Here is a 115,343-nt window from a genome sequence, read left to right on the forward strand (position 1 = left end):
CAGGTCGATAGCCATTCACAAAATGCTGGCGATCCATAAGATTACCCTCCTGAATTTCAACTACTGTTTCCTCCTCAAAATATTGTGCAAACCCGGAATGATGATATTTAATCATTTTGCCATGTTGGACAAATAATTTTCCAGAAAACCATTTGGCTTTAATTGGCGAGTCTAATTCAAATAGATTTCGAAGTATACTTTTCTCACGATCGGCGCAAAGGAATACATCAACAAGAAATAATTCATCATTCTCAAGCTTCCATAGCGCTTGGTAGCTTCTCCATAGCGCAGTAGAGCAGGTCAGTTTAAGAAATGGATATTTATCTTCTCGTTCATCGTATTCTCCTAAATAACCTTCCAGTGGCACAGAAAGCAGTTTAAGAGTATCACCTTCATAGATAATCAATTCAGGGTATTGCCCCGTCGCAAAGGAAACTTCTGCAGAAAGAAAAAAAGCAAATAATATGAAAGTCAGTCTCTTCATGCCGTTGTGTTAGCGGGCTATTCTCTCAAATTCAATTGTTAGTTGTTCAACTGACTTCAGTTGCATGCTAGTTGGCTGTAGCCCTGCTTCGGTTTCTAAGATAAGTTCGTCACAAATTTTGACCAGCCGCCGCATAATACTTTTCTTATCCGGCGACCAGATTGTGCCACTTCTTGTTCCCTGGCCATATTGAAACGATGAAAAAAAGTAATTGGCACCATCTGTACCTCCCCGATCATTGATAGGGTATTTAACATTGCTTATCGCAACAGCAAACAGCTTGGAGACTATTTGAAAAGCTTCTTTTGAAATTTCTATTTCAGTTGTTAACGGTTTGATATCTTGAGCTTTGTCGTTGGTATTGACTGTATACCAAATGCTCTCTGATCCAGTCCTGTAAACTGCGTAAAACTTATTTGTCAGAGTGTCACCATGGACTTGCCACACTACCTCTTTTGAAAATGATGGTAGTATTACAAGCTGAGCTGCGGGTCGTTCTGATAATCCTTCGAGTAGAATTTGACTAACTTGATTGTAGTAGCGTTGAAGTATTTTAAGTTCACTAAACACACCATTCGTCGGCTCCAAATGGTCTTGCCCGCTGACATTGAATATCAGACCAAGGATAAACGGAATTATAGGAAGTAATTTTCTCATATGTTACTACGAAAGAGAATGCCCGCCAGTAGGTCGTTCATTAGGATCAGTTGGTTCAACATGATTCTTTGTGAGTCGAAATACTTGCAACTCCGTTTTAAAAGTTGACAGGACAAATTGAAACAAAAATTAGGTTAGCCTGACATAAATTTCCGTGTCGCAAGCTATGCTCGCTAATATATGCATAACCCCAACTCCCAACTCAAGCTTGGGTTTACCCCCCACTATAGAAAGATAGGAATTTTTGATGCTTTTTTTAACCCAAATCTCCATGATAAACATATATTTTTTTACCCGTAAACTCAATCGGTCCACTAAGGCTTTTGCTTGATCTAGGCTTCTGGCGGCATCATGTTCGTGGTTAGGGATGATTGCTGGGATTTCGTCCCGTCCACCGTGCGAATCACCCGCAAGCTTGGTGAATCATTCTCAACAAATGAACGTTTCGGCTCCAAATGTTCAGGAAAACTTCAGGAATGCTCCCAAAATACTTCAGAAATCATAAGTGAAATTTGTGGTGTCGAAAGAATGGGTTATCGCAAAAGAGTTGAAGGTTGAATGATGATTTTTTGCGTTTAACAGGTTTCCTGTAAAGGAGTGATACTCATCACTTGTTTTATTTCTTTCAGTTGGTAGTTTGCAGGCCCGGGTGGCGGCCATTGGGGGATGCAGCCCAGGGCTGCCAGGGCTTGCACAATACGAAGTTGACATGTGGTTCAGGGTTTCTTTCAGTTGCAGCAGGGAGATAGGTGGGCAACTTAATCGCCCGGGCTGGCTAAGTAAATAACGATTTCTGGTAAATTGTATCGTTCAATGTCAAAAGTCGAAATGAAGGAAGTAAGGGTACTTCTTGTAGAAGACGAATACCAATTACTAAAGGCAATCAGGACGTTCCTGGAGGAGGAGAAGTATGTGGTGGTGGCGGTGGAGACCTACCGGTCGGCACAGCAGGAGATAAAGAACGAGAACTACGATGTGTGCCTGATCGACATCAACCTACCCGACGGCAGTGGCAACTCACTCATCAATCTCATCAAGTCAAAACAGCAAAAAACAGGCATCATCATCATCTCGTCTCACAACATGACCGAGGATAAGGTGCAGTCGCTGGATCTCGGGGCCGACGACTACCTCACCAAGCCTTTCGACCTGCATGAGCTGAATGCCCGGATCAGGTCTGTGCTGAGAAGGAAGCTTGGCGACAGCCGCCATCAGGTGGTTTCCGAATCGATCTCCGTTTATCCCAATGAGTTCAAGGCATTTGTGCATGATGTGGAGCTTGAATTGACCAAGAAGGAGTTTGAGATGCTGCTTTACCTCATGTCGAACAAAAACCGCCTGATCACAAAAGAGAGTCTGGCTGCCCACCTATGGGGCATAAGTATTGAGTTTTCCGATAACTACGACTACATATACACACATGTAAAAAACCTGCGAAAGAAATTGATGAACGCAGGAGCCACGGACAACATCAAAAACGTTCACGGTATCGGATACCGGTTTGAAGTGGCATGAGGCTGGTCGTAAAAGAACTCATCTTTAATCTCCCGGCCATTATTATTGTGGTTGCCCTTGGTGGTGGTATTTTTTACCAGTCCATTGAGTCGGTGCTCGAGACGAACGAGGACGAGGTGCTGAAAATAAGAAAGCAGTATATCATTGACTTGCTGGACAACTACAAAGGAGAAAGTCCTTTTATTGAGCATGCATTTGCTGACATTTATGAGATAGAAGAGGAGGAGGCACTGCACCTGCCTGTAACGGATGTCTTCTCCGATACAGTGATTAATAACCCCAAGCTTGACGAATCCATACTGTATCGCCAATTGCGGTTTCAGTACAGCACAAATGGCAGAAATTACATGGTGTGGGCACGCACTGCAGAAGTCGACAACGACGAGGTACTCCAGTCGGTCATCACCACTATCGTCATCACTTGTCTGTTAATGGCTGTGGTCATCTTGTTTCTCAACTTTTATTTCTTTCGAAAAATCTGGATGCCTTTCCATAGGATATTAGCTAATCTGACCCGCTTCAACCTGGATGGCTCTAGCGAATATGTGAGCGCCCCAAGCAGCGTGAAAGAGTTTCAGATGCTTGACGCCACCCTTCGTGAAATAACAAGCCGACTTCAGAGTGAGTACGATGAGTTGAAGGATTTCACCTCCTACCTTACCCACGAGCTGCAAACACCCCTGGCGGTGGTCAGTGGAAAGATCGACCTGCTCATTCAGGACAAGAGCCTGAGCGAAGACCAGCTAAGGAGCCTGGTGGCCATTCGCAATACTATTCAAGGAATCAGCGAGTTTGAGAAAACCCTCATTTTCTTAAAGAGAATTGAGTTAGGCCAGTTTAACCAAATGGGTCATATCGATTTTTCAGCCACGCTAACATCGAAACTTGAGCAAACAGAGGAGCTGATCAAGCTGAAGAAGATTAGCCTGAAGGCCGACATTGTGCCGGACGTGATGCTTGATATAAATCCGCAACTAATAGATACGCTGCTGAACAACATCATTTCGAACAGTATTCGTCACAACATCAAGAATGGCTTTATTGAGGTGAAGCTGACGCCAAGGGAGTTAAAAGTTACTAACAGCACCCGTGAGGTCGGGGAGTTGTCTCACGAGGGTGCCGATTTCATTTCTATCAGGGGGCTGGGAGTAGGGGCGTCCATTATCAAAGCCATTTGCAACAGGCATCAGCTCAATTTTAAGGTCGTTCAGGAAGACAATGCCTACAGCCTGGTCATTGGCCTCCATCCGGGCTAAAGCAAGAATTTTCCAGCCAGGTATGAAATAAAGAAAGCCACCCTTTCAGGCGGCTTTCCGTTAACTGTTTCCAAACTTGTTTTATTCTGATCTCAACGACTTCACCGGGTTCACGCTGGCGGCTGTGAACGACTGATAGCCAACAGTCAGCCAGCCGATAACTACAGCAGTGAGGGCTGCGAGCAGGAACGTCCACACACTGATGTCGATGCGGTAGGCAAAATTATCCAGCCACTTGTCCATTCCCCACCAGGCGGCAGGTACAGCCACTACCACGGCAATCAGGATAAGTTTCGTAAAGTCCCTGCTCAGCAGCAGTACGATGTTGAAGATGGAAGCGCCCATCACTTTACGCACTCCAATCTCTTTGCGTTTTTGACCTGCGGTGTAAGCAGCCAGGCCAAACAGGCCAATACAAGCGATCATAATGGCCAGCGATGTGAAAATGGTGAACATGTCGCCACTGGTTTTCTCTGCGTCATAGAAGCGCTTCAGGTTTTCGTCCAGATAGTAGTAGCGCAGCGGCGTGTCTTTCGTGAACTGGTTCCATGTTGCTTCCACGCCAGCCAGAGAAGCCTTTAGTTCGGAAGGATCAACCTTTACCACCATTTTGTTAATGAAAGTATTGGGCGAGTTCACGTGAATGATGGCCACAGGCTCCAGTCCTACGTGCAACGACTGAAAATGAAAATCATTGACCACCCCAATGATCGTGTAGGTAATATCTGTGTCGCCGCCGTTATTCACATTGATTATTTTCTTACCAATTGGGTCTTCCAATCCCAGCTTGGCTACGGTGGAGGCCGCAAGTATCATAGATAGTGAATCGTTGAAGCTCTTCGAGAACAGTCGTCCTTCCAAAAGCTCGATCTGCATTGTTTCGAAGAAGCTCTCATCTACCGAAAGCCCTCTCGCTACCATGCTTTCTTTTTCGCCGCTACCCGGCACCCTCACTATGAATCCGGGCATTACATCGCCGGGCATAGCTGAGGTGTAGGTCGCATTTTTCACCCCAGGTACCTTTTTGATCTCGTTCTCAAAAGTTTCATAGCGGCTTCTGATTTGAAACACGTCGGCATCGGGGTTCTGAAAATTGTCTCTGTTGACATTGAACGCACTTTCAATCACAACCACATGATCTTTTTCAAAGCCCAGAGACTTATTGAGCATGAAGCTCATTTGGTTGAAAATGATCATCGTACAGGAAATCAAGCCGATAGAGATAGCAAACTGAAAAACTACGAGGCCATTGCGAAGAAAAACGCCATATTTTGATGTTTGCATCTTCCCTTTGAGCACCGCTGCGGGCTGAAAGGAAGATAGCACGAAGGCGGGGTACACGCCGGCCAGGAAGCCAATGCAGAAAATGACCAAAACGATCACTGTAATGGTTGTGGGTGCCAGTAGGAAATTCAATGTAAGTGCTCTGTGTGATACATCAGAGAAGAAAGGGAGGATAAACACCAGCGCTACCATGGCAAGCACAAAGCTGATCAAAGTAAGCAGAACCGATTCGGTGATAAACTGGCCTATCAGCTGATTTCTTACCGATCCAAGCACCTTTCTAATCCCCACTTCCTTTGCTCTTTCGGTGGAGCGGGCGGTGGATAGGTTCATGAAGTTGATACAGGCAATAAGCAGGATGAAAATGGCCGCTGAAATGAAAATATATACGTAAGTGATATTGCCGTTGGCCTTTATTTCTCCTTCAAGGTTAGAATGGAGGTAGATGTCTTTCAATGGTTGAAGTGTGTAGATGTAACCATTGCCCGCAGCGATGTATTCGTCGTAAGAAATGCCATTGCGCTGCTGAATGGGCCCGGCAGCATATTTTTTCACAAACTCAGGAAACTGTTTTTCGAGGGTGCCTGGATTGGAGCCGGGTTGTAGTTTGAGGTAGGTAAGCACATCAAAGCCGATCCAATTGGGCTGCGCAATGAACGGGAAGGTGCTCATCGACCCAATAAAGTCAAATGCCATGTGCGAGTTGCCGGGGTAGTCTTTGGCCACTGCCCTCACAATGAAATTACCCTGTCCGGTTTCCATACTTTTGCCCATGGGCGACTCATCCCCGAAGTATTTTTTGGCCATGGATTCGGTTATGAGCAGACTGTTTGGCTCTTTCAGGGCAGTTTCGGCGTCGCCTTCTATCAGCGGAATCTCCAACACTTCAAACAGCGTGCTGTCTGCGAAGAGTATATTTTCTTCATAAAAGTAGTTGTCGTTGTAACGCACCACAATGGGAGCAAATGCCTTTAGCAGGTTGGCAGATTGGATCACTTCAGGGAAATCCTCTTTCAGCTGAGGGCCAATGGAGTGGGGAATGAAGGCGTAGTTTACCTCTCTTTCGGGGTACACCCTTTTGAGGGCGATCCTGTACACATCGTCTTTTTGAAAATTATCGAAGGAGAGTTCGTATTGTACAAAAATGACAATGAGCAGGCAGACAGTGATGCCTACCGCCAACCCGAAGATGTTCACCAGCGAGTAGCCAACCTTCTTGAGGAGGCTCCTGTAAGCGATAATGATATAATTCTTAAGCATAGTCCAATTATTAAATTGAGTTTGATTGTATTTGTTGTTCCTTTTTTTCCATGCAAATGGCTGACAAAACTTGAGCACATGCCACACATATTGAAGCGAGGCCAGCCTGCTGTTTTTTTCACCGGCCGTCTCTTCAAATATTTCCCTGATGTCTCCTTCTATTTCTTCGGCCAGCTCCTCCCGGCAATACCAATGCAAGAAGCCAGTGGCCCAGGCTGGCGGCTCAGGTCTTTTATTCTCGCTGTTGTCCTTTTTTATCAAGGTAGGCATTGGTCAGATTTTACATCCCCTCAATAGAGAGCTGAGGAATTTCCGTCCAGTAGCTTTCTCTTAGCTCCTTGGCCTGCTCGAGCGACTTGATGCCGAAGGCTGTTACTTTAAAAATTCGCTTTCGTTTGCCGCCTCGTTCGGGAGTGGCCTCGCCAAAAGCGGACTCCACAAAGCCTTTCGAATCAAGACGGTTCAGCGCACTGTGTATGGCACTGATGGCCACACTTCTGCCAGCTTTTTTCCTGATCTCTTTTTGTATGGCAACTCCGTAGGCTTCTTCATTGAGCAAAGCAACCGTGAGCAATATCAATTCTTCAAATTCTCCAAGATGTGTTCCCTTCATGATCGGTAGTGTAATGACTTAAAAACGTTGTAACTCCGTTTATGTCCTCTTTTTACGGCGCTGGCACCTTGAGGTTTTGTAATTTTTCACATATGTAGAAAATATAAGAAAAATTCACCAAACAGGCACCTTTTGTGCTGATATTTAGCCACAAATCGACTTGCTGGTTGCCGCAGTATCTGTAAGACAGGCATGAGGAAAATCATAGCCACCTGCTGTTCTAAATCATTTCACGGGCAAGGTTTTGGTGCCACTTTTGGGTAGAACATTAACACAAGGAGGTAGCTATGACACTCGTCAAAAGAAACGGCAGCCTGCCAATGATAGACTCGCTGCTGACTGATTTATGGGACACAGAGAAGTTCTTTGGAGATGATTTCCTGCAAAGACCGCTCTTGCCTGCTGTGAATATTAAGGAAACCGACAAAGGCTATGAAATAGAAATGGCTGCGCCCGGTTTTAAAAAGGATGATTTCAGGGTTTCCATTGAAAAGGGAATGCTGACAGTGACATCTGAACGTAAAGAGGAGAACGAAGAGAAGAAACCCAACTACACTAGAAGGGAGTTTTTCCAAACCAACTTCAAGCGCTCCTTTTCCTTGCCTGAGGATGTCAACGAAGAAAAAGTGCACGCTGAGTACAAAAATGGAGTCCTGCAACTCCAGCTCAACAAAATGGCTGAGCCAGCGAAACCGGTGAGGAAAGTGCTGGTTGAGTAATGATTTTTTTGGGATGATGGTTGTGAGCAGTCCCGTCTTTGTGACGGGATTGCTTTTTTTATGCAAGCACAAAATACCCATGCCAAAAGTTAATTCCCCCAGAAATACAGAATGATCCTGGACTTTCAGGTGCAAGGGTTTTTTATCTTACCTTGTGATATGAACCTCCTGATTTTTCTCATCGGGTTTTTTGGGGCCGACCACGGTCTCTACGTGTCGGTGACCAACGTGAAGTATTCAGGCAACGATACCTGGGAGGTAAGCTGTAGGCTTTTTAATACTGACCTGGAAGATGCTATTCGGGATTTCTCGGGAGAAAGTGTTTCGCTTCGAACCGATGGCGACATCAAAAAATCGGAAGCGCTTGTTGCCAGTTATATCAAAGCAAAGATGCATTTCATCACTCGGCAGGGAAACGAGCTTGCACTGAAATGGGTGAATGGCAGTGCAGAAAATGATACGGTTTGGTCGTACTTTATTGTAGAAGGGGCATCGATTGACGTGATAGAGAATGCCCTGCTGGTCGAGCTATTCAGCGATCAGGAAAACGTGGTTGCCATCGAAAGGGATGGAGAGAAGCGATACCTCCGGTTCAATGCCGGAGTTAAACGACTACAGCTCGACTAATCATTGTTACTTTCCGCCTTTGAACAAATCAAGCAGGCCAGTGCTGGTTACCTTCACGCCCGTTGCTATGGATGTTTCAATGGCTGGGTAGTAAAATGGAGAATGAAGGCCGGGCAATGTCATTTCGCCTTTGGCCACTTTTGCTGATCTTTCAACAGGCACTGTGCCCAGCCAGAAGAGGGTAGTGGGTACATTATTCGCTGTTTTGCCGTACCTCGAAAAGTCTTCAGCCACCATTTGTGGTTCCGCTGCCACTACGTTGTCTGCTCCAATAGCCTTAACAGCAGAGGCGGATAGCCGTTCGACCAAACCTTCATTATTGAAGTTGGCTGGAGTGAAAGTTTCGGGGATAATTACTTCGGGATATTTGTCTTCAGGAAGCCCGGCGGAAATCGCCACACCCCTTGCAATTTCTTTGATTCTCTGGTGAATTTTCAATCTCACCTCTTCAGTAAACGTTCTTACAGTTAGCTCCAGGGTAACTTCATCAGGAATGATATTGTACTTGGTGCCGCCTTTAATCACGCCGACTGTAACTACCGCATTGTCTAGTGGATTGAGATTCCTGCTTACTATGGTTTGGAGCTCCATCACCAGCATAGAGGCCATCACCACCGGGTCAATCGACATGTGAGGGGAAGCCCCGTGCGCACCCTGACCAAACACTTTGATGCTGATCGCCTCTGAATTGGCCATCGTATAACCTTTGCCAAAGCCAACTTTGCCTGTCGGTATGGTGGGGCTACAGTGAAGTCCTACTCCATAATCGGGTACCGGAAACTTCTCGTACAGGCCCGCATCCAGCATTAATTTGGCACCAGCGCCAATTTCTTCAGCAGGCTGCCCAATCATCACCAGCGTTCCTTTCCATTGACTTTTCATGTCCACCATCGCTTTGGCTGTGCCGAGCCACACTGTCATGTGCATATCGTGCCCACAGGAATGCATAGTGCTCACCTGTCCGCCGCTGCCATCAGCTACAACCACCTGACTGGCGTAGTCAAGGCCGGTTTTTTCGACCATGGGCAAAGCATCCATATCGGTGCGATACAACACTGTAGGGCCTTTGCCGTTTTTTAACACACCCACCACGCCGTAGCCACCCATGTTTTCTGTCACTTCAAAGCCAAGCTTACGCAGCTCGGCAGCCAGTGTTTTTGAGGTTTCCTTTTCAGCCAGCGAGAGCTCGGGGCTTTGGTGTCTGTCAAGGTAAAATGCTTTAAGTTCAGCCATGTGATCAGCGACGAAGGCATCGAGCGACTGACTGCCGGGGCCTGAAGCAAGCAGGGAAGAAGTTATGAACAGAGAAGTGAGGAAAAGAGAAGCTTTGCGCATTGATGGGTCATTAATGAAACAGTAAAGTACTTCATGAATGGCGGATTCTCAAGTCCAATTTGATAATCGGGGGTGAAAAAAGAAGGCCGCCAATTGGCAGCCTTCTAATAAATATAGCTGACTAAAACATTCCCTAACTCAATTGCTTGCTTTAACGGCCGTTACTTCCACCCAGTAGTCCGACTCGTGTACTTCTTCAATGCTGGTTCCCGGATAAGGGAATACATTCACTAATGTTACCTCATAGCCCAACACAACGGCCGATGTCTTTGGGGCCTGTGGGTTAGTAGTCAGGGTGAAAGTCTCCGTTTTTGAGCCCACCTGCGCCTGCATTTCAACAGTTACCATGCCTTGCCATATGCACATGGCATTGGCCGGACACCTTGAATCTTCTACAAGCTTCTTGAAAGTGAGTTGCTCTCCAGCGGTGGAAGTAATGGTTTCTCCCAGCTTAATCGCCAGTGTGTCGGAAGCAGTTTGTGTTCCTTCCAGGGCTGAATTGATCTCTTCCTTTCCGCAACTCATGCCTACGCAGACAATGGCGACAAATACGCCAATAATTCCCAATGCCTTCTTCATATCAAAAAATGTTTCCTAAAGGACAGCCGAATCAAAGAATAGGTTGGAGACAGGAAAAGAAAACTACACTACTTTTTCAGGGTAAGGATGGAGAACTCATTCTCGTAGTTTTTGTAAATTTTATATAAGCCCTGTGATTCATAAAAAATGATGGCTACCTCGTTCATGGTTTCTGCAGGCCTGAAATTTACGAGATTTCCTTTTTCGTCATACAAATAGCTGAAGGCTTGCACAGGATCGTTGACAATGAAAAGCTTGCGTCCCCCGCCAAAATCGTAGAACTGAGAACTGGCAATGCCGCTGGATAGATAGTCTTTTTCGAAGAGCACTTTGCCAGCCTGGTCTACAATGGCAATTCTGTTGGCATCCTGCCTTGTAAAAATGTAGCCATTACCTGAAGCTTCCGGTATGAGCTTAAATTTTGACTGAGCCGATGGCCGGTAGAGTTGCTCCCTTTGTAGCACTTTGCCGGCAAGATTGATCTGAATAATTGATCCATCATCGGTTATCGTCGTTAGTTTACTATTCGCATTCGTTGAGCCCGCCTCTGCAAATACCGGGTTGTTTACCGGTGCTTTGAAGTCTACCGGGAAGCCCGCCACGGGTTGTGCCCGCCGGTTGAATACCCGCATGATGCCATTGCTTTGCAACGCCACGAGAAAATCCTGTCCTCTCACCCTGATATGCAGAGGGGAGGAGGCAAGCGGATGCTTGATTTCCTTTGGGTTCCACCCTTCCAGCACTTTCCCATCCTTGTCCGATATGTACAAGTCGCCCCGGGTGTCGGCGAAGAAATAACGATAGCTTTTGCTTTTGTCGTAGTCGACCAGATTGAAGTAAGCGATTTCTGTTTTGCTCTTAAATTCCACAGGGAAGCCAGGAAGGTATTCACCTGTTCTGTCGATGGCATAAATGTACTTGGGAGTGGAAAACAGGTATTGCAGCTTGCCGTTTTTGTAGTAGTCGATCTGAAAGACCGGGCTGATGATTTTTCCTTTGATGGAGTCAAGCCATAAAACCTCCTGATTGGCCGACAGCAGGTAAATCATCTGGGTGGAGTCCTGCACCAGGGTTTCCAGCGTTTTGTCGTTGTGATTGCGAACCACAAACGGCTTCGAAGTGAGCGGCTGCGCAAAAGTCACGGCGTTGTCGGCCAGCAGAGGTTTTTGCGCCCCTTTTTGTGCTGCCTTTTCCGTTTGCTGCAGCATGATACTGGTGTAGAATTTGTCTTCGATAAAAGACCACTGTATGGCCATCAGGTCGATCGACTGAAGGGTGGACGACGCATCCGTAAACTGCTGCTTCCAGGTATAGTCCAGGTTTTGTTGCCACAGATTCCAGGCCCTGGGCGTGTGAACGAACACACTGAAATTGGCTTCTCTCAACGTGTTATCTAGAAACGAATTGATTTGCACTGACTTTCCCCACGTATTTTCGTTAGTTATATCGTCGATCACTGTTTTCAGTATTTGCACTGAAGCCGCCCCAATCAAATAGTTACGGTAGCCGGTGTAGTACAGTGACGAAAATCCACTAAAGGGCTCTCCAAACAACTGATAAGGAAATTCCTCTATTTCAAGTTGCCCAATGGTGAAGTCGGCATATTCTTCGTAGTAAAGTGTGTCTCCCTGCAACTTGTTGATTCTCTCGGAAAGCTCCCTGAGCTGTTGCAGGCTTTCCGGCAAATCCTCCATTTCCATGTAAACTACCTTGTCAGGATCATGACCTAAAGAAGACTCCTGCAACGAAACGCCTATATGTCCACCAATGCTCTCAAAAAAGGAGGCAATATCAATGTCCTGATCTTTCAACGTTGTGGTTCTCAAATCGACCAATTCAGGCTCGTTTGTTTGCCAATAGGGTATCATCTGAGTGTTCCAACGCTCGGCAGACTCAAAAGTGAGGTTAAAATAAACAGCGGTTCGGTTGCTCACTACTTCTTCCATTTTTAGCGACTGCGCCGGGTTGTTGACAAACCCACTGAAATAGCCTGAATAGTCTTGTGGTATCAGCGTGAAGCCATTCATTAGTAGCTGTGGCTCGGTCACTTTTACGTCGAGGAAAGACGATGAACCAAGGCTCGCTATAGTCTTCAGGTTCAATAATTTCTCATCTATAAAAGTGTCACCCAGCCTGTCAAGCTTGTCGGCGTTGATGTACAAATTGCCCTGGTCATTTTGTAATCTGGAGAGGGTGAGAAGGCCGATATTTTTGTCAAAAAAACCTAAGCCAGCAGTTTCAATATTCCTGACGGCATCCTCCACGAGGAAGGGTGTGAAGCTCCCTATGAAGAAGTTTTTGTAGTAAATGAAAGTGAACAGATCTTTCGTTTTTTGCGACCTTAGCTCGCTAATGGTATAGCCCTGATAAGTCCTGTTGGAAATGGTATATCCGTTTTTCTCTGAAAAGTAGGCCAGGATGTCATCCATTTTTCCCCGGCTATTCAGCGTAGGCAAGTCTACGAGAAGAAGGAAGTCTAGCGATTGGCTGCCTACGCTGTGCAGGCTGGCCAGGAAAGTCTTGTCGTTGAAAAGCGTGGCTGTTTGCTCATTTCCTCCCAAAATCGTATCAAGCTTTGAAAGCATTTGACCGGGACGCTTGAATGCAGCAATAGATTGAAGCCCTTTGCCAATATTCGAAGAAGTAAATGCTGCCCAGGCATTAATGGGCGAGGTCGACTCGTAAACGGCCAGTGCGTTATCAGGAACCAACGTCCAGAGGGAAATATTACCCCTTTCGAAATAGGTTTTGTAGGCAACAAAAGCCCCGCCGCCAGTTACCAGAATAATTATAAAAATAATGAACCTCTTCAATGGAAAGTTGGGTCTACAGCATCAAATTCAATAACGAAAGTTAAGCAACAAATTGCTTCGAATACACTTTGCTTCTACAAACGGAAACCTAATTCTTTTTTGAGCCTTCATACATATCGTAGGCCACTAGCCTGGAATCGATCTTCGCATTGAAGAACGGCCATTTGGCTGACGAGCGAAGCCCCACCTTTTTGATCAGGTTGAGGTTGCCGGTAAATATAAAGCCTCGTTTTCCCTGGCAGCGCTGTTTGAAAAAGTCGCCAATGCCTTTGTAAACTGCTTCCAGCTCCGATTCTTCTCCCATGCGTTCCCCATATTCAGGGTTAAGGATAATGATGCCTTCACCATCTGGAAGGGTGGTGTTTTCGTAGGGACAAAGCTCCCATTTGATCATAGAAGCCACACCAGCTTCTGCAGCATTGGTGCGGGCTGCTTGCAGCGCTTTCATGTCTCTGTCGCTACCTATGATCGTGACATTGATTTTGGCATTTACTTTTGATTTGGCGCTGGCTAGCATGGTTTTCCAGGCATTGTTGTCAAACCCGATGAGGTGCTTAAAACCGAAATTATGCCTATTCAGTCCAGGGGCGATGTTGGCCGCTTTTAGGGCCGCTTCGATGGCAATGGTGCCACTGCCACACATGGGATTGATGAGCGGAATCGACGGGCTCCACTCAGTTGCCTGCACAATAGCGGCAGCCAACGGTTCGGCTACTGGTGCCTTGAAAGGCATTTTCCGATAGGTATGCTTAGATATGGTTTCACCGGAAGTATCGATGTATACAGTACAGTTTTCCCTGTTCCAAAAGAAGTAGACCACAGCTTCGTTGAAGTCGTTACCGGAATCTGGTCGGCGGCCCGTTTTCGATTTGATTCTGTCAACAATTGCGTCCTTGGCTTTTAGGTTTGGATACCTGGTGTCGTTAATCGACTCATGCTTGGCGAATGAGTGGATACTAAAATAACCGTCGTTAGGGATAATGGCTTCCCATGGCATTTCAAAAATATTCTTGTACAGCCCTTCCGAATCCTTCAGCTCAAAGCTGCCCATCTCCCAAAGGATGCGGTTGCCGGTGCGGAGATGCAGGTTCAGGTACATGCAGTCGTGCAGGGTGCCCTCAGTGACCACATGCATATTGGCTTCTTCAGTTACAGGAAACCCCAGGCTTCTGAGTTCGTTAGCGGCAAAAGGAGGGAGGCCGGGATGGCACTGGACAGTGATCTTTCTTTTAATATTCCACATAAGTGTGCAAAGATAGTTATTAAAGTCGGAGAGTGGGAAGGGGAGACAGAAGATCGAAGACGGGAGCAGGAAGACCGAAGATGGAGGCTGGTGTCGGCACGGCTAGTCGGCACCTTCGGTCGGGGCCGTCAGACACCGGAGGGTTGCACACCACCTAAATATTGTGACTCGTGAAATGCTCAGCTTGCGGTCGATGTGGTCTTCTGAAAAAAGCCTGACAGTTTTGGTGGAGCGCCTAGCCATTTTCCAGAAGGATGCCCTATCTTTGGAGCCCAATAAAAAACAGAGGTATTATGCGTATTTGGTTTGTTTGCAAGGCGAAGTATCAGAAAGAAGACGACGAAGGTCATTTGAAAAACACCACAGAAACTTATCTGCTCGATGCGGTAAGTTATACTGAGGCGGAGGCCATTATGTACGAAAAGCTGAGCGAGCGGGTAAGAGGTGAATTTGTGATCACCAGCCTGACTAAAAGCCGCATCACCGATGTATTCCTATATGAAGATGCCGACTTCTGGCACAAATGTAAAATCACCTATTTCGTCACCGATGCTGACAGCGGTAAAGAGAAGAAAGTAACGAACCTGATGATTGTAACCGCTCACGATGTAAAAGATGCTTACGACCGCATTCATCAGAGCCTGAACAATATGCTGGTAACATTCCGAGTGCCGGAAGTAGTGGAAACTTCTATTGTAGAAGTTTTTGCCTATGGGCAGGACAGCGAGGAGGAAGAAGAAGTGCCTGCTGGTTTTAAGCCGGTGAGTGAGGTGGAGGAGGATTGATTACTTTATCATCAAATTGTGTTAACTTTTGGATATGAAACTTACCGCAATAATTGAAAAAGCAGAGGATGGATGGTATGTAGGCCAGATAGAAGAAGTTCCAGCGGCTATCAGTCAAGGAATGACAATTGAAGAGGTGAAAAGCAGCTTGGTGGATGCGCTTAAGCTTTTGTGGGATACAGACACAATAAAAAAGTGATAATTCCGTAAATAGAAAAGGGGCCGAAGCCCCTTTTCTATTTAAGTCAAATATTTCTAAACGTTCTCTGAAGTCAACCTTGCTCCAATAAAATCCCTGTTCATTTTGGCAATATTAGCCAAAGGAATCTCTTTAGGACACTCGGCCGCACAGGCACCGGTGTTGGTGCAGGCTCCAAAGCCTTCGGCATCCATTTGAGCCACCATATTTTCTACTCTCGTCTTAGCCTCAACTTTGCCTTGTGGAAGCAGTCCGAGGTGGGTCACTTTTGCAGATACGAAAAGCATGGCAGATGCATTTTTACAAGCTGCCACGCAAGCCCCACAGCCAATGCAGGTAGCCGAATCCATCGCTTCATCAGCTATCTTTCTTGGAATAGGAATTTCGTTAGCGTCAGGCACACCACCGGTGTTCACAGAAATGTAGCCACCGGCCTGAATGATCCTGTCAAATGCACTGCGGTCGGTCACCAGGTCTTTGATCACGGGGAACGCCTTAGCTCTCCATGGCTCAATCCAAATAGTCTGGCCACTTTTGAAGCTGCGCATGTGAAGTTGGCAAGTAGTGGTTTGCTGAGGGCCATGAGGCTTGCCATTAATATACAAGCTGCACATGCCACAGATTCCTTCCCGGCAGTCATGATCAAAATGCACTGGTTCTTCGCCCTTTTCTTCCAGCCCGATGTTCAGCACATCAAGCATTTCAAGAAACGACGACTCATGCGATATATCTTTCACCTCGTAGGTGACAAACTTGCCTTCGGTATTGCTATTTTTCTGTCTCCAGATTTTTAGTGTTAAATCCATGGTTAACCTTTTAAGAGTTAATGGTTAAAAGTTATTTGTTAGTTGGTTCTGTATCAACCTATAACGATTTCTTTTTGGCCTCCGATAAATATTTTATGTACCCATTCAGTATGGTGGTCGTTTTTTCGATCAACTGTCTGCCAGCAATTAAGTCAGGCTCATCTATATATTCTTCTTCTTTGGCAATTAATAAGTGATCCAAAGTTTCGTATAGTGACCCCCTGCCTTGTCGGCAAAACTGAATATTTTCCTGAAAGTGAAATCTTCCATATCCCTCTGCAATGTTATTGGTTACCGATCGTGATGATCTTTTTATCTGACTTGTTAATGCGTACAGTTCATCCATTGGAAACCGTTTTGCGAGTTTACTAACAAAAACCCTCAGTTCCTTTCCTGCTTTCCAGCATTCCAATTCTTCGAATGATTTTAAATTTGCCAAGATGTCCGATTAACTAATCACCTAAATCGAATAACTAATTCTTACTTGTAGCTGCGCTGAGTTAATTTGACATTCTCAAACACAAGATCCTCTTTGTGCAAAGTAGCTTTACCCGGGCCATTGTATTCCCAGGCAGCTACGTATGAGTAGTTTTCATCATCTCTCTTGGCTTCTCCTTCTTCAGTTTGGTATTCTTCTCTGAAGTGTCCGCCACAAGATTCGTTGCGATTCAGTGCGTCGTCTATCATCAGCTCGCCAAGCTCCAGGAAGTCAGCCACTCTGTTGGCCTTTTCCAGCGACATGTTCAGCTCGTCGCTTGTGCCCACAACTTTCACATCCTTCCAAAACTCATCTCTCAGCTCCTGCACCATTTTCTTAGCCTTCTTCAAGCCTTCCGCAGTTCTCGACATGCCACAGTAGTCCCACATAATGTGCCCAAGCTCCTTGTGGAACTGATCCACAGGCTTTTTGCCATTGATAGAAAGAAGTTTTTCAATCTGGCTTTTGACGCCAGTTTCAGCTTCTTTGAATGCTGGGTGATCTGTTGATATTTTGTCAGCAGGGTTTTGTGCCAGGTAGTCGCCCAGGGTATAGGGAATTACAAAATAACCGTCGGCCAGCCCCTGCATTAGCGCCGATGCGCCAAGCCTGTTGGCCCCGTGGTCAGAGAAGTTGGCTTCTCCAAGTGCATAGAGCCCGGGTACGTTTGTCTGAAGGTTGTAGTCTACCCAAAGGCCACCCATTGTATAGTGCACCGCCGGGTAAATCATCATTGGCGTTTTGTAAGGGTTTTCCCCAACAATCTGCTCATACATATCGAAGAGGTTGCCATACTTTGCCCGGATGGTGTCTTCTCCGTCTCTTTTTATAGCGTCTTTAAAATCGAGGTATACGGCGAGGCCGGTAGATCCCACCCCTTTGCCATCATCACACACATCTTTGGCATTTCTTGAGGCCACGTCACGGGGAACGAGGTTGCCAAATGAAGGATATTTTCTTTCCAGGTAGTAGTCACGATCTGCTTCAGCGATGTCGGCAGGTTTTACTTCTCCTTTCCTCACTTTCTCAGCCGTTGCTTTGTCTTTTGGCACCCACACACGACCGTCGTTGCGTAGTGATTCAGACATCAGCGTAAGCTTCGACTGGAAGTCGCCATGAACGGGGATACAGGTGGGGTGAATCTGAGTGAAGCAGGGGTTGGCAAACAACGCACCTTTTCTGTGCGCTCGCCAGGCAGCGGTTACGTTGGAGCCCATGGCGTTGGTAGAAAGGAAGAAGACGTTGCCGTAGCCACCTGTACAAAGCAATACTGCGTGGGCACTGTGTGACTCTATTTCGCCTGTAATCAGGTTTCGTGCTACAATACCACGTGCCTTGCCATCTACCATTACCAGGTCAAGCATTTCTGTGCGTGGGTACATCTTCACCTTGCCATTCGCTACCTGACGGCTCAAAGCGCTATAGGCACCAAGTAAAAGCTGCTGGCCTGTCTGGCCTTTGGCATAAAAGGTGCGTGACACCTGAGCGCCACCAAATGAACGGTTGGAAAGGAGCCCACCATAGTCACGAGCGAAAGGAACTCCCTGAGCTACGCACTGATCTATGATGTTGACACTCACCTCAGCAAGCCTGTGAACATTGCCTTCACGGCTTCTGTAGTCACCGCCTTTAATGGTGTCGTAGAAAAGCCGGAATACGCTGTCACCATCATTTTGATAGTTTTTGGCGGCATTGATACCACCCTGGGCTGCGATACTGTGAGCCCTCCTTGGGCTGTCCTGAAAGCAAAAAGACTTCACATTGTAGCCGAGCTCGGCCAATGAGGCTGCAGCTGAGGCACCAGCCAGGCCGGTACCTACCACAATCACGTCATATTTACGCTTGTTGGCCGGGTTAACCAGCTTCACATTGAATTTATGTTTGGTCCATTTCTCAGCCAGTGGGCCTGCAGGTATTTTGGAATCTAGCTTCATATATCGATGATGATTAACCTAAACTCTTGATGTAAATAAGGATTGGAATAAGGGCAAACACGGCCGGAACGATAATGGCATAGCCTTTACCGATAGCCTTGATGGCCGGTGTGTATTTCACATGATTGAGGCCCAGCGTTTGAAACGCACTGGCAAATCCGTGAGACAGGTGAAAGCCTACAAAGAACATGCTCACCACATACACTGCTGCATACCATATATTGCTGTAAGCCGCTTTCACAACCAGAAACACATTGGGCATTGTTTCGCCGTCATACGTGATCATAGGAATGCTGTCGTTTTTGAATTCCCACCAAAATCCTTTCAAATGGATGACCAGAAAAACCAATATCAGTGTACCCAGAATACCCATGTTGCGGGATGTCCATGGACTGTTGGTGCTGGCAGCGGAAAAACCATATTTCACAGGCCTGGCTGTCTTGTTTATCCTCGAAAGCCAAATGGAGTAAATGACGTGAATGACAATAAAGGCAAAGTTGAATTTGGATACCAATTGGATAAAAGGATTATGAGCCATTGTGTGCGCATAGATATTAAACGCCTGCCCTTCGTCGTTAAAAATTAACTGGATATTTCCTGCAAGATGAACAGTGAGGAACAGAATGAGGAAAAGCCCGGTGAGCGCCATAAGGAGCTTTCGGAAGATGCTGCTTTTTAGTGAATCAGTTAACCAACTCATATGTTTTTTGTATTACACAAACGTTTTAAATAGAACCAGCCAAAGGTAATTCCCGAGCGGCACTTTACCAATCCGCCTGTCCTATTTTGAACGCTTCTAAATTTATCCATTGGGGGAAGCTCCTGGTTCGTTGTTTATTGATTGATTACCCGGGCTACAACCAGTCGTAAAATGGAATTGTTTTATCTAAAATAGACCTTATGAAAGTCATCGCTTGCTTTGCAGCTTTCCTGTTGGGTTCTCACAGTTGCCTGTTTGCCAGCCATATCAGGGGTGGCTACATCAGGGTGGTGTCCGGTAACGGATCATTGACCTATAAGTTTGAGGTGATTGGATTTGCTGACACAGGCTCCACCGTTGGGTTTGGGGGCCAAGGAATAGATTTTGGAGATGGAACAACTATTAGCCTTGAGGAAAGCGCTGATAGTCGTGAAACCATCTTTCTTGGTAACGAAACTTCGCTTACCAAATATACCATTAGCCACACCTACCAGGCACCGGGTGCTTACACTGTCATGTTTAACGAATTTTATCGCAATGCCGGCATCACAAATATGATGAATTCTGTAGAGACGCCGTTCTTTGTCTCCACCCAAGTGATCGTTGATCCTTTCTTTGGCGCCAATTCCACTCCGGAGTTGGGTGTTTTTCCAGCTGTTTTTTCCAGGGCCGGAAGTCGTTTTTTCAGTTCCGTTAGTAGCAAAGACGAGCAGGGTGATAGCCTTGTCTATAGTTTGGCTGTGCCTTTGAGAGATTTTGCTGAGGAAGTGTATAGCTACCGATGGCCAAATGATATTTCGTTTTATGCTGGAGAAAACCGTGGCGAAACACCTGTTTTAAAACTCGACAAGCTTAGTGGTCAGCTGACCTGGGATACCCCTGAACTTGCCGGAGAGTTTGGCATCGCTTACAAAGTCATTGAATACAGAAAAGTGGACGGTGAAGTCCACAAGCTGAGCGAAACTACGGTCGACTTACAAATTATCAATGTGGAAAGTGACATGCTACCCCCCAATATCGATTTTGACTATCAAGTTGCATCAAATGGACAGATTGATTTTACGGCTGGTTACGAAGAAATGGCTTCAGATACGCTTGAATGGAGCTTTTACTCTAGTGGCTCAATAAGCATGGATGGAGTGGACATCAGCGGACATCAGCTTACAGACACCGTTCCCGGGGGGACTAGCTTCAGTGGGGCTGTAACAGTGCCTCAGTCGGCTACTAAACCCGTCTACTTTGTGCTGGCGGCTCGCAGCTTAAACAGACTCAATCCTTTTAAAACTGTCAAATCGTTTGCTGTTAATCCAACCGGCGAAGAGTATGTTATAAATGCAGTCGACAGCCCGAAGGATGTGGTCGTTTTACGTACTTATCCCAATCCCGTGGCTGGCACCATGACCATTCAATTTCCAGAACTGAATCTGAATAAAGTGCAGGAAATAGAGCTTATTAATGCCGCCGGGCAAAGTATTTTAAAAACCGGCATTCCCATTAATGGTAATTTGGCTACCTTGAACACTGAAGACCTACCTGGAGGAATTTATTTGCTTCGCACCTATCTGGGCCAGCAAATTTGTTATTCGAGATTTATAAAAGAGTAATACAAAAAAATACTTGCAACCGTTTAGATGAAATAGCCATAAGGAATAGCATATACAGCGAAAATGAATAATGCTGTTGTAAAGGCAAATTTCATTTCGAATCTGTAGCTATTCCATGTGGCCGCTGAAAAACGAATTATACACATGAAACAAGTGTTTACTTGGTTGATAGAAACCCGTCGACAACAACCTATGTTGAAAAAGTTAATACTGACGCTAAGTGCAGGGCTGATCTTTCTTCTGTCGTCCACTTCAAATGTATCTGCCACCCACATCAGGGCCGGTGAGATTATCGCCCGCAGAATCTCTAATTCCAGCCTCGAGTTCGAATTCTCAATCATTGGATATACAGATACCGGTTCGACGGTGAAATTTGGCGGGGGTGATATTGATTTTGGTGATGGAACGGTGCTGAATGTTGAATCGGAAGCCGACCCTGTTGTCACCATCAATTTGGGTGACGAAGTGGCGTCAAATGTGTTTACCATTCGCCATACCTATCAGGCACCTGGTGTTTATACAGTTCGTTTCAGAGAGTTTTATCGTAACGCTGGTGTGGTGAATATGGCCAACAGTGTGGAAACTCCATTTTATACTGAGACGCAGCTGATCATCGACCCTTTTTATGGACTCAACAATACGCCTGTATTGCTGGTGCCACCCGTCGACAGGGGTGCAGTTGGTGCCACCTTCATCCACAACCCTGGTGCCTACGACCCCGATGGAGACAGCCTTTCATACAGGATATCAGTACCCAAAAGAAATTATAACGATACAGTATTTGACTACAGAAGCCCCATCGATCCTAAGTTTTATACCAAGGTAGACTACGCTACCGCTAATCAAAACCAAGACGGCCCTCCTACCTTTTCGCTCGACCCTGTTTCGGGCAATCTTGTGTGGGATGCGCCTGGATTGAGAGGCGAATACAACGTAGCCTTTATTGTGGAAGAGTGGCGAAATGTGTTGGGCACCTGGGTAAAATTGGGGTATGTAACCAGGGATATGCAGATCATTATTGAAGATTCTGAGAATGAACGTCCGGAAGTCATTGTGCCTGAAGATATCTGCGTTGAGGCGGGTACACTAATAGAAGAAGATATTTTTGGCATCGATCCGGATGGGCTTCCCGTAATACTTGAGGCCTATGGCGGTCCTTTCGAGTTTCTTGGGTCTCCAGCCACCTTTTCTCCGTTTCCACCGGCCTATCAGCCGTCGCCAGGAACTCTGAATTTTACATGGCAAACGGTGTGTGGTCATGTGCGTGACAGGCCCTATGAGGTGCAGTTCAAGGTGGTGGATACTCACCCACCGCCAAACGCAGGCCCAAAGCTTGTGGATTTCAAAACCTGGAACATCACCGTGGTGGCACCGGCCCCTACCGGGTTAACGGCAACAATAAAACCTGACAAGGTCATAGCGCTTGAATGGGATGCCTATGAATGTGCCAATGCTGAGTATATACAGATATGGAGGCGGGTCGACAGTTACGATTTTACGCCCATAGACTGTGAAGTGGGCATGCCTGACTATGCCGGGTATGAGCTTATTGATGTGGTGGATGACGGCGCCCGCTCGTACACTGACGACAACAAAGGCCAAAAACTGGATGTGGCGGCCAACTACTGTTACCGGCTGGTGGCTGTGTTTCCTACCCCGGGCGGTGGGGTCTCTTATGCGTCAGCAGAGGCCTGCGGTATTCTCGAAATAAATGCTCCGGTTATTATGAATGTGGATGTGAAGGCCACGTCAGTAGAAGCAGGCGAAATAGAGGTAAGGTGGAGTCCTCCGATTGAAATTGATCAGGCTAGTTTTCCGCCTCCATATAATTATGAATTGTTCAGAGCCGAAGAGCTACAAGGAGAAAAGAACATCATAAGCCTTGGGGTGATTGCTAACGATACGGTGTTTTTGGATAATGGGTTGAACACCAGGGATGTAACCTATAATTACAGGGTTCATCTGGTGGATACCCAGGGAGGGTTGATCGATACTTCTGGTGTAGCTTCTCAGGTGAGGCTGGAACTAAAGCCATTGTTGCAATCTATAGAATTGACCTGGGATGCAGATGTGCCCTGGTCGAACAACACTCAGGACTACCCGATTCATTACATTTATCGCAACAGGGTAGATGAGAATGACCCAGGCCAGCTTGTTCAAATTGCCTCTGTGGACGTCAACGAAGAGGGCTTCTATTTTTGGGACGATGGATCGTTCAACGGAGTGCCGTTAAACGAAAACCTGGAATATTGTTATTATGTAACCACCCAGGGCTCTTATGGTAACGATGCGCTGGCTGAGCCGCTGATCAATAGTTCGCAAATTATATGCGGTCAACCCAATGATAAGACGCCGCCTTGTGACCCTGTAAATTTTGTGCTTGACGAAAGCTTTAGCTGTGATGCAGTGCTTCAAAGCCAGTCTTGCGATTTTAGCGCCTTTAGCAACAAACTGAGCTGGGAAAAGGATTCCTCCGATGGATGCGAGGACGACGTAAGAAGCTTCAATATTTATTTTAGCGAAACTGGTGCTGAGGGCTCCTTTAACCTGATTGATAACGTTATTACTACTACCTATCGTCACGTTGACCTGGCTTCGTTTAAGGGTTGTTATAAAATCTCGGCCGTAGACCGATCTGGCAATGAAAGTGAGCTGAGCGAGGCCGTTTGCAACGACAATTGCCCTTATTTTGAACTGCCAAATGTATTTACCCCCAATGGCGACGGCAGGAATGATGTATTCAGGCCTTTCTACGACGACGGAACGATCACAGGTTTCGACAGGGCGAAATGTATTCGGTTTGTTGATGCCGTGGTATTTACTGTATTCGATAGGGCAGGTAACGCTATCTACAACTTCACTTCTGCGGGCGTGGAGAACAGCATCCTGATTGATTGGGATGGTCGTACCAACGAAGGCTCGGAGCTTCCATCGGGTGTTTATTTCTACACTGCTGACGTAACGTTTGACGTGCTGGATCCTAAACAAATGAATAAACAGTATAAGGGATGGGTGCAGATCATGAAATAGCAGGCATTCCCGACAACCTGATCCTTTTTGACGGCGTGTGCAATCTCTGCAACTCTTCAGTCAATTTCGTGATTGAAAGAGACAGAAAGGCCATTTTTTCCTTTGCTTCTCTTCAGTCGGAGGCAGGGCAGGTGCTGTTGCGCAGTCAGGGTATAACCGATGCAAAGCTTGAAAGTGTGATGCTTTGGCGGAATGGTGTGCTTTACAAGAAGAGCCGGGCGGCACTTGAAATTAGCAGACAATTAAGGGGGCTTTGGCCTGTTTTGTATGTTTTCAGAATTGTGCCTGTCTTTCTGAGAAACTTCATTTACGATTTTGTAGCAGCCAACAGATACAAATGGTTTGGTAAGAGAGATCAATGCCGTATGCCGGAGCCAGGACTTAAGAAGCGGTTTGTAGAGAGCGTACCTGCTTGAAAATGCACGTTAAAAGGAAGAGATAATTAACGGTAAATCCTCGTTGAGTTGTTATTACATGAGTTAGTCACTTAAGTAATTCCAGCTAATGAGAAGACTATTACCGGTATTTCTTTTGTTGCTTTTTTCCTGCACAGCGACATTTGCTACCCACATCCGGGCAGGCGAGATCACCGCCAGGCGTATTTCCAACGGTGCTCATACCTACGAAATAACTGTCATCGCCTACACAGACACCGGCTCGCCGATTCAGTTTGGGGAGGGGAATATCAGTATGGGGGACGGATCAGTTTATGCATTGAAAAACCTGGCTCCCAAGGAAACCATTCCGTTGGGCGATGATGTGGCTTTTAACAGGTTTGTGTTTACTTACACATACCCGGCACCAGGTGGCTATACCATCAGCTACCAGGAAAGTAATCGAAATGCGGGTGTTCTCAACATGGTGCGCTCAGTGGAGACTCCCTTTTACATTGAAACCGTGCTGGCAATAGACCCAGCTTACAAGCTGAATAGCAGCCCCGTGCTGTTGGTGCCTCCGGTAGACCATGCTGTCGTAGGTGCACGTTTTGTTCACAACCCGGGAGCCTTCGATCAGGACGGTGATAGCCTGGCCTACAGGATGTGGTACCCAAAGCGAAACCGATTTGATTCTGTTTTTAACTATCGGATTCCTAACAATAGAATTTTTTACGAAGGCAGGGATTATTTTGCGGCTAACCAAGACCAGGACAGCATTCCATCATTTACACTTGACCCCATAAGTGGCGACCTTGTTTGGGATGCGCCAGGGATGGCTGGCGAATACAACATTGCATTTATTGTGGAAGAATGGCGCCTGTTTTTTGGTGAGTGGAAGCTTCTGGGCCAGGTAACACGGGACATGCAAATTATAGTAGAGGAGTCGGACAACAGGCCCCCGGATTTAATTGTGCCGGAAGATATTTGTGTAGAGGCCGGCACATTCATTCAAGACCAGGTCACTGGTATTGACCCTGAAGGAATGAGGGTTTTGATGGAAGCTTTTGGAGGTCCTTTTGAATTTTCGAGCGGCAATGCTTCATTTTCTCCAGCCCCACCGGTTTATCAACAAACTCCCGGCACATTGAATTTCATGTGGCAGACTGCTTGCAGCCATGTTCGGCAGCGGCCATATGAAATTCGTTTCAAAGTGACAGACGAGCCCGCCGATGGTGGCGCAAAGCTTGTGGACTTTGACACCTGGAACATCACCGTAGTGGCGCCAGCACCAACAGGGCTTGCGGCAGGCGCTGAGTCCGATGGAACAGTCAGACTGTCGTGGGATGAGTACACCTGCTCCAATGCTGAATTGCTGGAAATTTGGCGACGGGTGGAGAGTTACGACTTTACCCCAGCCAACTGTGAGGTAGGCATGCCGACGTATGCCGGTTACGAGCTGATCGATGTAGTTGACGCCGGTGCTCTTGGGTACGCAGACGACAACCTGGGAGCCGGGTTAGATCCGGGAGCTTCTTATTGCTATCGGTTAGTCGCTTCTTTTTACGAGCCGGAGGGCGGCCTTTCCTATGTATCTGCGGAAGCTTGCGCTATCGCCAGAGCTGACGCACCAGTGATTACGCATGTAGATGTAGATGCTACTTCAGTTGAAAACGGGAGAGTAAATATATCATGGAGATCTCCATTCGATATTGATAAGGCTGACTTCCCCCCGCCTTATACCTATGAAGTGTTAAGAGCAAAAGGCCTCAGTGGCGATGATGAAATAGTAAGCCTTGGCACAACGCAGGATACAACCTGGGTCGATCAGGGGTTGAACACAGTCGATCTTCCCTACAACTATTTTGTCCGTCATTTGGGTGACAGCGGTCGGGTTGTTGGCGCTTCGTCGGCTGCCTCTACCGTCAGGCTTGAACTGAAGTCAGACAGTACAAGTATTGATGTCAACTGGACGTTTGATGTTCCCTGGTCAAACAACTCAGAGGAATTCCCGAAGCATTTTATCTACCGAAATAATGTAGACGTGGTCGATCCCGATGGCTTCTACCTTATTTCTGCGATAGATATAAGTGATCGGGATTTTCATTTTGTAGACAATCAGGGTCTGGTTGCTAAAACTGAATACTGCTATTATGTAACCACCCAGGGTAGCTTCGGGAATCCCGCAATCGCTGCTCCGCTCCTCAACAGGTCACAGATTATCTGCGCCTACCTGGATGATAAAGTGCCGCCCTGCCCGCCGATTAGCCTGGCGCTGGACGAGGCATTTTCCTGCGAGGCTCAGACTCAGTTCAGCGATTGCGGAGACAGCGACTTTTCCAATAGAATACTTTGGGAAAAGGAAGCCGTGTTAGACTGTGAGGATGAGGCTGTGAGTTACAATGTGTATTTTTCTGATCTTGGCGAAGAGGGAACCTACAACCTGATTGCTCAGGTGAGCACCACAGACTTCACCCATCAAAACCTAAAATCTTTCAAGGGCTGCTATAGGGTGGCGGCAGTGGACAAGTCAGGAAATGAAAGTGAGTGGACAAATCCGGTATGCAACGATAACTGCCCCTATTTCGAGCTGCCCAACGTTTTTACGCCCAACAATGACGGGAAGAATGACCTTTTCATTCCTTATTACAATGATGGAACCATCGCCGATTTTGACTTAACGAGGTGCATGCGTTTTGTGAAGTCGGTCGACTTCAAAGTATACGACAGGTCAGGAAAGATGGTGTTCTATACCAATTCCCGTGGTGTTGAAGGCTCCATTTTTATCAACTGGGCGGGCCAAACTGAGGCTGGGATAGACCTCCCTTCGGGGGTTTACTATTATGTGGCCGAGGTAGAATTTGATGTGCTTGATCAGCAGCAGTGGAAGGAAGAGTTAAAAGGCTGGGTTCAACTGGTCAGGTGATCCGTACATCCTCTTTTCAGGAACTGACATTTGCATATTCTTTGTAGCTTTGTTCGTTCAAACCAACTCACATCCTTTATGAATGCATATGTTTTCCCCGGGCAAGGGGCTCAGTTTTCCGGAATGGGCAAGGAGCTGTATGACACCAATGAAAAGGCAAAAGCGTTGTTCGAAAAAGCCAACGAAATACTGGGATTCAGGATTACAGATGTCATGTTCAGTGGCTCTGATGAAGAGCTAAAACAAACTAAAGTCACCCAGCCGGCCATCTTTATACATTCGGTGATAATGGCGATGGTTTCAGATAATTTCAAACCCGACATGGTAGCTGGTCATTCTCTTGGCGAATTCTCGGCACTTGTTGCCAATAAATCCCTCTCTTTTGAGGATGGCCTCCGTTTGGTAAGCAAACGTGCACTTGCTATGCAGAAGGCTTGTGAGCTTACGCCATCTACAATGGCCGCAGTGCTTGGCCTCGACGACGCAAAGGTTGAGGAAGTATGCGCTTCAGTTACTGGCGAGGTGGTAGTGCCCGCTAATTATAACTGCCCGGGTCAGTTGGTTATATCAGGGTCTGTGAAGGGGATAGAAATTGCTTGCGAGAAAATGAAAGAGGCTGGTGCAAAAAGAGCGTTGGTGTTACCCGTTGGCGGGGCGTTTCATTCTCCTTTGATGGAACCAGCCAGACAAGAGCTCGCTGCCGCTATTGAGGCGACTCATTTCTCTCAGCCAATATGCCCGGTTTATCAAAATGTGACAACCAAAGGGTCGGTTAGTATTGATGAAATTAAAAAGAACTTGATTTCACAGCTTACGGCTCCCGTAAAGTGGACACAGTCGGTTCAGAATATGGTAGCAGACGGTGCTGCTAATTTCATTGAATGCGGTCCGGGTAAGGTACTTCAGGGGCTTGTGAAGAAAATTTCACCCGAAGTTTCTGCTGGCAGCTTGTGATATGTAAATATTGAAAGCTGATATTCAAATTGTTATGTGATAAGCCATTAGGACACGGTCTTTTCTTGAATCTTTCACAAAACATTACATCACCTTCAATTCATCTAGCTCGGCTATCTTGTCGTCAAGGCGATGGAATAGGTGTTGAAAAAGGTCACTCACCCTGAATGTCAATTCTTTTGCACTCAGGCTTTTGTCGCCTTCATAGAAACTTGTTACTTGAGTAAGTGCGTCCATGAGCTCCACATACTCAAGCGTATTGAGTGTAGAGAAAATCTTATGCTTTAGGTGAGAAAAGGCTGTAGAATCACCTTTTTCAATGCTTGAAGTTATTTTGCTCTGAGCTTTTTCAAACTCCTGGTACATAAACTCAAGCAACTCCCTGTAAGCGCCAGGGCTGCTGCGATATAAGCTGTCTAGGTTTTCGAAGTTCATCACAAAAATAAAGGGATAACATTTATTTGTTATCCCTAAATTAAGCCTTTTGGCTTTTGCGGTTTACGAAATATTCAGCAGAACCTTACTCCGACATTTTAGCGTCCATGCGCTTGCGCTCGTTTTCATCAAGATAGATTTTTCTCATCCTGATCGAAAGGGGAGTTACTTCCACGTATTCATCTTTCTTGATGTACTCCAGTGCTTCCTCCAAAGAGAACCTTCTTTTTGGGTATATTTTTGCACTATCGTCGGTTCCGGATGCCCTTACGTTGGTGAGTTTTTTACCCTCCTGTATGTTGACCACAAGGTCATTATTTCTCGAGTGTTCTCCGATCACCATGCCGCCATACACTTCATCTCCCGCTTCAACGAAGAAAGTGCCTCTGTCCTGTAGTTTATCAATTTTGTAGGCCGTAGCACTTCCGGTGTCTACTGAAATAATAGAACCATTGATTCTGCCAGGTATTGGCCCTTTGTAGGGTTGGTAACTCAAGAAACGATGCGTCATAATTGCCTCACCTTGCGTAGCAGTAAGTACGCTATTTCGCAGGCCAATGATGCCACGGGCGGGAATCTCAAATTCCAGGTGCTGCAGGTCGCCTTTTGGTTCCATAATCTTAAGCTCAGCCTTCTTTTGCGTAGCGAGTTCGATCACCTTACCAGCAGATTCCTGTGGCACGTCGACTACCAGAAGCTCGATAGGCTCATTGCGGATGCCGTCGACTTCCTTGAACAATACCTGTGGCTGACCTACCTGAAACTCATAGCCTTCACGACGCATGGTTTCAATAAGAATAGACAAGTGAAGCACACCACGGCCATATACCAGGAATTTATCCTCAGAAGTAGTCTCTTCAATACGCAAAGCAAGGTTCTTCTCAATTTCCTTGAACAAGCGATCTCTAACGTGACGTGATGTCACGAATTTGCCCTCTTTTCCGTAGAAAGGTGAGTTGTTGATAGTAAAGAGCATACTCATGGTAGGCTCGTCAATAGATATCCTTGGCAGTGGCTGTGGATTATCTGCGTCTGTGATGGTGTCACCAATTTCAAAATCTTCAATACCAACAAGTGCACAGATATCACCAGCAGAAACTTCAGGTACTCTTAGCCTTCCCAGGCCTTCAAATACACTGATTTCCTTAATTTTTACTTTTTTAACAATTCCGTTTTTCTTGCAAAGCCCCATAATGGTGCCTTCAACAAGTTTGCCCTGAAATACTCTACCGATAGCAATACGACCTGTGTAGGCGTTGAAATCCAGAGAAGTGATTTGCATTTGGGGTAAGCCCTCTCTCAAAGGAGCCGGAGGGATCACTTCCAGAATGGTATCCAGCAATGCTGTGATGTCCTCTGTTTTTTCTTTCCAGTCGTGGCTCATCCAGCCATGCTTCGACGAACCGTAAACAGTTCTGAAGTCAAGCTGATCTTCAGTGGCGTCCAGGTTGTACATTAACTCAAATACTTGCTCATGCACTTCGTCGGGACGACAGTTCTCTTTGTCTACCTTGTTGATCACTACGATAGGCTTAAGTCCCAGAGCAAGTGCTTTGCTAAGCACAAAGCGTGTCTGTGGCATAGGGCCTTCGAAGGCATCTACCAACAAAAGAACGCCATCGGCCATTTTCAATACTCGCTCTACCTCACCACCGAAATCGGAGTGACCAGGCGTATCAATAATATTGATCTTGACGTCTTTGTATCGAATGGATACATTTTTTGAAAGGATGGTAATTCCTCTTTCTCTCTCCAGGTCATTATTGTCAAGGATGAGGTCACCAGACTCCTGGTTATCCCTGAAAAGCTTGGACTGGTGGATGATTTTATCAACCAAGGTAGTTTTACCGTGGTCAACGTGCGCTATAATAGCGATATTACGGATATTATTAGACATGTCTTATGAAATTCGCCCGCAAAGGTACGAATAAAACATGGCTAAAAGAAGCTATGTTAAGAAATAGTAATTTAAAAGACAAGGTAAGTGAGCGGTGAGTCAGGTGTTTACCCTATTTCTTCTTGTTTAGCGTTTCCCTGTAGGCTGTTTCTAGTGCATCTTTGACTAACTCTTCCGGCACTTTGTCCAGCTCAAACGTAGTCCATCCTTGTTGCCCCCATTTATTTGGAACAGGGAACACCCCTTTTTCAAATTCGCAAAAAACCGATTGATCCACTTCATTGAACTTGATGTTGGCAGTGCGGCTGCTTTCATGAAGCGTAGCAAAGATTACCCTGGCTTTGAAGGCAGCTCTGTCGAAATGAGGCATTTCTTCCACTCCCGGAAAAGACAATGCTATTTTTCGAAATATCTCTGTGGTTACCAAAGCTATTGTTGTTAGCCTACTCGCAAATTAACAAATAGGTTGTTAAGTCACGTTAAAAATGAAATAGACAATTCTGATGGATCTCGCTTCTACTTTAGCAGCTCAACACTTAAACACTTTCACTCTTTCCCCTATCTTTGCAGCCCAAACCAAGAATAATGGCTAAGAAGACTTACAAAAGACACACCGTTACCGCTGCATTGATCTATGCCAATGGGCCTATCCATATAGGTCATTTGGCTGGCTGCTATCTCCCATCCGATATCTATGTGAGGTATATGCGCTCAATGGGGGAGGACATTGTGTTTGTGAGTGGAACGGATGAGCACGGCGTGCCCATCACGCTGAAGGCCCGCAATGAAGGAACAACCCCTCAGGCTGTGGTGGATAAGTATTATGATATTATCAAAAACTCCTTTGCTGAGTTTGGTATTTCCTTCGATACCTATTCACGCACAAGCCGGGAGATTCATCATAAAACCTCACAGGATTTTTTTCTTAATCTTTATGAAAAGGGGATTTTTGAAGAACAAACCACCGAGCAATATTTTGACGAAAAGGCCAATCAGTTTTTGGCTGACAGGTATATAGTAGGCACATGCCCTACTTGCGGCAACGAAAATGCCTACGGCGATCAGTGTGAAAAATGCGGAAGCACCTTAAGCCCTCAGGAGCTCGGCAATCCCCGCTCCATGCTAAGCGGCGAGAAACCAGTGCTGAAGCCCACCAAAAACTGGTACATGCCGCTAGATAAGCTACAGCCTAAAATTGAGAAGTACGTCGACAGTCACCCCGAGTGGAAAACCAACGTATTTGGTCAGTGCAAAAGCTGGCTGAACCAGGGGCTGCAGCCACGGTCGATGACCCGTGATCTTGATTGGGGTGTGAAAGTGCCTTTGCCGGAGACGGAGGGTAAGGTGCTTTACGTTTGGTTCGATGCTCCCATCGGCTACATCTCGGCTACTAAAGAACTGAAACCCAACGATTGGGAGAAATATTGGAAGGACGAGGATACCCGTTTGGTGCACTTTATAGGCAAGGATAATATCGTTTTCCATTGCATCATTTTCCCTTCCATGCTGATGGAGCACGGCGATTTCGTGGTGCCCGACAATGTGCCTGCCAACGAATTTATGAACCTTGAGGGCCAGAAGATCAGTACCAGCCGCAACTGGGCAGTGTGGTTGCACGAGTACCTGGAGGAGTTTCCTGGCAAGCAGGACGTGTTGCGATACGTGCTTTGCGCCAATGCGCCGGAAACCAAGGACAATGACTTTACCTGGAAGGATTTCCAGACAAGAAATAACAGTGAACTGGTGGCCATCTTTGGCAACTTTGTGAACAGAGCAGTGGTGCTCACTCATAAGTATTATGAAGGCAGGGTGCCTCAGAGGGGAGAGCTCTTTCAGTTTGATGAAGAAACGCTGGCTAAGTTGGCGGAATTCCCCGCAGTAATTGCTGGTTCTATTGAGCAATTCAAATTTCGGGAAGCGTTGGCGTCATTGATGGATTTGGCGAGGTTAGGTAATAAGTACCTGGCCGACACGGAGCCATGGAAGCTGATCAAGACAGACCCAGAGCGTGTGAAAACCATCATGAACGTCGCTCTGCAAATAGCGGCCACACTCCAGGTGGTATGTGAGCCATTTTTGCCGTTTACTGCCACCAAATTGGGTGGCATGTTCAATCAGAGTGGAGTCAAATGGAGCGACCTTGGAAAAGGTGATCTTTTGCCCGGCGGGCACCAGCTAGAGGCTCCGACGCTGCTGTTTGAAAAAATAGAAGACGATGTGGTGGAGGCTCAGATAGCAAAGCTGGAAGCAACAAAAAAACTAAACAGTCCTGCCGAAAAAGCAGGCGAAATAAAAAAAGCAGAAAAAATGGAAGTACCCGGGCTTAAGGAAGAGATAGTGTATGATGATTTCACCAAGCTTGACATGAGAGTGGCTACTGTGCTTGAGTGCGAAAGAGTGCCCAAGTCGGACAAGCTGCTCAAGTTTTTGCTCGACACGGGCATCGACAAACGCACGATCTTGAGTGGCATTGCCAAGCATTACCAACCCGAAGACCTGATAGGAAAGCAGGTAGTGGTGCTGGCCAACCTGGCTCCCCGCAAAATGATGGGTATAGAGTCGCAAGGTATGATTTTATCGGCAGAGGACGAAGAGGGTAACCTGAGACTGTTGCAGGCCAATGCGGTGACAAATCCGGGAGCGACCATCAGCTAGTTTTAGTAGCTCGCAGATTTAAAGCTCGCAGAGACGCAGAGGCGCAAAGTAAAAGCTGATTTTATACGGAATTTCGTTGGTGCTACAGGTTATTGACAATTCTAACAATGCCGTTTTTTATTAAAGATTCGTTGAAGTTGACCAACAAGCCTAATTTTATCCCCGTGAGTTTCAGGTAGGTTAAAAGCTGTTTTTTGTGCACGTCAGCCAGCGACTCAATGGATTTAATCTCCACAATCACTTTGTCCTCCACAATCAAGTCTGCCCGAAAACCTTGATCCATCTTTATACCTTTCCAGACCACGGGTATGGCTTTCTGCTTTTCAACTTTGAGTCCCTCGGCTGTCAGTTCATGATGTAGAATGGTCTCATGTACTGTCTCGAATAATCCAGGACCGAGGTGACTGTGTATTTCATATAGTTTATTTACAATAATTCTGGAAATATCGTTTTCGTGTAGTCTTGCCATATTTATTCATTTTTTGAGTGCAAAATAGCGCATTTGACTTATATATAAGGTGTTAGTGTGCTTGGGGCGATATTTATTTAGCTCCAATTGCAATTCATTGTGGATTCTCCGGTACTTTTGAGTAGGTATCTCCTCTTCTGATACTCCTGCGCTTCTGCTGGAAACATTCTCTTCCCTTAGCGCCTCTGCGTCTCTGCGAGCAATATTCCTCATTCATCAAATTCCATGTTGTTTCTTGTACCAACCCATATTAACTTAGCACGCCGTTAGAAAGACTATACGATGAGAGAAATACAATTCAGAGAAGCCCTTCGTGAGGCGATGAACGAAGAGATGAGAAAAGACCCCAAAATATTCCTGATGGGGGAAGAAGTGGCAGAATACAATGGTGCCTACAAGGTAAGCCAGGGTATGCTCGATGAGTTTGGGCCAGAAAGAGTGATCGACACACCCATTGCTGAATTGGGTTTTGGTGGACTGGGCGTAGGTGCCGCTATGAACGGCCTTCGACCAATCATAGAATTTATGACCTTCAACTTCTCATTGGTAGCCATCGACCAGATCATTAATGGTGCTGCCAAAATGATGTCGATGTCAGGTGGGCAGTTCAATGTGCCTATCGTTTTCCGCGGCCCTACAGGCAATGCAGGTCAGTTGAGCTCACAGCACTCACAAAACTTCGAAAACTGGTTCGCCAACACTCCTGGTTTGAAGGTGGTGGTGCCATCCAACCCATATGATGCCAAGGGCTTGCTAAAGTCTTCCATCCGTGACGACGATCCCGTCATTTTCATGGAGTCGGAGCTGATGTATGGCGACAAGGGCGAAGTGCCCGAAAGTGAATACCTGATTCCACTGGGCACTGCCAAGGTGGTGAAGGAAGGAAATGACGTAACCATCGTTTCATTTGGCAAAATGATGAAAGTGGCTTTCGAAGCTGCCGATGCCCTTCAGCAGGAAGGAGTTTCAGCCGAAATTATCGACCTGATGAGTGTTCGCCCGATTGACTACGAAACAGTGGTGAATTCAGTAAAGAAAACCAATAGATTGGTGATTGTTGAAGAAGCCTGGCCTTTGGCCGCCATTTCTTCAGAAATCACCTACCATATACAGCGTTACGCTTTTGATTACCTCGATGCGCCAGTAAGGAGGGTGACCAACCTCGATGTGCCACTGCCATACGCCCCTACATTGATCGAGTTCATTTTGCCCAACGCAAAGAAGACGATTGATGCTGTGAATGCGGTGATGTATCGTTAAGGATTAAAATACTAAAATTGGAAAGGCCCGTCGATGGGCCTTTTTTTATGCCTTGTGGGCTGAAGGAGGGCCATTGTTGCATGCCGGTCGTCGATGAGTCGACAGGCTGATTTTAATACAGATTCTGGATTTTAGAAAAACCCTGGTCAAGGCTCATCCGTAAATTCCATATCAAATAAAACTAGTATGGAATCACTTTTTGAACAAAGACCTGCACTTATTCTAATCGACATACAAAAAGCCTTTGAAGATGTTGCGTATTGGGGTGGACAGCGAAACAATCCCAACGCAGAACAGTATGCATCGGAGCTGCTCTTTATTTGGAGAAAGCACCAGTTGCCAGTCTTCCATGTTCGACATTGTTCTGCCAACCCCCGGTCGCCGCTACACTCTTCCAACCCGGGCAATGCTTTTAATGAACTGGTGGAGCCGCTACCTGGAGAGCCTGTGGTAGAAAAAAGTGTCAACAGTGCTTTTATTGGCACCGACCTGCAAAAGCGACTGAATGAAAAAGGTATTGACAGCCTGGTTATTGTGGGGTTGACTACAGACCATTGTGTTTCTACCACAACAAGAATGGCCGGTAACCTGGGCTACAAAACCTATTTGGTGCACGACGCCACAGCCACTTTTAACAAAATCGGACACGACGGAAACGAGTATTCTGCTGGAGTCATTCATGCCACTGCATTAGCAAGTTTGAAAGACGAGTTTGCACAGATTGTTTCAACCGATTCGCTAAAAGCGATGGCACCAATATTGAATTAAATAAAATTGCTCCAAATGATCGTTGCAAACCGCTGTCCGGATCAGGAAACTCTCACACGGCTAAGGAATAAAGTCAATAACGGAGACAACCGGGTGCTGGAATGGCCCGATGTGGTAGTAAATGGCCATTATCAGGTGTTCGAGAAGGAGATACCCGAGAGCTCGTTCACTATTTTTTCTGTCAATACCGACGGGCTGGTGACGCTTACCACAAAAGACCGTGATGTCAGGTTTTGCAGAGAGACTATTTGTGTTGTTAACCCCTTTGAGCACTTCAGCTTCTCAATTCGTGACTCATTACCTGTGAACATTATGAATGTGCACCTGGGCTTTGATACTTACAACGAACTCCTTTCCTGTATCCTGTTGGACGATGAGAGGCTGCTTGACAACCCGACAGGACGCAGTGAACCCTATCTGTTTGATAACCGCCTTTTTTTCAATGAGCCCCTGTTTAGAGGTAAGCTACTAAGCTACCAGCGTGACAACGGCGACGAATACCTCTCAGAGTTGATGGATGTGATTGGAGGACTGATTGGCAAAAACAGTAAATCTGCTATGAGGATTCCGTCGCAAAAAAGTGCGACAAAAGCTGAGCTTTTCAAAAGAGTGGCCATCGGCAGAGATATCATTTTCAGTCAGTATAGTGACTCCTCTCTTACGGTAGACGCCCTGAGCAGAGAGGTGCTGATGTCGAAGTTTCATTTTATCCGGGTATTCAGACAGGCCTTTGGGTTTACACCGCACAAACTAATTCAGCAGGTGAGGGTGAGAAAAGCACTTGAGTATATCAAGAGTGGAGAGATGACTATAACTGACGTAGCTGAGAAAGTTGGCTTTCAGGAGGCTAGCTCTCTTTACCCTTTGATTAGAGGAAGGCGATTTGAATTTAATTAGCAATTTCGAATAGATGGCGGAGGCTGACCTGAGGCTAGTTTTGTGTCAAAAACAACGGAGACATGGAACTACAGCTTATTCGAAATGCTACGGTGAAGTTATGCTATGGCGGTATTACTTTTTTGATTGACCCTTATTTGGGAGAAAAACATAGCCAACCCTCGCTGGCAGGACGGTCTGAAAATCCAACGGTTGATTTGCCATTTAGCATCAAACAGGTGATGGAAGGTGTTGATTACATTATTGTCTCTCATCTACATCCTGATCATTTTGATGACGGAGCTCGACGTAATCTCTCCAGGCAAGCCCCCATTCTTTGTCAGCCTGAAGATTTGGCCGCACTCAAGTCAAGTGGTTTTGGAAACACCCGGGCCATTGCTCAGGAGTTAGACATCCAGGGCGTGAGCATCACCCGAACGGACTGTCAGCATGGCTCAGGTGAGATTCTGCCGCTGATGGGCGTTGCATCTGGTTTTGTATTCCGGCATTTGGAAGAGAAGACTCTTTACTGGTGTGGCGATACGGTTTGGTACGATGGAGTGCAGCAGGTGATCGACAGACACAACCCAGGTATAATTGTATGTCATGCAGGAGGAAATGCTTTTTTGCGGTCCTACAATGTATTCGGGCCAGCTTTTTCTGGTGACAGTGAGTCTCTGGTGATGGACGCAGAGCAGGTGTTAACGCTTTGTGACTACGCTCCGCAAGCGCAGGTGGTGGCTACGCATATAGGAGCCCTGGATCATGACTCCTTTACCAGGCAGGAGCTTCGGAACAAGGCAGCCACGCAGGCAGAAAGAGGACAGCTTCTGGTACCCGAAGACGGGCAGGGAATGATTTTTTAACAACAGATGATATGACCAGCATTGAAAAAAGAGTAAAAAAATTGGGGCTTGTTCTGCCGGAGCCGTCAACGCCGGGTGGTAACTATTCTTCGTGTAATACCCGGGGAAACCTTGTGTCGGTGGCGATACAGTTTCCGATAAAAAATGAAGAATTCCTTTACCAGGGGAAGCTGGGCGCCGACCTGGACACCGAGGCTGGCTATCAGGCCATGCGCCTGTGCGGGCTCAATGTGTTGGCGCAGATAAATAAATATTTCGAGCTTGAACATATTGAAGGACTCAACCATGTCGACATATTTTACCGCAGTACCGATGACTGGGACGATGCCCCAAAGGTGGCCAATGGCGCTTCTGATCTTTTTGTAGAAGTGCTTGGCGAAAAAGGGCAGCATTCCAGAGCCATCATCGGCGTGCATGCTTTGCCACGACAGTTTTCGGTTGGGCTCGCCGTAACCCTGACCTTGCGCAGGCGAATTCCATGGATTTTTGCCTGACTTCCAGGTTGAAAATAGGCCGTATCACTTTTATATCATTATAATATGAATGCCAACAATATAGCTGACCCTGTGCAGTTGGCGCTTTCTTTTTTGGAACGTGTATGGGGTCCATCTCATGATCTCAATGCCATCGATGAACTGATGACTGAAGATTATACCATCACCACCGGTGGTGCCACTATCACCGGACGCAGCGAGTTTAAAGAATGGGTTCGGACTTTTCAACAAAAGCTCGCCGACGCCATCACGGTGAGCCACGAAACGATCCGAAGTGAGGCTGGCGACCGGGTGATATCCCGGTGGATCTGTTCAGGAAAAAACAACGGAATTTTTGGCTTACCGGCCGACGGTCGGAATGTCGCCTTTACCGGAATTGCTATTTGGAGCGTTCGGGACAATCGCCTGGCTGCCTGCTGGGTGGAGCGGAGTGCGCTCGAACTCTATCAGAAAATCAAACATGATCATTCATGATTTTTGATCCGGTTCCTTTTTTATCGCTCTTAATTTGTCGAAGCAAAAAACTCTTCACTTATGAAAAATTTAGACAGCCTTTGGATGGCCCATGAGCAACTGCTGGTGACCAGGCTCAGCGGGGATGTAACAATTTCAGACATTGAAAAGTGGGAAACCTCTCTCTACAAGGCACTTGACGCTATCGGCGACGGTGGGAAATTCAAAATACTGGTGGATCTCTTTGGTTTTAGTGCCATCAATGTGGACGCTCATAAACGATACAGGGAGATCATTCCCAGCACCTTGGCCGGCTACGGGTGGAGGGTAGGTTACCTCGATATGTTCGAGGAGGCCAACGGGCTGCTGTTAACTTCCAAAAGAGGTATTAGGTGTGTAGCTGCGGCCCATGTTCATCAGGATGCTACCAAAATTGAAAAATACCAAAGTTTGTATGGCACGGGGAGGGAACAGTTTTTCACCGACCCTTTGCAGGCCCGGGAGTGGATCGCCCAACTTGCAGTTTAGGGTTTTTCGAAGGTCCAATGCAACCATTTTTATCACTTTGATGTCTGGTTTTTATTTTCAAAACTGATGAGACTCACAATTTTTTTACTGCTGCTTCCGCTTCTGGTGAAAGCACAGCTCAATAGCGATTTTTGGAAAACCCTTGAGCCCCGCCTCGGAAACAACACTTTCTTTTATTCGCTACAGGTAAATAGTCAGGGAGACATTTACCTGGGAACGAACAACGGTATCGTTAGGAGCACCGACGAAGGGCGGTCATGGGCAAGCTTAAATGTTGACGCCGTGCCCTTCTTTCACCTCGTTGTGTCTGGCGACTCCATTTATGGCGTTTCGGGCAACGGCATCATATATGTGTCGTTAAACGGCGGAGACAGTTGGCACAGCAGCCAGCTACAACAGGTAAATGCTATGACCGATATCCTGTTGTTGGCTAACGGCGACGTGCTGGTGGCCACTGGCTACCCGGAGGTCGTAAATGATGTAGGCTATTTCCGTGGGAACGGACTTTTCAAGTCTGTAGATAACGGGCGCTCCTGGCGCAAAGTTGAACTCGGGAGGGCACAGGATCAGTATATTTCGCACCTCGCACAAGACTCACAGGGCCGCATTTATGCATCGTTGAATGAGTACATATCGGCAGATGGGGCCTTGCTGTATTCTACCGATCATGGCGACACCTGGCAAGCATTTCCAGACCCTTTGTTCGACTGGGGAGGTAAGGATGGTTTGGGAGCGACTAGCATTGTGCTGGTAACCAGCTTGGAAGTTGATCGGCTGGACAATATTCGCTTAAGCCTACAGGGTGCTTCCGGTAGAGTGGCCACTTCTTTGAACCTGAGTAGCAGCTTTCAGAGGGCTGTCAATGGAGAGGAATGGAGCCACAAGCATTTGGTGCCATTTGGCTACCCATGGCTTTACCTGGAGGCGCACAACAGCTACTTCGCTGCTAATGGCGACAGTTATGCCTTCAGGTTTGGTACCTCGCTGAACCTTTCGGGTGTGTCCTATTCAAAGCAGGGGCTAGGTTTCGAGAAGAAACATATTAACCCACTGGTAATAGATGGCGTAGCCCAGTTCAATTACTGTGTTTTTGCTGAGAGTCCAACCGGACGAGTCTATTTGATTCAGCAACTGGATCGTACACTGTATTATACCGACGGGTCTGTAAAGGAGCCGGTGCTAGGCGTTGATAAAGGCATAGCTACAGCAGTCTACCCAAACCCTGCCAGCCAATATGTAAGTGTGAGGTTGCCTCCCTCCGTGACTCAGGCGCACATTGATATTTTTTCGTCCGATGGCCACCAGGTTTACAACGGCACTTTTACCACCGTTGGCCAGACTGAGGTGCCGCTAAATGGTGTATTGCCCGGCATTTATTTCGTGACAGTGGCTACCGACCGCTGGAAGGAGACGCACAGGTTGGTGGTTGAATAGCATGGAAAAAGCGCAAATGGCCCAGTAAGGCGCCGAAAGGCTTATTTAGCTAAAAATGGGAGTTCAATACTTCATAATTTTTGATTGTTTGGACAGGTTTGAAAGTTGATGGTATGGAGATAGGCATAGTAGCATACTGCGAAAATTGGAAAGAAGCGTTCGAGAATGAACGAGAATTAATCCTCGCCACATTTCGAAACCATGTTAAAGCCATTGAACATATTGGCAGCACTGCAGTTCCAGGCCAGTGCGCAAAACCGGTAATTGATATATTTATGGCCGTTTCGCCTTTTCGCACAGTTTCCTTTTACCATCACGTGCTTTCTACACTCAGTTACCGCCACACCCCAACCGGCATGGCCGAGCGGCATTTATTTACCAAATATACAAGTGAGAACATATGGACGCATAATTTGCACATATTGCCATGGGATGCTGAGTTCTATTCACGGAACGAAATACTATTCAGAGACTTTTTGAGGAGGAGACCGGAAATGGTAACCAGGTACAATTATTTGAAAGAACAGTTAGTGCTCAGGAATTTTTCTTCACTGGAGGAGTATACAAAGGCAAAAACTCAATTTATTCAAGAGGTGGTGGATGTAGCCAGAATTGAAAAAGGGCTCCCAAGACAAAACGTTTGGACGATGGAATACATCAAGGATGACAGGTAAACCGGCTGGCAACTAAGGCTTTCGGTGGCCCATGTTTTCCCTGTTGCCAGCACCGGCTCGTGCCTCACCTTCCGGGCATTCCGCTGCTCTCCCTCACGCAAAGAACATGATAGGGTCGACCAGAAAGGCCGCCGGTCTACCACTGCTTCCATAACAACGTCATCTCGAAACGGAGCCCCGATATTTTATAGGGGCAAAGTGAGAGATCCCCATGGCGTTGCAGCCAGGTTTGTTATTCTTTCTGCCCGACCACCCCTGGATACTTTTGGAATGAAAGCTTTGGGAGGTCTGAAAGACGACATTGATATTGTTTATCTGAATAGATATTTGACACTCAAATAAATATGTAAAATCGGTTTATGGATTGGGTTCATACCCGGATGTTGGTGGCCATTTAATAAAATCAACAAACTAATGTTAACTTTGTACTGTGATAAGTCGAATACGAAATAGCATATTCACTAAAATCCTTTGGGGATCTATGGGTATTTATCTGCTCAACATTAGCGTTGACGCAGCAGACCCTAACCCTGAATATATCCCTGAAGACTTGTCATTCAATGACCAAGAAAGTATTGTCGAAATAGTAGTTGAAAAGGTTTTAGGTTATGAAGACGCAATCGAAGAGTATGAGGATCATGACACCGAAGACCACAACAAGAAAAAGAATTTAAAAATCGACTTGTTGGTTCTTGAGAGTGAAAAACATAAAAATGCTAGTGATCAACTAGTCTTAAGAAAAAGGAGCTATTTTGATTATGACGCTCGATTGTCAAGTAGCTTCCAAGAAATAGACAGCCCTCCACCCAAAGTTTGATTTGTTTTTTGTCTGCTAATACCCTATGACTAAACGGACGTAGGGTGTTTCGTAATGCTTTTAAAACAAATCAAATATGAACATCAAATATATTTTGACGCTAATCGTTGCATTGGCATCATCTACATACGGCGCAGCACAAGTTGGTGATGCTGAAAAAGACAGCCTTTACATTCAACAAATCGAAGACCACAAAGAACCTGACAAGGTCTTACATGCTGAACCCCTGTACATTGACTTAATCCGTGATTTAGGTGCTAGAAAAGGCGAAAAAGAATGGAATTTAGGGTTAGGACTGACTGATAACCTGAAGTTCGACTCCTATGAAGCTTTAATTGAATATGAGTGGGCTCCGATTGACAGATTAGGTCTGGAAGTGGAGCTTCCATTCACTTTTTATGCGCCCATGCATAAAACAGAAAATGACTCAATTCTATCCAGCCTATTGAACAGTATAAAAATTGCTGCTCAGTGGTCATTTTTTGTGAATGAGCCAATGGCTACATCAATGGCACTTGGGTATATAAACGAGTTTGAACTTTCCGACTTCAGGAATTTTGGAAAGCCGTTTATCAAGGGCAATGTTTACAATCCCTTTTTGGTTGTCGCCAAGCGATGGGGAAACAACTTTCACTCATTGATCTACACAGGGCCCAAGATTGAGCAGAATTTTAGCTCAAATAAGTTTCATACAACTTTTGATATCAATACCAGTTTTCACTACATGATTTCAGGTACAAGAAACTTTATTGGAATAGAGTTTAATAAGGCCATCCGCAACGGATACTTTGACATGACCATGCGGCCCCAAATGAGATTAGGAATTGCGGACAACTTGTTAATCGGAATTATAGCGGGAATTCCTGTGAGTCGTGAAAATGAGAGATTAAGTTCTTTTGTTCGACTGATATGGGAACCAGGGCATAAGAATAAATAAATACGGCCCCCAACAACGTGTAAGCATAATACGGACTGCAAAATGCTAAAATTGAGGTGTTTGCAGCCAAAAAAGTTTAGTGCGGGTGCGGAATGAATTTCCCTGAAATCCCGCACTATGCATCTACGGGGCCGTTTCTTCAAAACCCCAAAAAACCAAACGGATTCTTCGAGCCATTCGTTAGCAGCACCTTTTGCTTGTCAGTGGCTCTTGCTTTCTCTGTTGCCAGCACCAATTCGTGTCTCACCCGGCGGGCTATCCGCCTGCTATCCCTCAAGCAAGGGTCGAATAAAGGAGGTCGCTCTGTGCTTCAGGACTAAGCGACCTCCTTAATGGGTTTCGGGGGTAAGCTTCCGATGCATTACCGCCCCCATAACATCGCCTCACGGCTTGAGCTTCTTAATTGCTCTGTCAAAGTCGCTTTCGTAATGGCTGTCCTGAATCACCCTGTATTTCTCGAATTCGGCTTCCGCCTTTAGCCTGGCTTCCAGCATGCTCACTTTCCCTTTGTCTTTTAATATGGGATAGTTGGACAGCTCTAAAAATGCATGTAAAAATTTGGCCCATTGCTGCATGTTAAATGCTATGCCTCTTTGTGCATTGTTTTCGGCCAAATCTAAATAAGCAGACACTATTCTGTTTAGCTCTGCCAAATGCCGATGCGCCAAATAGTTTTTAGCCACCACCACATCGCTTTTTAGTATTTTTCCATCAGGGGCGGCCTTCCATGTTTTTAAGCCCATGTATAGTTTGGTAGCATCAGCTTCTGTATAGATTATTTCAGCGGCCGTTTGTCCAGTGATGGCCCAGTGCAACTTGTTTTGCACCATAGCAAAGAAGTCTTTAGTTTGCTGACTTTCCTTGTCATAATCGGTGCTTAGGGCATACAGGTCTGTTATCTTCTGGTAAAACCGGCGTTCGCTGGCCCTTATCTCACGGATGCGCTCGAGCAATTCATCAAAATAGTCGTGATCAAAGTGCTTGCCTTGCTTCAGGCGGTCATCGTCTATCACAAAACCTTTGATGATAAATTCATTGAGCGTGGAGGTGGCCCACTTGCGAAAATCGGTGGCCTGGATAGAGTTTACCCGGTAACCCACGGCCAATATGGCTTCTAAGCGGTAGAACTGCGTGTTGTAGTTTTTACCATCAACGGCAGTATGTGCAATTTTTGCACATACTGAGTTTTCCATAAGCTCATTGCTGGCAAAAATATTCTTGAGATGCTTGGTAATTACCGAACGCTCTGCACCAAACAGTTCCGCCATAGCCTTTTGAGTAAGCCAAAACGTGCCGTTCTGAAAATACACCGAAACGCTTACTTTCTTGTCGGCTGTATTAAACAACAATAAGTCTCTTGCTTGCATATGTTACTGCCTTAAACCATACAACACCAAATACCCATCGTCTTGCCCGAGGCTTTAAGGTTGGCGTTGTCTGGTATCATACTCATACCCCTTCCTCATCCTATTGTCAACATGCTGCTCAGCCCGACAAGAATGCGACCTGCGTACACTTAGCTGAAGGCATGTCACATGCCATTGAAGTTAGACTAACAGAGGATAGCTGCTACGATATTATCATGGAGTTAAATATATTGGTTTTCCATCAACAATGGCCCCACTATAGTTTTTGTTGGTGGTTATTTTCGCTTTGAATCCTCTCAAAACCCCAAAAAATCAAACAGATTCTTCGAGCCATTCGTTAGCAGCACCTTTTGCTTGTCAGTGGCCCTTGCCTTCTCTGTTGCCAGCACCAATTTGTGTCTCACCCGGCGGGCTATCCGCCTGCTCTCCCTCAAGCAAAGAACATGATAGGGTCGGCCAGAAAGGCCGCCGGTCTGCCACTGCTTCCATAGCAACATCATCTCGAAACGGGTCCCGATCTTTTATAGGGGCAAAGTGAGAGATTCCCATGACCCACAGCCAGGTTTGTCATTCTTTCTGCCCGACCACCCCTGGATACTTTTGGAATACATGCCAAGGAACGTTTGAAAAGACTATTGATGTGACTTATTGGGGTAAATACTCGATATTCTAATAAATATATGATGAGGATATAGACCCGGTTCATATCCAAATGGTGTGTGTATTTGAAAAAGACCAAAAAGTATACATCATTCGAAATTGTGTATAAGACCATAACGGTGTTCTGTATTGATCTTTGTATCAACAAAATACAAGCAAAGATGAATACAACTCAATTTGGTAAACAAGGTTGGACACCCGATCGAATCGGGTCTCTCAAAGGTAAAACATACATTATAACGGGTACTACCAGCGGCACAGGATTTGAAGCAGCGAAAATATTGCTGTCAAAAGGAGCAAAGGTGGTGATGCTAAATCGAAACCCAAAGAAATCAAAGGACACCATCGTAGCTTTGAAGCAAGAACTTGGAAATAACATAGATGTAACATCCATACAGATGGATTTGGCAGAACAAGCTTCTGTAAAAAAAGCATCGGAAGAAGTTCTTAAAAAAGTTCCTCAAATCGATGCACTTATCTGCAACGCTGCCATTGCCCAAGTACCTAAACAAACGTTAACAGTAGATGGCTGGGAAAGTCAAATGGGAACGAATTACTATGGCAATTTTACACTTCAAGCCTTATTGTTCCCGCTTATTGAAAAATCTAAAGGACGTATTGTTACAGTTGGTAGTATGGGTTATGATATGGGGATGAAAACCATCAATTTTGATGACATGAATTGGGATAAGGGTTACAATGCTAATACTGCCTATAGCCAGAGTAAATTGGCACAAATTATGGCCATTTATGAATTACAGGATAGATTGGAAAAAGCGGGTAAAACAGATGTGAAGGCCTACGCTTGTCATCCTGGTGCTTCAAGAACCAACTTGATAAATACCAGTGGTAGTTTTATGATGAAATTCATCTATAATCTAATGATGTTTTCACCATTAGTACAATCGGCTGAAAAAGGGGCTTATCCACAATTAATGTGTGCAACAGAACCGAATTTAGACCAAAGTGGTTTTTATGGCCCGACAGGAAGAAGCAACTGGGTTGGTCCAGTTGGAGCACATAAAATAGAACCGCACGCAAAAGATAAGGCCGTTGCAGAGAAATTGTGGGAAGTGTCTGAAAAGGCAACAGGTTTGGAGTGGAACATTTAATTTAGCCACAATGCAGCACTTTAAAACATTATCAGCTTATATAGAGTACCTGGAACTTCCACGCCCGGAGCATCCTATGTTGAGTGTGTTTTCTGCTACAGGTGATGGTTTTTTGCCATGCCCCAAAGAGAGTTCACCACCCATTACCAACGATTGCTATTCCATTAGCTTGAAGAAGGTGGTAAAAGGCGATTTAAACTACGGACGAACGCAATATGATTTTACCAATGGCGCATTGATATTCATTGCACCAAGGCAAGTGCTGCAATGGAATGAAAGCATGGTTTATGACCAAAAAGGGTTCTCTATCAATTTTCACGAGGATTTTCTGAAAGGGACCGAGTTGGCGCATCAGATTAAGAAATATGGTTTCTTTTCGTATTCCGCCAATGAAGCCCTGCACCTTTCACCCAAAGAAGAAAAGCAGATTGAATCGATTGTGGAAAGTATTGCAATTGAATACCAGAACAACCAGGATGAATTCAGCAAAGACATCATTATTTCGCAACTCAGCACGCTTTTAAAATATGCCAATCGCTTTTACGAAAGGCAGTTTATTAACCGAAAGGAAATGTCGAATGATTTGCTGGAGCAGTTTAATCAGCAGTTAGAAATCTATTTTGATTCAGGACAACTACAGGAAAAAGGAATTCCCAGCATCGAGCAAATTGCGGATCAACTTTCGGTTTCGCAACGTTACCTGAGCGATACACTAAAAAAGGAAACGGGAAAAACTTCAACCGAACATTTGCAATTGTACCTGATTGATGAAGCAAAGAATTTCTTATTGAATCCCAATAAAACGATCTCTGAAGTGGCTTATGAACTGGGCTTTGAATATCCGCCCTATTTTTCGAGATTATTCAAAAAGAAGGAAGGCATCAGCCCATCCGCTTACAGAGAAAAATATAAATTGAACTAACCATGGAAATATTAAAATTAGCCACCGAATGGGCCAAAGCCGAAGTTTTCTCAACACGATTCTTTATCTTTTTTGCGATTTTGTTTTTAACAGCAAGCGTCGGTTTTTGGCAGCTCGGTAAAACCGACATAGCAAAAGCATACATCATCCCCACCATGGTGGCAGGTGTTTTACTTTTGATCATAGGACTTGGGTTGTTTTACACCAACAAATCAAGAATCACAGAATTTGAAACTGCTTATAATACTGACGCCCCGGCTTTTGTAGCATCAGAAATTGAGCGTGCTGAAAGCACTTTAAAGGAATATAAAACCATTGTTTTTAAAGCCATTCCATTAATTATCGCTGCGTGTGCGCTGGTGATTGTATTCATGAATACACCTGTTTGGCGGGCGAGCATGATTACAACCATTGCCATGATGGTTGTTATTTTGTTGATTGACGGCACAGCACATGCTAGAATCGACAATTATTACAAACAATTAATAACAGTTGAAATAGCCATAAGGAGAGCCACACCCAACGAGACCGGCGTGGAACGATGAATAACGTCGTAGAGCAATCGATTTTCATTTTCAAAGGAACTTGGGCTATTCCATGTGGCCGCTAAAAATTAAATTTTATACACATGAAAAACAGGAAAGAAAGTAACGGTTTAAGCGGATAGTAAGGAAACAGAAATAAACTACTCGCAAGAGGTGTGTAGTGCTCCCGTTGGGATGCGCACCATACACAGACCGTTCTCAAAACCCTAAAATCAAACATTTCCTTCAAGTCATTCGTCAATTGCACCTCTTGACTGTCAGTGGCCTTTGCTTTCCTTTTGACGGCACCGACTTGTGGTTCACCCAACGGGGCGTCTACTGCTATCCCTCACGCTGAGAACCTGAAGGGATTCACCAGCAAGGCCGCCGCTGCACTACAGTCTCCATCGCAACGTCATCTCGATCCGCTACCCCGATGGCTATCGGGAGGCGGAGAGAGATCCCCATGACCTTGCAGTGTCTTCTAAAGACTCACTGCTATCATCACCTTACAGATCGTTTCCACCTGAAGCTTCCTCTCATCTCCAGTCAAGCCTGAGCCGATTCCCTTTCAAGCTTGTGTCGGCTGTCGCTGAAGCTTCGACCTTTTCCTGCTCAAGCTTGTATCGTTAACGGTGCTAGCTTGTTCCGTTTACAGTTGAAGCTTCAACCGGGCCCGACTGAAGCTTCAGCCAGAACTCATTGAAGCTTCAACGGGAGCTCATTGAAGCTTCGACAAGAGTCCATTGAAGCTTCAACGGAAAACGCTCATTTTTTGCTGAGGGAAAGTGGGTGATTTATCACGTATTTAGGAAGTTGATTGTAATAAAATGCCTGTTTTCGTTATTATGAAATAATGCAAATATTGAAGGGCAGCTTATGGCGACTTTTAGAGCAAATTTCGATGCATGACTTAAGATGGATGCAAAAATTCGGGTATGCAAATACAATCGATTGAAATGTAAAAAATGTGCTTTATTGAGATGTGTTTTAAACGACGAAACTCCAAAATGGTTTACCTTTATAAGGCGTTTCTTTATCAATCAGGATAAAAAAACTAAATGAGAAAAATAATAGAATTTTTTTCTGATAATTGGAGTGAATAGAGGTGTTTTGGCACTAATATTGAAATGAGAATTACTGTACGAAATGAACTGAATATTCCCTCTCATAAAGCTTCGTTCAAGGCGCCAGACAGGTTTTCCAAAGTTGGTTTTTCGTCATAAGTACACCTTAAATCATTTATTCACATTTTAACAATTTTCAATTATGTCTATTTTGTATAAAACCATCCGCAAAGCCGAGCCGGGAGTGGCAGGCGGCGGTCAGTACAAGTTCTACGCAGGTATCGTAAGAGAGCGGGAAGCCACTCTCCGGGAAATGGTGAAGGAGATTTCCTCCAGAAGCACCGTTACCACCGCTGATGCCTTTGCTGTTATCGAAAACTTTTTGGAGCTGGTACCCAAGTTTCTGCGCAACGGTCGCAATGTGAACCTTGGGCAGCTGGGTCGTTTCAAAGTGAATTTGAAAAGCAAAGGGCACGAGCTACCTGGTGAAGTAAGTAACTACAGCATTCTTGGTAGCAAGGTGTCTTTTGCCCCAAGCCTGGAAATGAAGGAGGAGCTTATGACCATCAGGTACACCAAGGCGGCCGGCCATGAGCAGGACTTTGAAGAGGAGGCTGAATGATACGTGTCCTTAAGGCTAAGGTCCTAACCTAGAATCCCGCAGCGATCTGCGGGATTTTTTTATGTGGGTTGGTGGTGAGGGCTGCAGTTTCTGAAGCTACCGCTAATTCTGTAAACAATTTACGAAGGAAATTTGCTAGGTTTTAATCGAATTGTTCTCTAAATTTTCACTGGCCAGCCATATTTTTTTAATTATTCCCTGTGAACCTTTCTAAGTAAAGTATTTTTTCTGCCGACTAATGGCAGAAACTTCTTATTGTATTCGAGAAATTTTAGGAATTGGGGTGAAAAAATGCCCCGCATTGTAAGACGAAGCGGCTTAAATGTTTTACTCATCAAATAGTAGATATAAAAGGAGTTCGTGAAACATTCAAAAAGAAAAAGCGAGGACTCGTTAGAATCCCCGCTTTAAATGTTTTCACAACGGAATAATCCTTATTGTGATTTGCTTTCAGATAGTAAAACTAGAAATAATACCGAATAAGTAAAGACATATGAAAAAGATTTTAGGACTGGATTTGGGGACAAACTCAATTGGGTGGGCGCTTATTGAACACGACTTTGCAGATAAACGAGGACAGATCCTGGGAATGGGAAGTCGTATTATTCCTATGGGGCAGGAATTGAGCAAGTTTGAACAGGGGCAGGCACAAACGAAAAATGCCAATAGGCGAATTGCTCGTGGAATGCGTAAACTCAATAAACGCTACAAACAAAGAAGAAACAAGCTAATCTACGTCTTGCAGCAATTAGACATGTTGCCTGAACAAATCAGATTGTCAGAACCTTTCGAAAATCCATTGATGCTAGACAAACTTTCTATTCTTCCAATCAATAAAAATCAAAAGCAATACTCAGCTCTCGACTTGCTAGAATTGAGAGCAAAAGCCTTAAATGAAGCAGTTTCACTACAAGAATTGGGTAAAATAATTTACCTATTCAATCAACTACGTGGCTATTCGGGAGGAGGTAATGAACCCGAAAAAGAAGACGACTCAGAAGAAGAAACAGACAGCAACGAGAAAAGAGGCAATGAAAGCTACGTGACGTTTGGGAAGGTATTATCACTATCCGAACCCGAAAAGGTGATATTCAAAAACAAAGAACTTAAAAAATACAAAGCATCTATCGAAACAGAAGATGGAGTGTTAGAGGGAGATACTTTCCTGGAAATTTTGAAAATAGATGAATCCTTCGAGTTGCTTGTGAATACTACCTTTTCTAAAAAGTTTGGCTCGACCACTACATTCAAATTACCCAATAAAACAAGCTGGCGAAAGAAAATGGAGAATTTGGAAAAAGAATTGACTGAATTGTCTAGAGAAAGGGGGAGAGAAGTTTACCTGTCAGAATATTTTCTTACCGTCCTTAAAGAAAACAGATGGGCAAAAATCAGAAACAATGTTGTCTTACGGTCCCGTTATCAATCAGAATTTGATGCTATATGGAAAGAGCAAAGCAAGCATTACTTGTTTCTAACCGATCTACCTCAAGACAAATTATCATGCATAACCCAATTCATCTTTCCTGGCACTAAGGAGACCCAGGAAAAATATCGGAAAGCAGGTATTGAAAAAGGGCTATATCATATTATTCGAAATCAAATTATCTACTACCAAAGGGAGCTGAAAGACCAAAACCACTTAATATCTGATTGTCGCTTTGAAAAAGGAGAAAAAGCTGTTGCTAAAAGTCATCCTATTTTTCAGGAGTATAAAATATGGGAACAAATCAATAAACTGACGATAAATACCAAAACTGAGAGCGGGAAAAATCGGAAGGGAGAGATTAAATATAAATATGTGGATAGGCCTATTCCTGCTTTACTTAAAGAATGGCTCTTTGATGAGCTACAGAACAAGAAAGAAATCAGCTTTGGTGTAGTGTTCAACAAATTAAAAAAAGAGCATAGTCTTCAAGAGGGGGTCGATTTTCTCAATGGAATGAACCCAAAAGCCAAATTGAGAGGAAATGAAACAAAGCTAAATATATACAAGGCTTTAGGAGATTTACTTTGGGAACAACTTGGGTTGGCTGATAAAAACAGACAGGTAGAACTTTGGGACATTTTGTACCATGCAAAGGGTAACGAATATGATATAGACAGTGAGCGTACATCGAAAGTTTTGCAGTTTATCAAAAAATACGTTCCCGGCCTCACTGATTATAAGCAAACAGCGATTCATATAAGTAAGGTGAAATTCAGCAGAAGCTATTCGGCTCTCAGCCTTAAAGCTGTTGAGAAAATTCTCCCTCTCGTAAGAGTCGGGAGATATTTTGACAATAATTTCTCATATGTTCTGAAGGAAAAAATCATCCGGTTACTCAATGAGAGTGTAACCGATCCATTTGAAAAAGCTGCGCAAGAACACTTGGAAAATAATATTGACCTTCTTGTTGATGGTGGGATCATGAATGCCTATGCTACAATCCTGGCTTACGGAAAGCACACCGCCAAAGAGTATAGTAAAGATGAGCAAATCAGCAGCTACCAGGAGATTCAACGGCTCATGCCAGGCGAATTACGAAATCCTCTTGTCGAGCAACTGATAAGTGAGGCTTTGATGGTTGTAAAAGATATATGGAAAGAGTACGGAAAGCCGGATGAAATAAGACTTGAACTGGCTAGAGAACTGAAGAACAACGCTGACCGAAGAGCCAAAGTCTACAAATCAAATAATGAAAACAGGAAAGCCAATGATGAAGTTAAGAACTTGCTGATAGAACTGAAGCAAGAAATAACACTGACCAATATCGAGAAATATAAACTTTGGTTGTCGCAGGAAAATCTTGCAGACGAATTTGTAAAGCAATATAGGGATCCGTCAAAATCCGAAATTGAGAAAATGAGGCTATGGAGGGAACAAGGGCATATTTCACCATATACTGGACAGCCTATTTCTCTCTCTGATTTATTTAATCGTGAGCGCTACGACGTTGACCATATAATTCCACAATCACGCTACTTCGATGATTCATTTACTAACAAGGTTATTTGCGAAAAATCCGTGAATCAGGAGAAAAGCAATCGTACAGCAATGGAATATTTTGAGATAGGATCAAGCTTGCCAAGTGTATTCCCTAAAGAAAACTTTATAAAACATGTAAATGAGCGGTTTCAGGGTATAAAAAGGAAAAATCTATTGGCTACCAAAGTGCCTGATGACCCGATCGCCAGACAAATGAAAGAGACTCAGTACATATCGGTAAGAGTAAAAGAAGAACTAAACAGGATTGTGGGAAATGAAAATGTAAAAACAACCACAGGAGGAGTTACCGACTATCTGAGAAACCAGTGGGGGCTGACAGATAAGTTTAAGAGTCTTTTAAAGAGTCGATACGAAAAAGCTAAATCTTTACTTGCCGAACTAGAGTATGAAAATTACGTCAAAACATTCAATAAAAAGAAGAAAGAGTATAACGAAAAGGATATCCCATTCGCAGAAATAGAACTAACCAAAGAACAATCTATTCAGTCATTTAACGCCAACTTTTTTCAAAGAAAGAATAATAAACTGATTATTAAGGGATGGAGTAAACGTATAGATCACAGACATCACGCCATTGATGCCTTAGTAATAGCCTGTACTGAACCTACACATGTAAAACGGTTGAATGATCTAAACAAGGAACTTCAAACATGGCTGGACGAGCATAGAAAAGAGTTTTTACCTGACTTTGAAGGAAGTCCAAGCGAGCTATTAGATGAAATTCTCAATCTTGACAAAGACAAAAGAGAAGCAATTTTTAAACAGATTGAAAAATTCAAGGCTGTTGATCTGCCTTGGAGTGGGTTTCCAGAAAATGCAGAACAAGAAATTCAGAAAATTATTGTTTCTCAAAAACCAAAAGACAAACTCTTGATTCAACAAGAAGAGCGAAAAGATAAAAACGGAGTACTTCAAAAAACTGGCAAGCTTCAGGTCAAAATTAGAGGGCAGCTACATGAAGGCACCTTATATGGAAAATCTCAGGGCATTGAGGCGTATCGTATTCCCTTATCAAAGTTTGCAGGTAAACAATTTGCCACTGAGAAAACCATTGAAAAAATTACTAATGAGTATTTGAAACAAGCCATCAAAGATCATTTGAAAGATTTTGAAAATAAGAAAGAAGAAGCATTCTCAGTAGAAGGGATACTGGCTTTGAATCAAAAACTAGCAGATAAAAAAAGAAAAAAGGAATGGGCAAGAAAGGGAAAAAAGAAAAGAATTGGTGAGACAGCACCACACACTCCAATCTCATCAGTGCGAGTATTTTATCGAGATCCATCAAAAATTAAAATTAAAAAGGGACAAGAAGAAGTTGAAGACACTTTACAGCAGTTGGACAGACGTAAGGCTTTTAATCAGTCTCTTTATGTAAAAACAGGCGATAACTACCTTTTTGCAGTTGTGGAAAAAGACGGCAAACGAATTTTTGATCTTATTACATTCTTTGATGCCACTAATCTTCTGAAAGATGCTTTAAAAAATGCTTCGGATAAAAACAGCATCAATAAAGACCAAGTTTTTAAAAAATATTTTGAAGAGGACAACAAAGCTACAAAGGGAGCCACTCTATTATTTACCTTGAAACAAGGCGACCTTGTTTATATGCCTTCAGAAGGAGAAGAAATGATTACCGATCCTCAAAGTCCGTTGTATGAAGCGTTTTGGAAGGATAAGGAGGCACGAAGCAGGAATATTCATTATGTGACAAAGTATAGTGGAAATGAAATTTACTTTATCAAGCATCTCATAGCCGATACAATTGTAAAAGGAAAAGAATTTGGTTCTCAAAATGCATATCAAAACCTTGAAGGCATGTCCTTAAAGAACTATTGCATCAAACTCCAGGTGGACAGACTAGGCAACGTTAGACCTGCTCAACCATGATCAAACGTACCCTTTACTTCGGTAACCCAGCCTATTTGAAAAAACAGCAAGACCAGCTGGTGGTGGACTTCAAGGACGAAGTGAGGCCATCTGCCTCGGTACCCATCGAAGACATTGGCCTGGTGGTGCTCGACCATCAGCAGGTGAGCCTCACCCATGGCCTGGCCAATGCGCTGATAAGCAACAACGCCGCCCTGCTGTTTTGCGATGAACGCCACCTGCCCAACGGCCTGGTGCTGCCCATGAGTGCCAACAGCCTGTTTACCGAAAAGCTGCGGGCGCAGCTCGATGCCAGCCAGCCCCTGAAAAAGCAACTCTGGAAGCAAACCGTGCAAGCCAAAATCCGCAACCAGGCAACCCTGCTCAGTGAGTTGGGTTTGCCCACCGACAATATGCAGCGCTGGGCCGAGCAGGTGGGCAGTGGCGACCCGGTGAACCTCGAAGGCCGGGCAGCGGCGTGGTACTGGAAAAACCTGTTTGAGCATGTAGACCATTTCACCCGCCACCGCTACGGAGAGCCGCCCAACAACATGCTCAACTACGGCTATGCCATACTGAGGGCAGTAGTAGCCCGCAGCCTGGTGGGCAGCGGATGCCTGCCGGCTATGGGTATCCACCACCGCAACAAATACAATGCCTTTTGCCTGGCCGACGACGTGATGGAGCCCTACCGGCCTTATGTGGACAGACTGGTGCTCGACATGGTGCATACCATGGACGAACTGCCCGAAGAGCTGGGTAAGGAAGAAAAAGCCCGGCTGCTGACTGTTCCTACCCTGGACGTTAGCATCGATGGCATGAAAAGCCCCCTGATGGTGGCCATGCAACGCACCACGGCCAGCCTGATGGCCTGCTACGAAGGAGAAAGCCGAACACTTGCCTATCCGGAAATGTGAGCAGTGCTGCCGCCACCGAGCGACTCAACCAATACCGCATCATGTGGGTCTTCGTATTTTTTGATTTGCCTACCGACACCAAAAAGGACAGGTACCACTACACCCAGTTCAGAAAGAATTTGCAAAAAGACGGCTTCAGCATGATGCAATACTCCATTTATGTGCGCCACTGTAACAGCCGGGAAAATGCCGACGTGCACATCAAGCGAGTGAAGCGGTTTTTGCCGCCCAAGGGGGAAGTGATTGTGTTTACTTTAACTGACAAGCAGTTTGGCATGATGGAGTTTTTTATCGGGCCGGAAATGAAGGACAGGCCCGATACCCCCCAGCAATTGGAATTGTTTTAAACAAAAAATCCCGGCCCTTTTCGGAGCCAGGATTTAGAAAGTATCGGTCAACAGTCGGTATGCACCACAAGTTGTTTAGTTTTTTGATCCTGTTTGTTCGGTTAATCAGTTGATTACCAGTGTGTAATGGTAGGGTATACTGTTTCCGATACGTCAAAGATCATTAGTTGAAAGCAAATCACAACCCACACCTGCATCGCTGGTAAAATAGACGTACTGTTTCCGATACGTCAAAGATCATTAGTTGAAAGCAAATCACAACTGTGTTGGGCAGGGTAATTACGGGGTAGGGACTGTTTCCGATACGTCAAAGATCATTAGTTGAAAGCAAATCACAACTTTGCCATTCGATGGCTTCCATGAGGTCGTACTGTTTCCGATACGTCAAAGATCATTAGTTGAAAGCAAATCACAACTTTAATTGGAACAATAGCTGGTTAAGAAAAACTGTTTCCGATACGTCAAAGATCATTAGTTGAAAGCAAATCACAACGTACCGGTAAGGATAGCCATTCAGCCGGTAACTGTTTCCGATACGTCAAAGATCATTAGTTGAAAGCAAATCACAACTATTCTGAAGGAGTACTCCCAGATGAATAGACTGTTTCCGATACGTCAAAGATCATTAGTTGAAAGCAAATCACAACACTATGCGAAGGTTTACGCTTTTGATAGAAACTGTTTCCGATACGTCAAAGATCATTAGTTGAAAGCAAATCACAACGTACACCAACGGCTCTGCAACTACTCCGGTACTGTTTCCGATACGTCAAAGATCATTAGTTGAAAGCAAATCACAACTGCCTGGTGGTAATCCTAACAATACCAGTAACTGTTTCCGATACGTCAAAGATCATTAGTTGAAAGCAAATCACAACTGTTGCTTGGTGGAGTGCTGGTGTTACTTCACTGTTTCCGATACGTCAAAGATCATTAGTTGAAAGCAAATCACAACAGAGCTACGTGCCTTCGCTACGGCCAGGCGACTGTTTCCGATACGTCAAAGATCATTAGTTGAAAGCAAATCACAACACAGTCACATCTATTCATACAACGGCTAAACTGTTTCCGATACGTCAAAGATCATTAGTTGAAAGCAAATCACAACCAAATCTTGCAACGTCACAGCTAATTTTTCACTGTTTCCGATACGTCAAAGATCAAAAGGCTGCCCGCCCGGGATGAAAGCAAATCACAACCTATAAAGTGGGGGGTAAAAATTGGGTTTTTACTGTTTCCGATACGTCAAAGATCATATTTCGCCCTTATGGGCTTGAAAGCAAATCACAACAAGTCTCCGGAGAGAATCGCCAGTGCCAGGGTTGTTTCCGATACGTCAAAGATCATTAGTTGAAAGCAAATCACAACTGGATTGGAGATAGGGTCTGACGTTAAGTAGTTGTTTCCGATACGTCAAAGATCAATAGGCTGCCCGCCCGGGATGAAAGCAAATCACAACTGGTTGTAGAGAAGGCTACAGTCATACTTAATTACACATACGGGTAGTTTTGATTTGAAACCGAGATTAAATTTAGGTCTTTGACTATTGATTAAACTACACTCACCATGAAGAATTTTCTTGTCCCCTTTTTTTTGACGCTCAGCACCAGCGTCCTGCTCAGTCAGCCGATGCAAAAACACCGGGTAGTTATCCTGTCCGATATTGAGGCGGAACCCGATGACATCGAATCTTTCGTCCGGCTGGTGCTGTACTCCAATGTAATAGACATCAAGGGAATGGTAGCCACCACCTCCATTTGGAAGAAAACGAGTGTAGCCCCGGAGTCAATTCGGAAAGTGATCAGGGCTTATGGCAAGGTGCAGCCTAACCTGTTGAAGCATGAGGCTGGTTTTCCTGAGGCCAGCGCTTTGCTGGCGATAGTGAAGGAGGGGCTGCCGGTGTATGGCATGCTGGGAGTGGGCGATGGAAAGGACTCAGAAGGGTCGGATTGGATCATTAAAGTGCTGGAGGAAAAGGACAACCGCCCTTTGTGGGTAACAGCCTGGGGGGGCGTGAATACACTGGCTCAGGCCCTGCACAAGATTCAGAAAACCAAATCGCCGGCAGAAGCGAAACGACTCATCGCCAAGCTGCGGGTGTACACCATATCAGACCAGGATGACAGCGGCATCTGGATCAGGAATAATTTCCCCAGCCTGTTTTACATCGTGAGTCCCGGCGACCATTACGGCAGTGCCACATGGAGTGCCATCAACAACGTGATTAAAGGCATAGACAATGAAAAAATAAGCAACCCATGGATAGCGCAGAACATTCAGCAAGACCATGGCCCGCTGGGGGTGGAATACCCGGACGTAGCCTGGGGGATGGAAGGCGACACACCATCGTTCCTGGGTTTGATTCCCAACGGACTCAATGAGCCCGAGCATCCGGAATGGGGTGGCTGGGGTGGCCGCTATGAGCTCTACAAGCCAGATATTGCCACACTGAAGCAGGGAAGCTCAGGGGTTCCGTTCGAACAGGAAACCAGGCCTATATGGACGGATACAAAGGATAGCTACACCCCGTACGTGCCCAGTCTGTACGGCCGCACGGTTCGCAGAGATACGGTTTCTTTCAATAACAACAAGGCGACGTTGTTTCGCTGGAGAGACGACTTTCAGAATGACTTTGCTGCCAGAATGGACTGGTGCACGATGTCGTATGAAGAAGCTAACCACCCGCCAACGCCAGTGCTTGAGCACGCCGACCGGCTGACGGCGAAGTCGGGAGAGGGCTTTGGCCTGGATGCCTTTAGCTCTACCGACCCCGACGGAGACAACCTGAGCTTTCTCTGGTTCCACTACCCCGAGGCAGGCAGCTATAAGAACCAAATAGATATCTCTGCTGAAAACGTACATGGAGTGTATGTGAAGGCACCGGTCGTCGACAAGGAAGAAACACTACATTTCATCCTAAAACTGTCAGACAAGGGGAGTCCGGTATTAACCAGATACAAAAGAGTGATTGTGACTGTTGTGCCAAAGTAGTGAAGGCTTTGAGGTCGTCGGTTCCGTTGTGCTGGTGGTATGTTTTGGAGCCGGGCAGCGTGCCTGAGATGGACATTTGAAGGATTCCTTTCGCTGTGAAGAAAAAACAAGTAGCTTAGCGAGCCCCCGAGGGATAGCAAGGGAAGGCGTGTTATATCCAACCAATGGGCAAATAAAGTGATCATCTCATGTTCAGGCATCAAGGTAAAAGCAGGACACTGAAGCATAACCTGCAAATTGCCACCGTACTTTCCTTTGTAGCTGGCATTGTGAACGTAACTGGCTTTTTAGCTCTCCAACAATTAACTACAAATGTGACCGGCCACTTCGCACTGTTTATTTATGACGTGTCAAATTTGGAGTTTTGGAGAGGGACGGTGTATTTCCTTTACATTTTCTCTTTCTTCTTTGGCTCGTTCTTGTCAAGCTTTCTTATTGAGCTCTTCCGGGAAAATAAAAGATGGAATGTTTATGTTTTGCCCACAACAATTGAGTCTCTGGTTTTGCTCTCGATAGGTCTGCTGAGCAACGTAGTGGACATCACGTATCCTGATGTCATCGCCTGTTTACTGCTTTTTGCCATGGGGCTCCAGAATTCTTACGTAACAAAAATTTCCAACACAATCGTGAGAACCACTCACCTCACAGGGCTTTTCACTGACCTGGGTATTGAAATCTCCCAGCTACTCTTCCCTAAATCGCATCCGAACAGGGAGAAACTAAAATCGACCATCAAACTGCGCATATACATTATTTCATTCTTTTTTGCCGGAGGACTTGCCGGCGGTTTTTTCTATTCTAAAATGGACCTGAAATTAAATACGCTGGTATTTGCTGCCGTAGTTTTATTGCTCAGCTTGCTGTTCGACGATTTTCGATACAGTTTGATTAGGGCTAAAAGAAAATATCGCCAAAAATGAAAACGACTACCGACTACATGGATGGAAGTTTGTATGCACTTGCCGGCCGACATAGCTTTTTAGGTGAAGAGACACAGTGATTATTGCTGTTATTTCCCCTCCAGGTACTCTCTCAAGCTCCTTCCCACAATATCCGTCCATCCGGCGGCGAAGTTTTCTGGTACCAAATCCGGATTACCGCTGTTGAAGCTTTCCAGGTTAGAGTGGGTAAGCCGAAGTAGGGTAGAACTGCCTTGATCAAACAATTCCCAGGTAACGTAAGAGATACCCGGCTCTCCGTCGTAGCGCCAGCTATGTGTGAGCTTTTTTTCCTTAATCACTTCGGTCACCTCGCAAATGTGCAGGTACTGTTTTTCAGGTGGGCCACCTTTAAACTGAAACTCAAAGCCGACCTCAGCCTTGAACTCAGCCAGGTTAAAGTACCAAACCTTCATTTTGTCTTTGTCGGTGATGGCTTCCCACACTTTTTTAGTGGGTGCCTTGTATGTTTTTTCGATGGTAAATGGAGTCTTTGCCATATTATTGCTTGTTTATAGGTGCTTATACATTTCGGCGTACTGCGCCTTCAGGGTCTCTTGTCTATCGGGAGTGTTTGTGGTCAATTTATTGCCTGCCAGTATTTCTTCCAGTGTATCAAGCATAAAATGCCAGCCCGCCGGAACTGACTTTGCCCATTGCCCATCCACTTTGCTATGTGTAAGCGTGAGAAGGCATCGGTCGGAGCCCTGCTCCTGAAGCTCCCAGATAACAAGCTCCTCTTCCCAGTAGTACTCAAACTGCTTGTTAGGAACGATCCTGGTTATTTTTCCAAACGATTCAGAATTGTCGGGTTCAGGAAAGCGGATGATCATTTTGCCACCTGGTTTGAACTCCATTTCTGTTACCATGAACCATGTCGCCAGCTTGTCGGGATTTGTAATTGCTTCCCAAACTGCCTCGGAGCTAAATGGCAGCTCCCGCTCGAATACCACTTTGTATCCGTCGGACTCATTGGTGAGTTTTCCGGGGTTTAACATGTCACTCATGATTTTTGTCTTGTTTTGTATTTTGGTCATTCTCCAGAAACACCTCTAGTGCATCCAATTTCTGAGTCCAGAAGGCCCTCATCTTTGCTGTCCAGTCTGTTACCTCCTTTAGTCCATCGAGCCTGGCGCTGCAAAAGCTCTCCCTGCCTCTTTTTTCAATATCGATCAACCCACACTCTTTCAGTAGCTTCAAATGCTTGGCCACCGCAGGCCTGCTGATGTCGAACTTGTCGGCCACGGTGTTAAGATTCAGAGGCTGGCTGGCCAGCATCGTAATGATCTCTCGCCTTGTGGGGTCGGCAATGGCTGCGAATACGTCTCTTTGCATTAGGGAACCTTTTGGTTTCAAATATATAAAGGGAACCTTTTAGTTTCCTAATATCGTAGCTTATTTTTTTAATAATGGACACAGACTGGTTTTGTATGCCTTTGGTGGTGAATTCTTGGGTTTCAGTGGTGATAAAAATGCGAGGCCGCTGAATAATTGTAAATTCATTCACTGACTACCTTAATTTTTAACTATGAGACGATACCTGATTATGATGCTCTTCAGCGCCGCTGTATTTTCTGCTTCGGCTCAGAACGTACAAACTGATGCTGATGGCTTTGAGTTCTTTGAAATGCAGGAAGGAGATACAACGTACATCATGAAGAAGTATTTTTTTGTGATGCTCAATAGCGGGCCAACCAGAAGTCAGACGAAAGAGGAAGCGGCGGCCATTCAGGAAAAGCACCTGGCACATATCAACTGGATGGCAAGCAATGGCTATGTAAACCTGGCTGGGCCTGTTGAGTCCGAAGATGAATTCAGGGGGATTTTGGTCTTCAACGTAACCTCTTTGGAGGAGGTGGAAAAGCTGGTGGCGATGGATCCGGCGGTAAAAGCAGGCAGGCTGGTCATGAAGATATATCCGTGGTGGTGCGTCAAAGGAGGTGTGTTGCGCTAACTGAAAATCAACGCTTTAGTAGTAATAATTGCGTCGGCGGCTTATCTTCGGGAGGACATTGCTTATAACCTTGAGATTTATCCGACCAGCCAAAGTTTTTCTTTTTATTGTTCTGCTTTCTATGCCCGCCGCTGTTTTTTCGCAAGCGAGCACTATTGATAGATTGAAAGCAGAAAACGAAGCCTATACCGCCTTGGATAGTGTAAAAGTTGATATGCTCAACAGGCTGGCCCTTGAAAATCAGTTTGTTTCTATTCTCGAAGCATTTTCTTACGGACGTGAGGCACTGGAACTAAGTGTGGAAATTGGCTACGTAAATGGTGAAGCCTATGCCTACCGAAACCTCGGCAGCAGCTATGCGATACGGCAGGATTTTGTCACTGCTGTGCAACTGTTGGAGAAAGCGCAGGCACTTTTCGAGACAATTGGCTCGCAAAGGGGAGTAGCCGATTGTTATATTTCCATGGGGCATGTTTACAGATGGCAGCTTGACTATTTCAAGGCTATTGAATACCAAAAGAAGGCCGCTGATATCTATGCCAGGCTTGACATGCCCGAGCGTTATGGTGTCACTCTTCATAATCTTGGTGAGAACTACCTTTTTATAGGCGATCTGAAAACGGCGCAACAAGTTACCCAGCAGGCCACAAAAATTTTTAAAGCTGTTGACAACAAACAGGTGTTGACTTCTTGCTACAAGGTGTTTGGACAGATAGCCTTTGAGAGAAAGGATTTTAAAGGTGCCGAAGGGTATTTTGAGGAAGCGCTAGCCATCTCAGAAGAGCTGGGGAAAGATTCTCAAAAAGAGGCTACGTTTGACGTTTACCTGATGATGGCAAAGATTTATCATTTGAGGGCAAGGAAGTCGGACGAAGAGCGTATGTTGAAACAAGCGCTTTTGCTGGCTGGCGACAACGTGCTGCTTTCTCAGGAGCGGCAGGCTTATGCGCAGCTGATCAACCACTATTTCTTCTACAAACAGTATGATTTGGCCGATGAGACATTTGATGCGTTCAGCCTTATTAATGAAAAAATATACGAGCAGCAAAAGATAGAAATGGCCAATATGATGGAGCAGGTGCTTCAAACCATAAAGGTAGCCAATGAGAATGAGCTGCTCAAGCAGGAAGGACGGTTGCAAGAAGAAAGGATTACGCTTCAGCAATACCAGATATACTTTTTTGTATTTTCCATTGCCTTGCTCGGTATGTTGGCACTGCTTTTGGTTCGTTCAGGCAGGCTGCGGAAGAAGTATACCGAGGAGCTAGCCGCAACAAACGAATTGATAGAAGAGAAATCGAAGAAGCTTGAAGAGTTGGTGCGGGTAAAGGACAAGTTCTTTTCTATTATTTCTCACGACCTTCGCAGCCCCATAAGCACCCTGGCCCAGTTTGTGGTGATGCTGAAGACTAGCTACAAAGATTTTTCGGATCAGGAAATGGAGGATGTGCTCGGAAAGTTTGACTCGCAACTGACCTCGACACTTTCGCTGGCCGATGATATCATTCTTTGGGCGAAGGCAGAGATTAATCAGGCTCCCGGAATAAATGACGCTTTTGAAGTAAATAAAGCTATAGAAGCTGTGGTCAAGGTGGCAGCTGAACAGCTGCGAATGAAAGGGATTATTTTGCAGGCAGAAATTGGCAACCACCTGATGGTGTCAGCAAACAGGGATCAGCTAGAGTTTTGCATAAGGAATATTCTAAGCAACTCGATAAAGTTCACCCCCACGGGCGGCCACATCGGCATCGATACTTTCTCGGAAGGAAACATGGTGGCGGTGAAAATTGCGGATAGTGGAACCGGTATTTCGCTTGAAAAGCAAAGAATTCTGTTTCAAAGCCCGCTGAAACAGAGTGAAGGAGAATTGGGCACTGACGGTGAAAAGGGTAAGGGGCTTGGGCTGTATCTGGTGAATGATTTTATGAAGAAAAATGGAGGCAGAGTGGAGGTGTCGAGTGAAGCGGGAAAGGGCTCCGTGTTCACCCTCTATATCCCCGTTGCCACGGCTTCGTAAAGTAAGACCCGCTATTTCCTAGCTGCCCTTCAAAAATCGAAAAAACAAGAAGCCGTGTAGCCTGCGGTTAGCGCCTCATCATGTTGCCCAGCGCCGCTTTTGCTCCGCCCATTTTGTTCATCGTTTTCATCATTTTGCGCATTTGCTCAAACTGCTTCATCAGGTTGTTAACCTCCTGAATGCTGGTGCCGCTTCCTTTGGCAATGCGCTGACGGCGGCTGCCGTTGATCAGATCGGGGTTTTCCCTTTCTTTAGGTGTCATCGACTTAATGATCGCCTCAATGGGTTTGAATGAATCATCATCGACATCCACATCCTTCAGGGCTTTTCCCATGCCGGGAATCATACCCATCAGGTCTTTGATGTTGCCCATCTTTTTGATCTGATCGATTTGAGAAAGGAAATCGTCAAAGCCAAATTGGTTCTTTCGGATCTTCTTGTTGATCCTGTCGGCTTCCTGCTGATCGAAGGCCTCCTGTGCTTTTTCTACCAAAGACACCACATCACCCATACCGAGAATCCGCTGGGCCATCCTGTCGGGGTGGAACAGGTCGATGGCGTCCATTTTCTCGCCAGTCGAAATAAACTTGATAGGCTTGTCAACCACCGCTCTGATGGATAATGCGGCACCACCACGTGTGTCACCGTCCAGCTTGGTCAACACTACGCCGTCGAAGTTGAGTCTTTCGTTGAAGGTTTTGGCTGTGTTCACAGCATCCTGACCTGTCATTGAGTCGACCACGAAGAGCGTTTCTGTGGGCTTTAGTGATTTTTTCAGGCCTTCAATCTCAGCCATCATTTGGTCATCGACAGCCAAACGACCGGCCGTATCGACAATCACTATTTTCTTGCCTGTCTTTTTCGCCTGGGCGATACCATTCTGGGCAATTTGAAGAGCGTTTTTGTTTTCAGGCTCAGCATATACATCTACTCCTACCTGCTCGCCCAATACTTTCAACTGGTCAATCGCCGCCGGTCGATAAATATCGCAAGCCACCAGCAGCACCTGACGGCCTTGCTTTTTCAATCTGTTGGCAAGCTTGCCAGTGAAGGTAGTCTTACCAGAACCCTGCAAACCCGATATAAGCACAACGGCCGGGTCTCCACTGATATTGATGTCAGCCTGTGAGCCACCCATGAGGCTGGTGAGCTCTTCGTGCACGATTTTGGTAAGCAACTGGCCCGGAGAAACGGCAATAAGCACATCACGGCCAAGCGCCTTTTCTTTGATGCCGTCAGTTACTTCCTTGGCTACTTTATAGTTTACGTCAGCCTCCACCAGCGCACGACGGATTTCCTTGATCGTGCTGGCAACGTTAATCTCTGATATTTTTCCCTGACCTTTGAGGGTCTTAATCGCTCTGTCGAGCTTTACACTTAAACTATCGAACATGCTTCAATGCTATTTTGAGGTGCAAAGATAGGATAAAGTGTGCAAGTGTGCATGCATTCAACGGATAAGTGTTTACCTAAACAGGCTGGTAGGGAGTCGCAATCAGGTTACAAAGACATCGCATGGTCGGCGGGTACATTTACGCCATTCCATATTTTTTTGGAAGTCCAGTCTGCCGCCGGTTCCGCCCAAAAAGCGTTGTTGGATGGCAACCCAAGTGGTAGAAAAGCCATGGAGCAAAGGTAGAGGCTGCCGGTGGATATGTAGCCCTCGGCAATGGCAGGTTGATGCCCGCAGAACCCTATGGTGAGCCAGCCATTTTTGTCAAATGTGCCTTCTGCACCCATTATTTTCTTCATGGAAGTGGTAAGCGCCGACCGGATGCTGGCCGGTGATATCCCTTCGCTAAGCTTTTCCATTAGTGTTATTTGTGCCAGCAACTGAAAGGCACCAATTCGGTAGGGTAGTGAGCGGCCAATAGGCGGGAAGGAGCCATCAGCCATGATCAGCCTTTCCTGAATGGCGGCATAACGCTGCCCGATTTTTAGGAACTTGTCAAATGCCTTTTGAAAATACTGATCGTTGCGTTTGTCAAAGGGGATCATCGTGGAAGTGATGTCCAAAAGAAAAGGCTGGATGACGTAGCTGTTGTAATAATCCCAGTGGAAGTCTTCACCATCACCAAAAACACCGTCGCCTTTGTACCAGCTTTCCATTTGTCTCACCGCAAGCTCTATTCTTACAGCGTCGCCTTCATCGTAAAATTTGGCCAGGGCCGCCTCCACCATGGCACTGAAAAGAATCCAGTTGCTGTGGTAGGGTCTGATCACCCGGCTCGAGATAAATGCATTTTTCAGATTAAGTTTCGTGGCGCTATCGAGCATCTCCCAAAGCTCTTTTGGGGCACGGATCAATGCGTGGGCCAGAAAAGCCGCATCCACCAGGGGCTGAGCATGCTCGGTAAAATTCATAAAATCAGGAGAGCCGGGATCTACCGCTTTGCCGATGGCTGTTCTTGAAAGGGTCGCATATTTTTTCCGAAGCTCCTCTTCCTTGCCTGTTAGGCTTGTTGATGACAGCCAGGGGGCCATTCCTGACAGAAGCCTTCCGAAAGCTTCGAGGTAGGTGACTTGCCGTCTTGAAGCTTCCTGCCCTTCTTTGCACTCCACCGGCATGTTTTTCTTCAGTGTGCCTGCCGCCAGGTTCGTCAGCACAGGGTCAGCTATTTTGACAAGCATGTTTACCCAATAAGATCTGTCGTCTTCTGCTGCTATTTGTGCACCAGTGGGGAAGGCAGATAGAGAAGCTGGTGTCATTAAGCCAAGTGCGCCAACGCCAGCGGCATTTTTGATAAAGTTTCTTCTTTCCATGGTATTAGTTACTGCAATTCGGTAAAAAACACAAACACCCGACATTTTTCAATATGCCAGGTGCTGTACGTAGTTGCGTTTGCCAACTGCTTGTTGCTAAGCGAGCTTTGCTTTTTCAGGATCCCAGTTCACAATTCTGTTTTCGAAGTAGCTCAGGTTGGAGCACAGCGCCGGACCTGCTGCCCGCATGCCAAACAAGGCGTCCTCCAGAATGGGCTTACCTTCTCTAATGCCCGCATAGAAATTGGTATGATGCGAAATATCGGCGCTATAGCCTTGTGGCGCCTTGTATTCTACTTCCGGTATCAGCATTTCGGGTGCTTCAGGCGGAAACTCCGCTTTGTACCACTTCTCAAATTCTTTTTGCTGCGCTTCTGTGAAAGTGCTGAAGCTGTCCCAGCCGCCGTAACCCGGGGCTTTTTTGGCTTTGTTTCTTTCGACAGTGAGTCCACTCCAGCCGAGAGTGATGGTGCCTTCGCTGCCCACCAGGCGTACTCTGGAGCCACCACCTCCGCCGTCTACAAAGTTGACCCTCATTTGTAAATTGAAGGCTGGATGCTTGGCAGTCGCAGGGTAGTCGTGGATGGAGCACATCAGGTCTGGCACGTCCCGGCCGTCTTTCCAATAGCGAAGGCCACCCGACGCATAGATTCGGTTGGGCCCCGTTGAGCCGGTGATCGTGTGGAAGTTGGTGAACAAGTGAACGAAAAGATCGCCTGCTATCCCTGTGCCGTAGTCCTGATAGTTTCTCCAGCGGAAGAACCTCTTGGCATCGAAGGGCACTTTTGGTGCATCGCCAAGGTAGCGGTCCCAGTCAACCGTGGCCGGGCTGGCATCGGTGGGAATTGAGTACTGCCAGGCACCGTTGCCGCCCTGGCGGTCGTTGTAAGTTTCCACCATGATCAACTGCCCGATGGCGCCGGACTCATAAATCTCCTTAGCTTTATGGCTCACCAGGTTGCTGGCCGATTGGCTGCCTACCTGAAACACTTTCTTCGTTTTGGCTTGTGTGTCTATGACTGCCTGGCCTTCGTCGAGGCGGTGTACCATGGGCTTTTCGCAATACACATGCTTGCCTTTGTTCATGGCATCGATGGAAATACGGTCGTGCCAGTGGTCAGAAGTGGCAATGATCACCGCATCTATATCTTTTCTGTCTAGTATTTCTTTGTAGTCTTTTGTGGTGAAAATGTCCTTTCCGTAAAGCTCTTTGGTGCGATCAAGCCTCCCTGTGTAAAGGTCACAAGCGGCCACAAGCTTTACTCCAGGTATTTGTACCGACGTACTTAAATTGTTGAAACCCATGATGCCCATGCCAATGACGGCAATATTGACTTTGTCGTTGGCAGCATATTTTTTTAGCTCGTTCTCAGGCTCTTTGATAAGAAAGGTTTGTTTGCTTTTTCCTGCCATGAGCAGCGAAGGGGCAGCACCAGCCAGCAGCGAGGTTCCTACTGCTTTCTTTATAAAATTCCGTCTGTTTGAAGTAGGCTTTTTCATTGTAAGGGAGTTATTGACTATCGAAACTGAAAGTAATATACTCCATAAAAGTCCAAGCTTCAAACAGCAGGCTGTCGTTGGTAATTATTGGTGAAGTGTGGCTGGACAGGCAGTGCGGAAGGTAATGCCAAATATCACTTATTTGCGGGTGTGTCCGCTAACAAATGCCCCAGGGCGTCGATGAGCTTGTCTGATAAAACCGAGTCCTCTTTGTTGTCGCTAAAGAAAGGTTGTATCTCTTTTACGTAGTTTTCGAAGCCTTCGAAGTCTCTTTTTTCGACAAGGGAAAGCAATATTTCAGCCTCTTTCATAAACAACTGTGTAACCTCCTTCACAAACGGGTTGAAGATCTGTATTTCTGCATACAGCCGGGGGTTTTGCAGCACATACCGTGTGTAGAAAAGCAGGAATATCCGGTAGGTGGGAGAAGAGAGACTTTTGATGAAATCCAGATTGGCCCCCATATGCGCCAGGGTTTTCGCACTCACAAATACATTGAAGTGGTTCAGTCCCTGAATCACACCCATTAGCCTGTCGTGTTCATCATAAGAGATGTCCTGCACAAGGGCTCCTTGCTCCGAAAACAGGGTTTTCCAGTAAAGCTCAGTTTCTGTCTCAACGTTTACACTGTAGTTAAAGATCACTACCTGGCCTTCCACATTCTTCACCGAAGGGGCAAACATGGGATGAATAGAAATGTATTGGGAAGAAATATCGCTCTGTTCCTGCGAGATTTTTTGATGAGCAGCTACTATGCCCGATTTGACACTGCATACGTCTATCAAAAGCTTGTCATTCAACGATGGGTATATTTCGGCAAGCACACCCTCCATGGCCGAAATTGGTACTGCCAGAATCAACACATCGCAGGCCGCAACAAGCTCAATGTTAGAGCTGTACTGACTTAATTCATCATTTGAAGTGAAGCTTACCTTGTGGCCTCTGTCAGATAGAAATTCCACCAGCCACTTGCCCATACCACGGCTTCCACCAACCACACCTATACTTTTCGAATGCTCGCTTTTCATAAAACTATTGGTCATGCTAAAGTAATTGAATAGCACGTTTTCTTATAAAAGTCTGCTAAATACATAATTTTATCTTTTCGTTCCTTCCGGTTAACTCAATTTAATCTGAACGTTCGTTCTTAAATCGGCATTGAAATTATATTATTGCCGGATAGAATCTGGGCTTGGGTAAATGGCCGAAAAGCCATTGAGACGATGATAGTTAGTCATTGTGGTCAATATACTACTACTGTGAGGGTGGTGAGGAGGGGGTTAGTTTTTGGCTCTCTTGAAAATTATAAAATTGTAACACATGAAAATTACCTTTAGCAAGAAGGTCATACAACACCTTATAGCAATAGCAGTTTTTTACTTGTTGACTATATTTTTCTTCAGTCCTGTTTTTTTTGACAATAAAAACATCAATCAGCAGGACATTCTACAATGGCAGGGGTCGGTGCAGGAGATAAAGGAGTTCAGAGAAACGACCGGGGAGGAGCCACTCTGGACCAATTCCATGTTTGGCGGCATGCCTGCCTACATGATCGATGTGGACTGGAGCAATGATATTGTGGAGTTTCTGCAATCGGCATACAGCTTATGGCTGCCCCATCCTGTCAGGGTGGTGTTTGCCAGCATGGTGTCGTACTACATTTTGCTTCTGGCTTTTGGTGTCACTCCCTACCTGGCCATAGTGGGGGCGGTCGGTTTTGCCTTTACTTCTTACAACATGATTTGCCTGGTGGCCGGCCACAACGCAAGACTGGGAGCCATTGCTTTTGCACCGCTTATTCTTGCGGGTATTCACAAGGCCTACGATGGCAAAAAGAGAATCGGGTTTGCACTGGCGGCGTTAGGGCTGGCCATGCACCTGCGGATCAACCACCTTCAAATCACTTACTATTTACTGCTTATCATTATCATCTATGCCATAGCTCGGTTGGTGGTGGAGACGCAGAAAGGGCTGCTGAAGCCATTTCTAAAACATAGTTTTGTGCTCATTTTAGCAGCCTTACTGGGCCTTGGAACCTTCTTTGGTGAGTTTTGGGCAACTTACGACTACGCCAAATACACGCAAAGGGGAAGGCCCGAGTTGGCAGCCCAAAAAGAAGCCAAGCCCAATGCTGACGGCCTGGGCAAAAGCTATGCCTTCAACCACAGCAACGGCATTTTCGAGCCCATCGTAATGTTCATCCCCAATTTTTATGGGGGAGCCATGTTCGGCGGATTCGACACTGATGGAGCTGCGGCCGTCGAGCTACAAAAAATGGGAGTGCCCCGTCAGCAGGTAGCCCAGCAATTGAATGGCCTGCCCGCCTACTGGGGTAACCAGCCGGGTACGTTGCCATACTATGCAGGTGCCATCATCATTTTCCTCGCAGTACTTGGGGGTATAGTGTTGCCTGGCAAACAAAAGTACTGGATGTTTGTGGTGATTGCCTTTGGCATCGCACTCACGTGGGGTAAGAACTTTTCTTCATTCAACTACTTTCTCTTCGACTACTTCCCCGGATACAATAAATTCAGGTCAGTGACTTTTGCCTTGTTCATGCCATTGCTCTGTCTGCCACTGTTGGGCATGCTGGGGCTTCAGCTTGGCCTGGAAAAATCATTTGATAAAAAATGGATGAAGAGCTTCTACATCGCCCTCGGCGCAACGGGCGGTTTTGCCCTACTGGCCATCGTGTTTGCTGGTATGGGGGGATACGCAAGTCCAAATGACGCAGGGCTTGAGCAATACCCCCGGTTGTTACAAGCGCTCCGTATCGACAGAGCGTCATTGCTTCGAGCGGATGCGTTTAGGTCACTTTTGTTCATCGTTGCGGCGGGAACATGTATCTATTTCTGGGCAAAGGGCAAACTGTCCGCCGTATGGGCTCCTCTGTTGCTCGTTGTGGTCACCTCTGTGGATGTGATATCTGTAAGCAGAAGGTACCTGAACGACAAGAATTTCACAACGAACCCAGCTCGTCAGTTCTTTGCCCCCTCTGAGGCAGACCAGGTGATTTTGAGTGACAAAGACTATTACCGGGTCTTCAATCTCAACGACCCCTTCAACGACGCTCAAACGTCCTATTTTCACCACTCCCTAGGCGGCTATCATGCTGCTAAGCTTAGGAGGTATCAGGATTTGATCGAGTACTGCCTGTCGGCTGAGGCTAACCAGTTGTACTCCACTGTGCAGGCTGGCTCGAGAGATTTTTCAGGACTTGGAGTAGTCAACATGCTTAATACCAGGTACTTCAAATTTGGCGATAATAAAGGGGAGGTGCTTAGAAATGGAGATGCCAATGGGCCTGCCTGGTTCGTCTCCAACGTTTATAAAGTAAATTCAGCTGATGAGGAAATAGACGTTTTGTGTGGTACAGACACCAAATCGGTAGCCATTATTGATGCTACCAAGTTTGACGTAGCCGCTACTGAATATGACGACTCCGGTACCATCGCCTTACAGAGTTACGCACCTAATAAGCTGGTGTACAAGTCAAGCTCTTCCAGCGAGGCATTGGCCATCTTCTCCGAAATCTACTATCCTGAGGGGTGGGTAGCCCGCATCGATGGAAATGAAGCACCTATCCTCCGGGCCGACTACGTGCTCCGGGCGCTTCAGGTGCCTGCAGGAGACCATGAGATCGTCTTTACTTTCGAGCCTGTTATTTTCTCTGTCGGCAACAAGGTGATGCTTGGTTCCTCCTTTATCCTGTTGATTGTAGTGGTGCTGGTATTTGGCTACCAGGTGCGAAAAATGTTGTTCGATCAAGTCTAATGGCCATGACTGACGAGACCGAAGAAAGTGATTTGAATAGGCAAATCAAGAAACTGGAAACCAGAAAGTCGATCTCGAAAAACCTATCCATCATCCTCAATTCGATAGTGTTGTTTGTAGTCGTTTGGAACCTGGCCAACCTTTCAATGTTTCTCGACTTGAACAGAGAAGGCGCATGGGTCATTTTGGCCGCATTGGTTAGTACTATTTTCTATCATCAGGCAGACACCAAACTTTTGAAGCTAAAGCTGAAGGTGCTCGAAAAAAGGACCTCCAACAAGCATAAGTAAGACTCAAGAGGGTTTTGTCACACTTTCCCGCATTTAATGCAACCTTTCTTAATGAATAATAGTATATATAGTACCTTGTAATACAAAATACTACCAAAATGAAAAGGACACTATTACTGATCGGAATATTTGCATTTACTTATGTTGCCGCCAATGCGCAACGACGTGTGAATGAAAGAGATCTTAAAGGCGTTTGGAAACTTGTTATCGACGTCGACAAGGATGAAGTGAGAGAGGAGATTGAGGATGAAGACAATATTGTGGCGCAAATCTTTGCTGAGACGATCACCGACTTCGCTTTCAATATTATTGAGAAGATTGATATTCGATTTGAATTTCTTCCTGATAATCGACTAAGGGTCGAAACCAATGCCTTTGGTGAGACCGATGTTGAATATTCAGAGTGGCACATTAATAAAGATGGAGAGCTTTGGATCAGTGATTCGGATCATTTCAACATAGGTGATGACGATGAAGACGACTTCTGGATGTTCGATGGAAAGAATTTAGTGGCTTATGAAAAAAGCCATGATGGCCGCAAGAAAAACAAGGAAGTCTATTTAACACCAGTTCAATAGGCAACTTTCTTAACAAAGTGAGCAGGGGCAGAGGCAGTTAGCTTCTGCCTTTGCTATTACAGAGGGTTGTAGGTAATCAGCGGCAAGCTTTCGCCCCTTTTGAAATTTTGGCGATTCGGTGGCAGTTCGAGAAATGCATTGGCATATAGCAAGTTCGCTAAGTCACCCGATCCACCACCTGACCGTGGTTGTGCCCAAAGAACGCCTTCCGTGTCCAAATGAGTCCTTACCTGTAGGAAGTAGGTAAGAGGCGGCTCAAAGTCAAAATCTTCACTCAGTTTGGCGTGTTGCTCCGTAGGTGCAATGCCCAGACAGGCCTTCAGCCAGGGCAGGAAATACCTGTGAAAGCACATAAATGTCGAAATAGGGTTGCCGGGAAACGCAAACACAAACTTTTTCTCTTCGATGCGGCCAAACCAGAACGGCTTGCCTGGTTTTTGTGCCACTCTGTGGAATACTTTCTGCACCTGAAGCGACTCAAGTACTTCCGGCAGGTAATCAGCCTTGCCTTTTGACACGCCACCACTCAGCAGCAACACATCATTCTGCTTCAGAATGTTTCCAAGTTGCTCCGTCAGGCTTTCTTTGTCGTCCCTGATATGGAAAACCTCAGGCTCCACACCCCATCTTTGAAGGGCGGCTGCAAGCGCCTGACTGTTGGAAGACCGTATTTGATAGGGCTCAGGGTGATCATCTACAGCCACTAGCTCATCGCCGGTGGCAATAACAGCCACCTTTGGCAGGCAAAATACCCTGGGCACGGCTGCTCCCACCGTTGCCAGCACGGCAATTTCCGACGCACGAATGAGTGTGCCGACATCCAAAAGCTTAGTGCCTTTTTTCTGGTCTCGTCCTTCTTTGTGTACGTTTTGACCTTCCTTTACCTGTTTACCAGACAAAGTGGCTTCTCCATTGGTTATCTCAATCTCTTCGTAGGGCACCACAGTATCACAACTGCCAGGCAGTACGGCACCGGTCATCACCTCCAAAGCTGCGTCAGGGTTTTGAAGATTTTTTGCCTCTTCACCTGCCAATTGGGTGCCTTCAAGCCGAAAGGTTCTGCGTCCATTTTCATACGCTTTGTAGGAAAATGCGATGCCGTCCATCGTTACCCGGTCGAAGGGAGGGAAATTTCTGTCTGCAAAAACCTCCATGGCCAGCACCCTGCCCGACGCCTCCTGCAGGTTCACGTGCTCTTTCTTTAACCTGAGCTGGGCCGACAAAATAAGCGAAGTAGCTTCGTTAACTGAAATCATTGGTTTGACGTACTTAGATCAACTGTCCAACTTTATTTTTTATCTTTAGCGAGTATTCTTTAACTGAATCCCAGCTCAAAGTAAATGAACATTAAAGAAAAGGAACTTAGCCATGTAAACAAAGAGGGGCAGGCAGCCATGGTGGATGTAGGCGAAAAGAAGGTGACGAAAAGAATGGCTTCTGCAAGAGCCATTGTTGTGCTTCCGCAAGAGGTGATGTCCTTGTTGAAAGATGGAGAGCTCTGGGGGAAAAAGGGGCCCGTGATTCAAACGGCCATCATTGCTGGTACCATGGGGGCTAAAAGAACGGGGGAACTCATACCCATGTGTCATCCGTTAGGTCTGGAGAGTTGCTCATTTGACACGGAATGGAAAGGCAATGAGCTCATCATTCAGTGCACTACAAAGATTGAGAGTAAGACAGGTGTTGAAATGGAGGCTTTGACCGGAGCGTCAGTGGCGGCACTCACGGTTTACGATATGTGCAAGGCTCTTTCGCACGACATTGTCATTAAAGAAATCAAACTACTGGAGAAGCGTGGAGGAAAAAGCGATTTCAAAAGAGAAGCATAGCAAACATGCCAAGTTAGCCAAGCCAATGGGCGGCAGCTATCACCGCCAGGAGTGGGCCATATTGGGAACACCTTGCGGAGAAATCAGGAAGCTGGTCGGCAGCCTATGCGCTGCTCTGGGTGAAAAATGGAAACTGGCTTATTTAGATGAAGACCATAAGGCTTCAGAAGAAGAGTATAAAACCTCCATGCTTAGTGGGCAGGCATATCTGGAGGCAACCAATAAAATCAACTATTTTCGGTTCGACCACGCAACGGCACCATCACCCTTTGCGACAAAAGCTATTTTCAATCCACTCGATGCCATCTTTATCAATGGAAATCATTTCACTGCTTCCCGGCAGATCGTGGTGATTGATCCACGAAAGGATGTTGCGAAGAAGATAGACCGGCTCACCAATATCTGCCTGGTCTTAATGGCGGAAGGGCAAACAAAGATTCCCGACGAGGTACAGGCACGGATGAACCCCGGCACGCCCGTTATTTCTGTCAGCGACGCACAGAGGATCATCAACTGGGTGGCATCGCAACTCGACCTTTCCGTGGCACCTGTCAAAGGGCTTGTATTGGCTGGAGGTAAAAGCCAGCGAATGGAGACTGACAAGGGGCTTATTTTCTATCATGGAAAGCCACAAAGAGAGTATTTGTATGATTTGATGAATGTGGTAGGCATTCAGCCTCACCTCTCTATCAGAACCGATCAGACTTACTCTGTCTCTGAGGAAGCAAATACAGTTATGGATCGTTTTTTAGGCCTTGGGCCGTATGGAGCCATTTTGTCGGCATTGATGAGCGACCCGAATGCGGCCTGGCTTACTGTGGCTTGCGATTTGCCACTTTTGGGTAAGAGCCACATTGATCAGTTGCTACAGCGGAGAAACCCTTCAAAGGTAGCAACGGCTTTTTATAACCCCGAGACCGACTTCCCTGAGCCTCTTATCACCATTTGGGAGCCAAAGGCTTATCAGGTGCTGCTCAACTATCTATCACAAGGCTATTCCTGTCCGAGAAAGGTATTGATCAATTCAGATATTGAGTTGGTGAATGTGGCAGACCACGCATTTATGATGAACGCCAACACTCCAGACGAAAAGGACAAAGCGCTGAACCTGATTGCCGTCTCAGCCAAATTCACATGAGCTGGCTAAAAAAGGGCTTTAACTGCTATTTGAGGCCCTACCTCAACTAAAATGAATATTTTTTTCTCAAAGTGAAACAATTTTAATCAATTGTATGTATATACATATAAGTACAAACATTTAAATTAATATATACAATGGAAACACAAACTCTGACCCAATGGAACCTTGATACTATGCATTCTGAACTTCAGTTCAAGGTGAAGCACCTGGTTATTTCAACAGTAACCGGTTCATTCAAAAACTTCAATGTGGAGGTAGCCACAGAAGGCGACGATTTTACAACTGCACAAATAAAGCTGACTGCCGATGTGAGCACAATTGATACAGGCAATGAGCAAAGAGACGGACACCTCAAAAGCGATGACTTTTTTAATGCGGAGAAATTCCCTGCGTTGACTTTCGAAAGCACTGGCATCAAAAAAGTTGATGAGGAAAGCTTCATTCTCTCAGGAAACCTTACAATCCGTGACATTACCAAGCCAGTAGACTTGAATGTGGTGTTGGGAGGCATTGCAGTTGATCCATACGGCAATACTAAAGCAGGTTTTGAGGTAGAAGGGAAAGTGAACAGAAAGGAATTTGACCTCAAGTGGAATGGCGTTACCGAAGCTGGTAGTGTGGTGGTAGGCGATGTTGTTAAAATCCTGGGAAATATTCAGGTAGCAAAGGCTCAGTAAGCATATTTCAACCAATCGTAGGTGAAAGTCTCTCATTAATGAGAGACTTTTTTATTGATTTTTACAGCGAAAGGTACTCTTTTATCGAACTGGCTGACTTTCTTTTCCCCCAGCTAATGCCTACATTCAAATTTGAGTTAGTTATTGCTTAAGTGAATCGCCTGGTAAAAATTGTACTTATTTTCCCGATGGGAATAGTCCTGCTATTCCAGAGTGCTTGCCGTGACCAAGAATCACCCAAGGAAATGGGCAACCTTTGGCAGGCAATAGAAGAGGCGAAAGAGCTTAGCATTTTCGAGAACGCTATTGTTGTGGCTGGTCTCCAGCCACTTTTTGAGGAGCAAGGGCCATACACTGTTTTCGCTCCCACCAATGAGGCGATGTTGACCTTCTTTGAAGAATTTGGCTTTACAGAAGGCCTTGCCAATCTAAGCCCTCAGGATTTACAAATTGTAGTGCTGTATCATGTAGTCGATGACCGGTTATTCCTGAAGAATTTCGGCGAAGAGCTTGGCTATCCTACGTTATTCAATGGGTTTGAAGCACTTATAGCACGATTGAATAGTGATGTGTCGATCAACGGAGTGTCAAATGTCATAGTTGGCGATTTTGAAGCTTCAAACGGTGTTCTTCATAGAGTTGATCACACCTTCTTTATAAAGGCTTCTGACGGTTCTATAGGAATTCCGGGTGCCGACGGAGGGGGCGTGGGAGGAAATGACCCTAATCGCAGAGGCCCCTGAGTTATTTCTTGATCAGATATTTCTGAGCCAGTTGTCTCAGGAATTTTTTGCTTGTGCTGATTTCCGGGTCTGCATAAGTAAACTGCGAAAGTTCAGCAATCACACCGGGCAAATACCCAAGTTTAAGAGCTATTTTTTCACAAAACTCGATTTCGCTGGTGAAGACTTTCCCATCTACCTTCATTAACTGCACAATGTTCAGAAGGTAGTCGAGCCTGTCGTCTTCGTTGACACCATCCAGCGTGGGCATTGGCTTTGGGTGATCAATCAGCGTTTCTATCTGATCCTTTGACAAGCCATTGAGCGCACCTATGTAATGAATCAGTTTTGACTCAGACGGGGCTACGTATTTATCTACCCTCGATAAATGAACCAAAACACTTAGTTGATCGACAACATCCATAAAGCAAAGTTAAAAGTATCTATACTCAGGCCAAAATGATAAAAAAGTAAAGCTATTTGGTTAGGTTGGATCAAATTAAAATTACAACTAATTCTTGATTTTCTACCTTTTTGCCTGCAAAAAAATGCAAACGGCAAAACCTCATGGGATGGCGAGTGATGCTCAACACTCATTTCGCCAAAAAGAGTGAAAACTCATGCAAATAGCTTTCTTCATTGCTCAGTCACAAGAAAGATTTATTCAAAAAATTCCCGGATGTCTTGCGGCGTAATTCTTCGGCTGCTACATTAGCGTCCGTTATGACAAAAGCAAGCACTCATATGATCTGGTGGTGGCACAATTCGACATTCGAATCGTGAACCGGTAGATTTTATGATCTTGAAAAAAGGGCCTGTTCACGCAGGCCCTTTTTTGTTGCACCATGAACCAAATTTTTATGTATCACATCAGGCAAACATCCAAAAAATTGCTGGCAGATACCCACACTCCAGTGAGTATTTACCTCAGACTGAGAGACAAGTATCCGAATACGTTTCTGCTTGAAAGTTCTGATTATCATGGACAGGAAAACAGTATGTCATTTATTTGCTGTCAACCAATGGCCTCCATGACGCTAAGAGGCAGGGAATTTTCATCCGAATTTCCCGACAACAGCGTGGAGAACCATTCGTTAGGCGACGCCGGTAAACTTACCGAATTGATGAGTGCCTTCATGGGCAAGTTTGATATTAAAGAAGAGGCGGGTGTTAAGTTTTCTGTAGCAGGTCTGTTTGGCTACCTGGCCTATGATGCTGTACAACGGTTTGAGGACATTAAGTTTGACTCATCCAAAAAGGATCAATTCCATATTCCTGATATGCACTATTCGCTTTTCAGGTATGTGATTGCTATTGACCATTTTAAGAATGACCTGTTTATCGTCGAAAATCAAATCGACGGTCAGGCCTCCAACATCGATGAAATGGTGAGCCTGATCACTAGTCGCAATGTGCCTACTTTTCATTTTAGCATAAAGAACGGAGAGGAATCGAACTTTACAGATGCGGAGTTTTTGGAGATTGTGAAAAAAGGAATACATCATTGCCAGGTGGGTGATGTGTTTCAAATCGTGCTTTCCCGCAGGTTTCAGTCTTCCTTCGAAGGCGATGAATTTCAGGTGTATCGTGCCCTCCGCTCCATTAATCCTTCTCCTTATTTATTCTATTTTGACTACGGAAATTTCAAAATTTTCGGCTCCTCGCCTGAGGCGCAGATAGTGATAAAAAACGGTGAAGCCACTATTTACCCTATAGCGGGCACTTTCCGAAGAACAGGCAATGACCAGTCGGATGCTGAGCTGGCCAAGAAGCTTTATGAAGACCCTAAAGAGGACTCAGAGCATGTGATGTTGGTGGATTTGGCAAGGAACGATCTGAGCAAAAGCAGCGATGCTGTGAAGGTGGAAACCTACAAGGAGATTCAGTACTATTCGCATGTGATTCACCTGGTTTCGAAGGTGTCGGGTAAGTTGAAAAAAGGTACTTCTCCACTGGAAATGGTGGGCAGCACTTTTCCGGCAGGCACCTTGTCGGGCGCACCAAAGCACATGGCCATGCAGTTGATTGATAAGTACGAGGCGGTTAAAAGAGGCTACTATGGTGGGGCCATCGGCTACCTTGGCCTGAATGGTGATTTCAATCACGCCATTATGATAAGATCGTTTCTTGCGCAGAACAATACGCTGTTCTACCAGGCAGGAGCTGGCATTGTGGCGAAGTCGAATCCGGAAAGTGAAGTGCAGGAAGTGTATAATAAATTGGCGGCTTTAAAATCGGCGCTTGAGCTGGCGCAGGAAATATGAAGATTCTTGTATTAGATAATTACGATTCATTCACCTATAACCTGGTTCACATACTAGTGGAACTTGGGTATGGCGACACTACCGATGTGTTCAGAAATGACAAAATTGGCCTGGAAGAGGTAGGGCGATATGATAAGATACTGCTATCGCCTGGCCCTGGCCTTCCAAAGGATGCTGGCATTATGCCCGAGCTTTTGAAGAAGTATTCACCTACCAAAAGTATTCTCGGCGTTTGTTTGGGTCACCAGGCCATAGGTGAGACCTTCGGAGGGGAGCTGTTCAACATGCCTGTTGTGCTGCACGGGGTAGCTAACGACACCATCAGAACTGGTGTAGAAGATGCGCTGTTCGAAGGCTTGCCTGATAGTTTTAGGGTGTGCCGGTACCATTCATGGTCGGTGGTGGCTAAGAACCTCCCGGGGGACTTGCTGGTGACGTCAAAAGATGCAGAAGGAAACATTATGTCGATGCGGCACAAACAGTATAGCGTCAGAGGCGTGCAGTTTCACCCTGAGTCTATTCTGACCGAGCATGGCAAACAAATGATTAATAACTGGGTAACAAAATGTTAGTGCAATGAAGGAAGTACTGAACGAACTATTCGAGTATAAATCGCTGACAAAGGAGCGGGCCAGGGAAATACTGGTGAACCTTGCTAAGGGGGAATACAACCCATCGCAAATGGCTGCGTTTCTCACAGTCTTTATGATGCGGTCGATTACCGTAGAAGAACTTGAGGGGTTCCGTGATGCCATGCTGGATTTATGCGTTGCGCTCGACCTTAAAAAATACGACGCCATTGACCTGTGCGGAACAGGCGGCGATGGCAAAGACACTTTTAATATTTCTACCCTGGCGTCTTTTGTAGTGGCTGGGGCCGGACAAAATGTGGCCAAGCATGGTAACAATGGTGTTTCGTCCATTTGCGGCTCGTCGAATCTGCTGGCCTATTTTGGCTACGAATTCACCAACGACAAGGACAAGATTGAGAAGAGTATTGCCGAAAGTGGCATCTGTTTTTTGCATGCGCCGCTCTTTCATCCGGCCATGAAGAACATAGCGCCTATCAGGAAGGAGCTGGGCGTGAAAACCTTCTTCAACATGCTCGGCCCCATGGTAAATCCGGCTTTCCCCGACAAGCAGCTTGTCGGTGTTTTTAGCCTGGAATTGGCTCGGCTTTACGGCTACCTCTATCAGCGGTCGGGTAAGGAGTTTGTCATCCTTCATTCTCTGGATGGATACGACGAAGTGTCGCTCACCGGAGGGTTTAAAATGATTACCAATCAGGGGGAGAAGGTGCTGTACCCGGGAGACCTGGGTTTGTCGACCGTGAAGGCAATTGAACTAAAGGGTGGCGAGACAATTGACGAGTCGGCGGCTATCTTTTTGAAAGTGATCAAAGGGGAGGGAACCAGAGCCCAGACAGAGGCCGTTTTGGCCAATGCCGGGCTGGCACTTTACGTAGGTAAGCAGCTAAGTTCTGTGAAGGAGGGAGTGCAAATGGCCAAAGAATCTCTTGAATCTGGCAGGGCTTTCCAAACATTCAGAAACTTAGTTGGCGATTCAAAGATATCTGTAAGTATTTCATAATTTTGTAAGCAATGGAGAATATCCTGGATAAGATTCTTGCTGTAAAAAAGCAGGAAGTAGAGCGACGAAAAGAGCTGTTTCCAGCTAAGCTACTGGAAGAGAGCATCTACTTTCCTTCGCCCACTGTGTCGATGAAAAAGTACCTGCTTCGACCCGATAAGTCTGGCATCATCGCCGAAATCAAAAGAAAGTCCCCTTCGAAAGGAGTCATCAATCCCAACGTCTCGGTGGAGCGCATTTCCATAGGGTATATGCAAGCTGGCGCAAGTGGGCTTTCCATCCTTACTGACAGTGAGTTCTTCGGAGGTAAAAATGAGGACCTGACCACCGCCAGAAACTTCAACTTTTGCCCCATTCTCCGAAAGGATTTTATTATCGACGAATATCAAATCATTGAAGCCAAATCAATTGGCGCCGATGTGATACTGCTGATAGCTGCTGCCTTGCCACCAAAACGACTGAAAGGCCTGGCGCAGTTTGCCAAGTCGCTAGGCCTCGAAGTGCTGATGGAGGTGCACAACGAAGAAGAGTTATTGAACAATATCCATCCCGAACTAGATATAGTAGGGGTGAACAATCGTGATCTGAAGCGCTTCGTGACGGATATCAATATCAGCAAGGAGCTAGTGGCAAAAATTCCTGAGGATTATGTGAAGATTTCGGAGAGCGGCATAAGTGATCCAGCCGTTATGCTCGAATTAAAAGAATGCGGCTTTGAAGGATTCCTCATCGGCGAGCAATTTATGAAAGAAAGCAGGCCTGAGGTGGGTGCGAAGCATTTTATTGAGCGCTTTCATTTTCTGGAGAAAACCAAAACCCAAACGGTTTAATATATATGGCTAACCAACGTCTGCATTTGAAAGTGTGCGGGATGAAATTTCCTGACAACATTAAGAGGCTTAAAGAAGTGGAGCCTGATTTCATGGGAATGATCTTTTTTTCAAAATCTCCCCGGTTCGTTGGAAGTGAATTATTGTTTACCGGCACAAGTATATTTCCTCCGGGAGCAAAAAAGGTAGGGGTGTTTGTGAATGCTCCTCTTTGGGACATTGTGAAGGTGGTAGAGGAATACAAGTTGGAGTATGTGCAACTGCATGGAGACGAGTTTCCTCAGTATTGTGTCGAGTTGAGGAAAAAAGGAATGAAGGTGATCAAAGCCTTTCAGGTGAGCAATTCTTTTGATTTCAAAAAAGTGGAGGCGTTTGAGGGGTGTATCGATTTTGCTCTTTTCGACACCAAGACACCTAACTACGGAGGGTCGGGCGAGAAATTTGACTGGACATTGCTCAACTCTTACAAGCTAAGTATTCCCTTTTTTCTGAGCGGGGGCATTAGCCTTGAGGATATAGATGATATAGAGCAGTTGGACTTGCCTAAGCTTTTCGGGATTGACGTGAACAGCAGGTTTGAAGTTTCGCCCGGCTTGAAAGACATCGACAAGCTGCTGGCATTGAAGAAGAGAATGGGAACACTGAAAAAAGAGACAATCTGATGGAACAAACAATATCCAAATATGCAGTGGACGAGCAGGGATACTATGGAAAGTTTGGAGGTGCCTTCATTCCTGAGATGCTCTATCCAAATGTAGAGGAGCTGAAGGAAAAATACCTCGACATTATGTATGCTCCGGAATTTCAGGAGGCCTTTCACGGGCTTTTAAAAGATTATGTGGGGCGACCTACGCCATTGTATTTAGCCAGCCGTTTGTCTGAAAAGTACGGCGCAAAAATTTACCTGAAAAGAGAAGACCTGTGTCATACTGGTGCCCATAAAGTGAATAATACTGTTGGGCAGATCTTGCTCGCCCAGAGGTTGGGTAAGAAAAAGATCATTGCGGAAACTGGTGCCGGTCAGCATGGAGTGGCCACTGCTACCGTCTGTGCGCTCATGGGCATGGAGTGCATTGTGTACATGGGTGAAGTGGACATGGCAAGGCAGCGGCCGAATGTAGAGCGTATGCGAATATTGGGAGCGGAAGTGCGTCCGGCAAAATCGGGCAGCCGTACGTTGAAAGATGCCACCAACGAGGCGATGCGCCACTGGATCAATAATCCGAACGAAACCCACTACATCATTGGAAGCGTGGTTGGCCCGCATCCATATCCCGACATGGTGGCTCGCTTCCAGTCGGTGATCAGTGAGGAAATGCGGGAGCAGCTTTTGCTCAAAGAAGGAACCGAAACCCCCGACTATGTCGTTGCTTGTGTAGGTGGCGGCTCTAACGCTGCTGGTGCATTTTATCACTTTCTCGATGAGCCAGGAGTGCAACTGGTAGCTGTGGAGGCAGCCGGGCACGGAGTTGATTCGGGCAAGTCAGCAGCTACAACCGCTTTGGGCCGGGATGGTGTTTTACATGGCAGCCGCACGATACTGATGCAAACTGAAGATGGACAGGTTGTAGAGCCGCATTCAATATCTGCCGGCCTCGATTACCCAGGCATTGGCCCTTTGCACGCCCATTTGTTTGATAGCAAAAGGGGGATATTCCTGAATGCTACTGACGAAGAAGCTATGGTAGCTGGTGTTGAACTTAGTCGGCTGGAGGGCATTATACCCGCCATCGAATCAGCCCATGCCATTGCGGCGCTGGGAAAGCTGACATTTAAACCTACTGATGTTGTGGTGCTTAATCTTTCAGGCCGGGGCGACAAAGACCTGGAGACGTATATTAAGTGGGGGGGGTATTAGGAAGACGGAAGTAGCCCACCTCCGCTAAAGCTTCGGCAGGCAAGGGAGACGGAAGGTAGGAAGCTTGCCCGACTACTGGCGGGACTGAAGTAGGAGGTCGGTACGGCAGCGCTAGGAGATAGGGAAGGCAGCCGCCTGAAGACCAAAGTAGAGAGCTTTGCGCCTCTGCGCCTTTGTGAGCAACCTGAAAGTGGTAATTAATGAAATGAAAATGACATGAGTGAAATAATAGAAGCAAATAGGATAGACACCCTTTTTACCGAAAAGGCAGATCACATATTGTCGATGTATTTTACTGCGGGCTACCCTGGTTTGCATGATACACGAAAGATCATGAAAGCGCTGCAGGATGGCGGAGCCGATGTGATTGAGGTAGGCATTCCCTTTTCAGATCCCGTGGCCGATGGGCCCACCATCCAAAAAAGCAACCAGCAGGCTCTTGAGAATGGCATGAACATGAAGCTGCTGTTCGATCAACTGGAGGGCATGCGTTCTGAAATCGATATCCCCGTTTTATTGATGGGCTACTTCAATCCTGTGATGCAATACGGCCTGGAGAAATTCTGTGCCAGGTGCCAGGAAATAGGTATCGACGGCCTCATTTTGCCTGACCTGCCAGTATACGAATACCGAAAGTTTTACAAAGAAACCTTCATAAAATACGGCCTGCACAATATCTATCTCATTACACCTCAAACATCGGAAGAGAGGATTCGTGAAATTGATGAGCATACCGAAGGTTTTATCTACATGGTTTCCTCTGCCAGCACAACTGGTGCCAAAGGGGCTGTGAGTGAGGTGCAGGAAGCCTATTTTGCCAGGATTCAGATGCTCAAGCTGAAGAACCCACGGTTGATTGGATTTGGTATTTCGAACAACGAAACTTTTGAAAGAGCCTGTCGGTATGCCAGTGGTGCCATTATTGGTAGCGCCTTCATTGACCTGCTGGAGAAGTCGGACAATATGGAGGCCGACATCAAACAGTTTGTGAAAGGCATAAAAGGAAATTGACGGCTTGGCTGGTTAAGACATTTTGAAAACGGCTAAAAATCCTTTGTTTCACCCCAACCCTGAAGGGAGCCAAAGGATTTTTAGCGCTCAATTCGGCCACTTGGTGGCTATTGATAGACGCCCCCAACTTCTGGCTATTCTATGCACTTTTTATGTCGTCGATAACAAATAAGAACTATTAAAAACACCCGTTATGATTATCCAACTCGATCCGGCTATTTCGGAAGAAGCGAAGGCGAAGATTACCGATACCCTCGGCCAACTGAAGTTCAAAGGAACTGAAGTGAAGACCCAGATGGGCGACTATTTGGTGTGTATCGGTAAAACCAATATCGACATTAGGCAGCTCGGCTTTCTGCCGGGGATCATCGACATCCACAAAGTGTCGGATGACTATAAGCTGGTGTCCCGGAAATGGAAGGTGAATTCCACCCAAATCGACCTTGGCGATGGCGTTGTCATCGGCGATGGTAGCTTTTCCATCATGGCTGGGCCTTGCAGCATAGAGGGAGAGGAGAACGTCAGGGAGACCATCAAACACCTGAAGGAGAACGGGGTGAACATCATGAGGGGTGGCGTTTTCAAACCGAGAAGCTCGCCATATTCGTTCCGTGGCATGGGCATTGATGGACTGAAGATGTGGTATAGTATTGCCAGGGAAGAAGGCATCAAGATTGTGACTGAAGTGATGCAGGTGTCGCAGATTGAAGAGATGTATCCTTACGTAGATGTGTTTCAGGTTGGTGCCAGGAATACGCAAAATTTCAACTTGCTGGATGAGCTGGGCAAAGTGGATAAGGCCGTCATGATCAAAAGGGGAATTTCAGGAACAATAGAAGAACTTTTATATTCTGCTGAGTATGTTTTTTCAGGGGGCAACGAGAAGTTGATCCTTTGTGAAAGAGGCATTCGAACTTACGAAAAAGCCAGCCGTAACACACTTGACTTGAATGCAGTGCCCATTTTGAAGGATAAGACACATTTGCCGGTAGTGGTGGATCCTTCGCATGGCATTGGTATCCGTGATTATGTCGACAGCATGTCGCTGGCAGCGGTAATGGCCGGTGCCGACGGTGTGATCTTTGAAATTCATCCACTACCTGAAAAAGCAGCCAGCGATGGGCAGCAAACACTGGACTTCCAGCAGTCGGCAGCGCTGATCAGGAAGATGAAAAAGACCTATGCGCTAAGGGAAGAGTTTGATATGGCGGGATAAAAATGAAGTGTTAGAGATGCTTTACTGCCTCCAAATGCTCGTCATTTCGAGGGAGGAACGATCGAGAAATCCCCCAGACCTACTGCTAGGCCACGGAGATTTCTCACTACGCTAACGCTACGTTTCGAAATGACGATATCCTGCGAGGCTGTAGCTCATTGCCTTCATGAACTATTTTTTCACCCCCTCCCCATATACGGATCCGATATGCTGTTCGCTCCGGTTTCGAGCCTCCCGGCAAACCGTACTTTCAGGTTGGGGTCGGCGGGACTTGTCACAGAAAAGTCGTACCAGCCCTTGCTCGATGCGGTGTTAAGCGTCAGGCTTTCCAAACCATCAGCTTTTAGCTTCAGCTCTTTTTCCAGGTGTTGGTATTTATCGTCTTTGAGCTCCAATTTTAAAATACCTTTGCTTCTGTTGATAATTGAAACTCGCAACTTCCCATTGACTTTTCCTCCAGTCATTTCCGGGATACACGTTACGTCTACGCCATTCCCTTCATTGCCAGCAAACTCCCTGAAAAAGCCGTTTGGGCCATACACTCTCAGGTGGTATTGTCCATTCTCGAAGTTATCCAATGGCCACTGGTACTCAATTTCGTCGCCTGCTTTCACAGCAAAAGCCCATGTTTTTACCGGTTCAAAGGTATTTGTCACCTGATTCAGATATTTGCCAGGAGCGTATACATTGAATGGTGCGCCCAGGGAGCTTTCGCCAAATAGACCCTTTCCCGCTTTGAAGCGAATGCGGAAATGCTTGCTGTCGTGAGTTAAATTGCCTGTTACGTGCAATTCGTAGCCCAGCGCATTGGAAGGCTTGGTGCCAGGCTCCTGTTTTGGGAGCTGTGTCGTCAACATCCTGGTATCTGCTTTCAGGGGTTTGAAGTTGTTGGGCAAGCCTTTGAAGCTGGCATTGTAGATTTCCTGAATATACTTATCTCTATCAAGTGACGCTGGTATGTCAATCTGCTCGCCATTGTATGGTCTGAATACAGAGGTGAGGTCGCCACTGATTGCCCGGCGCCAGGAACTAATGTTGGGCTCTTCAATTTTTTTACCTGTCTTTTTGGAAAGGAATTTTTCCATGAACATGATGGTAGACGTAATATCACACACTTCTGAATTCACCCATCCACCCCGAGACCATGGTGAGGCCACAATAAGCGGTACACGGTAACCCAAACCTACCGGACTAGTCCTTGCCTCCTTTTCCTCAAAGCCAGCTTTTGTTTCTTCGTCTACGGTCACGTACTCACCATCGACTTTCAAGCCATCTGAGATTTTGCCATCATTTGAATCGGCTGGGTTGGGTACTACAAAGGGAGGGATGTGGTCGAAATAGCCATCGTTTTCGTCGTAGTTGAGGATGAAAATTGTCTTTTTCCAGACCTCTGGATTCTCGGTGAGGATGTCCATTACCTCAGACACATACCAGGCACCATACCATGGTGCACTTGGGTGATCGGAGAATTTCTGAGGCGCTGCCAGCCAGGAAACGGTAGGTAATTTGCCTTCTTTTACGTCTTTTCGGAACTGATACAGAATGTCTCCTTTGGGTACTTTTGTCGAGCGTTCCACGCCATTGTCGGAGTAGGTCATGTCTGCTACCTTGTGGTAGTCGGGATCACCAATATTGGTTGTGAAGGCCTTATTGTGTAGGTTTTTCTCCCGCTCTGAAAGCTTCTCGAAGGCATCAGGATTCCATTGCTGCAGGAGGTCGTTTACCTGAGCAATACCTTGTTTTGCTGCATCAATTTGTTCCTGTAATTTGGCTTTATCTGCGCCAGGCTCGTTTAGTGCTTTTTCGAGTGCTGCCAAGTCACCGGGTAGCTCTTTTTCTTTCGTCTTCAGGTACTCATGAAAACCTTTGCTATAACGCACGCCATACTGGGTAAACCACTCCAGGTTGTTGTCTGTAAAGTTGGCAAGCAACGAGTCGTCCTCCACATTGGTGGGCAGGCTGATTTCGTTTTGATAGACTTTCCAGGAAATGCCGTTGTCCTCCAGTCTTTCAGGGAAGGTGGCCCAGCTGGCCTCCCTGCCATAGGTCACTTCTCCATTTCTCACTTTGGCTTTGTCGCCTGGCTCGCCGTGTGTTTTACCAGTCCAGTGGTAGCTCCGGTTGGTGGTGGTGCCGGTAAGGGCGGCGCAGAAATGCTGGTCGCAAACAGTAAAAGCGTCGGCCAATGAATAGTAAAAAGGAATGTCTTCCCGGGTATAGTAGCCCATGGTAAGGGGGATGTGCTTGTAGTCTTTGTTGCCCGGTCTTTTGGCTTCTATCCAGCCATCGTATTTGCCATTGTTGCGGGCGTCGACCTGGTCTTCCCAGGAGTGAGGCACGCCGCCTATCCACGTTGCTTTGGTGTCTTTCATGTCGAGGCGGAAAGGAGGGAACCTGTTGCCGGCACTGTCAGGCTGAAACCATACAGGATTTTTGTCTGGCAGCGAAATAGCGAGGGGATCGTTGAAGCCCCGTACGCCTTTGAGCATGCCAAAGCAATGGTCGAACGACCGGTTTTCCTGCATGAGCAGCACCACATGCTCGGCATCGTAAAAGGTAGTGCCGGGATCAGGTGAAATAGCCAAAGCCTTTTCAATCGAAATGGGCAGTGTGCTCCAAACGCTGGTGCCACCAGCCAGCAGGGCCGCTTTTTTCAGGAACTCTCTTCTCGAATCGCTCATAAATCTTGTTTTCAAAACAGGTTAGGCCAGCGTAAACAGGCTCCGGGTGCAATAATATCGACCGGGCTTGCTAATTGAGTTGACGCAGCCATTATGTGTTCTTTAATAACATACGAATATGTTAACATAAAGGAAATACCCCAAACGGTTTTGCGGGCAGACGTGAAAAGAATGGCCGAAGGTTGGTTGTTTTCTCCATCCATCCTTTTGCCGGTTGAGTTATAGGAGATTGCTTAATACCTTTCCTTCGTTAAACATACAGGTATGATCTCCGAAAAGCACATCAAATACGTTCTCGTTTTTGCCCTGAGTATTGCTACCCTTTCTGGCAGTCTCGCACAAAAATTCCCCTCCGACAAGTTTCAAAATCTCAAAATCAGGAATGTCGGTCCTGCCAACATGAGTGGTCGGATCACCGCCATTACTGCTGTGGTCGATACGCCCACAAAGATCATTTACATAGGCGCTGCCTCCGGAGGGGTGTGGAAATCAGAGAATGGCGGCACTGCCTGGGAGAGTATTTTTGATGACAATCCAACAGTCAACATTGGTGCCATTGCTGTGCAGCAGAGCAACCCGAGTGTGGTATGGGTGGGTACTGGTGAGGGCAACCCCCGCAACTCAATGAACCTTGGCCTTGGTTTGTTCAAATCGATTGATGCCGGCAAAACATGGAAAAGGGTAGGACTGGAAAATTCGAAAACAATTCATAGAATTATCGTCGATCCGGCTGACGGAAACACCGTGTACGTCGGCGTGATGGGCGATCCGTTTACACCGCATACCGAGAGAGGGCTTTATAAGACGACGGACGGCGGGGTGACATGGAAGAAAATCCTTTATACCAACGCTCAATCAGGTATTGCCGACCTGGTGATGGATCCAGCTAACCCTAATAAGCTGCTGGCTGCCATGTATGAGCACCGCCGCACGCCGTATAGCTTCACATCTGGTGGTTCGGGCTCAGGCTTGTACATGACCTACGACGGCGGTGAAAACTGGAAAAAACTTGGTGAATCTGACGGGCTACCTGCCGGCGAACTGGGGCGAATAGGGCTTGCCATCGCCCCAAGCGACCCCAACCGGATTTATGCCAAAGTGGAGGCCACCAAAAATGCCCTTTACCGCAGCGACGATGGCGGCTTGTCGTGGAAAATGATCAACGACAACCCCAGGTTCACCAACAACCGGCCTTTCTACTTTCAGGAATTGGCTGTGGATACCAAAGACCCGAACAGGCTCTACAACATCTACCAGCCACTGCATGTGAGCTACGACGGAGGTGTGTCTTTCGATCCGGTGCCGATGATCCCTGCTGACGAAACCAAGGGCATTCATGCCGACTTCCATGCCTTTTGGGTAGACCCGAATGATCCCACTTTCTTTATCATTGGCGGCGATGGTGGCATTGGCATCACCCACGACCATGGCAAAGCCTGGTATTTCCCTGAAACAATCCCTGTGGCTCAGTTTTACCACATCAACGTGGATGAAGATATGCCCTACAATGTGTACGGCGGCATGCAGGACAACGGTAACTGGTCGGGCCCTGGCTATGTGTGGAAACGGGGCGGCATCCGCACACTCTACTGGCAGTATTTGGTAGGTGGGGACGGCTTTATCATCCAACCTGACTCGGTAGACTCACGGTTTGGCTACGGCACTTCGCAAAATGGCGAGCTCTATCGCTACGACAAGCTGACTGGCTATTACCAGCACATACAACCCAAAGCACCAAACATGAACACCCGGCTGCGCTACAACTGGAACGCAGGCTTTGCGCAAGATCCAAACAACAACGATGTGGCTTACCACGGCAGCCAGTTTGTACACAAAACCACCGACAAGGGAAAAACCTGGACGATCATTTCGCCTGACCTCACCACCAACAACCCTGACCACCAAAAGCAGGACTACGGCGGACTCACCATTGATGCTTCCGGGGCGGAGATTTACAATTCGATCATAAGTCTGGCTGTGAGTTACCTTGACAAGAATGTGATCTGGGCCGGGTCTGACGATGGCCTAGTGCATTTGACCAAAGACGGAGGCAAAACCTGGACAAATGTCACTGCCAATATCAAAGGTCTTCCAAAACAGGCGTGGCTTGCGCAGATGCAAACATCGCCGCACAAAGCAGGTGAAGTATGGCTGGTGGCCAACAATTATCGCCAGGGTGATTATGCGCCCTACTTATATCGCACGCAGGACTACGGAAAAACCTGGGTACGTATGGCTGACGCCAGTCAGGTAAAAGGGTATGCGTTGTCGGTAGTGCCCGACAGCAAAGAGCCGAAGCTCGTATTCCTGGGGACTGAAAATGGCCTTTGGATCAGCATAGATGAGGGCAAAAACTGGGAGCAATTCAAAAATGGCTTCCCTTCCGTGTCCACCATGGACATGGCGGTTCAGCAACGGGAATCGGCGCTGATTGTAGGCACCTTCGGTCGGGCCATTTGGGTGCTGGATGATCTGTTGTCGCTGCGTGAATTAGCCAAAGGCGAGCTGGATCAGCAGCCGTTGACAGCTTTGCCAGTGAACGATGCTGTGCAGGTAAAAGGCCTGTTCATCAATCCTCCCGGCAATATCTGGACAGGCTTTTATACTACTTTCGAGGGTGCCAATAAGCCCTTTCAGAAAGTGGAAATTCCGTTTTTTATCAAAGACAACAAAGCAGGTGACAAAGCCATGGCTGAGGTGTACAATGCCGAGAACCAGCTGGTCCAAACAGTGAACACCGACAGCGTGGTGGCTGGGCTCAACTACATTACCTGGAAGCTCGACGAGCAAATGGCCCGCCTGCCGGGTGCGTGGGTAGGTGAGGGCTCACGAGATATTCCTGTGCTGCCCGGCGACTACAGTATCAAGATCAAATATGGTGACAAAAGCTCTGAAACAACTGTGAAGGTGATTCCCGACCCACGGTTCGAGTACGACGAGGAGGTGGACAGGGCCGTTTACACACTGAGCAAGCGACTCAATATGTCTACTGAAAAGCTGTCCAGTGCCATGGCCAGGTTGCAAGCAAGCGACAAAACCATCGAGCATGTGCTAACCCAGGCTAAGGCGGTCGCAGCCAAAGAAGTTGTGACGGCTTCCGAAGCCATACAGCAAAAAATCAAAGCGCTCAACGACCTGGCCCGTGCGTCCCGCCCCGATAAGCAGGTAGGGGCCTGGCAGTCGTTTGCTGTGACCGCAACGTCTAAGTTGAGCGATGCATCGCAGGCGCTGAGAGGCCGGTTATTCGTTCCCACGAGCCAAGACGTGAAAGTGATTGAAGAAGCCGAGCATCTGGTGGGGGAATTTGTGAAGGCGGTGGACAGCTTTTACGTGACCGAATGGCCTGCCTACAAAAAGCAGGTGGAGGAGGCGAAGTTGAGTTGGTTTAGGGAGTGATGCTAGTCTCCACAATCGATGGCTAGGTTTTGTTGGCGCTGTTGCTCAAACGAGGACTTAAGCGAAAACTAATTTTTCTCTACGGAAAGTATTTGTAGACATCCTTTCGGGGAAGAAACCTGATGAAATCGATAGTGTTGCCTTCGATTGATACACCGATTCTGAAATCTCCCAGCCTGATTCGGAAATAGCTGTTGGCACCCTTCAGCTTCTTGATGTTTTTGATTTCAGTAATATTTCTGGCGGCCTGGGTGTGTTCAATTACGTCGGCCAGTTGAGCCAGTACTTTTTTATCCTTTATCTTTTTGGTGTCCTTTTCAAAAGATTTATCGATTCGGATATTCATTTACGAAGGTTACTGATGAAATCCTGAGTGTCTACATACTCCCCTGTTTTTGCTTCATCAATGAGATATGCCATTGCCAAATCCTCAGCATCTTCCCCGCTCAAGATCTTGGTTTTAATTCCTAATTTATTTGCTAGTTCTATGAGTAGCTTCATGTCAGAATCAGAATCACTGGATAAAATAGCTGCCTTCATGGTTTCTGTAATTTCCCTAAATATCAGCATTATCGGTATCTTTTCAAATGTGGCTTTTAGGTAGGGGAGTCTGTGAAGGCGGCGGACAGCTTTTATGCTACCGAATGGACTGCTTACAAAAAGCAGGTAGCTGGGGCGCAGCTGAGTTGGTTTAGGGAGTGAGTTGTTCTTACAGAAATGCACAAAAGTAAAAGGCGATACATTCGCCGCTTCATCCCTGCTCGTTTTAGTAATTGCTGAAACGAGGAAGATTGGGGAACTCTATTTGGTCTTGGGGAGGCCGGCTTTCTTCAGGATATTGTTTGCCATTTGGAGTTTCTCCGGAAATAATACCTGCCCCTTAAGTTTGTTCAACCCCTTGTCGATCTTCACAATCGGGGTCTTATGCCTGTTTAATTCATCGATTTTTATGATACTCTAAATTACCTATTTTCTTCTTGCGAAAAAGCATCATAATCTTGCCCGACAGTAAATTCCTCCTAAACATCATTCTTTAATCACTTACCACGACCCGACAATCTCCTACCGCAGCAATAGAGAGCTACCACCCGGAAAAGAATAGGGACGATAGAAATGCCCATTCCTTTCAACCGCTTCGGCATTGATCATTCTAAATACTATTTTAGTCGGCTACTAACGATTTTAAAATTTCAGCACAATGCCCTTACGATTTTCAACATTCCTTTTGCATTTCAAACTCGCCCTGGTTTTGGCTGTATTTGCCCATCAGGTTGCCTTCGCTCAAAGCTCCGGGCAAGCCCTAACAAGCCATGTTAATCCTTTTTTGGGTACAGACTTTTTCGGGCACACTTTTCCCGGCCCGGCCCTTCCCTATGGAATGGTTCATTTGAGTCCGGACGTGGGAACCGACGGTTGGACGTATTGCGCTGGTTATATCTATCAATCCACGTCAATTATAGGCTTCAGCCATACCCATTGGAGTGGTGTGGGCATGGTAAATGGCGGTGAAGTGATGCTTATGCCGACAGTTGGCAATGTGTTGCAGGTAGTCCCAGGTACAGAGGAAAATCCTGATAGTGGCTATCGTTCCAGTTATTCACACAAAGAGGAGGAAGCGTCGCCGGGTTATTATTCCGTCATGCTCAAAGACTACGATGTGAAGGTGGAACTGACCACCACCCGCCGTGTCGGGCTGCATCGCTATACTTTCCCTAAAGCAGCAAACTCCAGGGTGATACTGGACCTAGGCCATCAAATAGGAAGTGCGTATGGCGAGCAGAATTCGGAGTTGAGCATAGTGAACAACAACCGGATTGAAGGTGTGAAGGCGACTGAGCAGGGCAAGCTGTATTTTGTTGCTGAATTCAGTAAGCCATTTTTATACTATGGCACCTTCGATGCCAACTATGTGACGCCTGAATCGGGTGCCAGTATTTTTCCCTATAAAAGTGGGGAAGCCGGTAAGAAAATTGGGGCCTTTGTGCAGTTTGAAACCGACGAGAAGGAACAAATCCTTGTGAAAGTGGGCATTTCCTATGTCGATGTAACAGGAGCACGGAAGAACCTGGAAGCTGAAATCCCCGATTGGGATTTTGAAAAGGTGAGAAAGGCGGCCAGCCAGGTTTGGGAAAAGGAGCTTTCTACCATTCAAATTGACGGAGCGTCCGACAATCAAAAGCAGATTTTCTATTCCGCTCTCTATCGCTCGTTCTTGTCGCAATACATATCTCAGGACGTAGATGGCAGGTACCGTGGATCAGACGGGAAAATCCACGTTGCCAAAGGCTTCAATTTTTACGGTTCTTTTTCATGCTGGGATACCTATCGTTCGCAGCATCCTTTGCTAACCTTAACTGCACCGGAGCACGTCAATGATTTTATCCGGTCGATTGAAGCCAAAGTAGACAATTTTGGGTGGTTGCCTGCCCAGCATTTTCAGGGCGTTTTTAAGGAGTCGATGGTGGGCGACCACCTGATTCCGGTCATTGTGGATGCGTATATGAAAGGCTACCGAGACTATGACATCAAGAAGCTGTACGACGCTATGCGCACCAAAGCATTGCAAAACCCTCAGCCTCCCGTTCCTGAATACATGGGAAGAGCAGGCTTGGGCTACTATCTGGAGCTGGGCTACACACCCGTCGACCGGGTGACCGAAGCTGTGCCTAATACCTTGGAGCTTGCCTACGACGACTGGTGTATTGCACAGCTGGCTCAGGAGCTGGGCAAGCAGGACGACTACAAGCTGTTTATGAAACGAGCCGGCAACTATGCCAAATTATGGGACAAGGAAACGCAGTTTATGCGCCCCAAAAAAGCCGATGGAACATGGCTGGAGCCTCTAGGCAACAATGAGCAGGAGATTGTGCAATACGAGGGGCACCATTACTACAAATACTTTGACCCGTTGCTGGTGGGCCGCCGTCCTAACCGCCATTATACAGAATCCAATGCCTGGCAGTACGTTTGGTCGGTGCAGCACGACCCTCAGGGATTGATCGATCTCTTTGGCGGTAACAAAGCATTTACCAAAAAGCTGGATACGTTTTTTGAGATGAGTCCGCTGATCACTCCTCCGAAATACGTGGGCGTGGTGGGCACCATAGGCCAGTATGTGCATGGCAACCAACCCTCGCACCATGTGGCCTATTTGTACAATTACGCAGGACAGCCCTGGAAAACGCAGGAGCTGGTGCGACAGATTTGCGAAGAGTTGTATCGCCCTGGCCCGGGTGGCTTGTGCGGCAACGAAGACATGGGTTCCTTGTCATCCTGGTATGTGCTCAGCTCCCTGGGGATTTATGCTGTCACGCCCGGCTCCCCCAACTATGTGATTGGCAGTCCGTTGTTTGGAGAGGCCACCCTTCAGTTCGCTGGAAATAAAACCTTTGCGATCAAAGCGCTCAACAATTCTAAAGACAATAAGTACATTCAGTCGGCCACGTTAAATGGTGCTGCTTTCAACCGCACCTGGATCACCCAGGACGAAATCAAGGCAGGAGGTGAGCTCATCTTCCAAATGGGGCCAACACCCAATGAGAAATGGGGTACGGGACGAGGCGCAGCGCCACCTTCGATGTCGGTGGGGAATTGAAGTCAGGAGGGTAAATTTCAAAGGGCCGACTATAGTAGTAGGAATGTGGCGATACACTTGCGTGCCTCCCCATCCTTGTTTGAGCGATACCGGAAACGTGGACGATTGGTGGGTTCATTTTTATTCGTGCTCAGTGATACCTTCGTTGTTTAGTTCAACAAAATTACTTCTATTCAAAGCGTTCTTAATGAGTAAAAAGTTGTTTCTGAAAAGATCAAATAGCTGGCGGTTTTTCAGGTTCCCTGTTGTGACTAAAAATAGCTTCTTCGGCTTTCCCAAAGCCATGTGAGAGTGGTAAAAATCAAAATCCTTAGTTACCAGAATGAGATTTTGGCGGTCAGCAAGTTCAGTAATTTCTTCGTCAGGGGTTTCATCTCCTTTAGGGAGTTCAGCTACGTGGAAGGACTCAAGCCCAAGCTGGTTCAGTATTTCGCAAAGTTTTGTTGGAAGCTGAGCGTCAACAATCAGTTTCATACTGAGATCTTAGTGTAGCTCGAATACTTTGTTAATTTAGTTGCGTATGCCAAACAAGCTAGAATATCATCTTCCTCCAGATTAGGGTAATCTTCCAATATTTCGGGGTGGGTCGAACCCGCTGACAAAAGGTCAAGGATCAAGTCCACCGTATATCGTTTGTTTCTAATGGTGGGTTTTCCATGGCAAATTTCGGGGTTGACCGTAATTCTTTTTAAAAGTTGATTTTCCATACTGTGAAGTTACGAAATTATGCCATGAGAAGATACGAGCTATAGCGTTCCATGTGTGATTCGGAGTGTTTTGGAATCAAAAAAAGTGCAGTTGACACCCAATCTGTATTACATGAAGGTAATTGAACAAGCAGGGCAGCAGGTAGGGGAGTTTGTGAAGGCAGTGGACAGCTTTTATGAGACCGAATGGCCGACGTACAAAAAACAGGTGAAAGAGGCGAAGCTGAGTTGGTTTAGCGAATAAGGCTTGCGTATGCCGGGTTTCAAACCAGGCAATACTCTTCAGCTTCTCTGGTCGGGTGACAAATTGAATATGATCTTTTTTTCGAACCCGTTTCCACTTACGCCCTTATCCTTCTCTGGTCATGCAATGATTTTTTTTCAGTTAAGCGCTTAATCGGTTCCCCATCTTTTTACGTATCATTTACAATCATTTTACAAATGAAATGGCTGAATAGGGCTGTTGTGCTTGTAGTTTTGAGGCATCATTTTCACTAAACCCCAATTCGTTATGGCTTTCATGCAATTACCCCTTTTGTATGTCCTGCTTCATTTCTTTGCAGGCAATGTGGCGGCAGACTATTCACCGTCAGCTGAAACAAAGAAGGTTGAACCGACGAAGGAAGCCGGAGCCACCAACGTCATTCTCCAATCAAAAGACGGCGGCCACACATGGCAAGATATCAGCCACCTTTTGCCTGAAACAGAAGAGCGTATGGGCTTTTTTGCTGGTGAGTCAGAAATTTATTTAAGTACTAAAGGTGCGTTGTATCACAGTAGGACTCACCTTAAAACGCCTGTTTGGGAAAAAGAGAATCTTCCTGATCTGAAAAGTACTTCGATAGTCTTCAATCAATCCGGAGTGATAGCCTTCAGTAATGATGGACACATTTATCGAAAAAAGCCCTTATCAGATTCCGATAGCTTTCGGAACTGGTTGCCGATATACACAGACCTAATAACGCATTCGGTAGCCACTATTTTTGAAGCGTCTGATGGGACGGTATTCTCAGGTACAGGTAAGAGCCTTTCCAAATCTACCGACAAAGCACAAAGCTGGAAGCCAGTCCAGAAAGGTTGGGTGGATAATATCGTGGAGTCAGAAGGTGTTCTATTGGCTACTGGTCAAAACGGGATCATGCGGTCGACCGACAATGGTGACAACTGGGAATGGGTCATCAGCGAGGGAGGGGTAGGTATAGCTGTTGAACGTATCGATGGTGGATTTGCAGCGATAGCCTACAACACTCGAACTCAATCCAGAAGGATACATACTTCATTTGACGGTGGCAAAACCTGGCAAGCTATCGACGAAGGACTTCAGCCGTCGAAGAACATTTCGTCTGTGAAGCAACTGGGCGGCTATTTATTCGTGGGTCATCCGGATGGTATATTCCGTTCACCGGACATGGGTAAAACATGGCACCGTGTTCATGCTGGTTTTGGCAACCCGCTTTATGCTTCACTGAAATTCGCCTTGTGGACGCCGGCAGCACCTGTTGAGAAAGTGTTTAAGCTCTATGTTTCAGGCAATGTACTGTACGCTGTGGCAGTATCTCCCGGCTGTTGAGTAATCAGCGGACTCCCAGAAAATGAAAACCCCGCAGCTACTTGCGGGATTTTTTTGTGTGGTGTACCTGGAGGTTTTACCAAAGTTATGGGCTGCGGCTTTGTGGCAAACTCAGGGGTGAATGCGTCAAGCTAAGCGTGCGGAGGCAGGCTTTTTCGATAGTCACTATTTGCTTCCCAGAGAATAGTTTTACCGGTTAGGTGCCCGCAGATGTGCCGGAAAATCAACAGCTCACCTTATATTGTATTACCTTGTAAGAGCAAACAAATAGGCCAATGAAAGCATCCAATGTGGTGACCTTGCTCTTTATTGCAATGATATTTGCTGTATCTATGGAAAATGCCCAGGCTCAGAAGGGTGGGCAAATGGTGCGCCTTGCTAGGTTGGTGATTGATGAGGCCCAGCTTGAGAGTTACCGACAATTTTTGAAGGAAGAAATAGAAACCTCTGTGAAGGTGGAACCAGGAGTACTTACACTTTATGCTGTTTTCGAAAAGCAAAACCCAACTCATTTAACTATTCTCGAAATATATGCCGACACTGCCTCCTACCGGGCGCATTTGAAAACTCCCCATTTTCTCAAGTATAAAAATGGCACGGCTGACATGGTGAAGTCGTTGGAACTGGTTGAAGTTGACCCTCTGGTGCCGGGGATGAAAATTAAATAGTATTCCCGGCTTTCTCGAGAAAGAGAGAATGCCCCGGGGATGGCAATCTCTCTACTGTAACCAGTCTATCAAGGCTTGATCACCTGACCAGTACCGACACCGAACACACTCTTGCGGAAGCCGTATTCCAACTGCCTCATCGTTGTTGGTATTTCTCCGGGAAAAAAAGGAAAGTACTGTGGTGAGTTTTCAATCACCGTTGGGCTTACGGCATTGATCCTGACGCCATTTTCCAGTTCAATGGCCGCGGCACGAACAAATCCTTCCACTGCCCCATTGGCCGCCGATGCATTGGCAAAGTTCCGCTGGGGCTCATGCGTCAATGCCCCGGTGATCAATGTAAAAGAACCCCTGGGCTTGATGTAGTGCTGACCGATCAACACCAGGTTGATCTGCCCCATCATTTTGCCCTCCACTCCCTGGCGAAACTCCTTGTCGGTGAGGTTCTTCCACGGCCCAACAAACGTAGGCCCGGCGGTGCAAATCAGTGCATCAAATGCGCCGGTTGTTTTGTACATGTTTTCGATGGACTCGGGCGAGGTAATGTCTACCTGCACATCCATTCCGTGGCGATCCGCCCGAACGATTTCGTGTTCTTTTTCAAAAGCATTTGACAAAAAGCTTCCCATGGTGCCTGACGCACCTACAATGATAATCTTCATGATTCGTGTTTTTTTGTTTGATTAAAATTCTTCTTCTATCAGCTCCTTGTTCACCATTAGCCCCGTGGTTGTGCCCATCGAAACCGCATTGGCAACAGTGCGCATGCGGGTGACGTTGTCGCCACAGGCATATACACCTGGCACCGAGGTTTTTTGCGCAGCGTCTACCTTGATGTAGCCTTCTTCGCTGAGCTCGCAGCCCAGTTGTTGTGGAATGTCGCAGTGCTGCTGAAAAGGGAGCCTGGCATATAATGCGGTCACAGGTTCTACTCTGCCGGTCTTGAACTGGATGCTAGTGAGGTAGCCGTTTGTTTGGTCTAACTTGTAGATTTGATCTTCTACGATGTTAATCTTATGATTGTGCAACCTGGCAGTTTGCTCATGCGTGAGGGTGCTGTTGCCGTTGGTATACAGCGTCAGGTCGCTTGTCCAATTGGCAATGAGCATGCAGAATTCATAGCCACTATCGCCGTTGGCGAGTATGCCGGTTTTCTGGCCTCGCACTTCGTATCCGTGGCAATAGGGGCAGTGGAGCACACTTTTACCCCAGCTCTCCTTGAAACCGGGAATCTCAGGCATAACGTCTTTGATGCCAGTTGCAAAAATTAATTTCCTGGCCGTAAACGACTCGCCGGATGGCACAAAAACCTCAAATCCACTGTCCAGTTTTTTGGCGTTTACCACCCGGTCGTTCAGAAAGTTCACCGTGGCGTAAGCCGACACCTGCTGTTTGGCTATTGAAGCAATTTCTGCCGGGGCGGTGCCGTCCTGCGTAAGGAAATTGTGCGAGTGTGGAGTTTGCCTGTTGCAGGGTTTGACGCTGTCGATGATCAGCACCTTCCTCAGCGCTCTGCCCAGAGCGAGGCCACCAGCCAGACCGGCATAGCTTCCTCCAACGATGATTACATCGTGCTTTATTGCAGTCTCCATGTTGTTGCCGTTAGCTTTATTTTGCGTTTGCCTTGCCTGAAAATTGAGCGATCAGCCGGTCGAGCAACGGAACGCCTACGAACATCATCCAGGGAACCAGAGAGATGGTCAGGATAAAAGTTCTTTGGTAAAGGGGCAGGTTTGCCAGGCTTTCGCCAAAGACAGCCAGAAACAGTGTGATGGAAGGATAGATGACCAGCCAGATTTTCAGCGAGGCCATCAGGCGTGTTTTTTTGTTCATTTTGTTACTTGTTGAAACTTGATATCACAAAAGTAAAGTGAACAAAAGGGGTGGGGATAGGACGAAAATGAAGTTGGATGGGACTTATCGGAACTTCTTACGAAAAGCGTCCGGTGACATCCCTGTGCGCTTTTTGAAGAACCGGATGAAATAGGAAACGTCTTCATAGCCAAGATCCCACGCAATGTCTTTTACCTGATTAGGGGTGGCAAGCAGGTAGCGTTTCGATTCCAGGATAACCTGATCGTCGATGAGGTTCGTGACAGTTTTACCTACCGACGCTTTGGTAATAGCATTTAGCTGGTAGGGAGAAAGGTTTAGCATGTCGGCATACTGCGATGCTTGCTTGACCTGACTGATATGGGCTTCAAGCAACGCCAGCAGCTCTTCAAATCGCTCCTGCATATAAAGGTTACCATTGTTTGTCAGTTGATTTGGGGCAGGGCTCTGCCTGTTGTATTCTATGCAAAGGATTTCCAAACTGGCTTTGATGATATCGAGGTAGCCGTCCTGCTTGCTGGTGTATTCTTCAAAAATGTTAGCCAGGATACTGTTTAGTTTTTCGAACCTGCTGGCTTCAAGTTGGCAGAAGTTCTTGCCACTTGCTTTTCGCAACCGCTGCGCAGCAGCCTGATCTTTGGAGCCGCAGAACTCCTGGTCGAATTCCATGAGATATCCGGTGGAGCCCATCTTTAGCTGGAGGCGGTGCACCTGACCCGGCCTCAGAAAAAACACCGATCGGCCGGATACCTGATAGGGGGTGAAATCAATTTCATGAACGCCTTCGCCTTGTGAAACTGCCAGAACAAAGAAGAAGTTGTGCCTGTGTAGCGAATGAAGCATGTCTTTTCCGTCGAAGATATCCTGTAGCCTCCGGATACTACATCGTCCAAAAGCCTGCTCACTGGTAGCACGAATGTCTCTGATGGGGATTTTCTCCATATAGCGTCGTCGATGAGTAGTCAGCCCTAATGCCTCGATAAAGCCTTTGCTTCAAGGATTATTGCGGCATTGTTAATTTACAGCTTAGCCTCATTATTGCGACCGTTTCGGCAAATGTTTTTCGCTACTGCATTCGATCTGCTCTTAACCCTCGCAAATCTCCTTCAACCTACTTAAAGCCTTTGGCCACATTTCGCTGAACATTTCTGCAAAAGCATCCGCCGTGTCCAGGTCCACCGTTACTGTTGTTACTCCATTACGTTCTTTGAAGGTGTAGTTTTCCATAGCGCCAGCCCACATTTCAACCATGGCGCCGGAGGTGATTTCCTGGTCGCCATCCACCATGCCGTAATGACTGACAGATACGAACTCAGCCGGTTTGTTTTCCAGTATTTTGGACACCATGCCACCCCGCTTGCCGTCCTGATCAAGCCCTACGAAAAGTATTTTGCTGCCTTTGTCCCAGCTTCCCTCGTAAGAGCCTGGAGCCCCATCCGGGTCGGGGTTGAAAGCGCTGGTCCAGTCTTGATAGCTTTTGATATCATCAAGGCCAAGCATCAGGCGGTAAACTTTTGCTGCAGGCACCTTGATGTCCTGGAGAAATTGAAGATGTTTCATAACGGATTTATTGAAGTCTACTTTACCTGTCAAAGATCGCTATTGCCAACAAACTTCTCGCTGTAGTAAAACGACAATTCGAGAGGTCGATTGCGTCATTTTCTTGAGCAGGCCAAGCCTATTCAATCTTGCTGGCATCCACGTAATAATCACTGTCTACTATTAGCTGACGCAAGCGCTGAGCTAACTCGACGGTCTTCCAGCTGCCCTCAGGAGCCAACCTTTGTGTTTTGCCGTCGATGATTACTTCCACAGGCATGTCAAAACCTTCCACACAGTTAGCCCATCTGTAGCTCAGTGTTGTGTCGTTGGTTTCGTACTCTAACACAGGGATTCTGGTATCTCTCAGGTACTGGTCAAAGAAAGGCCCCAGATTCATCCCTGACTTTTCAGCCAGGAAGGCTTCAATTTGCCCGGTGGCAACAGTTTGATGATAGAACTCCTCATTCAAACCCCGCAACATCATGCGCCATTTTTCATCGTCTCCCACCAGCTGGCGCAAAGTGTGCAGCATATTCGCCCCTTTCGAGTACATGTCGCCCGAGCCTGAATAATTCACTTCATACGCACCTATTATAGGCCTGTCGTTGCGGATATTTTTACGAGTGCCAATCACGTATTCGGCACTGGCATCTTTGCCATAATAGTAGTCGACAAAAAGGTTCTCTGAGTAGGCGGTAAAGCCTTCGTGGATCCACATGTCGGCGATGTCTTTGTAGGTGATATTGTTGGCAAACCACTCATGCCCCGACTCGTGCACAATGATGAAATCGAAGTTAAAGCCCCAGCCAGTGCCGCTTACGTCGGTGGTGTGGTAACCGTTTTTGTAGAAGTTGCCATAGGTTACACTGCTTTGGTGCTCCATGCCGTAGTAGGGCACTTCCACCAGCTTGTAGCTGTCTTCGTAAAAGGGATAAGGGCCAAACCAATGCTCAAAAGCGGCCAGCATTTTAGGCACTTCTTCGAAATGAGTTTTGGCTTTCTTGAGGTTGTCACGCAGCACGTAGTAGTCGCAGTCAAGCGGGCCTTTTTCACCGTCATATACTTCCCCGAAGTGAACATAGTCACCCACGTTCACATTCACGCCGTAGTTGTTGATCGGGTTGGAAACAAACCATTCGAAGGTTTTGCTGCCGTCATGGTTGTCGGTGGTTTTTCTCAGGCGGCCGTTGGAAACATCCATCAGGTGGTCGGGCACAGTGACGCTGATGGTCATGCTGTCGGTTTCGTCGTACATGTGGTCTTTACAGGGCCACCACAGGCTGGCACCATCTCCCTGGCAGGTAGTTACTATAAAGTCGTTGCCGTTGCTGTCCTTCGTCCAGGTAACACCGCCTTCCCAGGGCGGGAGCTTGCTCACTTGAGGCCTTCCACCATAGCTAATGGTCAGGCTGTTCACAGCGCCAGGCACTTGCTTTCTCTTGAGGGTAATGAACCATGCATTGCCATTTTGCAGGAATTTCAATGCCTTGCCGTCTTGCATCACCTCAGTGATCTTCATTGGGTGTTGCAAGTCGATCTGCATGGTTTTGGCCTCCGTAAGCACTTTGTAGGTTACCGTATTCTGACCCGAGAAAGTTTTCGCTTCAGGATCGACCTTTACCCCGAGGTCATAGTGTACCAAATCCCACCATGCTCTTTCCGGGGTGATGGAGCCACGGAGTGTGTCTTGACGGGTGAATTTGGGAGACTGGGCAAGTGCCGTAGTCACAAAGCCAATGACGAAGCAAAGGGATAATGTCAACGATTTCATAAGTGAGAAATAAGAGGAAGCAAGATATAAATTTTGCTTTAGCCAATCCAACTGAACCACCCTAAGCAAGCAACTCCAAAACAGCTTTTCCCTGGCCGTCGGGGGTGGTGTAGAAGGGCCGACCTTCGATTGTGTAGTTAGTTTCAGGGTGGATGCCCAGCGCATGGTAGATCGTCTGGTGTATTTGGTCAATAACGACAGTATTTTCAATGGACGAGCAGGGTCTTTCATCGGCGGTTTTGCCGTAAACCAACCCTTTTTTGATACCTCCGCCCCACATGAGGATGGAGCTGCCGTCGGTGAAATGCCGGTGCATACCATAGAATTTTTCGTCTTCGATGACGTCGGGTTGATTTACCTGGTCTTGTACTTTCTCGCCGGGGCGTCCTTCCAGCAAGGCATCTCTGCTGAATTCACTGGCCAGCACAATGAGCGTACGGTCCAAATGGCCCGATTCATCCAAATCTTTGACAAGCTGGGCAACAGGGCCATCGATCAGCTCCTTCATTTTTACCACACGGGTGTGTCCGTTCTCATGCGTGTCCCACCCAAGAAATGGCTCATATTCTGTGGATACGCTCACAAACCGGGCGCCGTTCATGGCCAGCCTTTTGGCGGTCAGGCAGCCTAGCCCAAACCGGCCGGTGTTGTAGATGTCGTACTTCTCTTTTGGCTCCTGTGTTAAGTCAAATACCTGCGACTCGGGTGAATTCAACAGCCAGTACGACTGCTCCATCGACCGCATCAGTGACTCCCGCTGGTAATCGCTTCCCCGCTCCATCACCTCACTTTTGTTGGCCAATTCTTTGTAAAGCTGATTTCTTGCCTCAAACCTTTTGACTGACATGCCCTGCGGAGGGCGAACACTCTCCAGCCCACTTGATGGATCGGGAATGAGAAATGGCCCATATTCACTGCCCAGGAACCCTGCCGTATGAAATGCTTTTAGTTCTTCGCCTTCTCCCACGGTAAAACGCTGGCCCATGGCAATAAAAGGAGGGATGACCGGATTGACCGGCCCCAACTCTTTGGCGATCCAGGCACCAATATGCGGCGCTTGCACCGACTGTGGAGGCTCATAGCAAGTATGCCAGTGGTACTGGTGCCGGGTATGAAGGATGTGCCCCAGGTCGGCCGATTTGTAGGATCGGATGATAGCGCCTTTGTCCATCACACTACCAATGGACTCAAGTCCTTCTGAAAAATACAAGCCGTCCACAGCAGTCGGAACCTTTGGAAACGAGCTTAAAATTCTTTTACTCTCAACGCCTTTTTCGTAGGGTGTGTAGGCCTTTGGGTCAAAAGTTTCGGTGTGTGCCATGCCTCCGGCCATCCAAAGCAATATGACGGTGTCGGCCGAAGAACGAATTGCCGGGGCAGTGCTGCATGAACTTAAAAAACTGGCAGTGGGAATGCTGACAGCCGCAGCAGCAAGGCTGGCAGCTCCCATTTTCTTCATAAACTCCCTGCGTGAATTGGCTATGTGATTGTTCATTATTTCTAGTTCTAATAGATAAACTGAAATTCAGGCAAAAGCAAAGTGGCCCAAAACACGTCCTGCAAACCTTCTTTATCCGGCGTGTCTCCCAAAGCAGTCAGCATGATGTCTTTTTCTTTGTTCGAGGGTTTCCGGCCAAGGCACTTTAAGTAAAGGGCATCGACAATGCTTGCTGCATTGCTGTCATATTGCTGTAGCCAACTGCTGGCACCTTCTTCAAGTACCTGGTTGAAATAGGCACCATTGGTGAGTTCCAGCGATTGCAGCAAGGTAGCCTGATCATCTCTGGAGGTGGCTACAGTTTCCCGGCTTGGCCGCCCAAGCGCTTTCAAGAACGGATGCTGCCTGACCAGACTGGCCCGGGCATAGGTGGGCACATTGTCTTCAAATGTAAAACTCAATAACTGATCCCAATGCATGGCACCATAGTTGCGGACGTTTTCCCAATCCGAATCATTAAACGCAACGCTCAACCATTCTTTGCCTGGGTTCACATCGGTGCTTTTCCAACCCTCATCACCCGCCGATTGTACAGTGGTTTCAAGGTTATCCTTTTGTCGAATCTCCATTGCAAACAGTATCCCCGCAGGGTTGGCGATAGGCCCTTCGTTCGTTCCCTCGATGGCGATAATGTTTTCTCCACTTTTCAGGAACTTCGTCACGTCCAGCTTACTTACTTTTCTCCAGTCGTTGCCTTCAGCCACCTTGTTCCCATTGAGGTAAAACGAATATGAATGATCAACTGAAACCAGGGCCTGAGCGTTGATGATTTCCTGGTCGGTCAGTGTAAACTTGTGGCGGAAATATCTCGTGCCGGGTTCAGGCAGTACGTCCCTGTCAAATTTCCTTTCCCTGTGCCAAATTCTGTTCGAAGATAGCTGGTCGCCTGAAGGGTTGTAAGCGGCGGCATAGTATACGGGGGCTATAACCTGGCTTACGGCGTCAGAAAATTGCTCGGCACTCATTCGCCTGACAATTGGGCCGTTGAATACGTAGCGGGCCGACTTCACCTGCTCCAGCTTTTCGTAGCTCACCGTTGGTAGCTGGTAGGCTTTAGATGTCATGATGGTGCGCATCAATTGCTTTAGGTCATACCCCGACTCAATGAAATCTGCTGCCAGCCAGTCGAGCAAATCAGCATCCCATGGGGTCTTGTCCATCTCATCCAGGGGCTCGATGAAACCCCGCCCTATCAGTCTTTGCCATATTCTGTTGGCAATGGTTCGGTACAGCCTGCCATTCTCCGGCTTCACAATGACCTCTGAAAGTTTCAGCAAGCGCTCTTTTAAGCTGTCGGCCTCCACCGACCCCAATTCCGGATACAGGAAACTGACCTGAGCCATTTTTCCAGTGGGTATGTCACACCTGTTGAGTTCCATCACCGAATCGGCGAATATGGACGCAAAGCCATAGGCCTGGTCGAGGGTGAGGTTGCTTACAAAGCTGTTGTGACAAGAGGCACATTTCACATTTACCCCCAGCAGTGACTGGCCAATATTCTGGGCGGCCTGCATTTCGGTGCGCTGACTGGCATTGACCACGCCCCGCCATTCTATGCCCTTGATAAACCCTTCGGAAGCAGGGGTGGGGTTGATCAATTCCCTGACCATGGCATTGTAAGGCTTGTTTTCCAGTAGCGATTTGTACAGCCAGTCGGTAACCTGCTTTCTGCCGCCGGTAATAAATCCGGTGCCTGAGTAATCATTCCTTAGCAGATCGTTCCAAAAACTCAGCCAGTGCTGTGTGTAGTTGCTATTATCTGCCAGCAGGCGGTCGACCAGTTGAGTACGTTTGTTGGCGTCCTGATTATCGACGAACTGAATGATGGCATCCGGTGCTGGCAGCAACCCCACAATGTCCAGATAAACTCGTCGGATGAAGGTTTTGTCGTCTACCAACTGTGGCCAGGTGATGCCGTTCTTTTCAAAGTAGACATCCAGCAGCTTGTCCACTGGATGTACTTGTTCTGTGGAAACAGGTAGCCTCGGCTTTGACAAAGCAAGGGCCGCTTCAGGGAATACTTTCAACGCCCGATCCGACCAATGGGCACCCTTTTCTATCCACAATTTGATCAGGGCAACTTCGTTTTTCTTGAGCACCTTGCCCTTTTTGGGCATTACATCATCGTCGTTGGACGACAGCGTAATTCTTCTGTATAGCTCGCTGTCTTTAGGGTGGCCCGCCACAATCACTTTTCCGGATTTTCCACCCTGGAAAACGCCTCTTTTATTTTCTAATACCAGCTCCCCTTTTTGCTTGTTTTCGCTATGGCATTGATAGCAGTTGTGCGCAAAAATGGCCCTTACTTCCAGATTCAGATCGTCGAGCTCGGTTTCAGACAGGGAGTCCAGTTGCTTCAATTGTGCCAATAGAACCACGCTCCGGGTATCGTCGTAATCATCAGCGTTTCCTGGCAGCGCACTCGACAGAAAATCTTCACCATGGGTAAGGCTGGCGCCCAGGTGACCGGTAATCGTAAGCGTGATAACCGATAGCACCAGCAGTGACCGGTAGGCAAGGTAATTGGATAACTTCCCTGCATTTGTTTTTTGGAGCAAGAAAGCGGCAATGATCGAAAGTACGGCTGTGGCGATGCCCAGATTTTGATGTAGCTGTACCAGGTCGCCCGAGTAGTCATCGAAAGTGCGAAGGAACCACCCGAGGCCAGCGGCCAATGCAGCTGAAGCGGCTCCCAGGTACACCATCCAGTTGATGCCCTCCCTTAGGTCAGGTCGTTTCCCATTCAGGGTGAGCGCCTCAAGAAAAAGAACAACAATCAATAATCCAATAGGAAAGTGCACTGCTACCGGGTGCAGGCGACCTAGTAGCTGAAATATCCAAGACCACGCATTTTCCTCCATGTTTGAAAATAGGAGGAATTTTTCACAAAAACATCCTTTAGGTTATGATTGGCGGAGATACTGAACGAGCGGATTAGGCGAGACCGTAGAGTATTAGAACCTAATCAAGCAGGTGGCGAAGCCATCTACTCGACTAGCGGCTGGCAATAATTGATTTAATGTAAGATTCTGGAGTCAATACTCCAATTTCACTTTTACTAAAATCCTTTAAATTTCGAGTTAGAATCACATCAATTCCGCCATTTTTCATGGCAGCAAAATTTTGTAAACCATCCTCAAAGTCTTTGAATCCAGAGTTAAGTGCGTTGCTTACAACCTCTTTATCCATTAACAAAACATCGGTAATCATAAGTAATTGCTTAAGATGATCAATCACTTTGTCGTGCCTTGCTGTTTGTCTTAGGAGGTAATATACATTACTATAAATCACCGGCGTCAAAAATCCCTTTATCCTATCAGTTTCACATAAACCAATTACTTGGGCCGAATATTCAGCGAAAGGCTGCCTATCAAAAAAGAAATCGAGAATGACATCTGTATCAATTAATACTTTATCCATCCTGCAAGTATTTCTTTGACAATCCTTTGGATAACTCCTCTTTATAGTCAAACCCTTCAGGCGCTTTGAAGGAACCTCTCAAAGAAGAAGCAATTGGTGTTGAATCTATCACTTTTGCATTGTCCTCTTTGATTATCACCTTAAGATAATTCTCCACTATATCCGAAAGGCTTCTCCCTTTTCCTTTTGCATATTCCTTCGCTTTCTCAATTAAAGTCTCTTCAATTGTCAAGGTTAACTTTGTATTCATAACACGTCTGTATGATTATCAATTTACACGTGCAAAGATATATTAACTCGCCAATACGTGCAAATAATTACCATACTACACGTATCCAACATTCGGAGACTGTCTGCCTTAGTTTACCGAATTACAGACATTTTGCTATAAGTACATGATGGCGTGGAGTGGCCGTCAGCCACAAGGATTGGATTATCCGATGGAGTTTCCTCAGCCTTCCTGGTGTCTGACGGCTCCAACGCAATGGCCTGCTCGCTGTACCGACGCATGCGTCCTTCCCGCCAGTAGTCGGGCAAGCTTCCGGTCTTCCGACTTCAGTCTATTTAAAGTTAAGGTGCAATATCTTCACGCTTTATCAATGAAGCTTGCTTTTTCCCAGCGGGTTCGCTATTGTTTGAAATCTCCTTTCCTCCTTATCACCATCCACATCACGCCCAAACCAGCCAGCGGAATCAGCGGATCGAGCAGGGAGCCATTGGCACCAAAGATTAAATTAGTCAGCGCAATTAATACCCCACCAATGGCCCAGGCGATGGTAGTAGGCACCGACCAGGTCATGAGCTGTAGCTTCACATCGGCGATTCCCATCATGCGGTTCACCACCCAAAAGAAGCTGTCGTTGAAATAGCTGAAGAACAAGGAACCCAACACGGCTGCCTGTGCTGCGAACAGCATATTAACATCGGGTATATTGATCAGGATAGGCGCTGTTATAGATGCCGCTGTGATCATGGCCACCGTTCCCGATCCTTGTATCAGCCTCACAATGGTGGCAACAAAAAAGGGAATCATGATGGGGGAGAACGGGAGGTTTGCCATCAGTGCTGCCAGTTGGGCACCGGAGCCGCTTTCCCGCACCACAAAGCCAAGTGCTCCGCCTGCGCCAGTCACCATTAGTATAATGCCCGCTGACTTGAGGCCTTCCTCCAGTCGTTCCGATGTCTCGTGGCGGTTGAGGTGAGGCACCAGAGTGTACACGGCAATCAAAGTGCTGATGCACAAAGCAATGACAGGTGAGCCAGCAAAGGCAACTACCTGCAATACCCATGACAAAGTTGTGCTGTCGGTGGCTGTAAGCGAAGGGAACAGGTTGGTTACTGCCTTCAAGAAGATCAGCCCGATGGGTACAAGAATGGGAAGCAGCGACTTTGTCAGGCAGGGGAGGGGCTTTGCCTCTTTTTCTTTTAAGTAATCAGCGTAGACGGCTTTCAGATCTTCCTGCACCACGGTGGCTACAAAGTCGGGATATGTTTTCCCAAGCCGCTGCGCATACCACACGATCGCCAGGGTGCAAGGCAGGGCTAGTACAATGCCGAGCAGCATCATGGCGCCAATGTCGACACCGAAGAGCCCCGCCACACCCAGAGGCCCCGGAGTTGGCGGCACCATGGTATGAGTCACGATAAGGCCGCCTGCGAGTGAAACTCCGAGGGTAAGGAGTGATCGGCTGCCTTTTTGTGCCAGCGCCTTGGCGATAGGGTAGAGAATGACAAAAGCGGAATCGACGAAGATGGGAATGCTCACCAGATAGCCAGTAAGGGCCAGCGCCCACTCTTCCCGCCGGTGCCCCAGCCACTTGATAAAAGAATAGGCGATTTGCTCAGCAGCACCTGATACTTCCAGGATGCGCCCCATCATCACTCCTAGTCCGATCACAATGCCAATGGTACCCAATGTGGAGCCAAACCCTTTGGAAATGGCGTCCAGTGTTTCATTCACCGACAAGCCGCCAGTGATGCCCGCCACGCATGCCGCCGCAATCATTGCGATGAGCGGGTGCACTTTGGTGCGCAGCACCAGTAAAATCAAAACGAAGACGGCAACCGCCAGACCAATGATGGGAATGGAGAGGTCGCTCATCAGTTGGGCTGCTTGTTGGAAGCGATGAACTGAGTGATGAACGTGTCGAACTCGCCGTCGACCGTGAAGCCAAGTGCCAGTCCTCTGCTATTGTCGATGGCGGCAGGCCAGCTACTTACAATGGCGTTGATAGCAGCATCTGGTTTGAACTGTACCCTGGCCAGAGCACCCTGGCCGGAGATGCGCTCCAGCGAGTCGAGCATTTGTTGCACCGTGACACTGACGCCCGGCAAGTTGACAGTACGCCAGCCACCGAAAGCTTCCGCTTTTAGCGTGGTGGCATGGATAAGATTTTGGATAACAGTATCGGGGCTTGAGAGCCAAAGCGCCAGGTTGGTGGAGACGGGACAAATGGCCTCTTCTCCATTGATAGGCTCACGTATGATGCTGCTGACAAACGAAGAAGCCGCCAGGTTGGGTTTCCCTGGTCGCACACAAATGGTAGGCAATCGCAGCACCCTGCCATCGACCAATCCTTTTCGGGAGTAGTCGTTGACCAGCAGTTCACCAATCGCTTTCTGGGCACCATACGACGAGCGGGGAGTAAGCGCCGTGGTGTCTAGCACGGTGGCGGGCAGGTCACCACCGAACACCGCAATGGAGCTTGAGAAAATTAACTTAATGCCTGGTTTCTGATGACGGCAGGCTTCCAGTAGTTGGCGGGTAATGTCCATATTGACTTTCCAGCCCAGATCAAAGTCTTTCTCAGCATGGCTGCTCACTACGGCTGCCAGGTGAAAAACAATACTCGTTTCGGCGGAGATAAGAGATTTGGCAGCTCCCTCTTCAGAAAGATCAGCTTGCAGGCACCGAACCCGGCTGTCATTTTCCGGGTGTGGAGGCATCACAATGTCCACCAGCAACAGCTCGTCAAAAGCAAGATGACTGCTGAGCAACGCCTTTGCCAGGCGCTGGCCAAGGAAACCTGCTCCTCCGGTAATGATTATTTGCATAGATTCAGGGCTTGTTAAACGGGTCGATTTGTTCGACTTAAAAAGATAAATAATAAATTTATTACCCTACCACCTACTAAGCTTATTTGAGTGGTTGATCAGAGACTTGCGATGTACGAAAACGTAAACCAAAAATTCAATCAGTTGCCACCTGATTATCCCGAAGGCCTCCTGCCTGCCATTCAAAGGGAGTTTCTGGAAAGTGAAAAAACCATTGTGGTACTTGACGATGACCCAACAGGCACACAGACGTGCTACGATGTGATGGTGCTCACCTCGTGGGAGGTAGGCCTGATAGCGGCAGAACTCAGGCAAAAGCCCTCCATTCTCTACATCCTTACCAATTCCCGGAGCCTGCCGGAGCCAGAGGCAGTTGACCTGGCACTGGAAATCGGGCGAAACCTTAAAGAGGCTGCAAAAGAAAGCCAAAGAGACGTGGTGGTGGTAAGCCGAAGCGACTCTACTTTAAGAGGCCACTTTCCAGCGGAGGTAGACGCTGTAGCCGAAGCTCTTGGTCTTCAGGGAGCAGTCACCGTGCTGGTGCCAGCTTTCATTGAGGGCGCCAGGTATACGGTGGACGATGTGCATTACATCGTCGAAAATGAAGAGCTCGTGCCTGTGTCTGACACGCCCTTTGCGAAAGATGTGTCGTTTGGTTACCAGCACGCCAACCTGAAGGAATGGGTGGAGGAAAAGACAAAAGGTCGGATCAAAGCCTCGGAAGTCCACTCGGTGTCCATCGAGGATCTGCGGGCAGGCGGCCCCCAAGCCGTGGCAAAGAAACTGGAAGCCTGCGCCGATGGATCAGTATGCATCATGAACGCCGCCACCTACCGTGACCTGGAAGTAGGGGTGCTGGGGTTGATAATGGCCGAAAGGTCAGGTAAGAAGTTTCTGTACCGCACCTCCGCCACTTTTGTGCCTATCAGGGCGGGTATGGTATCAGGTAAACTTTATGTCCCTCAAAAAGAGGATGCTGCTTCTTCGCATGGGTCGCTTGTGGTGGTAGGTTCTCACGTGCCTAAAACTACCAGCCAACTGGCTTATCTGCTCAAACAGGGAAAACAACAAAATCTGGAGGTAGATGTTAGTCAGCTACTTCGGCCGCAAGACTTAAGTGGCGAGGCAAAGGCCATCAGCGCCAAGGTGGATGTGTGGCTCGCTGCTGGCGACGATGTGGTGATTCACACGAGCCGCAGACTGGAAACTGGAGCAGATGCAGAAAGCAGCCTCAAAATCAATGCTCTTGTCTCCGGCTTCCTTGTAGCCATTGTGCAAGCGATCTCTGTTCGTCCAAAGTTTGTAGTTGCCAAAGGCGGGATTACTTCCAGCGACCTGGCGTCCAAAGGGCTTTCAGTTCAAAAGGCAACAGTATTGGGCCCGGTTATTCCAGGAGTGCCGGTGTGGAAACTGCAAGGGGAAAGCAAGTTTCCCGGGCTGATTTACGTTGTGTTCCCCGGCAATGTGGGCGATGAGAAGGCACTGGCGCTCGTGTGTGAAAAGTTTGGCGGCGGGTAGCATTGTGTGTGAGATGGAAAAAGCACTGGAGGGAACGCAATGGTGGAAATGCGAGTGTATTTACTATCCCATTTTTGCCCATTTCCTTCGGCTTTCCGGAGTTAGAAAAGTCCAGGAAACAATGCGGCTAACTTTATTCCCCTGCCCCATAGGGATTGTTTTAATATCCACTGCACCTACCTTTTTCAGTGCCTCGTAAACGTTCTTAAGGTTAGACTGTTTTGAAATTAACGTAGAAAACCAAAAACAGGAAGTGGTAAACTGTTTGCTTTGAAGGATCATCTGCCGGACAAAACTCTCTTCGCCTCCATCATACCATAATTCAGTATTGTGTCCCCCAAAATTCAAAACAGGCTTCGTGATTTTCTTTTGCTTTAGGTTTCTCAACTTTCGAATGGTTCCAGATTGGGCTTCAGCAAAAGAAGCATGAAAGGGAGGGTTGCAAATGGTGAGATCAAAGTATTCATCCTTTTTAATGATCCCGTTAAAGATGTCTTTGGAATTCGGTTGTAACCTCAGGCTAACATTTCCTCGAAGGTGGGCGTTTGATTCAACTATTTTGTTGGCGCATTCAATGGCTACAGGGTCAATGTCGGCGCCAACAAATGACCAGCCATACTCCGAATGCCCTATGATGGGATAAACACAATTGGCCCCTACACCGATATCCAGACATTTAATTTCGCTGCCGGTTGGAGGCTTGCCCCGTTTCGACAGTGGATGAGAGGAGGCCAATAGGTCTGCCATGTGGTGGATGTAATCCGCTCTCCCGGGAATGGGTGGGCACAAATAATCTTTTGGGATATCCCAATCTTTTATATTGTAATAGCGTTTCAAAAGCGCTTTGTTCAGTGCTTTGACTGCTTCCGGATTGAAGAAGTCAATAGATTCGTTGCCGTAGTCATTCAATCGCACAAATGGCATCAAAGCTGGATGGCTTTTGCTAAGTTGCTTGAAATCATAGCGCTGCCGGTGCTTGTTGCGTGGGTGCAATTTGGGTTTTTCCATTCTTCGGTCAACTTGTGAAGATGTACCAGGAAGTTTCTTTTTCTTATCTGACATTGAGGCGTTCTCTCTGCGACAGGCTCATTTTAGACGTGATCCTATCCATGGCCAAAGTTACAAATTGTTGCCAGTAAGTGTGCTGGGTGATAGGCTGCCATGTTTCTGCATTGGACACCTTTTTTGTCAGGCGGGCAAAGGAATTGTTAGCTTCTTTCTTCTACCAGCCGGCTTGCGTAGGTTTTGAACCAGCGAGCGGAAAACAAAAGTGGCAGAGCCGCTAAGGCAATAGAAATACCGGATGAAAGAAAGACATTGGCTGGCTGCACAAAGAAGCCTTCAAACACATAAACGCTAAGAATAAGTGCAACAGAAAAAGGCAAAGAGCACGCTAATGCATTCATGCCAAAGTCGAGGTCAAATGTTCGGGGGCGAATTGGGTTTTCCTGTGCGCTTTCTAACGTATTAACGGCCGACATATGGGCAAATGGCCAGAAGCTACAGGCACTCTGAGGGAACACCACAATGAGTATCATGGTAGGTGCGTCAGTAACTGGCAGTAGCACCAGCAACAACCCGCTGATGATAAAAGCGATAGCAGACCGGAAGAACAGGAAGGAGAAAATAGCTTTTACTTGTTGCCAGGTAAACTTGATTGAGATGCCAATGAAAAGGAGAATCATTGGAGTCATCATCAGGCTCATTTTGTCAACCGAGTCTCCAAGGAAACCAGGCAGAGAGTCGAAATGTAGCCCAAAAGCCAGCATCACGATGGCAGCCAGCATCACCATATTTACAGGCTCTTCCAACATCGATTTGAAAAGGCTTTTGAGTTTTTCAGAAGTGTTTCGGTTGCCAATCTCATTGCGGTCGAAATACCATTTCATGGCAATGCTGTATAAAATTATCAGCACAAACACTTTGTTGCCCACGTCGGCCAGCGCAGCCAGTGCCAGTGGCTCCTCGCCGTGGTACTCCATAATGAATGGAAACAGCGAAAGGCCTGGTGCCAGTGAGGGTAGTAGCATGATCAGTGTGCGATACTGCTCTTCTTTTAAGTTAAACAGCGAAGGCAAAGGTAGCTTGCTTACCAACAAATACATGAGCAGGTTAAACCCAAGAGCCAGCACGGGAACAATGATCATTCCCCACGAAAACTCAATTTTCAGTAGAGCAATGAAAATGGTGGCAGGAAGCGCCAGGCTGAGTATGAGCGTCTTGATGCCATCCTTTCGCTCCTTGCCCTGGATTTTTTTCTGAAGAAAATACCCAATAGCGATAAGGAGAAGAAACGAAATGGTTTTAGTAATGGCTGAATTCATGAACTAAAACAGAAATACTTTGTGCTTATAAAAAACGAACGGTGGTCGATTGAAAAGGGAAATGTTGGTACTACGTGGGCGCTGCCCCGGGCCGTCGTTGTGGACACCTGAATGCCGGAAACTCAGCCCGGGCAGCTAACACATAGTCAGTTAACTGACGATCTCATAAAGGCTTTTTGTGAACAGTTTCACTTCGTCCATGGTGCCCATGCTTACCCTGGCATAAGGCTTCCCGTCGATCTCAAACCCTCTGATGCCTACGCCTCTGTCCATAAACTGAGTGAGAAACTCCTTGGTGGGTACCTGAATAGGGAATAAGATGAAGCTTGTGAACGAAGGAATTGGATTCATACCGGCCTTTTTTAGCTCAGCGAACACATATTCCCTGTTTTCCTTATTGTGCTTTCTGGTGAATTCCTGAAACTCAACGTCCTTCAGGCTCGCCATGCCACCTTCGAGTGATGTCACGCTGATCCCCATTTCGGTGCGAACCATGCTCTTGATTGCTTTCACTCTCGCTTCATTGGCGGCCATGTAGCCAAGTCTCAGGCCGGCCATGCCATGTATTTTGGAGAACGTGCGGCAAATGATCACATCGTAGCCTTCCTGCACCAGACTCACTGCTGTATTGGCCTCAGGGTTATCAAGCAGCTCCATATAAGCCTCATCGATAAACACAGGCACCTTTGAAG

The 115,343-nt window shown here is 46.6% G+C and carries 102 protein-coding genes and 1 CRISPR repeat array (1 of these 103 running past the window's edge); of the genes, 55 read left to right on the forward strand and 47 right to left on the reverse strand.

Annotated elements, in window-relative coordinates:
• Positions 1–484, reverse strand: a 484-nt coding sequence (locus tag RIF36_RS18755; protein ID WP_350149509.1) for a hypothetical protein, incomplete at its 3' end; no start/stop codon positions are given.
• A gap of 9 nt (positions 485–493) precedes the next feature.
• Positions 494–1,141 carry a hypothetical protein gene (locus RIF36_RS18760; protein WP_350129448.1) on the reverse strand — a complete coding sequence of 216 codons (648 nt, stop codon included), beginning with the start codon at positions 1,139–1,141 and terminating at the stop codon, positions 494–496.
• Positions 1,142–1,954: 813 nt separating this feature from the next.
• On the opposite strand from RIF36_RS18760, the gene RIF36_RS18765 reads away from it, so the two are divergent.
• Together RIF36_RS18765 and RIF36_RS18770 are read left to right on the forward strand one after the other, a co-directional pair.
• Positions 1,955–2,656, forward strand: a complete 702-nt coding sequence (locus tag RIF36_RS18765) for a response regulator transcription factor (RefSeq protein WP_151999101.1) — start codon at positions 1,955–1,957, stop codon at positions 2,654–2,656.
• A complete protein-coding gene (locus tag RIF36_RS18770) occupies positions 2,653–3,912 on the forward strand; it encodes a sensor histidine kinase (RefSeq protein WP_350129445.1) in 1,260 nt (419 codons plus the stop codon). The genes RIF36_RS18765 and RIF36_RS18770 overlap by 4 nt, the downstream gene beginning before the upstream one ends.
• Before the next feature lie 81 nt (positions 3,913–3,993).
• Here the strand turns inward: RIF36_RS18770 and RIF36_RS18775 are convergent, their stop codons facing one another.
• Both RIF36_RS18775 and RIF36_RS18780 read right to left on the reverse strand, forming a co-directional pair.
• A complete protein-coding gene (locus RIF36_RS18775; protein ID WP_350129442.1) occupies positions 3,994–6,726 on the reverse strand; it encodes an ABC transporter permease in 2,733 nt (910 codons plus the stop codon).
• Positions 6,727–6,736: 10 nt separating this feature from the next.
• On the reverse strand, positions 6,737–7,069 hold the full coding sequence (locus tag RIF36_RS18780; RefSeq protein WP_151999104.1) for a PadR family transcriptional regulator: 333 nt from the start codon (positions 7,067–7,069) through the stop codon (positions 6,737–6,739).
• A gap of 287 nt (positions 7,070–7,356) precedes the next feature.
• Between RIF36_RS18780 and RIF36_RS18785 the strand changes: the two genes are divergently transcribed.
• Positions 7,357–7,788, forward strand: a complete 432-nt coding sequence (locus tag RIF36_RS18785) for an Hsp20/alpha crystallin family protein (RefSeq protein WP_151999105.1) — start codon at positions 7,357–7,359, stop codon at positions 7,786–7,788.
• A gap of 159 nt (positions 7,789–7,947) precedes the next feature.
• The gene (locus RIF36_RS18790; protein WP_350129439.1) at positions 7,948–8,415 is read left to right on the forward strand and encodes a DUF6702 family protein; all 468 of its coding nucleotides are present in this window, start codon (positions 7,948–7,950) and stop codon (positions 8,413–8,415) included.
• 6 nt (positions 8,416–8,421) lie between these two features.
• Here RIF36_RS18790 and RIF36_RS18795 read toward each other — a convergent pair whose 3' ends face one another.
• The 4 genes from RIF36_RS18795 to RIF36_RS18810 form a co-directional block, all read right to left on the reverse strand.
• Positions 8,422–9,750 carry a M20 metallopeptidase family protein gene (locus tag RIF36_RS18795; protein WP_350129436.1) on the reverse strand — a complete coding sequence of 443 codons (1,329 nt, stop codon included), beginning with the start codon at positions 9,748–9,750 and terminating at the stop codon, positions 8,422–8,424.
• Positions 9,751–9,888: 138 nt separating this feature from the next.
• Positions 9,889–10,329 (reverse strand): hypothetical protein, encoded by a 441-nt coding sequence (locus RIF36_RS18800; RefSeq protein ID WP_350129433.1) that lies wholly within the window; start codon positions 10,327–10,329, stop codon positions 9,889–9,891.
• 68 nt (positions 10,330–10,397) lie between these two features.
• The gene (locus RIF36_RS18805) at positions 10,398–13,142 is read right to left on the reverse strand and encodes a hypothetical protein (protein ID WP_350129430.1); all 2,745 of its coding nucleotides are present in this window, start codon (positions 13,140–13,142) and stop codon (positions 10,398–10,400) included.
• Between the two features lie 88 nt (positions 13,143–13,230).
• Entirely contained in the window at positions 13,231–14,385 is a 1,155-nt protein-coding gene (locus tag RIF36_RS18810) for a THUMP domain-containing class I SAM-dependent RNA methyltransferase (RefSeq protein WP_350129427.1), read from the reverse strand.
• A 293-nt stretch (positions 14,386–14,678) separates the two neighbouring features.
• Here RIF36_RS18810 and RIF36_RS18815 point away from each other — a divergent pair, with 293 nt between their 5' ends.
• Positions 14,679–15,170, forward strand: a complete 492-nt coding sequence (locus tag RIF36_RS18815) for a DUF4494 domain-containing protein (RefSeq protein ID WP_350129425.1) — start codon at positions 14,679–14,681, stop codon at positions 15,168–15,170.
• A gap of 34 nt (positions 15,171–15,204) precedes the next feature.
• A complete protein-coding gene (locus RIF36_RS18820) occupies positions 15,205–15,369 on the forward strand; it encodes a type II toxin-antitoxin system HicB family antitoxin (protein ID WP_350129422.1) in 165 nt (54 codons plus the stop codon).
• Positions 15,370–15,425: 56 nt separating this feature from the next.
• Here RIF36_RS18820 and RIF36_RS18825 read toward each other — a convergent pair whose 3' ends face one another.
• The 4 genes from RIF36_RS18825 to RIF36_RS18840 are packed head-to-tail and all read right to left on the reverse strand — an operon-like array spanning position 15,426 to position 19,287.
• Positions 15,426–16,175, reverse strand: coding sequence for a succinate dehydrogenase/fumarate reductase iron-sulfur subunit (locus RIF36_RS18825; RefSeq protein WP_151999113.1), 750 nt, complete (start codon positions 16,173–16,175; stop codon positions 15,426–15,428).
• A 58-nt stretch (positions 16,176–16,233) separates the two neighbouring features.
• Complete coding sequence (locus tag RIF36_RS18830) at positions 16,234–16,614, reverse strand: four helix bundle protein (protein ID WP_350149513.1); 381 nt, start codon at positions 16,612–16,614, stop codon at positions 16,234–16,236.
• 41 nt (positions 16,615–16,655) lie between these two features.
• On the reverse strand, positions 16,656–18,587 hold the full coding sequence (locus tag RIF36_RS18835; protein WP_350129419.1) for a fumarate reductase/succinate dehydrogenase flavoprotein subunit: 1,932 nt from the start codon (positions 18,585–18,587) through the stop codon (positions 16,656–16,658).
• A gap of 13 nt (positions 18,588–18,600) precedes the next feature.
• Complete coding sequence (locus RIF36_RS18840; RefSeq protein WP_350070295.1) at positions 18,601–19,287, reverse strand: succinate dehydrogenase cytochrome b subunit; 687 nt, start codon at positions 19,285–19,287, stop codon at positions 18,601–18,603.
• Positions 19,288–19,487: 200 nt separating this feature from the next.
• On the opposite strand from RIF36_RS18840, the gene RIF36_RS18845 reads away from it, so the two are divergent.
• From RIF36_RS18845 to fabD, 5 genes are all read left to right on the forward strand, one after another.
• Entirely contained in the window at positions 19,488–20,891 is a 1,404-nt protein-coding gene (locus RIF36_RS18845; protein ID WP_350129416.1) for a T9SS type A sorting domain-containing protein, read from the forward strand.
• Between the two features lie 192 nt (positions 20,892–21,083).
• Positions 21,084–23,921, forward strand: a complete 2,838-nt coding sequence (locus tag RIF36_RS18850; protein WP_350129413.1) for a T9SS type B sorting domain-containing protein — start codon at positions 21,084–21,086, stop codon at positions 23,919–23,921.
• The gene (locus tag RIF36_RS18855) at positions 23,900–24,337 is read left to right on the forward strand and encodes a thiol-disulfide oxidoreductase DCC family protein (RefSeq protein WP_350129410.1); all 438 of its coding nucleotides are present in this window, start codon (positions 23,900–23,902) and stop codon (positions 24,335–24,337) included. Before RIF36_RS18850 ends, RIF36_RS18855 begins: the two co-directional genes overlap by 22 nt.
• An 88-nt stretch (positions 24,338–24,425) precedes the next feature.
• On the forward strand, positions 24,426–27,221 hold the full coding sequence (locus tag RIF36_RS18860) for a T9SS type B sorting domain-containing protein (protein WP_350129406.1): 2,796 nt from the start codon (positions 24,426–24,428) through the stop codon (positions 27,219–27,221).
• Positions 27,222–27,299: 78 nt separating this feature from the next.
• The gene (gene fabD, locus RIF36_RS18865; protein ID WP_350129403.1) at positions 27,300–28,175 is read left to right on the forward strand and encodes an ACP S-malonyltransferase; all 876 of its coding nucleotides are present in this window, start codon (positions 27,300–27,302) and stop codon (positions 28,173–28,175) included.
• Between the two features lie 84 nt (positions 28,176–28,259).
• Here fabD and RIF36_RS18870 read toward each other — a convergent pair whose 3' ends face one another.
• The 3 genes from RIF36_RS18870 to RIF36_RS18880 form a co-directional block, all read right to left on the reverse strand.
• Complete coding sequence (locus tag RIF36_RS18870) at positions 28,260–28,610, reverse strand: hypothetical protein (protein WP_350085854.1); 351 nt, start codon at positions 28,608–28,610, stop codon at positions 28,260–28,262.
• A gap of 85 nt (positions 28,611–28,695) precedes the next feature.
• Entirely contained in the window at positions 28,696–30,507 is a 1,812-nt protein-coding gene (gene typA, locus RIF36_RS18875; protein WP_350070275.1) for a translational GTPase TypA, read from the reverse strand.
• A gap of 112 nt (positions 30,508–30,619) precedes the next feature.
• Complete coding sequence (locus RIF36_RS18880; RefSeq protein WP_350129400.1) at positions 30,620–30,934, reverse strand: MmcQ/YjbR family DNA-binding protein; 315 nt, start codon at positions 30,932–30,934, stop codon at positions 30,620–30,622.
• A gap of 158 nt (positions 30,935–31,092) precedes the next feature.
• On the opposite strand from RIF36_RS18880, the gene metG reads away from it, so the two are divergent.
• Complete coding sequence (gene metG, locus RIF36_RS18885) at positions 31,093–33,162, forward strand: methionine--tRNA ligase (RefSeq protein WP_350129397.1); 2,070 nt, start codon at positions 31,093–31,095, stop codon at positions 33,160–33,162.
• Positions 33,163–33,244: 82 nt separating this feature from the next.
• Here the strand turns inward: metG and RIF36_RS18890 are convergent, their stop codons facing one another.
• Together RIF36_RS18890 and RIF36_RS18895 are read right to left on the reverse strand one after the other, a co-directional pair.
• Complete coding sequence (locus RIF36_RS18890) at positions 33,245–33,631, reverse strand: GxxExxY protein (RefSeq protein WP_350129394.1); 387 nt, start codon at positions 33,629–33,631, stop codon at positions 33,245–33,247.
• 6 nt (positions 33,632–33,637) lie between these two features.
• A complete protein-coding gene (locus RIF36_RS18895) occupies positions 33,638–33,844 on the reverse strand; it encodes a hypothetical protein (RefSeq protein WP_350129391.1) in 207 nt (68 codons plus the stop codon).
• Positions 33,845–33,913: 69 nt separating this feature from the next.
• Here RIF36_RS18895 and RIF36_RS18900 point away from each other — a divergent pair, with 69 nt between their 5' ends.
• The 11 genes from RIF36_RS18900 (at position 33,914) to RIF36_RS18950 (ending at position 42,738) form a co-directional block, all read left to right on the forward strand.
• Positions 33,914–34,891 (forward strand): pyruvate dehydrogenase complex E1 component subunit beta, encoded by a 978-nt coding sequence (locus RIF36_RS18900; RefSeq protein WP_350129389.1) that lies wholly within the window; start codon positions 33,914–33,916, stop codon positions 34,889–34,891.
• A gap of 186 nt (positions 34,892–35,077) precedes the next feature.
• The gene (locus tag RIF36_RS18905) at positions 35,078–35,659 is read left to right on the forward strand and encodes a cysteine hydrolase family protein (RefSeq protein ID WP_350070254.1); all 582 of its coding nucleotides are present in this window, start codon (positions 35,078–35,080) and stop codon (positions 35,657–35,659) included.
• A 15-nt stretch (positions 35,660–35,674) separates the two neighbouring features.
• Positions 35,675–36,556: a helix-turn-helix transcriptional regulator gene (locus tag RIF36_RS18910; protein WP_350129386.1), complete on the forward strand. Its 882-nt coding sequence runs from the start codon at positions 35,675–35,677 to the stop codon at positions 36,554–36,556.
• Between the two features lie 62 nt (positions 36,557–36,618).
• On the forward strand, positions 36,619–37,401 hold the full coding sequence (locus RIF36_RS18915) for an MBL fold metallo-hydrolase (RefSeq protein ID WP_350129383.1): 783 nt from the start codon (positions 36,619–36,621) through the stop codon (positions 37,399–37,401).
• 11 nt (positions 37,402–37,412) lie between these two features.
• Complete coding sequence (locus RIF36_RS18920) at positions 37,413–37,895, forward strand: RidA family protein (RefSeq protein ID WP_350070246.1); 483 nt, start codon at positions 37,413–37,415, stop codon at positions 37,893–37,895.
• Between the two features lie 45 nt (positions 37,896–37,940).
• Positions 37,941–38,369 carry an ester cyclase gene (locus tag RIF36_RS18925; RefSeq protein ID WP_350070243.1) on the forward strand — a complete coding sequence of 143 codons (429 nt, stop codon included), beginning with the start codon at positions 37,941–37,943 and terminating at the stop codon, positions 38,367–38,369.
• A gap of 60 nt (positions 38,370–38,429) precedes the next feature.
• A complete protein-coding gene (locus RIF36_RS18930; RefSeq protein ID WP_350129380.1) occupies positions 38,430–38,876 on the forward strand; it encodes a hypothetical protein in 447 nt (148 codons plus the stop codon).
• 66 nt (positions 38,877–38,942) lie between these two features.
• Complete coding sequence (locus RIF36_RS18935) at positions 38,943–40,310, forward strand: T9SS type A sorting domain-containing protein (protein ID WP_350129377.1); 1,368 nt, start codon at positions 38,943–38,945, stop codon at positions 40,308–40,310.
• A gap of 113 nt (positions 40,311–40,423) precedes the next feature.
• The gene (locus RIF36_RS18940; RefSeq protein WP_350070235.1) at positions 40,424–40,984 is read left to right on the forward strand and encodes a GrpB family protein; all 561 of its coding nucleotides are present in this window, start codon (positions 40,424–40,426) and stop codon (positions 40,982–40,984) included.
• A gap of 481 nt (positions 40,985–41,465) precedes the next feature.
• Positions 41,466–41,801: a hypothetical protein gene (locus RIF36_RS18945; RefSeq protein WP_350070232.1), complete on the forward strand. Its 336-nt coding sequence runs from the start codon at positions 41,466–41,468 to the stop codon at positions 41,799–41,801.
• Positions 41,802–41,877: 76 nt separating this feature from the next.
• The gene (locus RIF36_RS18950) at positions 41,878–42,738 is read left to right on the forward strand and encodes an HAEPLYID family protein (RefSeq protein ID WP_350129374.1); all 861 of its coding nucleotides are present in this window, start codon (positions 41,878–41,880) and stop codon (positions 42,736–42,738) included.
• A gap of 383 nt (positions 42,739–43,121) precedes the next feature.
• Here the strand turns inward: RIF36_RS18950 and RIF36_RS18955 are convergent, their stop codons facing one another.
• The gene (locus RIF36_RS18955; RefSeq protein WP_350070226.1) at positions 43,122–44,105 is read right to left on the reverse strand and encodes a virulence RhuM family protein; all 984 of its coding nucleotides are present in this window, start codon (positions 44,103–44,105) and stop codon (positions 43,122–43,124) included.
• Between the two features lie 821 nt (positions 44,106–44,926).
• On the opposite strand from RIF36_RS18955, the gene RIF36_RS18960 reads away from it, so the two are divergent.
• From RIF36_RS18960 to RIF36_RS19000, 9 genes are all read left to right on the forward strand, one after another.
• Entirely contained in the window at positions 44,927–45,877 is a 951-nt protein-coding gene (locus RIF36_RS18960) for an SDR family oxidoreductase (RefSeq protein WP_350129371.1), read from the forward strand.
• 10 nt (positions 45,878–45,887) lie between these two features.
• Positions 45,888–46,799 (forward strand): helix-turn-helix domain-containing protein, encoded by a 912-nt coding sequence (locus RIF36_RS18965; protein WP_350129368.1) that lies wholly within the window; start codon positions 45,888–45,890, stop codon positions 46,797–46,799.
• Positions 46,800–46,801: 2 nt separating this feature from the next.
• The gene (locus RIF36_RS18970; RefSeq protein WP_350129365.1) at positions 46,802–47,344 is read left to right on the forward strand and encodes a hypothetical protein; all 543 of its coding nucleotides are present in this window, start codon (positions 46,802–46,804) and stop codon (positions 47,342–47,344) included.
• Between the two features lie 1,248 nt (positions 47,345–48,592).
• Entirely contained in the window at positions 48,593–49,012 is a 420-nt protein-coding gene (locus RIF36_RS18975; protein ID WP_350129362.1) for an HU family DNA-binding protein, read from the forward strand.
• Between the two features lie 493 nt (positions 49,013–49,505).
• Complete coding sequence (gene cas9 / locus RIF36_RS18980) at positions 49,506–53,888, forward strand: type II CRISPR RNA-guided endonuclease Cas9 (RefSeq protein WP_350129359.1); 4,383 nt, start codon at positions 49,506–49,508, stop codon at positions 53,886–53,888.
• A complete protein-coding gene (cas1, locus tag RIF36_RS18985; RefSeq protein WP_350129356.1) occupies positions 53,885–54,784 on the forward strand; it encodes a type II CRISPR-associated endonuclease Cas1 in 900 nt (299 codons plus the stop codon). The genes cas9 and cas1 overlap by 4 nt, the downstream gene beginning before the upstream one ends.
• 41 nt (positions 54,785–54,825) lie before the next feature.
• Entirely contained in the window at positions 54,826–55,131 is a 306-nt protein-coding gene (gene cas2, locus RIF36_RS18990; RefSeq protein ID WP_151999186.1) for a CRISPR-associated endonuclease Cas2, read from the forward strand.
• Between the two features lie 138 nt (positions 55,132–55,269).
• Positions 55,270–56,239: direct repeats of the CRISPR family, unit length 47 nt; unit sequence ACTGTTTCCGATACGTCAAAGATCATTAGTTGAAAGCAAATCACAAC.
• Between the two features lie 458 nt (positions 56,240–56,697).
• Positions 56,698–58,122 carry a DUF1593 domain-containing protein gene (locus RIF36_RS18995; protein WP_350129352.1) on the forward strand — a complete coding sequence of 475 codons (1,425 nt, stop codon included), beginning with the start codon at positions 56,698–56,700 and terminating at the stop codon, positions 58,120–58,122.
• Positions 58,123–58,310: 188 nt separating this feature from the next.
• Positions 58,311–59,042, forward strand: coding sequence for a YoaK family protein (locus tag RIF36_RS19000; RefSeq protein ID WP_350129349.1), 732 nt, complete (start codon positions 58,311–58,313; stop codon positions 59,040–59,042).
• A gap of 89 nt (positions 59,043–59,131) precedes the next feature.
• On the opposite strand, the gene RIF36_RS19005 is transcribed toward RIF36_RS19000, so the two are convergent.
• Genes RIF36_RS19005 through RIF36_RS19015 form a run of 3 tightly spaced genes read right to left on the reverse strand, consistent with a single transcriptional unit; the run spans position 59,132 to position 60,395 of the window.
• Positions 59,132–59,560, reverse strand: coding sequence for an SRPBCC family protein (locus RIF36_RS19005; protein WP_350070211.1), 429 nt, complete (start codon positions 59,558–59,560; stop codon positions 59,132–59,134).
• A gap of 12 nt (positions 59,561–59,572) precedes the next feature.
• Complete coding sequence (locus tag RIF36_RS19010) at positions 59,573–60,067, reverse strand: SRPBCC family protein (protein ID WP_350129346.1); 495 nt, start codon at positions 60,065–60,067, stop codon at positions 59,573–59,575.
• On the reverse strand, positions 60,060–60,395 hold the full coding sequence (locus RIF36_RS19015; RefSeq protein ID WP_350088300.1) for an ArsR/SmtB family transcription factor: 336 nt from the start codon (positions 60,393–60,395) through the stop codon (positions 60,060–60,062). Before RIF36_RS19015 ends, RIF36_RS19010 begins: the two co-directional genes overlap by 8 nt.
• A gap of 193 nt (positions 60,396–60,588) precedes the next feature.
• On the opposite strand from RIF36_RS19015, the gene RIF36_RS19020 reads away from it, so the two are divergent.
• A complete protein-coding gene (locus RIF36_RS19020) occupies positions 60,589–61,014 on the forward strand; it encodes a YciI family protein (RefSeq protein WP_350129343.1) in 426 nt (141 codons plus the stop codon).
• Between the two features lie 70 nt (positions 61,015–61,084).
• A complete protein-coding gene (locus RIF36_RS19025; RefSeq protein WP_350129340.1) occupies positions 61,085–63,031 on the forward strand; it encodes an ATP-binding protein in 1,947 nt (648 codons plus the stop codon).
• Between the two features lie 67 nt (positions 63,032–63,098).
• On the opposite strand, the gene ffh is transcribed toward RIF36_RS19025, so the two are convergent.
• The 4 genes from ffh to RIF36_RS19045 all read right to left on the reverse strand — a co-directional run bounded on the left by ffh (position 63,099) and on the right by RIF36_RS19045 (position 68,337).
• Positions 63,099–64,424 carry a signal recognition particle protein gene (gene ffh / locus RIF36_RS19030; protein WP_339810099.1) on the reverse strand — a complete coding sequence of 442 codons (1,326 nt, stop codon included), beginning with the start codon at positions 64,422–64,424 and terminating at the stop codon, positions 63,099–63,101.
• Between the two features lie 107 nt (positions 64,425–64,531).
• Positions 64,532–65,794: a DUF2264 domain-containing protein gene (locus RIF36_RS19035; RefSeq protein ID WP_350129337.1), complete on the reverse strand. Its 1,263-nt coding sequence runs from the start codon at positions 65,792–65,794 to the stop codon at positions 64,532–64,534.
• A 96-nt stretch (positions 65,795–65,890) separates the two neighbouring features.
• On the reverse strand, positions 65,891–67,294 hold the full coding sequence (locus tag RIF36_RS19040; RefSeq protein ID WP_350129334.1) for a Gfo/Idh/MocA family protein: 1,404 nt from the start codon (positions 67,292–67,294) through the stop codon (positions 65,891–65,893).
• A 134-nt stretch (positions 67,295–67,428) separates the two neighbouring features.
• Positions 67,429–68,337, reverse strand: a complete 909-nt coding sequence (locus RIF36_RS19045) for a prephenate dehydrogenase/arogenate dehydrogenase family protein (protein WP_350070187.1) — start codon at positions 68,335–68,337, stop codon at positions 67,429–67,431.
• A 277-nt stretch (positions 68,338–68,614) separates the two neighbouring features.
• Here RIF36_RS19045 and RIF36_RS19050 point away from each other — a divergent pair, with 277 nt between their 5' ends.
• The 3 genes from RIF36_RS19050 (at position 68,615) to RIF36_RS19060 (ending at position 71,936) form a co-directional block, all read left to right on the forward strand.
• Complete coding sequence (locus RIF36_RS19050; protein ID WP_350129331.1) at positions 68,615–71,068, forward strand: YfhO family protein; 2,454 nt, start codon at positions 68,615–68,617, stop codon at positions 71,066–71,068.
• Between the two features lie 5 nt (positions 71,069–71,073).
• Positions 71,074–71,358 carry a hypothetical protein gene (locus RIF36_RS19055; RefSeq protein WP_350129328.1) on the forward strand — a complete coding sequence of 95 codons (285 nt, stop codon included), beginning with the start codon at positions 71,074–71,076 and terminating at the stop codon, positions 71,356–71,358.
• Between the two features lie 98 nt (positions 71,359–71,456).
• Positions 71,457–71,936, forward strand: coding sequence for a hypothetical protein (locus RIF36_RS19060; protein WP_350070178.1), 480 nt, complete (start codon positions 71,457–71,459; stop codon positions 71,934–71,936).
• A 56-nt stretch (positions 71,937–71,992) separates the two neighbouring features.
• Here RIF36_RS19060 and RIF36_RS19065 read toward each other — a convergent pair whose 3' ends face one another.
• Positions 71,993–73,192, reverse strand: coding sequence for a molybdopterin molybdotransferase MoeA (locus RIF36_RS19065; protein ID WP_350129325.1), 1,200 nt, complete (start codon positions 73,190–73,192; stop codon positions 71,993–71,995).
• A gap of 84 nt (positions 73,193–73,276) precedes the next feature.
• On the opposite strand from RIF36_RS19065, the gene moaC reads away from it, so the two are divergent.
• The 4 genes from moaC (at position 73,277) to RIF36_RS19085 (ending at position 76,326) form a co-directional block, all read left to right on the forward strand.
• The gene (gene moaC / locus RIF36_RS19070) at positions 73,277–73,765 is read left to right on the forward strand and encodes a cyclic pyranopterin monophosphate synthase MoaC (RefSeq protein WP_350129322.1); all 489 of its coding nucleotides are present in this window, start codon (positions 73,277–73,279) and stop codon (positions 73,763–73,765) included.
• Positions 73,731–74,903, forward strand: a complete 1,173-nt coding sequence (locus RIF36_RS19075) for an NTP transferase domain-containing protein (RefSeq protein WP_350129319.1) — start codon at positions 73,731–73,733, stop codon at positions 74,901–74,903. The genes moaC and RIF36_RS19075 overlap by 35 nt, the downstream gene beginning before the upstream one ends.
• Positions 74,904–75,040: 137 nt before the next feature.
• Positions 75,041–75,583, forward strand: coding sequence for a YceI family protein (locus tag RIF36_RS19080; RefSeq protein ID WP_339786020.1), 543 nt, complete (start codon positions 75,041–75,043; stop codon positions 75,581–75,583).
• Positions 75,584–75,828: 245 nt separating this feature from the next.
• Positions 75,829–76,326 (forward strand): fasciclin domain-containing protein, encoded by a 498-nt coding sequence (locus RIF36_RS19085; protein ID WP_350129316.1) that lies wholly within the window; start codon positions 75,829–75,831, stop codon positions 76,324–76,326.
• Between the two features lies 1 nt (position 76,327).
• Here the strand turns inward: RIF36_RS19085 and RIF36_RS19090 are convergent, their stop codons facing one another.
• Positions 76,328–76,729 carry a tellurite resistance TerB family protein gene (locus RIF36_RS19090; protein ID WP_339786015.1) on the reverse strand — a complete coding sequence of 134 codons (402 nt, stop codon included), beginning with the start codon at positions 76,727–76,729 and terminating at the stop codon, positions 76,328–76,330.
• Positions 76,730–77,165: 436 nt separating this feature from the next.
• Here RIF36_RS19090 and RIF36_RS19095 point away from each other — a divergent pair, with 436 nt between their 5' ends.
• The 8 genes from RIF36_RS19095 (at position 77,166) to RIF36_RS19130 (ending at position 85,074) form a co-directional block, all read left to right on the forward strand.
• The gene (locus tag RIF36_RS19095) at positions 77,166–78,569 is read left to right on the forward strand and encodes an anthranilate synthase component I family protein (RefSeq protein ID WP_350129313.1); all 1,404 of its coding nucleotides are present in this window, start codon (positions 77,166–77,168) and stop codon (positions 78,567–78,569) included.
• Positions 78,566–79,141, forward strand: coding sequence for an anthranilate synthase component II (locus RIF36_RS19100; protein ID WP_350129311.1), 576 nt, complete (start codon positions 78,566–78,568; stop codon positions 79,139–79,141). The genes RIF36_RS19095 and RIF36_RS19100 overlap by 4 nt, the downstream gene beginning before the upstream one ends.
• Before the next feature lie 4 nt (positions 79,142–79,145).
• Positions 79,146–80,159, forward strand: a complete 1,014-nt coding sequence (gene trpD, locus RIF36_RS19105) for an anthranilate phosphoribosyltransferase (RefSeq protein ID WP_350129308.1) — start codon at positions 79,146–79,148, stop codon at positions 80,157–80,159.
• 11 nt (positions 80,160–80,170) lie between these two features.
• Positions 80,171–80,989: an indole-3-glycerol phosphate synthase TrpC gene (trpC, locus tag RIF36_RS19110; protein WP_350070154.1), complete on the forward strand. Its 819-nt coding sequence runs from the start codon at positions 80,171–80,173 to the stop codon at positions 80,987–80,989.
• Between the two features lie 5 nt (positions 80,990–80,994).
• Positions 80,995–81,651 carry a phosphoribosylanthranilate isomerase gene (locus RIF36_RS19115; RefSeq protein WP_350129305.1) on the forward strand — a complete coding sequence of 219 codons (657 nt, stop codon included), beginning with the start codon at positions 80,995–80,997 and terminating at the stop codon, positions 81,649–81,651.
• Positions 81,651–82,847 (forward strand): tryptophan synthase subunit beta, encoded by a 1,197-nt coding sequence (gene trpB, locus RIF36_RS19120; protein ID WP_350129302.1) that lies wholly within the window; start codon positions 81,651–81,653, stop codon positions 82,845–82,847. The genes RIF36_RS19115 and trpB overlap by 1 nt, the downstream gene beginning before the upstream one ends.
• Before the next feature lie 216 nt (positions 82,848–83,063).
• Positions 83,064–83,858 (forward strand): tryptophan synthase subunit alpha, encoded by a 795-nt coding sequence (trpA, locus tag RIF36_RS19125; RefSeq protein WP_350129299.1) that lies wholly within the window; start codon positions 83,064–83,066, stop codon positions 83,856–83,858.
• Positions 83,859–84,051: 193 nt separating this feature from the next.
• Positions 84,052–85,074: a bifunctional 3-deoxy-7-phosphoheptulonate synthase/chorismate mutase gene (locus RIF36_RS19130; RefSeq protein WP_350129296.1), complete on the forward strand. Its 1,023-nt coding sequence runs from the start codon at positions 84,052–84,054 to the stop codon at positions 85,072–85,074.
• Between the two features lie 179 nt (positions 85,075–85,253).
• On the opposite strand, the gene RIF36_RS19135 is transcribed toward RIF36_RS19130, so the two are convergent.
• Positions 85,254–87,755, reverse strand: a complete 2,502-nt coding sequence (locus RIF36_RS19135; protein WP_350129293.1) for a phosphocholine-specific phospholipase C — start codon at positions 87,753–87,755, stop codon at positions 85,254–85,256.
• Between the two features lie 264 nt (positions 87,756–88,019).
• Here RIF36_RS19135 and RIF36_RS19140 point away from each other — a divergent pair, with 264 nt between their 5' ends.
• On the forward strand, positions 88,020–91,151 hold the full coding sequence (locus RIF36_RS19140) for a VPS10 domain-containing protein (protein WP_350149525.1): 3,132 nt from the start codon (positions 88,020–88,022) through the stop codon (positions 91,149–91,151).
• A 79-nt stretch (positions 91,152–91,230) separates the two neighbouring features.
• On the opposite strand, the gene RIF36_RS19145 is transcribed toward RIF36_RS19140, so the two are convergent.
• A complete protein-coding gene (locus RIF36_RS19145) occupies positions 91,231–91,497 on the reverse strand; it encodes a type II toxin-antitoxin system RelE family toxin (protein WP_350129287.1) in 267 nt (88 codons plus the stop codon).
• Positions 91,494–91,691: a hypothetical protein gene (locus RIF36_RS19150; RefSeq protein WP_339785978.1), complete on the reverse strand. Its 198-nt coding sequence runs from the start codon at positions 91,689–91,691 to the stop codon at positions 91,494–91,496. Before RIF36_RS19150 ends, RIF36_RS19145 begins: the two co-directional genes overlap by 4 nt.
• Positions 91,692–92,349: 658 nt before the next feature.
• On the opposite strand from RIF36_RS19150, the gene RIF36_RS19155 reads away from it, so the two are divergent.
• The gene (locus tag RIF36_RS19155) at positions 92,350–94,746 is read left to right on the forward strand and encodes a GH92 family glycosyl hydrolase (RefSeq protein ID WP_350129283.1); all 2,397 of its coding nucleotides are present in this window, start codon (positions 92,350–92,352) and stop codon (positions 94,744–94,746) included.
• A 120-nt stretch (positions 94,747–94,866) separates the two neighbouring features.
• Here RIF36_RS19155 and RIF36_RS19160 read toward each other — a convergent pair whose 3' ends face one another.
• Entirely contained in the window at positions 94,867–95,220 is a 354-nt protein-coding gene (locus RIF36_RS19160) for a DUF5615 family PIN-like protein (protein WP_350129280.1), read from the reverse strand.
• On the reverse strand, positions 95,217–95,453 hold the full coding sequence (locus RIF36_RS19165) for a DUF433 domain-containing protein (RefSeq protein WP_350089916.1): 237 nt from the start codon (positions 95,451–95,453) through the stop codon (positions 95,217–95,219). Before RIF36_RS19165 ends, RIF36_RS19160 begins: the two co-directional genes overlap by 4 nt.
• A 112-nt stretch (positions 95,454–95,565) precedes the next feature.
• On the opposite strand from RIF36_RS19165, the gene RIF36_RS19170 reads away from it, so the two are divergent.
• The 3 genes from RIF36_RS19170 (at position 95,566) to RIF36_RS19180 (ending at position 97,691) form a co-directional block, all read left to right on the forward strand.
• Positions 95,566–95,697, forward strand: coding sequence for a hypothetical protein (locus RIF36_RS19170; RefSeq protein ID WP_350129277.1), 132 nt, complete (start codon positions 95,566–95,568; stop codon positions 95,695–95,697).
• A 267-nt stretch (positions 95,698–95,964) separates the two neighbouring features.
• Entirely contained in the window at positions 95,965–97,023 is a 1,059-nt protein-coding gene (locus RIF36_RS19175; RefSeq protein WP_350129274.1) for a WD40/YVTN/BNR-like repeat-containing protein, read from the forward strand.
• A gap of 275 nt (positions 97,024–97,298) precedes the next feature.
• Entirely contained in the window at positions 97,299–97,691 is a 393-nt protein-coding gene (locus tag RIF36_RS19180; protein ID WP_350129271.1) for a putative quinol monooxygenase, read from the forward strand.
• Positions 97,692–97,759: 68 nt separating this feature from the next.
• Here RIF36_RS19180 and RIF36_RS19185 read toward each other — a convergent pair whose 3' ends face one another.
• The 12 genes from RIF36_RS19185 to denD all read right to left on the reverse strand — a co-directional run bounded on the left by RIF36_RS19185 (position 97,760) and on the right by denD (position 110,809).
• Positions 97,760–98,353, reverse strand: a complete 594-nt coding sequence (locus RIF36_RS19185; RefSeq protein ID WP_350129268.1) for a short chain dehydrogenase — start codon at positions 98,351–98,353, stop codon at positions 97,760–97,762.
• Positions 98,354–98,374: 21 nt separating this feature from the next.
• Complete coding sequence (locus tag RIF36_RS19190; protein ID WP_350129266.1) at positions 98,375–99,283, reverse strand: NAD(P)/FAD-dependent oxidoreductase; 909 nt, start codon at positions 99,281–99,283, stop codon at positions 98,375–98,377.
• Positions 99,284–99,299: 16 nt separating this feature from the next.
• Complete coding sequence (locus RIF36_RS19195; protein ID WP_350129263.1) at positions 99,300–99,524, reverse strand: putative antibiotic biosynthesis monooxygenase; 225 nt, start codon at positions 99,522–99,524, stop codon at positions 99,300–99,302.
• A gap of 84 nt (positions 99,525–99,608) precedes the next feature.
• The gene (locus RIF36_RS19200; RefSeq protein WP_350129259.1) at positions 99,609–100,466 is read right to left on the reverse strand and encodes an AraC family transcriptional regulator; all 858 of its coding nucleotides are present in this window, start codon (positions 100,464–100,466) and stop codon (positions 99,609–99,611) included.
• 144 nt (positions 100,467–100,610) lie between these two features.
• Positions 100,611–101,084 (reverse strand): SRPBCC family protein, encoded by a 474-nt coding sequence (locus RIF36_RS19205; RefSeq protein ID WP_350129256.1) that lies wholly within the window; start codon positions 101,082–101,084, stop codon positions 100,611–100,613.
• A 118-nt stretch (positions 101,085–101,202) separates the two neighbouring features.
• On the reverse strand, positions 101,203–102,837 hold the full coding sequence (locus RIF36_RS19210) for a M1 family metallopeptidase (protein ID WP_350129253.1): 1,635 nt from the start codon (positions 102,835–102,837) through the stop codon (positions 101,203–101,205).
• A 61-nt stretch (positions 102,838–102,898) separates the two neighbouring features.
• Positions 102,899–104,332 (reverse strand): DUF1501 domain-containing protein, encoded by a 1,434-nt coding sequence (locus RIF36_RS19215; protein WP_350129250.1) that lies wholly within the window; start codon positions 104,330–104,332, stop codon positions 102,899–102,901.
• An 11-nt stretch (positions 104,333–104,343) separates the two neighbouring features.
• The gene (locus RIF36_RS19220) at positions 104,344–107,196 is read right to left on the reverse strand and encodes a DUF1549 domain-containing protein (RefSeq protein ID WP_350129247.1); all 2,853 of its coding nucleotides are present in this window, start codon (positions 107,194–107,196) and stop codon (positions 104,344–104,346) included.
• Positions 107,197–107,329: 133 nt separating this feature from the next.
• The gene (locus RIF36_RS19225; protein WP_350129244.1) at positions 107,330–107,755 is read right to left on the reverse strand and encodes a type II toxin-antitoxin system VapC family toxin; all 426 of its coding nucleotides are present in this window, start codon (positions 107,753–107,755) and stop codon (positions 107,330–107,332) included.
• On the reverse strand, positions 107,748–108,005 hold the full coding sequence (locus RIF36_RS19230; RefSeq protein WP_350127631.1) for a DUF6364 family protein: 258 nt from the start codon (positions 108,003–108,005) through the stop codon (positions 107,748–107,750). The genes RIF36_RS19225 and RIF36_RS19230 overlap by 8 nt, the downstream gene beginning before the upstream one ends.
• 378 nt (positions 108,006–108,383) lie before the next feature.
• Positions 108,384–109,856, reverse strand: coding sequence for a GntP family permease (locus RIF36_RS19235; protein ID WP_350129241.1), 1,473 nt, complete (start codon positions 109,854–109,856; stop codon positions 108,384–108,386).
• Positions 109,856–110,809: a D-erythronate dehydrogenase gene (denD, locus tag RIF36_RS19240; RefSeq protein WP_350129238.1), complete on the reverse strand. Its 954-nt coding sequence runs from the start codon at positions 110,807–110,809 to the stop codon at positions 109,856–109,858. The genes RIF36_RS19235 and denD overlap by 1 nt, the downstream gene beginning before the upstream one ends.
• Before the next feature lie 90 nt (positions 110,810–110,899).
• Between denD and RIF36_RS19245 the strand changes: the two genes are divergently transcribed.
• The gene (locus RIF36_RS19245) at positions 110,900–112,327 is read left to right on the forward strand and encodes a four-carbon acid sugar kinase family protein (RefSeq protein WP_350129235.1); all 1,428 of its coding nucleotides are present in this window, start codon (positions 110,900–110,902) and stop codon (positions 112,325–112,327) included.
• A 63-nt stretch (positions 112,328–112,390) separates the two neighbouring features.
• Here the strand turns inward: RIF36_RS19245 and rlmF are convergent, their stop codons facing one another.
• The 3 genes from rlmF to RIF36_RS19260 all read right to left on the reverse strand — a co-directional run.
• Positions 112,391–113,335: a 23S rRNA (adenine(1618)-N(6))-methyltransferase RlmF gene (rlmF, locus tag RIF36_RS19250; RefSeq protein ID WP_350129232.1), complete on the reverse strand. Its 945-nt coding sequence runs from the start codon at positions 113,333–113,335 to the stop codon at positions 112,391–112,393.
• A 200-nt stretch (positions 113,336–113,535) separates the two neighbouring features.
• Positions 113,536–114,651 (reverse strand): AEC family transporter, encoded by a 1,116-nt coding sequence (locus RIF36_RS19255; RefSeq protein WP_350129229.1) that lies wholly within the window; start codon positions 114,649–114,651, stop codon positions 113,536–113,538.
• 150 nt (positions 114,652–114,801) lie between these two features.
• Positions 114,802–115,343, reverse strand: the end of a protein-coding gene (locus tag RIF36_RS19260; protein ID WP_350129226.1) for a pyridoxal phosphate-dependent aminotransferase. 646 nt of this gene lie beyond the right edge of the window; 542 of the gene's 1,188 nt are visible here — the last part of the coding sequence; its start codon lies off the right edge, out of view; its stop codon occupies positions 114,802–114,804.

Origin of the sequence: Imperialibacter sp. (assembly GCF_040222815.1) — a bacterium.
In the GTDB taxonomy this organism is placed as follows: Bacteria; Bacteroidota; Bacteroidia; order Cytophagales; family Cyclobacteriaceae; genus Imperialibacter.

What these genes read in the sequence shown, in the direction of transcription:
- RIF36_RS18760 (WP_350129448.1), bottom strand. Translation starts at nt 1,141, where the DNA reads ATGAGAAAATTACTTCCTATAATTCCGTTTATCCTTGGTCTGATATTC.
- RIF36_RS18765 (WP_151999101.1), top strand. Translation starts at nt 1,955, where the DNA reads ATGTCAAAAGTCGAAATGAAGGAAGTAAGGGTACTTCTTGTAGAAGAC.
- RIF36_RS18770 (WP_350129445.1), top strand. Translation starts at nt 2,653, where the DNA reads ATGAGGCTGGTCGTAAAAGAACTCATCTTTAATCTCCCGGCCATTATT.
- RIF36_RS18775 (WP_350129442.1), bottom strand. Translation starts at nt 6,726, where the DNA reads ATGCCTACCTTGATAAAAAAGGACAACAGCGAGAATAAAAGACCTGAG.
- RIF36_RS18780 (WP_151999104.1), bottom strand. Translation starts at nt 7,069, where the DNA reads ATGAAGGGAACACATCTTGGAGAATTTGAAGAATTGATATTGCTCACG.
- RIF36_RS18785 (WP_151999105.1), top strand. Translation starts at nt 7,357, where the DNA reads ATGACACTCGTCAAAAGAAACGGCAGCCTGCCAATGATAGACTCGCTG.
- RIF36_RS18790 (WP_350129439.1), top strand. Translation starts at nt 7,948, where the DNA reads ATGAACCTCCTGATTTTTCTCATCGGGTTTTTTGGGGCCGACCACGGT.
- RIF36_RS18795 (WP_350129436.1), bottom strand. Translation starts at nt 9,750, where the DNA reads ATGCGCAAAGCTTCTCTTTTCCTCACTTCTCTGTTCATAACTTCTTCC.
- RIF36_RS18800 (WP_350129433.1), bottom strand. Translation starts at nt 10,329, where the DNA reads ATGAAGAAGGCATTGGGAATTATTGGCGTATTTGTCGCCATTGTCTGC.
- RIF36_RS18810 (WP_350129427.1), bottom strand. Translation starts at nt 14,385, where the DNA reads ATGTGGAATATTAAAAGAAAGATCACTGTCCAGTGCCATCCCGGCCTC.
- RIF36_RS18815 (WP_350129425.1), top strand. Translation starts at nt 14,679, where the DNA reads ATGCGTATTTGGTTTGTTTGCAAGGCGAAGTATCAGAAAGAAGACGAC.
- RIF36_RS18820 (WP_350129422.1), top strand. Translation starts at nt 15,205, where the DNA reads ATGAAACTTACCGCAATAATTGAAAAAGCAGAGGATGGATGGTATGTA.
- RIF36_RS18825 (WP_151999113.1), bottom strand. Translation starts at nt 16,175, where the DNA reads ATGGATTTAACACTAAAAATCTGGAGACAGAAAAATAGCAATACCGAA.
- RIF36_RS18835 (WP_350129419.1), bottom strand. Translation starts at nt 18,587, where the DNA reads ATGAAGCTAGATTCCAAAATACCTGCAGGCCCACTGGCTGAGAAATGG.
- RIF36_RS18840 (WP_350070295.1), bottom strand. Translation starts at nt 19,287, where the DNA reads ATGAGTTGGTTAACTGATTCACTAAAAAGCAGCATCTTCCGAAAGCTC.
- RIF36_RS18845 (WP_350129416.1), top strand. Translation starts at nt 19,488, where the DNA reads ATGAAAGTCATCGCTTGCTTTGCAGCTTTCCTGTTGGGTTCTCACAGT.
- RIF36_RS18850 (WP_350129413.1), top strand. Translation starts at nt 21,084, where the DNA reads ATGTTGAAAAAGTTAATACTGACGCTAAGTGCAGGGCTGATCTTTCTT.
- RIF36_RS18855 (WP_350129410.1), top strand. Translation starts at nt 23,900, where the DNA reads ATGGGTGCAGATCATGAAATAGCAGGCATTCCCGACAACCTGATCCTT.
- RIF36_RS18860 (WP_350129406.1), top strand. Translation starts at nt 24,426, where the DNA reads ATGAGAAGACTATTACCGGTATTTCTTTTGTTGCTTTTTTCCTGCACA.
- fabD (WP_350129403.1), top strand. Translation starts at nt 27,300, where the DNA reads ATGAATGCATATGTTTTCCCCGGGCAAGGGGCTCAGTTTTCCGGAATG.
- RIF36_RS18870 (WP_350085854.1), bottom strand. Translation starts at nt 28,610, where the DNA reads ATGAACTTCGAAAACCTAGACAGCTTATATCGCAGCAGCCCTGGCGCT.
- typA (WP_350070275.1), bottom strand. Translation starts at nt 30,507, where the DNA reads ATGTCTAATAATATCCGTAATATCGCTATTATAGCGCACGTTGACCAC.
- metG (WP_350129397.1), top strand. Translation starts at nt 31,093, where the DNA reads ATGGCTAAGAAGACTTACAAAAGACACACCGTTACCGCTGCATTGATC.
- RIF36_RS18890 (WP_350129394.1), bottom strand. Translation starts at nt 33,631, where the DNA reads ATGGCAAGACTACACGAAAACGATATTTCCAGAATTATTGTAAATAAA.
- RIF36_RS18895 (WP_350129391.1), bottom strand. Translation starts at nt 33,844, where the DNA reads ATGAGGAATATTGCTCGCAGAGACGCAGAGGCGCTAAGGGAAGAGAAT.
- RIF36_RS18900 (WP_350129389.1), top strand. Translation starts at nt 33,914, where the DNA reads ATGAGAGAAATACAATTCAGAGAAGCCCTTCGTGAGGCGATGAACGAA.
- RIF36_RS18905 (WP_350070254.1), top strand. Translation starts at nt 35,078, where the DNA reads ATGGAATCACTTTTTGAACAAAGACCTGCACTTATTCTAATCGACATA.
- RIF36_RS18910 (WP_350129386.1), top strand. Translation starts at nt 35,675, where the DNA reads ATGATCGTTGCAAACCGCTGTCCGGATCAGGAAACTCTCACACGGCTA.
- RIF36_RS18915 (WP_350129383.1), top strand. Translation starts at nt 36,619, where the DNA reads ATGGAACTACAGCTTATTCGAAATGCTACGGTGAAGTTATGCTATGGC.
- RIF36_RS18920 (WP_350070246.1), top strand. Translation starts at nt 37,413, where the DNA reads ATGACCAGCATTGAAAAAAGAGTAAAAAAATTGGGGCTTGTTCTGCCG.
- RIF36_RS18925 (WP_350070243.1), top strand. Translation starts at nt 37,941, where the DNA reads ATGAATGCCAACAATATAGCTGACCCTGTGCAGTTGGCGCTTTCTTTT.
- RIF36_RS18930 (WP_350129380.1), top strand. Translation starts at nt 38,430, where the DNA reads ATGAAAAATTTAGACAGCCTTTGGATGGCCCATGAGCAACTGCTGGTG.
- RIF36_RS18935 (WP_350129377.1), top strand. Translation starts at nt 38,943, where the DNA reads ATGAGACTCACAATTTTTTTACTGCTGCTTCCGCTTCTGGTGAAAGCA.
- RIF36_RS18940 (WP_350070235.1), top strand. Translation starts at nt 40,424, where the DNA reads ATGGAGATAGGCATAGTAGCATACTGCGAAAATTGGAAAGAAGCGTTC.
- RIF36_RS18945 (WP_350070232.1), top strand. Translation starts at nt 41,466, where the DNA reads ATGGGTATTTATCTGCTCAACATTAGCGTTGACGCAGCAGACCCTAAC.
- RIF36_RS18950 (WP_350129374.1), top strand. Translation starts at nt 41,878, where the DNA reads ATGAACATCAAATATATTTTGACGCTAATCGTTGCATTGGCATCATCT.
- RIF36_RS18955 (WP_350070226.1), bottom strand. Translation starts at nt 44,105, where the DNA reads ATGCAAGCAAGAGACTTATTGTTGTTTAATACAGCCGACAAGAAAGTA.
- RIF36_RS18960 (WP_350129371.1), top strand. Translation starts at nt 44,927, where the DNA reads ATGAATACAACTCAATTTGGTAAACAAGGTTGGACACCCGATCGAATC.
- RIF36_RS18965 (WP_350129368.1), top strand. Translation starts at nt 45,888, where the DNA reads ATGCAGCACTTTAAAACATTATCAGCTTATATAGAGTACCTGGAACTT.
- RIF36_RS18970 (WP_350129365.1), top strand. Translation starts at nt 46,802, where the DNA reads ATGGAAATATTAAAATTAGCCACCGAATGGGCCAAAGCCGAAGTTTTC.
- RIF36_RS18975 (WP_350129362.1), top strand. Translation starts at nt 48,593, where the DNA reads ATGTCTATTTTGTATAAAACCATCCGCAAAGCCGAGCCGGGAGTGGCA.
- cas9 (WP_350129359.1), top strand. Translation starts at nt 49,506, where the DNA reads ATGAAAAAGATTTTAGGACTGGATTTGGGGACAAACTCAATTGGGTGG.
- cas1 (WP_350129356.1), top strand. Translation starts at nt 53,885, where the DNA reads ATGATCAAACGTACCCTTTACTTCGGTAACCCAGCCTATTTGAAAAAA.
- cas2 (WP_151999186.1), top strand. Translation starts at nt 54,826, where the DNA reads ATGTGGGTCTTCGTATTTTTTGATTTGCCTACCGACACCAAAAAGGAC.
- RIF36_RS18995 (WP_350129352.1), top strand. Translation starts at nt 56,698, where the DNA reads ATGAAGAATTTTCTTGTCCCCTTTTTTTTGACGCTCAGCACCAGCGTC.
- RIF36_RS19000 (WP_350129349.1), top strand. Translation starts at nt 58,311, where the DNA reads ATGTTCAGGCATCAAGGTAAAAGCAGGACACTGAAGCATAACCTGCAA.
- RIF36_RS19005 (WP_350070211.1), bottom strand. Translation starts at nt 59,560, where the DNA reads ATGGCAAAGACTCCATTTACCATCGAAAAAACATACAAGGCACCCACT.
- RIF36_RS19010 (WP_350129346.1), bottom strand. Translation starts at nt 60,067, where the DNA reads ATGAGTGACATGTTAAACCCCGGAAAACTCACCAATGAGTCCGACGGA.
- RIF36_RS19015 (WP_350088300.1), bottom strand. Translation starts at nt 60,395, where the DNA reads ATGCAAAGAGACGTATTCGCAGCCATTGCCGACCCCACAAGGCGAGAG.
- RIF36_RS19020 (WP_350129343.1), top strand. Translation starts at nt 60,589, where the DNA reads ATGAGACGATACCTGATTATGATGCTCTTCAGCGCCGCTGTATTTTCT.
- ffh (WP_339810099.1), bottom strand. Translation starts at nt 64,424, where the DNA reads ATGTTCGATAGTTTAAGTGTAAAGCTCGACAGAGCGATTAAGACCCTC.
- RIF36_RS19035 (WP_350129337.1), bottom strand. Translation starts at nt 65,794, where the DNA reads ATGGAAAGAAGAAACTTTATCAAAAATGCCGCTGGCGTTGGCGCACTT.
- RIF36_RS19040 (WP_350129334.1), bottom strand. Translation starts at nt 67,294, where the DNA reads ATGAAAAAGCCTACTTCAAACAGACGGAATTTTATAAAGAAAGCAGTA.
- RIF36_RS19045 (WP_350070187.1), bottom strand. Translation starts at nt 68,337, where the DNA reads ATGACCAATAGTTTTATGAAAAGCGAGCATTCGAAAAGTATAGGTGTG.
- RIF36_RS19050 (WP_350129331.1), top strand. Translation starts at nt 68,615, where the DNA reads ATGAAAATTACCTTTAGCAAGAAGGTCATACAACACCTTATAGCAATA.
- RIF36_RS19055 (WP_350129328.1), top strand. Translation starts at nt 71,074, where the DNA reads ATGACTGACGAGACCGAAGAAAGTGATTTGAATAGGCAAATCAAGAAA.
- RIF36_RS19060 (WP_350070178.1), top strand. Translation starts at nt 71,457, where the DNA reads ATGAAAAGGACACTATTACTGATCGGAATATTTGCATTTACTTATGTT.
- RIF36_RS19065 (WP_350129325.1), bottom strand. Translation starts at nt 73,192, where the DNA reads ATGATTTCAGTTAACGAAGCTACTTCGCTTATTTTGTCGGCCCAGCTC.
- moaC (WP_350129322.1), top strand. Translation starts at nt 73,277, where the DNA reads ATGAACATTAAAGAAAAGGAACTTAGCCATGTAAACAAAGAGGGGCAG.
- RIF36_RS19080 (WP_339786020.1), top strand. Translation starts at nt 75,041, where the DNA reads ATGGAAACACAAACTCTGACCCAATGGAACCTTGATACTATGCATTCT.
- RIF36_RS19085 (WP_350129316.1), top strand. Translation starts at nt 75,829, where the DNA reads ATGGGCAACCTTTGGCAGGCAATAGAAGAGGCGAAAGAGCTTAGCATT.
- RIF36_RS19090 (WP_339786015.1), bottom strand. Translation starts at nt 76,729, where the DNA reads ATGGATGTTGTCGATCAACTAAGTGTTTTGGTTCATTTATCGAGGGTA.
- RIF36_RS19095 (WP_350129313.1), top strand. Translation starts at nt 77,166, where the DNA reads ATGTATCACATCAGGCAAACATCCAAAAAATTGCTGGCAGATACCCAC.
- RIF36_RS19100 (WP_350129311.1), top strand. Translation starts at nt 78,566, where the DNA reads ATGAAGATTCTTGTATTAGATAATTACGATTCATTCACCTATAACCTG.
- trpD (WP_350129308.1), top strand. Translation starts at nt 79,146, where the DNA reads ATGAAGGAAGTACTGAACGAACTATTCGAGTATAAATCGCTGACAAAG.
- trpC (WP_350070154.1), top strand. Translation starts at nt 80,171, where the DNA reads ATGGAGAATATCCTGGATAAGATTCTTGCTGTAAAAAAGCAGGAAGTA.
- RIF36_RS19115 (WP_350129305.1), top strand. Translation starts at nt 80,995, where the DNA reads ATGGCTAACCAACGTCTGCATTTGAAAGTGTGCGGGATGAAATTTCCT.
- trpB (WP_350129302.1), top strand. Translation starts at nt 81,651, where the DNA reads ATGGAACAAACAATATCCAAATATGCAGTGGACGAGCAGGGATACTAT.
- trpA (WP_350129299.1), top strand. Translation starts at nt 83,064, where the DNA reads ATGAGTGAAATAATAGAAGCAAATAGGATAGACACCCTTTTTACCGAA.
- RIF36_RS19130 (WP_350129296.1), top strand. Translation starts at nt 84,052, where the DNA reads ATGATTATCCAACTCGATCCGGCTATTTCGGAAGAAGCGAAGGCGAAG.
- RIF36_RS19135 (WP_350129293.1), bottom strand. Translation starts at nt 87,755, where the DNA reads ATGAGCGATTCGAGAAGAGAGTTCCTGAAAAAAGCGGCCCTGCTGGCT.
- RIF36_RS19140 (WP_350149525.1), top strand. Translation starts at nt 88,020, where the DNA reads ATGATCTCCGAAAAGCACATCAAATACGTTCTCGTTTTTGCCCTGAGT.
- RIF36_RS19145 (WP_350129287.1), bottom strand. Translation starts at nt 91,497, where the DNA reads ATGAATATCCGAATCGATAAATCTTTTGAAAAGGACACCAAAAAGATA.
- RIF36_RS19150 (WP_339785978.1), bottom strand. Translation starts at nt 91,691, where the DNA reads ATGAAGGCAGCTATTTTATCCAGTGATTCTGATTCTGACATGAAGCTA.
- RIF36_RS19155 (WP_350129283.1), top strand. Translation starts at nt 92,350, where the DNA reads ATGCCCTTACGATTTTCAACATTCCTTTTGCATTTCAAACTCGCCCTG.
- RIF36_RS19160 (WP_350129280.1), bottom strand. Translation starts at nt 95,220, where the DNA reads ATGAAACTGATTGTTGACGCTCAGCTTCCAACAAAACTTTGCGAAATA.
- RIF36_RS19165 (WP_350089916.1), bottom strand. Translation starts at nt 95,453, where the DNA reads ATGGAAAATCAACTTTTAAAAAGAATTACGGTCAACCCCGAAATTTGC.
- RIF36_RS19170 (WP_350129277.1), top strand. Translation starts at nt 95,566, where the DNA reads ATGAAGGTAATTGAACAAGCAGGGCAGCAGGTAGGGGAGTTTGTGAAG.
- RIF36_RS19175 (WP_350129274.1), top strand. Translation starts at nt 95,965, where the DNA reads ATGGCTTTCATGCAATTACCCCTTTTGTATGTCCTGCTTCATTTCTTT.
- RIF36_RS19180 (WP_350129271.1), top strand. Translation starts at nt 97,299, where the DNA reads ATGAAAGCATCCAATGTGGTGACCTTGCTCTTTATTGCAATGATATTT.
- RIF36_RS19185 (WP_350129268.1), bottom strand. Translation starts at nt 98,353, where the DNA reads ATGAAGATTATCATTGTAGGTGCGTCAGGCACCATGGGAAGCTTTTTG.
- RIF36_RS19190 (WP_350129266.1), bottom strand. Translation starts at nt 99,283, where the DNA reads ATGGAGACTGCAATAAAGCACGATGTAATCATCGTTGGAGGAAGCTAT.
- RIF36_RS19195 (WP_350129263.1), bottom strand. Translation starts at nt 99,524, where the DNA reads ATGAACAAAAAAACACGCCTGATGGCCTCGCTGAAAATCTGGCTGGTC.
- RIF36_RS19200 (WP_350129259.1), bottom strand. Translation starts at nt 100,466, where the DNA reads ATGGAGAAAATCCCCATCAGAGACATTCGTGCTACCAGTGAGCAGGCT.
- RIF36_RS19205 (WP_350129256.1), bottom strand. Translation starts at nt 101,084, where the DNA reads ATGAAACATCTTCAATTTCTCCAGGACATCAAGGTGCCTGCAGCAAAA.
- RIF36_RS19210 (WP_350129253.1), bottom strand. Translation starts at nt 102,837, where the DNA reads ATGAAATCGTTGACATTATCCCTTTGCTTCGTCATTGGCTTTGTGACT.
- RIF36_RS19215 (WP_350129250.1), bottom strand. Translation starts at nt 104,332, where the DNA reads ATGAACAATCACATAGCCAATTCACGCAGGGAGTTTATGAAGAAAATG.
- RIF36_RS19220 (WP_350129247.1), bottom strand. Translation starts at nt 107,196, where the DNA reads ATGGAGGAAAATGCGTGGTCTTGGATATTTCAGCTACTAGGTCGCCTG.
- RIF36_RS19225 (WP_350129244.1), bottom strand. Translation starts at nt 107,755, where the DNA reads ATGGATAAAGTATTAATTGATACAGATGTCATTCTCGATTTCTTTTTT.
- RIF36_RS19230 (WP_350127631.1), bottom strand. Translation starts at nt 108,005, where the DNA reads ATGAATACAAAGTTAACCTTGACAATTGAAGAGACTTTAATTGAGAAA.
- RIF36_RS19235 (WP_350129241.1), bottom strand. Translation starts at nt 109,856, where the DNA reads ATGAGCGACCTCTCCATTCCCATCATTGGTCTGGCGGTTGCCGTCTTC.
- denD (WP_350129238.1), bottom strand. Translation starts at nt 110,809, where the DNA reads ATGCAAATAATCATTACCGGAGGAGCAGGTTTCCTTGGCCAGCGCCTG.
- rlmF (WP_350129232.1), bottom strand. Translation starts at nt 113,335, where the DNA reads ATGGAAAAACCCAAATTGCACCCACGCAACAAGCACCGGCAGCGCTAT.
- RIF36_RS19255 (WP_350129229.1), bottom strand. Translation starts at nt 114,651, where the DNA reads ATGAATTCAGCCATTACTAAAACCATTTCGTTTCTTCTCCTTATCGCT.